The organism is Kitasatospora sp. NPDC101801 (genome assembly GCF_044766665.1).
Taxonomy (GTDB): Bacteria; Actinomycetota; Actinomycetes; order Streptomycetales; family Streptomycetaceae; genus Kitasatospora.
Genome location: NZ_JBIWML010000001.1, coordinates 566,890 through 680,555, shown reverse-complemented (window position 1 = coordinate 680,555; position 113,666 = coordinate 566,890). Strand labels below are relative to the sequence as shown.

Here is a 113,666-nt window from a genome sequence, read left to right as displayed (position 1 = left end):
AATTCGAGGGTGCCGTCGGGGAGCCAGCGGACGAGGTCGCCGGTGCGGTACATGCGTTCGCCGGGGGTGGCGTGGGGGTTGGCGACGAAGCGTTCGGCGGTGAGGGCGGGTTGGGCGGTGTAGCCGTGGGCGAGGCCGAGGCCGGACATGTAGAGCTCGCCGGTGACGCCGGGAGGCAGCAGGGCCAACCGCTGATCCAGGACCCAGAGTTGTTTGCCGTTGAGGGCGCGGCCGACCGGGATGCTGGTGCGGTCGGCGTCCTGGGGGGTGACGTGGTGGGCGACGGTGAAGATCATGGATTCGGCGGGGGAGTAGCCGTTGACCAGGCGGAGCTTGGGGAAGTCGGTGATCAGGCGCATGACGTGCGGGATGGAGGCGGCTTCGCCGCCGGTCATCACCTGTTCGAGCCCGGTGAAGGTCTGGGGGTATTCGTCGAGCAGGAAGTTGAGCAGGCTGGCGGAGACGTGCAGCGAGGTGACCTGGTGACGGGTCACCAGCTCGGCGACGGCGGCCGGTTCGGGGCGCTGGCCGGGCTGCAGGACGCAGGTGCCGCCGGAGAGCAGTGGGCTGAAGAGTTCGAGGGCGAAGGCGTCCCAGGAGACCGGGGAGCACTGGAGCCAGGTCTGCTGAGGGTCGAGGGTGGCGAAGTCCTGGCCGAGCAGGGTGCCGACGATGGCCCGGTGCGGGGAGAGGACTCCTTTCGGCGTGCCGGTGGAGCCGGAGGTGAACATCAGGCAGGCGGCGTCCAGCGGCCCGGCGATCGGGGGCAGCGGCGTGATCGGGTGCAGGGCGGCGGGTTCGATCAGGATCTCGTCGGCCGCCAGGCGGCCGGCCAGGGCGGCGCGGGTGACCACGAGTCGGGTGGTCGGCAGGAGGGAGTTGATGCGTTCGACGGGGAATTCGGGGTCGAGCATGGTGTAGGTGCCACCGGCTTTGAGGACGGCGAGGACGGCGGTGACGAGGTGGACGGAGCGTTCGAGGTGAATTCCGGCGACGTCGCCGCGTTGGAGTCCTTCGGCGATCAGGTGGTGGGCGAGCTGGGTGGAGCGCTCGTCCAACTCCCGGTAGCTCACCCGCTCGTCGCCGAAGACCAGCGCAGTGGCGTCCGGCGCCAGGGCGGCCTGCTCGGCGAACAGCTCGTGCACCGTCCGCTCCACCGGGACCCGGGCGGGAGCGCCCGCCCAGTCCAGCGCCAGCGTCCGCCGCTCCGCCGCCGACAACAGGTCCAACTGACCCACCGGCAGGTCCGGTTCGGTGAGCGCCGCCTCGATCAGCCGGAGCAGCCGGTCGGTCAGCGTGACCACCGAATCCCGGTCGAGCAGATCGGTCGCGTACTTCATCAGCAGGCTGATGCCCTCGCCCGCCGGGCCCTCCGCCAGCTCCACGATCAGGTCGAACTTCGCCACGTCCAGGTCGACGACCTCGGTCTCGACCGTCAGGCCGGGGAAGTCGGCCGCCGACCCGGGGCTGTTCTGGAGCACCAGCATCACCTGGAACAGCGGGTGCCTTGCCAGGCTGCGGGTCGGGTTGAGCTCCTCCACCAGCCGCTCGAACGGCAGGTCCTGGTGGGCGTACGCCTCCAGGTCGGACTCCCGGACCCGGGCCACCAGCTCGCGGAAGCTGGGTGCCCCCGACAGGTCGGTGCGCAGCACCAGGGTGTTGACGAAGAACCCGACCAGGTCCTCCAGTTCACGATCCGTCCGCCCGGCCACCGGCGTGCCGAGCGGCACGTCGGTGCTCCCGGTCAGCCGGGACAGCAGGGCGGCCAGTGCGGCCTGCACCACCATGAACAGGGTGGCCTCGCCGCTCCGGGCGAACTCGTTGATCCGGGCCTGTAGTTCGGGCCCGATCCGGGTGGCCAGCACCTCGCCGTGGTACGACGGCGAGCCGGGCCTGGCGCGGTCGGCCGGTACGGTCAGCTCCTCCGGCAGCTCGGCCAGCGCCGAGCGCCAGAAAGCGAGTTGCTGGGAGAGCAGGCTCTCCGGGTCGTCGGCCGAGCCGAGCAGCTCCTGCTGCCAGAGCGTGTAGTCGGAGTACTGCACCGGCAGCGGCTCCCACTCCGGGGCCGCCCCGCCGTGGCAGCGGGCCCGGTAGGCGGTCGCCAGGTCCCGCAGCAGCGGGTCCAGCGACCAGCCGTCGGCCGCGATGTGGTGCAGCACCAGCAGCAGCGTGTGGTCGGTCGGGCCGGCCTCGAACAGGTGGGCCCGCAACGGAAGTTCGGTGGCCAGATCGAAGCCGTGCGCGGCGGCGGTGCGGACCGCCGCCGCGCTGTGCCCGGCGACCGACCAGACCACCGAGGGCTGCTCCAGCACCTGCTGCCAGGGGCTGCCGTCCCGCTCCACGTACACGGTGCGCAGCGCCTCGTGCCGGTCGGTCAGGTCGGTGACGGCGGCCCGCAGCGCCTCCCGGTCGAGCGGGCCGCGCAGTCGGACGGTGAGCGGGACGTTGTAGGTCGGGCTCGGCCCCTCCACCTGGTTGAGGAACCAGAGGCGGGCCTGGGCAAAGGACAGCGGAATCATCGGGCCTCCCGGAGCCAGGGCATTCGACCTCACGCGGTCCCGCCCTCTAGCGGATGAATGACGGTCAGGAACTCTTGGCGAGCGCGCTGTCGGCGATCAGGCTGGCGGGCCGCAGGTCGGTCCAGTGCTCCTCGATGTACGTCAGGCAGGCGGACCTGGAGGTGGCGTCCTGCACGGTGTTCCAGCCGGCCGGGACCTCGATGGTCGCGGGCCACAGGGAGTGCTGGTTCTCGTGGTTGACCAGGACCAGGAACTGCCCGTCCTCGTTCTCGAAGGGGTTGCTCATCTCGTCCTCCTGGGACTTGTCGAATGCGCTTACGGGGGAAAAGCTAGGGGCGTTCTCGCGGCGTTCGAGGAAGTGCCGCAGGGCAGTTGACCGGCAGTTCTGCCCCCGCCGGGCGGTGCGCTCTCAGCGCAGCGCGGGGGTCCGCCGGACGGCGCACGCCTCGGCCAGCCGGAGTGCCACCGGCAGCAGCCGGTCCAGCGTCGGCGGGCCGAACACGGAGAGTCCGACCGGGAGTTCGCGGAAGTGGCCGACCGGCAGCGAGATGTTCGGGTAGCCGGCCAGTGCGGCGGGGGTGGAGCTGCCGGGGGTGCCGGGGTCGCCGAGCTCGTAGTCGATGACGGGCGCGGGTTCGTTGCTGGCCGCCAGCACGGCCTGGACGCCGTACCGGCGCATGGTGCGGTCGAGCAGCCTGCGGGCCTGTTCGCGCGAGCTGTGCCGGGCCAGCCCGGCCTTCTCGCGCTCCGGCTCACCGATCAACTGGGCCTGCTCGAAAAGGTCCTGGTCGAAGAGCGAGAGCTCCACCGGGTCGGCCCGGTTGCCCTCGATCAGCTCGGCCAGGGTCTGCGGCCCGCCGGGACGGCTGCGCAGATACGCCTCCAGCCCCGGGCGGAACTCCGCGTACATCGCCAGCAGCCCGTCCTCGACGGTCTGCCGGTCCAGGGCCAGGTCGATCGGCACCACCGCGACCCCGGCCGAACGCAGCGCCTGCACCGCGGAGTCGAGCACCGCGTCGACCGCGCCGGGCATCCGGGGCACCCGCCAGAGGCCGACCCGGAGCATCGCCGGGTCGGGCTCGGCGGGCGGCCGGCCGGTGAGCGCCGCGATCGCCAGCGCGGCGTCGCCGAGCCGGGCGGCCAGCACCCCGACGGTGTCCTGGACCGGCGAGATCGGCACGATGCCGTCCAGCGGCAGCAGCCCGGTCTCGGGCTTCACCCCGACCACCCCGCACAGCCCGGCCGGGCCGACGATCGACCCGTCGGTCTCGGTGCCCAGCGCCAGCGGCGCCATCCCGGTGGCCACCGCCACCGCCGAGCCGGCCGAGGAGCCACCCGGGCTGCGGTCCAGCCGGTACGGGTTGCGGGTCTGCCCGCCGGTACCGGACCAGCCCTCGGTGGCCTGGGTGGAGCGGAAGTTGGACCACTCGGAGAGGTTGGTCTTGCCGAGCACCACCGCGCCCGCCGCCCGGAGCCGGCTGACGATCCCGGCGTCCCGGCGGGGCGGGTTCCCGGCCAGCAGCCGGGAACCCGCCGTGCCCGCCAGCCCGGCGGTGTCGATGTTGTCCTTGACCAGCACCGGGATGCCGTCCAGCGGGCCGCGTTCGGCCCCGGCGGCGTACCTGCGGTCGGCCTGGGCGGCCTGCTCCAGGGCACTGTCGTCCACCGCGAGCACCGCGTGCACCAGTGGGTCGACCAGCTCGATCCGGTCCAGGCAGCGCCGGGTGAGTGACACACTGGTCAGCTGGCCCTCGCGCAACTGCCGGTGCAGATCCGGGAGTTCCGGGAAGGCGGCGGTGCTCCGGTCCAGGTGTCCGGTGTCAGTCAAGGCGAACACCCCGCAGGCTCGGGGTGCCGACCACGATCAGCGCGGCGGCGACCGCGAAGGCGGCGAAGACGGTCATCGCGGTGCTGAAGCCGAGCAGGGTCACCATGGTGCCGACCGCCACGTTGGCCAGCGGGGCGCAGGCGAAGATGGCCAGCGAGAGCACCGACATCACCCGGCCGCGCATCGCGGGCTCGGTCCAGCGCTGCGCCATCGAGACCAGCACCAGGCCGAACTGACCGGTCACCAGGCCGAGGACGCCGTACAGCAGCATGCCGATCAGCAGCGAGTCGATGAAGGCCATCGCGGTCAGGCAGACCGCCGAGGCGGCGACCCCCAGGGTCAGCACCAGCCCGCCGCGCCGGCCGGGCGGCCAGGTCATGGTGACCACCGAGCTGGCCACCGCGCCGACGGTGTAGCCGGTGAGCAGCAGACCGGCGCCGGTGGCGCCCGCGTCGAGCCGGTTGGAGAGCAGTACCAGGCCGATGTTGACCGGCGGGGCGCAGGCCAGCTCGGTCAGCGCGATCACCAGGATCACCAGCCGGATCCGGCGCTCCCTGCGGAGGTAGCGCAGCCCGTCCAGCAGCATCTCCTTGAACGGCGGCTTGGCGGGCGCGGGCGCCGCCGGGTCCGCCGGGGCGGGCGGGGCGACCGGCTCCCGGGTGTAGCGCACCCGGGCGGAGGCGAAGGCGGAGAGCAGGAAGCTGACCGCGTTGGCGACGGCGACCAGCGGGACCCCGCCGAGGGCGATCAGCCAGGCGCCGATCGGGCCGCCGGCCGCCTGCCCGCCCCGGATGCCGAAGACGAACAGCGCGTTGCCCCGGACCAGGTCCTTGTCGGCCAGGATCAGCGGCTTCACCGACCCCGAGGCGGGGATGAAGAAGGCGCTGATGAAGGCGAGCAGCAGTGCGGCCCCGAGCAGGACCGGCACCGACGGGGTGCTCAGGCTCACCACCAGCGCGGCGGCCAGCATCACGGCGCCGCGCAGCACGTCGGTGATCACCATCACCCGGCGCGGCCCGCTGCGGTCGGCGATCACCCCGCCGCCGAGCAGACCGATCAGCCGGGGCAGGCTGGCCAGCATCAGCACGGTGCCGGTCATCGCCGGGCTGACGTCCCGGATCAGCGTCCAGGTCAGCGCCACGTACCAGGCGGAGTCGCCGAGTTGGGACAGGCTCATGGCCCCGGTGAAGGACAGGTAGTTCAGGCCGAGCGGCCCGTCGGCGCGCTTGGGCACCGGTTCGTTCTCGGTACGGGGCAGGGTGTCAGCCATGGTGGAGCACCTCCGGGATTCGGTGGGCCGGGGCCCCGGCCGAGGGCACGGGGGTGGGCCAGACGTCCTCGGGACCGAGGGCGGCGGGGGCGTACTTGCCGAGTGAACTGATCAGCAGCCGCAGCTCGAGGGCCAGGCACTCCACCAGCCTGGTCAGACCCGCCTCCGGGTCCTCGTCGGTGGCCAGCAGGGCGGCCCGGCCGAGACCGGCGGCGGTGGCGCCCAGGGCCAGGCTCTTCACCACCCGGCTGCCCTCCCAGAACCGGCCCGAGGCGAGCAGGCAGTCGCTCCGGGGGCCGATCCGGGCCAGGCACTCGCCGAGCGGCAGCCCGGAGTGCGCGAGGGTGGCGACCGGCGCCCAGCCGGTGCCGCCCTCGGCGCCGTCCACGGTGACCGAGTCGGCGCCGGCGGTCCAGGCGATGTCGGCGGCCAGCGCCACGTCCCGGCCGGGGTGCAGCTTCACCCAGACCTTGACCCGGGGGTAGTTGTTGCGCATCAGCCGGATCTGCTGACGCAGGATCTCCTCGGTGAAGGTGCCCGGGCTGCTGCACCGCAGCACCCGGTCGGCGTCCGGGCCGAACACCTCGTCCAGCGCGAACTGTTCGTCCACCCGGGCGGCGGCGGCCCGGTCCAGCACGGTCATCCCGCCCAGCCCCGGCTTGGCGCCCTGACCGACCTTCAGCTCGAAGGCCAGCCGGCCGCTCTCCAGCAGCGGCTGGGCGGCCGGGTCGCTGTAGACCAGGTTCCACACCTCGGCGTCGGCGTCCTCGGTGCTCTGCTGCACCGCCACCCCGCCCAGCCCGTCCGGGAGTTCGTCCAGGTAGGCGGCGATCCGGCCGAGCGCGGTGCGCCGGGTCTGCTCGCCGCCCCGGCCGTAGCCGCTCATCGGCACGATGTTCTCGCCGATCACCATCGGGATGCCGAGCCGCCCGGCCTGCCGACTGGCGGCCAGCACCTGGTCGGTGCCGGCCGCCCGGGTGGAGCCGAACGCGGAGAGGTAGAGCGGCAGGGCGGAGCGCAGGCCGCCGATCACGGTGTCCAGCGCGACGTCGGTGTGCAGCGGCTCGCGGCCCAGCTCGATCAGCTTCTCCAGCCGCTGCGGCATGAACACCGGCGGGGTGATCCGCAGTCGGTCGATCGGGTCGGCGGAGGTGCCGCCCTCCGCGCCGAACAGGGTGTGGCCGTAGTGGGTGTCGGCCGGGAATGCGGCGGCCGCCCCGAGCCTGGCCCGCACCCGGACCGCCTGCTCCGGGAAGCCCCGGGTGCGCAGGCCGGTCACGGCGACACCACGCCGGGCAGCTTGGGGAAGGCGTTGGCCTGCCAGGCGCCGTCCAGCCCGGCCAGGTAGCGGGTGAACCGCTCGACCCCGATGCCGAAGCCGGCGCTGGCCGGGATGCCCTCGCGGACCAGCTTGAGGTACCAGCCGTACTTGGCCGGGTTCTCGCCGGTCTCGCGCATCCGGGTGACGATCCGGGCGTAGTCGTACTCCCGCTCGCTCCCGCTGCACAGCTCGCCGTAGCCCTCGGGGGCGAGCAGGTCGAAGTTCCGCAGCACGCCCGGGTCCTGGGCGCTCTCCCGGTCGTAGAAGCCGCGTGAGCCCTTCGGGTAGTCGGTGACGAAGAACGGTTGGGCGGAGCGGGCGGAGAGCAGCGCCTCGCCCTCCCAGTCGATCTCGGCGTCCGGGTTCTGCGGGTGGCCCAGACCGATCAGCTCGGCCACCGCCTCGGCGTGCGTGCGGCGGCCGAACGCCTGGCCCAGCAGCGCGCCGAAGACCGAGGTGTCCCGGCCGAGCGCGGCGAACTCGGCGGGCAGGTCGGTGACCACCCGGGCGACGATGTGCCGGACCAACTCCTCCAGCACGGCGGTGATCTGGTCCCGGGAGGCGCCGGCCATCTCCACGTCGATCTGGTGGAACTCGGCCAGGTGGCGGCTGGTGTTGGCGGTCTCCAGCGGCTCCAGCCGGACGTTCGGCGCGATGCAGAAGATCTTCGGGAAGGCCAGCAGTGACGCCTGCTTGTAGAGGATCGCACTGGTCATCAGCTTGTACTTGTGGCCGTAGAAGTCGACGTCCACCTGCTTGGAGCCGCGCCCGCCCGGGTCGGTGACCGGGCCGATGATCGGCGGCAGCATCTCGGCGAACCCGGCGCCGGTGAGGTACTCCCGGGCCGCCGCCAGCATGTGCTGCTGGAGCCGGAGCACCGTACGGGTGGTCGGCGAGGTCAGGTGCTGCCGGGGGTCGGTCGGCGGGAGCAGCAGCTCCCCGGTGGTCGGGGCGTCGGCGGTGGTGGTCATCGGGCGTACTCCTTCTGCGGGGCGGGGGTGGTGAGTTGGCGGTGGCCTGCGGTCTCGACCGCGAGCCGGTCGAACCGCTGCTGGACGTAGGAGAGTGAGCCGAGCAGCCCGGACGAGGTCATCCGGCCGACGCCGCGCCCGGTGCCGCGCACCGGCATCGCGCCGGTGTCGGACCAGTGCAGCCGCCCGGCCGTGTCGAGGTAGCTGCGGGCCCGGCCGGCGTTGTCGGGGTGCAGGCAGTACGGGACGTCGAGCACGCCGAGCGCGAACGCCTTGGTGAGCGCCCGGCCGAGGTCCGGGTCCAGGTCGAGCACCGCCTGCACCAGGCCCAGCGCCTCCTGGTGGATGCCGGTGTCCTGGACGCTCGCGGTCGGCCGGACCTGCTCGGAGGCGCGGGCGGCGGCCTCCAGGGCGGTGACGTTCTCGGCGATGGTGGGGATCCGGTGCGCCTCGGCGGAGGTCTTCACGATCAGCCGGGCCGCCCCGGTCCGCACCGCCAGCCGGGCCGCCTCCTCCAGCAGCAGCCGGGCGCCGCCGGGGGTGCGCGGGTAGACGCCCATGTAGGCGTAGATGACGATGTGCCAGTCCAGGTTGCCGAGCAGGGCACCGGCGATCCGGCCGAGCGCGGTGACCGCCTCCTCGTCCTGGCCCGGGTGGGTCTGCTGGGCGTAGCTCAGCGAGACGCTGCGCAGGCCGTGCTGGCGGAAGAACAGCGCCTCCAGCACGCTGATCGCCACCAGGATTCCGGGCGGGGCGAGTTGGCCCATCATGCAGCCGCCGAAGGTCTCCAGGTGCGGTTCGGCGCCGTGCTCGCGCAGCCGGGCCAGGATGGCGCAGCTGGCCTCCCAGTTGGCCACCGACTGCGCGATCGGGGTCCGGCTGTAGGGCAGGCAGTAGGAGATCGGCCCGCCCTCACTGGCGGTCAGACCGGCCGCCACCACCGCCTCCAGGATGTCCTGCGGCGCGGCCGAGCCGTGCCGGACCTGGACCGGGAAGCCGGTCCCGGCGATGCCCTCGGTGACCGCCCTGGTGGTGGCGGTGCTGTACGCCACGATCGGGTAGCCGTTCAGCGGCACGCCCTCGGCCAGGGCGCGGCGGGCGGCCTCGTGGTCGCCGACCCGGGTGTAGCTGTCCAGCGTGATGGTGCCGACGGTGCTGGCGTCGGCCCGCCGGGTGGCCAGCAGGCCCTCGCGCATCAGGTACGGGTCGCTCATCCCCATCCGGGGCTGCACCACCAGGTGGCCGGAGCGGCGGGCGGCCTGCACGAAGCCGCCGAACGAGCCGGCCGGCAGCACGGGCGGGGTCATCGGGCACCCCCGGTGGGGAGGGCCCGCCGCCCGGCCGGCAGCGTCCGGACGAAGTCGTGGAAGCCGACGATGCCCGCGCTGTCCTCGAACACCGCGTCGAACCCGGCGTCCACCAACTCCTGGACGTGTGAGCCCTGTTCTGCGCCGGAGATGCCGAGCTTCCCGCCGATCACGATCGGCGTGCTGCGCAGCTCGGCGCAGTCCCTGAGCCGGCCGATCACCCGCCGGCCGTCGTTCAGGCCGTGCCCGTTGACGGTGGAGAGCACGATCAGGTCCGGGCGGCGGGTCCGGCACTCGTCGACCATCAGCTGGTCCGGTACGCAGGACCCGAGGTTGGTCACCCGGTGGCCGAGCTCCTCCAGCAACAGCTGGAGATAGATCAGGTTCCAGGTGTGCGCGTCCGAGGCCACGCTGGTGACCACGACCTCCAGGCCGGGGGCGCCCGACCCGGGGGCGGGTGGGCAGGGGTGATTGTCCAGCTCCATGATCGACTCTCACAGGGGTGGTGGTGGACTCGCCGGGACGCGGGGTGCGGTGCGCGGGGTACGGGGGCATCGACCCGGTCGGCGGAGGCGCTCCGGTGGTGGCGCCAGCAGCAGACGTTAGGCAGCACAGCGGTCCGGGCCAGGCAGTTGGGACCGGCAGCAGAGCGGCGGTTCGGACTCTGCCGCTCGCAGCTGCCAGGATGGTGCGGCCCGGTGGCTCGCAGCGCGGCCGGCGGCCGGCGCGCGCGGGATCAGACCGCGGCGAGCAACCGGACGCCCGGCAGCGGGAGTTCGGCGAGCGCGCGGCGGACCAGGCGCGGCACGGCGAAGCACTCGCCGCCGCCCCCGGGGGTACTGCGGACCAGACCGCGGAGCAGCAGTGCGTGCACGCCCCTGGCCACCTCGGCGGCGGGCCTGCCGACGTAGCCGACGATCTCCTCGAAGGTGCGCGGCCGGCCGCTGCCCGCCAGCAGCCGGAGCAACTGGCCCGGGCCGGGGCCGAGTTCCTCGGTGGCGGTGCGGACCGCGGCGCGCAGGTCGGGGCCGGTGCCGTCGGCGACCGGCGAGCAGGCCACCGCGAGCGGGTCCTCCCGGGCCCACGCGAGCAGCCGGTGCGGCGGGTGGATCAGGCACCAGTCGGCGGCGTGCTCGATCGCGGCGGGCAGTCCGTCCAGCCGCGCGCACAGCTCGGCCACCACGGCCACCTCGCCGGCGGCGAGTTGGTACCCGGGCCGGACCCGGCGGACGTGCGAGAGGAAGAGCTGCACGGCGTCTTGCCGGAGCAGCGCGGCCGGGTCGGCGCCGGGGGCGGGCCGGGGAGCGGCCAGCGGGGCCAGCGGCATCACCCGTTCGCCCGGCAGCCGGAGCGGTTCGGTGGCGGTCGCCAGCACCCGCAGACCCGGGTGCCTGCGCAGGAGTTCGGCGATGCCGGGGTCGCTCGGCGGTGCGCCGTCGAGCACCAGCAGGGCGTCGCCGGGGGCGGGGCGGCCGGTCGCGGTCCAGCAGATCTGCCAGCCGCCGGCCCGCAGTCGCTCGGCGACCTCGGTGGCCAGCCGGCTCTTGCCGACACCGGGGAGCCCGGTGAGCGAGATCAGCCGCTGTCCGCCGGAGCGCAGCAGTTCCAGCAGTGCGCGGACCTCGTCGGCCCGGCCGAGCAGGGTGAACGGGGTGCGCTGGGGAGGGGGTTCGGCGGGCTCGGCCGCCGCGGCGTCCTCGAAGGCCGCTCGTCGGGCGCCCTCCAGGCGCAGGGTGCTGACCAGCAGCCGGACGGTCTCCCGGCGTGGCCGGTGCACCCGGCCGGACTCCAGGTCGCGGACCGCCCGCACGCTCAGCGCGGAGAGGTCGGCCAGTTCCTGCTGGGTCAGTCCGGAGTTCCTGCGGAATTCCCGGAGCAGCCCGGAGAATCGGACGGAAATCATCATCTCGTCCACGGTTTCCGTTCACCACGTCTCTCTGTCCGGAATGATGTGTCCTGCGGGTCCGGCGGTAATGGCGAGGCGCTGGTGGTGGCCCGCTGCCGCCGCTCGGGCGGGGTGTCCCGAGCCGTGCTCCGCCGCCGGGGCCGCCCGGGTGGGGTGGCCGTCCGACGTGGTCCGACTCCGGTGCGGGTCAGCCCCAGCCCAGGTCAGCGGAGGTCGGGCTGGGCGAGGGCAGCGCGGTGACGGCGGGGGTCTGGGTGCCGCCGTCGGCGGTCGTGCCGGCGGCGGCCGAGCCCGCCGTCAGGGTCGCGGCAAGGGCGGTGACGGTGGCGGCGACGAATACGGCGGCGGTGGTGAGAATCTTGCGGTCCATGGTTTTCCCCTCCAGAATCCGGGTGCTCTCCGGGTTTTCCCGACACCTTGAGTCTGCCGCGACCGGGAATGGCGGGTAAGGCCCCCCAAGGGGTCGTGAGTACGCCATGACGCAGACACGAGGGGTCCATACCTGACATAGTCGGACAGAGAGTGTCGGATGTGGTTGCGATGTGAAGGAACCGAGGGTGCGGTCAGGTGCTGGCGTGCCCGCCGGGCGATACGATTGCGGACGCTTTCCTCGCATGTACATTCGATCGGGATGGGACTGTGGTCTTGGGCTCCGTAGCGCCTGGCATCTCCTCGTTACTGGACCAACTCGGCCAGGAGGAACTGGAGTTGTTCCAGTACGTGGTCGAGCGGCAGCAGGTGGACGGCGACGAGCTACGGGCCGGCCCGGCCGGCCCGGGCCGGGTCGACCGGCTGCTGGACCTCGGGCTGCTGAAGCGCTCGGCCACCCGTCCGGGGATGGTGGTGGCGGGCCTGCCGAAGGCGGTGGCGAGCGAGCTGCTGGCGCCGGCCCTGCTGGAGATCGAGGAGCGCCACCGGGCGGTCGAGGCGACCAGGGAGCGGCTGACGGTCTTTCAGAACATCTACGAGCAGGCCAGGTTCACCCCGGGTGACGCGGGCGGTGTGCAGCGGCTGACCGACCTGGACGTGGTCCGGGCGACCATCACCGAGCTGGCCGACCGGGCCGAGCACGAGATCCTCACCTCGCAGCCGGGCGGTGCCCGCCGGGACGACGTGCTCAAGGAGTCGCTGGAGAAGACCGAACGGGTGCTGAGACGCGGCGTGCGGATGCGCACGCTCTACCAGCACACCGCCCAGTTCAGCACCGTGACGGTGGAGTACGTCGACCACGTGTCCCGGATCGGTGCCGAGATCCGCACCCTGGGCGACGGCTTCATGCGGATGCTGGCGTTCGACCAGTCGGCCGCCGTGATCGCGATGCGGGACAGCGACGCCGGCTGCCTGCTGCTCAGCGACCCGAGCCTGGTGGACTTCGCCATCGGCGCGTTCGAGCGGGCCTGGACCAGTGCCACGCCCTTCCCGGAGAACTACAGCCAGGAGCGGGTGCTGGCGATCTCCGAGGACATGAAGCTGTCCATCGTCCGGTTGCTGGTCCAGGGCCTGGAGGACCGGGCGATCGCCCGCCGGATGGGCATGTCGCTGCGCACCTGCCAGCGGCACGTCTCCGACATCATGGACAAGCTCGGCGCCCGCAGCAGACTGCACGCGGGCTTCCTGATCAGCGAGTTGGGCGTCGACCTGAACCCCACCGGCACGCTCGGTGCCCCGGTCCGCTCCGCCGAGTGACCCGGCGCCGGGGCCCGGCACGACACAGCCCCGCGGGCCGGTGACCGGCCCGCGGGGCTGCTGGACTGCTCTGCCGGTACTGCCCGTCAGTAGCGGGTGGTGACCGTGGTGCCGGTGAAGCCCTGCTGGGCGTACAGGCTGAAGTAGACCCAGCCGGACGGCGGGTTGCTGATGGTCAGCGTCTCGCCGTTGCCGCCGTTGGTGGACTTCTGCAGGTACGAACCGGTGGTGGCCCAGCTGCCGCCGTTGTAGTAGAGGTCGGCGTTGCCGGTGCCGCCGGCGGTGGTGATGGTCAGGCTCTGCACGCCGGCGGGCAGGTACAGGAAGCTGTAGCTGTAGTTGCCGGTGGCGGCGTTGGCGTTGTCGCGGCGGCAGTTCTTGTCGAACTGCCGGATGTCGGCGCCGGTGCACAGCGGGGCCTGGACCGGCGGCAGGGTGCCGCAGTTGCCGGTGCCGCAGGCGGTCAGCCAGGTGGCGAAGTCGGCGTCGTAGCGGGTGCCGATGGTGGAGGTGAGCAGAGTGCGGGCGGCCGCCCAGTTGCCGGCCCGGTAGTGGCCGAGCAGGGCGGTGACGTCCTGCGGGTGCGACTGGAGCAGGTAACGGACCGCCAGGTAGCCCCAGTTGTAGATCCGGGTGGAGTCCGCGTTGTCGTAGGTGGTGTCGAACAGCTCGCTCAGCTTGTAGGTGTGCAGGGCGGCCTGGGCGATCGCGTCGTCGTAGCGGACGTTGCGGTAGCTGTAGGACACGTACTCGGCGACCCCCTCGACCCACATGATGGTGGGGGTGGCGACGCCCGCGTCGAAGTCGCCGAGCATGTTGTAGCGGCCGTCGAGGTAGTGGGTGTACTCGTGGTTCAGGTTCCAGATCGAGAACGTCGGGCGCAGCCAGCTGGCCTCGTGGGCGATGAACCGGGCCTGGTTGCCGGCCTTGGCCGGGTCGCCCTCCAGGTACATGCCGCCGTTGTCGACCTCGATGTCGTAGATCGACCAGGCGTAGAGGCTGTAGTCGTAGTAGGCGTCGAAGACCACCACCTCCAGGGCGGTGTTGAGGTCACCCGCGACCGGGCCGTTGTCCTTGACCAGACCGTGGAAGAAGGCGTCCTGGTTGGCCAGGCTGGTGCAGGTGTCGGCCAGCTCGGTGGCGGTCATCTGCTGGGCGCGGATCCGCAGGCTCGGGCTACAGGTGTGGTTGACCGTCAGGACCAGCGGGATCAGCCGGGTGGGCAGGTCGCAGAGGCCGTAGTAGGAGCAGTTGCCGGTGTCGCGCTTCTCGGCGAACCAGGCCAGGTTCATGGTGAGCGGGCCGGTCGCGCCGACCAGCGGGTAGCGGTTGACCAGGTCCTTGACCAACGGCCGGGCCTGCGCCTTGAGTTCGGGGACGGCGAGCAGGCCGCCGAGCTGGATGCCGATGTCGGTGGCCAGGTCGCCACCGTTGATCATCGAGCTGTTCCGGGTGACGAAGCCCGACATCGCGCCGGCGAAGCTGCTGTCGGCCGCCAGCGCGGCGACGAAGGCGGGCAGCTCGGTGCCGCGCTCGATCACCGTCTTGGTGTTGGCCACCGCGTCGCGCATCGCGCCGGTCCAGCTGCTGGTGTAGGTGTTCAGCAGGCCCTTGACCACGCCGGTGTAGCGGGCGTTCTCCCGGGCGCTGTCGATCAGGGTGACGGCCTCGGCCAGCGTCTCGCCGTTGGCCTGGGTGACGTCCTTGGAGCGCGGGGCGGCGAAGAACGCGTCCAGACCGCCGCGGATCGCGCTCTGCAGCGGGGAGTTGTAGGTCCCGACGACGTCCGGGTACTTCCACTGCACGTAGTAACCCGCGCGCAGGAAGAGCACCAGCTGGCCGGCCGAGCCGGAGTTGGTGCCGTTGTAGGAGGCGGCGCTGTCCCGGAGGGCGTTGGCGACGGTCACCATCTGGGCCTCGCGGAAGGTGCCCTGGGCGGGGGTGCCGGTGAGGTCGAACAGCGAGTTCGCGCAGTCCAGGCTCGCGGCCTTGACCTGCTGGACCAGGACGCTGCCGGTGCTGGTGGTGAAGTTGCAGGCGGCGGCGACCGGGTCGGCGGCGGCCGGGGCGGAGCGCAGCTGCTTGGACTGCTTCGCCGCCGCGGCGGGCAGGGTGGCGGCGGCCTTCGGCGCGTCGGCGGCCTCGGTCGCGGCGCCCGGGGTCGGGCGGCCGTCCTTCGGCACCTCGGCGGACTTGGGTACGGGGACGGCCCGGGTCGAGGGCTGGCCGGTGGGCGCGGCCGGGCCGTTGCCGGTGGCGGGGGCGCCGCTCGCGGCCCGGCTCTGCGGGGCGAAGAAGCCGAGGGTGAGCAGGAACGCGAACGCGAGGGTGAGCAGACGGCCCAACTGGGCCAGGGGTATCCGGGAGGGTCGCACGGTGGGGGCCTCCGGGCCGTTTCGGTGGCCGCGTGCTTGGGGGCGCGACCGCTTGATGTGTGACATGTAAAATGGCACACATCACACTGCCTACGAAAGGGTCCGGCGGATATCAACTGCGCATCGGCCGGGCCAAGGTCCGGTGACGGCCCGTCAGGGGCTGGTGCTACGGTGCCAGCACCGTCGGCAGGCAGGGGGAGCGCGGGTGGAGTGGGGGACGTTGGTCGCGACGCTGGGCGGCGCCGTGATCGCGATATCCGGCACGGTGCTGGCCGACCGGCTGCGGAACCGGCACGAGGTGGACCGGGGGCTCGACGCCCGGCGGCGGGAGGTGTACACCGCCTTCATCGCCGCCGCGGGCACCGCGCACACCCAGCTGGTGAAGCTCGCCCAGGCGACCGCCGCCGATCCCGGTCCGGCCGAGTCGGCCAGCCGGGCCGCGCTGGTCGACTCCGGGGTCTACGACGCCCGCGAGCGGCTGTACATCGACGCGAGCGAGACCGTGGCCGGTGCCGGGCAGCGGATGTTCCAGCAACTGCGGGCGCTGCGCCGGGTGGTGGGCGGCGGCGCGCCCCAGTCCTCGACCGCCTTCCACGAGGCGTACCACCCCTACATCGAGGCGGTCTGGGCCTACCGGGTCGCGGTCCGGGCGGAGCTGGAGGGCGACGCGCTCACCCCGGCGGTCTTCGGCTGGTCGGCCTGGGACGGCCGGGAGCGCTGCCCGGTCTGCCGCACCGCGCCCGTCCCGGCCGCCTGAGCCCGGCCGATTACCGGATCGCACCGGCGGTCCGGGAGGATGGGAGCATGACCGAGATTCGCACGCCCCGCCTGCTGCTCCGCCGCTGGACCGAGTACGACCTCGCGCCGATGGCCGAGATCAACGCGGACCCCGAGGTCATGCAGTGGATCGGCGACGGCTCCGTGCTCGACCTGGAGCAGACGGCGGAGGCGATCGAGCGCTGGGAGGACGGCTGGGACGAGGAGGGCTTCGGCCTGTTCGCCGTCGAGCTGCTCAGCTCGGGCGAGCTGGCGGGCTTCGCCGGGCTCTCGGTGCCGTACTTCCTGCCCGAGGTGCTCCCCGCCGTGGAGATCGGCTGGCGCCTCGGCCGTCAGTTCTGGGGCCAGGGGTACGCCTCCGAGGCCGCCCACGCCGCGCTCGAGTTCGCCCTGGAGGACCGCGGCCTGGACCGCGTCATCAGCATCGCCAGGACGGGTAACGACGCCTCGGAGAACGTGATGCGCAAGCTCGGCATGGAGCTCGACCACGAGACCACCGACCCGGCCACCGGCAACCGGCTGAGCGTCCACTCGATCGACCTGACCCAGTACGTCTGACCCCCGGTCGCCGGGGCCGGGGGTCAGACGTACCCGGTCAGCTGGTCCGGGCGCGGGCGGCCAGGGCGGTGGGGAGCTCGGCGAGGCGGTCCAGGACGTGGTGGGCCTCGCCGAGGGCGGGGGCCCGGTGGGTGGTGGTGAGCGCGACGACGAACATGCCGGCCCGGCGGCCGGCCGTGACACCGGCCGGGGCGTCCTCGATCACCACGCAGTCGGCGGGTTCGGCCCCGAGGGCGCGGGCGGCGGCGAGGTAGCCCTCCGGGTCGGGCTTTCCCTCGGCGACGTGGTCGGCCGCGACCAGGACGGCTGGCACCGGGAGACCGGCGCTGCGCAGTCGGCCGGTCATCAGCCGGCTGGGGCCGGAGGTGACGGCGGCCCAGCGGTCCGCCGGGAGCGCGGCGAGCAGTTCGGTGGCGCCGGGGACCGGGCTGAGCAGGTCGCCGCCGGCCGCCTCCAGCACCTGGATCCGGGCCATGACGGCGGGGACGTCCGCTGCGGCGAAGAACATCGGCACGACCTCGGCGTCCCGGCGGCCGTGGCAGACCGCGAGGATGGCGTCCGCGTCGGCACCGAACTCGGCCGCCACCTGCCGCCAGACGTCGGTGATCAGCCGGCTCGAGTCGACCAGCGTGCCGTCGATGTCGAACAGCAGGTACGGGCCCGGCGGGTACGGGCCGGTCCCGACGGGCGCCGGCCGGGCCGTCATCGGGTGCCCGCCGCGGCCGTGGCCAGCGAGCGGAGCGCGGCCGCCACACCGGCCGGATCCCGGAACAGGGCCGAGGCGACCACCAGCCGGTCGGCGCCCGCGGCCCGCAGCTCGGCGGCGCGCTCGGCCGTCACCCCGCCGTCGGCGGCGATCCGGATGTGGTCGAGGCCGCGGGCGTCCAGCTCGGTGCGCAGCCGCCGGATCTTGTCCACGGTGTAGGGCAGGAAGTCGCTGGTGCCGGGATTGACCGCCATCACGACGACCTGTTCGACGAGGTGGGCCACCTCCTCGACGGCCGAGAGCGGGGTGCCGGGGTTGAGCGCCAGGCCCGCCGCGACGCCGGAGCGCTCCAGCTCGCGCAGCACCCGGCCGATGTGCGGGGTGCCTTCGACGTGCACGGTCACCAGGTCGACGCCGGCTCCGGCCAGGCCCTCGACGTACGCCTCGGGGCGGGCCACCTGGAGGTGCGCGTCGAGCCGGCCGGCGAAGGACTTGCGGATCGAGGCGACCGCCTTGAGGCCGAAGCTGATGTCCGGGACGAAGACGCCGTCCATCACGTCGAGATGGAGCAGCTCGGCGCCGGCCGCGGCGACGTCGGCGACGGCCCGGCCGTACTCCAGCGGGTCGGCGCCGAACAGGCCGGGGACGATGGTGGTCGGAGCGCTCATGGGAGGGCCTCTCGGTGCGGGGGAAGGGGTGGGGCGGTGGTCAGGACCGGCCGACGACGGACAGCAGGGTGTCGGCCACCAGGTCGACGTCGGCGGGCGTCATCTCCGGACGCAGCGGCAGGCAGAGCGCGTTCTCCGCGAGGAAGTCGGCGTTCGGGTAGTCGGCGGGGTCGAAGTCGTGGGCGGCGAACGCGGGCTGACGGGCGATCGGGACCGGGTAGCGCACGACCGCGTCGACTCCCGCCGCCCGCAGCGCGGCCAGGGTGGCGTCCCGGTCGGGGACGACGACCTGGTACATGTGGAAGACGTGCCCGGGGCCGGCGTCGGGCACCCGGACGGCACTGCCGGCCAGGGCCCGGGTGTAGCGCCCGGCGAGCTCGCGGCGGGCCAGGTTCCACGCGTCGAGGCGGGGCAGCTTGTGCTCCAGCACCAGCGCCTGGACGGAGTCCATCCGGCTGCTGTAGCCGGCCTCCAGGTGGTGGTTCTGTTCGAGCTGGCCGAGCCCGCGCAGCGAGCGCAGCCGGTCGGCCAGCTCCGGCCGGCCGGTCACCGCGGCACCCGCGTCGCCGGCCGCGCCCAGGGTCTTGGACGGGTGGAAGCTGAAGCAGCCGACGTCACCGAAGGTGCCGACCTGACGGCCCTGCCACCGGGCGCCGACCGCCTGGGCGCAGTCCTCGACCAGGGCCAGGCCGTGCCGCTCGGTCAGTGTGGTGATCCGGTCCATGTCCAGCACCTGGCCGAACATGTGCACCGCGATCACTCCCCGGGTGCGGGGCGTGATCGCCGCCTCCAGCCGGTCCAGGTCCATCATGTAGTCGGTGTCCGTGCAGTCGACCAGCACCGGGACGGCGCCGACCCGGACGATCGCCAGCACGGTGGAGTGGAAGGTGTTGGCGACGGTGACGACCTCGTCGCCCGGTCCGATGCCCAGCGCGTGCAGGGCGAGGACCAGGGCGTCGGTGCCGGAGTTGAGGCCGATCGCGGTGTCGGCCCCGACCTGGGCGGCGAAGGAGCGCTCGAACCGCTCGACCGGCTTGCCGAGGATGTAGTCGCCGGAGAGCAGCAGTTCGGAGATCCGACCGGTCAGTGCGGCGAGGTCGTCGAACTGGGCCGGGTAGCCGTAGCGCGGGACCAGCATGGTGTCCTCCGTGAGGTGTTCGGGGGGGTCGGGTCTCAGCACCCGGGGGGCAGCTCGGCCACGGTGGTGACCAGGTCGGGTTCGCGGCCTGGGCCGGCCGGCAGGGTGGGGTCGACGAGCACCTTGAGGTGTTCGCCGCGGACCTCCGTGCCGTCCGGGCCGGTGCCGAGCAGGCGCCGTCCGGGCCGGTCGGCGGCCATCGAGCGCAGCACCGGCCCGGCCGACTCCAGCGGGACCACGTGGCTGAGCACCCGGCCGAACCGCCGGGGGTGTTCGACCAGCAGGTCCTGGGCCCGCCGCAGGTGGTCGGCCGAGGTGCCGCGGTGCCCGGTCAGCCGGACCAGGCCGCCCGACGGCAGCCGGACCGGCAGGGCGGTGGCCGGTGACGAGCCGCAGATGTTGGCCCGCCGCACCGAGTTGAGGTCGAGGCCGCCGGTCAGCTCGTGCGTGCCGCCGGTGCCGAATCCGCCGAACAGGTCGACCGCACCCTCGTCCCCGAGTGCGGTCAGCGCCTGCCTGAGCGCAGCTCCGGCCGCCTCCCGCGGCAGGCAGACGAAGGCCGCGCCGAGGCCGGCGGCGGGGGGTCCGGTGCTGAGCCGGGTGTCGGCCAGCACCTCGCGTCGGCGCAGCCAGGCCAACCGCTCAGGTCGGCCGTGGACCAACGTCATCGCGGTGCCGCGCAGTTCGCCGACCAGGGCGGCCAGCACCGCGGTGGTCCCGCTGCCCCACACCGCGGCGCGGCCGGCCGGCCCGCAGGTGTCCAGCAGGTCCCAGCCGTAGAGGACGGCGCCCAGCGGCTCGACCAGGGCGGCCAGGTCGGCGGCGAGGTCCGGCCGGGCGGGCACCAGCCCGCGCAGCACCGGGTCGGCGGCGGTGGCGAGTTCCCCGCTGCCGGGTGCCGGGTACCGGCGGCGCAGGACGCCGTCGTGCGAGTGGCCGAGGATGTGGTCCTGGTCGTCCGGGTCGACCGGGTTGAACAGCACCCGGTGGACGCCGGCGGGCGTCCGGTACTCCGCCAGCCCCTCGTGGCCGAGCACGGCGGCGCCGTCCGGCCGGACGCCGCGTTGGATCTGCAGGTCGGTGCCGCAGATGCCGACCCGCAGGATCCGCAGTGCCCGGTCGGCCGGGCGGTGCGGGACGGGGTCGGCGCCGAGCCGCAGGCCGCCGTCGGCGGTGCGCAGCCAGGCCAGGTGGTCGGTGTCGGTGTTCACCGGGTGATTCCCTCCGCTTCGACCAGCCGGTCCAGGGTCCGCACCGCGCGCCGCAGGTCGGCCGCGGTCAACGCGTCGGCGAAGACGCACTTGCCGATCCCGGCCGGCAGCGGGACGTGCTGCCGGCCGTCGCGGTGCCGGGTGGACTCGGTGAGCGCCTCCCAGAGGAAGTCGGGCTCGCCCAGCGCGTGCCGGACCGGCAGCCCGGTGCGGTGCAGCAGCCGCAGCACCCGGCGGGCGTCGACCTCGGCCAACAGGCCCTGGTCCACCGCGATGGCGCAGCAGAGCGCCATGTCGAGGGCGACCGCCTCGCCGTGCAGCATGCCGGGCTGGGCCGCCATCTCGACCGCCGGGCCGAAGGTGTGGCCGAAGTCGACCGCCCGGCGCAGGTCCTGCTCCCAGAGGTTGGGTTCGAGGTGCGCCAGCATCGCGGTGATCGCCCGCCGCATCACCTCCCGCCCGGCCGGTCCGGCCAGCCGGCCGGTCACCAGCTCCTCGGCGTCCGCGTCGAGCAGGTCGAAGAGCACGGCGTCGTCGATCACCGCCATCTTGACGATCTCGGCCATGCCGTTGCGGATGTGACGCAGGCTCAGGGTGCTCAGGAAGGAGCGGTCGAGCAGCGTGTCGGCGGCCGGGTGGTAGCTGCCGAGGCGGTTCTTCTGGCCCTGGGCGTTCACCGCGGTCTTGGCGCCGACCGCCGCGTCGACCATCCCCACCAGGGTGGTGGGGACCCGGACGAAGGGTGTGCCGCGCCGGTACAGGCTGGCGGCCAGCCCGACCAGGTCGGTGAGCACGCCGCCGCCGACCGCCACGATCGGGTCCCGGCGGGCCAGGCCGACCTGGTCGGCCTCGCGCACCACCTGCTCCAACGTGGCGACGGTCTTGGTCCGTTCGCCGCCGGGCAGGGCCAGCAGGTGCGGGACGGCCTGCCGGGCGGCGAAGTACGCGCGCAACCGGGCGCCGTGGAGTTCGAGCACCCGCTGGTCGACCACCACCAGGCGGCGGGCCCCCGGCTCCAGCCGGGCCGCCCTGGCCAGGGCCCGGTCGCCGGGCGCCAGCAGCCCCGGCGCCTCGGCGACCCGGTAGGAGACGTCCAGCCGGGCGTGGACCGTCCATTCCCCAACGCTCATGGTGAGTGTACTCTTTCGTTCGGAATTCCCCGGGCGTGGACTCCCGCGCCGCGCAGGGCGGTCAGCCCGTCCGGGCGACCGCGGACGATCCGGCCGGTGAAGTAGTCCCGGTCCCGGTCCGCGATGCCGTACGGCCCGGGTTGGGCGAGGTTGCGCAGCAGGCTGTCCAGGTAGACGTCCCCGAGGCCGTCGACCACGCCGCCGGTGAGCACGGTGAGTCCGACCTCGGGGTCGAGGGTGGCCTGCGCCAGCAGCACCCGGGCGAGCGGCAGCGTCACCGCGTCGAGCACCCGGAGGGCGCCGGGATGGCCGGCGGCGGCCCGGTCGGTGAAGGCGGCCACCGGATCCGTGCCGGGTCCGGTCCGGCCGCCCCAGGTTTCGGCGGGCAGGCTGCGCAGGAAGCGGCCGATTCCGGCGCCGGAGGCGAGGGCCGCCACGTGGTCGGGCGCACCGCAGTCGCAGTGGGCCGCCACCGGCCGTCCCTCCCAGGTGAGTTGGGCGGGCAGGTGGCCGATCTCACCCTGCAGTCCGTGGTGCGGGTCGAGCGGGACGTGGCCGGTGGCCAGGTCGATGGTGCGGTAGGCGATCCCGGTGCTGACCGTCAGTGCGGCGGCCTTGCCGTGCCGGGGCAGGGCGGTGTCCACGAGCAGCGCGTAGGCGAGCGCGGACACGTCGTTGACCACCGACCAGCGCAGGCCGGGCCGGCGCGTCGCGAGTTCGGCGGCCGGCCACCAGGAGGTGCTGGCGCTGCCGAACAGCGGCGCGCTGCCCAGGACTTCGCCGGTCAGGCCGTTCATCGCGGCCCCCAGCGAGACGGCGCAGAGCGGGGCGCCGCCGATGGCGGCCAGGCCGGGCGCGAGGGCGTCCGCGGTCCGGACCAGCCAGTCGGTGATCCGGTGCTGGAGCCCGGTGACCGACCCGGGGTGGGTCGTGACGGTGAGGGCCGGGTCGCGGCGCTGCGCGACGACGGTGCCGTCGGCCGTCAGCACACCGGCCCGGAACCAGGTGCCGCCGAGGTCGAGGACCAGCACCGGCCGCCGGCTGCGCCGTGCGGCCTCGGCGGAGAAGCCCTGCGATGCGGTCGGTGCCGTCACCGGCCCGGGCCGGCGGCTTCGGCGTCCAGGAGCAGGAGACCGTCGGTCCCGAGGAAGGTCCGGGCGGCGAGGGTGTCGGCGGTGGCGTCGACGAGCTTCGCCACCGCCTCGGTCTTGCCCGCGCCGGTGGCCATCACGATCCGGACGCCCGCGCCGCTGAGCGCGGGCAGGGTCTGGGTCATCCGCAGCGCCCCGTCCACCGTGCTGGTCAGCGCGACGCCGGACGGGTCCGCCGGGTCGTGGCGGTCGGCGAACAGCGAGGCCAGATGGCCGTCCGGGCCGAGCTGGAGCAGCACCACGTCCGCGCTGCCGGTGGGGGTGAGCGAGGCGAGCAGCTTCGCGTACCCGGCCGCGGCGGCGGCCGGGTCGTCGGTGCGGACCGGCATCGGGTGACGGCGCTCCTGCGGCACGCCCGCCGGGTCGAGCAGCGTCTCGCAGATCATCCGCCAGTTGGAGCCGGTCTCGGCCTCGGGAAGCACCCGGTCGTCGGTCTGGACGACGTGGACCGACCGCCACGGCAGGTCGTGGGTCGCCAGCAGTCGGTAGGCCTCGGTCGGGGTGTTCCCCCCGGTGAGCGCCAGGACGCATTCGCCGCGCTCGGCCACCCGCCGGCGGACGGCGTCGGAGACCGTGTCCGCGGTCCGGACGGCCACCGCCGCGGCGGTTGGAAGCTGCTGCGAAAGAAGGGAACTCAAGGCAATACTCCCGGTGTTGGCCGTGCCATTCATCAAACGGCAACGACCCTACTGACCGCATCGTTGTCCGGCCATGGAGACCGGGGCGGGCCATTGAACAGCGGGACGGTGAGCCCGGCGGACGGCACGGCGTTCTCGCACGTCAGGCTCTGTCGAACAGCTCTGACGGATTGTTAGGGTGCCGGTCATGTCGACCACGAGCATCACCGGATATCTCCAACGACTGGGCCTCGGCCAGGAATTGGAGCCAACTCTCGATAATCTGCGGCGGCTGCACCGCGCCCATGTGGAGCGAATTCCCTACGAGACGCTGGATTTCCAGCTGGGACGCCCGGTGGGGCTCGACCCGGCGGAATCGGTCGACCGTATCGCGCGGCGGGGCCGGGGCGGCTACTGCTTCCAACTGAACGGCGCGTTCCGCCTGCTGCTGGCGGAGTTGGGCTACCGGGTGACGATGCACCGGGTCGGCGTGCAGGGGACGGGCGATCAGGAGCCGGTGGGCGTCAACGGGAACCATCTGGCGCTGACCGTGGCCGGGCTGCCGACGCCGGAGGTGCCGGCCGGCCACTGGCTGGTGGACGTCGGGCTGGGCTTCGCCTTCCACGAGCCGCTGCCGCTGCAGGCAGGGACGACCGTGCAGGGCCCGTTCGGGTACCGGCTGGCGTCCTCCTCGGCCGAGCCGGGCGCCTGGCGGCTGGAGCACCACCCGGTGCGGGGGTTCGTCGGGGCCGACATCTCCACCCGGGCGGCCGGGATCGAGGAGTTCGCGGCCGAGCACGTGCGGCTCTCCACCGCACCGGAGTCCGAGTTCGTCCGGCTGGCCCGGGTGCAGCGCCGGGACGCCCTCGGCACCGATCTGCTGCTCGGCCGGGTGCTCACCCGGATCACGGCCGAGGGTGAGCGGCGACGTGAACTGGCCGACGCCGACGAGTGGTTCGGCGCCCTGCGGGAGGTCTTCGGGCTGCCGCTCGACGAGCTGGACGCGGCCGAGCGCCGACGGCTGTGGGAGACCGTCGACGCGGCGCACCTGGCCTGGTCGGCGGCCTCCGGGTCGGTCTGACGATTCGCGTCGGACCAGGCCAGGGCGCCCGGAGCGGGCGTGCCGGGCGGGCCGGACCCGGCGGGAGTCGTCAGACCGACCCTAGGCCAGGCCGGGCAGGTCGCGCGGAGCACCGGCCCAGCGGCGGCCGAGCAGCAGCTCGGCCGCCGCCACCGCGTTCACCAGGCCGGCGCCGTAGGTCTTGAGCACGGTGGTCCCGGCCGGGACCGGCAGGTCGCGGTAGCCCATGTCGACCAGGACGGCGTCCGGCCGGTCGGCCAGCAGCGCGGCGACCACCGCCTCCTGCCAGGGGTCGGCGTACTCGGTGCGGGCCACCACGGCCAGCGGGACGCCGTCCGGCACGGCGAGCGAGCCGGCGGCGGTGCCGGGCTCCACCAGCACCGAACCGGCCGGCGCGCCCAGCCGCTCCAGGGCGTCGACCAAGCCCCAGGGGACGGTGCCGCAGGAGATGCCGGGCTCCGGGCGCAGCTCGACGACGAACCGTTCCCCCGGCCGGGGCGCGGCCCCGCGGACCGCGAGGGCCCGGCGGGCGGCGGTCAGCCCGACCTCGGCGAGGTCGTCGTCGGGCGGGACGGGGGAGCCGGTGAGCTCGCGCAGCCGGGCCACCCGGTCGGCCGCCTCCTCCAGCCGGGCGAGCGAGAGGACTCCGTCGGCCACGGCCCGCCGGGCGGACTCCCGGATCTCGGCGCAGATCTGCTCGCCGTCCTGCGGCCCGATGATCATCAGGTCGACGCCGGCGGCCCAGGCACGGACGGCGGCGCCGCCGAAGCCCAGGGTGCCCCGGGCCGACCGCATGTCCAGCGAGTCGCTGATCACCACGCCGTCGAACGCCAGCTCCCCGCGCAGGATGTCGGTGACGAACCGTCGGCTGAAGGTCGCCGGGGCTTCGTCGATCGCCGGGACGGCCACGTGTCCGGTCATCACCGCCTGGACGCCGGCCGCGACGGCGGCGGCGAACGGGACCAGGTCACGGGCCCGGAACCGGTCCTCCGGGGTGGGCACGACGGGCAGTTCGAAGTGCGAGTCGACCCGGGTCGAGCCCAGGCCGGGGAAGTGCTTGGCGGTCGCGGCGACGCCGTGGCGCTGCACGCCTTCGACGAAGGCGCGGGCGTGCGCGGCGACCCGGGCCGGGTCCGCGCCGAAGGAGCGGGTGCCGAAGACCGGCAGGTCGGTACCGGGGCAGATCTCCAGGCAGGGGGCGAGGTTGACCGAGATGCCGGCCTCGATCAGGTCGGCGGCCACGGCGGCGCCCACCCGCCCGGTCAGCTCCACGTCGTCCACCACGCCGAGGGCGAGCGCGCCGGGGTAGTTGCTGCCCCGGTGGTACTCGGCGCGGGTGATGTCGCCGCCCTCCTCGTCCAGGGCGATGACCAGGTCGGAGCGGTGCGCCCGCAGCGGCCCGGTGACCAGCTCGCGCAGCCGGCCGTCGAGCAGGCCCAGGTTGGCGCCGTAGAGCACGATGCCGGCCAGCCCGTCGTCGATCTCGCGCTTGAGCCAGTCGGCGGGGGTGGCCCCGCCGTAGGCGGGCAGCAGGCAGGAGTTGACCAGGGTCGACAGGTGGTCAGGCACGTTTCCTCAGCTGGGTGTTCGGGCACCGGTGACCGTCCGGCACCGGTGCGGAGTGCGGGCTGCGCAGGGCTCAGGCCGACGCGCGATGACGTTGTTCGAGCTCCTTGGCGAACTCCCGCCAGGCTTCGCTGCACCGCTGGGCGAGATCGGCGACGGTGCCGACGGCGTGGTTGGGCACGTGCTCGACCAGGGTGGTCCACTCCTCCGGCTCGATGGCGTGGCCGCCCAGCCAGCGGAGCACCTGCCGGCCGCTCTCGGTGAAGCGCAGCGAGGGGTCGGCCATCAGGATCCGCAGGATGGCCGCGACGTCGCGCTGTACGGGCGGCGCCGCCGGGGCACCGTAGCGGCTGCCGTGCCGGACGACGTTGGCCGTGTCCTCGGGGCCGCGCTGCTCGGGCACGCTGCGCGGGCGCTGCGGCGGCACCGGGTCCTCGCCGCGCAGCACCCGGGCGCGCACATCCGAGGCGGTGCCCAGGGAGATGCCGGCCTCGCGGGCGATCTGACGCAGCGGAGCCTGCGGGTTGGCCCTGACCAGCTCACCCGCGGAGCGGCGTCCCTCGGCGGTGCTGAGCGGGCGGCGGCGGCCGTCGCGGCCGATCCGGCTGTGCACCCCGGGCACCTCGCCGGTGGTCTCGGCCCGCAGCGCGGCGACCGCCTTCGCGGCCAGCCCGGTGGTCCCGGCGATGGCCCGGTCGGACCACTGGGGGTGCGAGCGCAGGATCCGCGCGGTGGCGGCGCGACGGTCGGCGAGCGAGAGCGGCAGGCCGTGGGCGGTGTTGAGCTGTACGGCCAGCAGGAAGAGTTCGCTCTCGTCACCGTCGACGTACCGGATGTCGATCCGGTCGGCGCCGCGCTGGACGGCCGCGTGCACCCGGTGCATGCCGTCGACGACCCGCATGGTCGCGCGGTCGACGACGATGGGCGGCAGGTCGGCCTCGGACTGGGCCAGGGTCCGGATGTGGTCCGGGTCCTCGCGCTGGAGGCGGGGCGAGTCCGCGGAGCGCAGCACGGCGATGGGGACGGACTCGACCAGGGAGCCGCGGAGGCCGTCCGGGTCCGGCCGGGACAGGGCCGGTTCGGGCCATCCTTCCATGACTGTCTCCCCCTGTGGTTCGGCGGTGCGGGCACGACCGGGGGGTGGTACGGCTCGGCGTCGCCTGGACACACCCCGTGATCAAGCCCGTCGAAAGTAACAGCGGCGTGACTTCCATGTCTAGACCAATACTTTCGGGTGTCGGCACGTCAGGCATGGTGCTGGAAGCCTGCCCTGGGCGATAGTTGACGGAGTGTCTGGTGGCGATGGGGCCAAAGTGTGTGCGGACGGTGACGGTCCGGCCCGCCGATCCGGACCCGTGCCGACCCATCCGACGAGAGCAGGAGCCGCCTGTGACACCCGACTTCGAGGTCTACGCCACGGCCCGGACGGCCCGCCCCGGTGAGCCGCACGGACTCGCCGCCCTGCGCGAGATCTCCCGCGCCGCCGAGGCACACGGCGTCACCGGTCTGCTGGCCTTCTACAACCACCGCAACCCGGACCCGTGGCTGGTCGCCTCGGCCGTGCTCGGCTGCACCGACCGGCTGGTGCCGCTGGTGGCCGCCCAGCCTTACGCCGCACCGCCGTTCACCGTCGCGCAGCTGATCCACACGCTCACCACGCTGTACGGTCGTCGGGTCGACCTCAACCTCATCACCGGCGCCACCGGGGCCGAGCTCCGGCAGGTCGGCGAGACCGCCGACGGCGAGGAGCGCTACCGGCGCGCGGCGGAGTACGTCACCGTGGTCCGGCGGTTGCTGACCGAGGAGGGCCCGGTCGCCTTCGCCGGCGACCACTACCGCTACGAGGGCCTGCGGATGAACACCCCGCTCGCCCCCGAACTGCTGCCCCGGGTCTTCCTGGCCGGCTCCTCGCCCGCCGCCCTGGCCACCGCCCGCACGGTCGCCGACGTGGCGATCACCCACCCCGAGCCGGTGGACCGGTTCGCCGAGGACTACGCGCGGGCGCTGGCCGGCGGCCCGAGGATCGGCATCCGGGTGGGCCTGCTGGCCCGGCCGACCGCCGCCGAGGCGTGGGCCGTCGCCCGGGAGACCTACCGCGAGACCCGGGCCTCCCGGCTGACCACCGCCGCGCGCCGGACCCAGGGCTCGGACTGGAGCCGCCGGTTGGCCGTCCTGGCCACCGAGGGTGACGTGTACGACGACGTGTACTGGACCGGCGCGTACCGCAGCGACAAGGGCACCCTCCCGCTGCTGGTGGGCAGTTACCGGGAGGTCGCCGACTACGTCGCCCGCTACCACCGGGCCGGCGCCCGGGTCTTGGTGCTCGGCAACGCCGGTACCGCCGAGGACTTCCGGCACGCCGGGGCGGTCTTCGCCGAGCTCGGCGGCGGCTCCGCCGCGGCGATGTTCGACCGCTCCCGGGCCGCAGTCGAACGCCGCTGAGCCTGTGTATCTTCGTCCGGGCCGCGCGGACCGCGTGGGCCGGACACACCGGGCCTCCCCCCCCGCCGGGCCGACCGGACGTGGTCGGCCGAGACCGTGAGGAATCCAGAAGCCCATGAAGGCGACCACCCTGGTCGAGCAGTACGGCAGTCCGCTCTACGTCTACGACCTCGACCGGGCCGACCGGGCCGTCGCCGCGCTGCGCGACCAACTGCCGGTCGGCGCAACGCTGTTCTACTCGCTCAAGGCCAACCCGCACCCCGAGGTGGTGCGCGCCCTGCGAGCGGTCGGCTGCCGCGCCGAGGTCAGCTCGACCGGTGAACTGGAGGCCGCGCTGCTGGCCGGCCACTCCGGCGCCGACTGCCTCTACACCGGCCCCGGGAAGACCACGGCCGAACTCGACCACGCGCTGCGCCGCGAAGTCACCCTGTTCTCCGCCGAGTCGCTCGGCGACCTGCGCCGGATCGGCGCGGCGGCAGCCCGGCACGGTGTGACCGCCCGCTGTCTGCTGCGGGTCAACGGCACCACCGGGGCGGGTGCCGCGGGGCTGCGGATGACCGGCACCGCCTCGCAGTTCGGCTTCGACCTGGAGGCCGCCGCCGACTGGACCGGGCGGGTCACCGAGGTCGAGCACGTCGAGCCGGTCGGCCTGCACCTGTTCGCCCTGACCAACGCCGGCGACGAGGAGAGCCTAGTCGGCGAGCTGTCCGCCAGCGTGCGGACCGCGGCGCTGCTGCGCGACGAGTACGGCCTCCCGGTCCGGCTGCTCGACCTCGGCGGTGGCTTCGCGCACCCGTACGCGGTGCCCGGGGAGCGCCCCGACTACCCCCGGCTGCGGGCGGCCCTGGAGCAGGAGCTCGACCTGCACTTCCCCGAACGGCACACCGGCGGGGTCGAGGTCGCCTTCGAGTCCGGCCGCCATCTCGCGGGATCCTGCGGGCAGTTGCTCACCACCGTCACCGACGTGAAGGAGAGCAAGGGGCGCACCTTCGTGGTGCTGGACGCCGGGGTCAACACGCTCGGCGGGCTGGCCGGGCTGCGCCGGCTGCCGCCGGTCCGGGCCCGGGTCGTGACGCCCGACGGCGCCGCCGAACCGTCGGCGGAGGCCCGGAAACTGACCCTGGTCGGGCCGCTCTGCACCCCGAGCGACACCCTGGCGCACGACACCGAGATGCCGTGCCCCGAGCCCGGCGACCTGCTGGCCGTCCCCAACACCGGGGCGTACGGGCTGAGTGCGAGCCTGCTCGGGTTCCTCTCCAGGCCCGCGCCCGCCGAGATCGCCGTCCGGGGCGGCCGGGTGGTCTCCGCCACCGCCCTGGAGCTGCGCCGCGGCACCGTCCGGGCGGTGTCCGCCCGCACCCCGGCCGAGCGCGCCCGCGCCGTCCTGCCGGTGCTCGCCGAGCACGCCGCCGACGTGGACGCGCGGGCCCGCTTCCCGGTCGAGTCGCTGGCCGCGCTGCGCGGCAGCGGTCTGATGGGGCTGCTCGTCCCGGCCGACCGGGGCGGTCTCGGCGGCGGGCTCGCCGACCTGGTCGAGGTGGCCCAGATCCTGGCCTCGGGCTGTCTCTCCAGCGCGATGATCTGGGCGATGCACTGTCAGCAGGTCGACGCCCTGGTCGAGTTCGGCACCGGTGAGCTGCTCGACGACCTGCTGCCCCGGATCGCGGCCGGCGCGGTCTACCTCGGCTCCGTCACCTCCGAGCGGCAGACCGGCGGGCACCTGCTGACCAGCGCCGCGCCGCTGCGGCCGGGCGCCGACGGCCTGCTGCTGGAACGGGACGCCCCGATCGTCACCGGCGGCACGGTGGCGGACGGCTTCCTGGTCACCATGCGGGACTCCGAGGCGGCCTCGCCCCGCGAGGTCACCCTGGTGTACGTCGAGCGCGACCGGCTCGACGTCCAGGTCAGCGGCGACTGGAACCCGCTCGGCATGCGGGGCACCCACAGCGTCGCACTGCGGCTGTCCGGGCCGGTGGCCGAGCACCAGATCGTCGGCACCCGGGGCGAGTTCGCCGGGGTCGCCACCGGCAGCCTGATCCCGCTCGGCCACCTCGGCTGGGCGGCCTGCTGGCTCGGGGCGGCCCGGGCCGCCTTTGCCGGGCTGGTCTCGGTGCTCCGCTCCCCGAGGCGGCCGGCCTCCCTCGACCTCTCCTCCGACCTGGTCGCCGAGCGGATCGCCAGGATCCGGATGGACCTCGAACTGGTCGGCGCCTACCTGCGCCGGACCGAGCAGGAGGTCTCCGACCTGCGGGCCGGGGGAGACGACCTGACCAGGCCCCCGGTGCAGATCCACCTCAACACCCTCAAGGTGACCGCCGCCGACCTCTGTCACCAGGTGGCGGACCGGTGCGTGCAGCTGGCCGGCCTCGGGCTCGGCTACCGGGCGGACTCGCCGATCCCGCTGGAGCGCCATCTGCGCGACCTGCGCTCGGCCGCGCTCAACTACGCCAACGACCGCCTGCTGACCGCGACCGGAACGCTCTGCCTGGTCGACCGCGCGGTCGGCCTGCTCGGCGACGCGCCGCCGGCGGACCGGGCGACGCCGGCCGGCTGACCGGCGCCCGGCCACCCGCAGCACAGCCGCAACCGGCGCCGTACCGGGCGGCCGGGCCATCACGACCGAACTGGAGCACCACCGTGCAGACCGACTGGACACCGGAGTTCGAGCACGTCCTCCGCGAGTACCTCCCGTTGCTGGCACCCGGTCAGCAGCTGCTGCCCGAGGCGCAGTTGACGGCACTGGGCCTGGACTCGCTCTCCACCGTGCAACTGCTGATCGGACTGGAGGACGCCCTGGCGGTGACCATCCCGGACGCGATGCTGACCCCGGAGAACTTCGCCACACCCGCCGCGCTCTCCGCCGCGCTGGGCACCCTCACGGACGGCCGGTCGTGAGCGCGCCGGCCGCGCCGGTCCGGCTGCGCCCGATCCGGGTCGGCGGCGAGCGGACCGGCACCGCGCCGCTGACCTGGGCGCAGCGGGTGCAGTGGAACGACACCGAGTGGATGAAGCCGCTCGACCACCACTTCAACCACCTCAAGGTGCTCGACCTGCCGGACGGCTGCGAGGAGTCCTCGGTCGCTTTGGTGCTCGGGGCGGTGGTGAACCGGCACGAGAGCCTGCGCACCCGCTACCCGCTGGACCGGGACGGGGCCCCGGTCCAGCTGCTCGCCGCCACCGAGTCGCTCCCGCTGGAGATCCACCGGACCTCGGGGCCTGCGGCCGAGGTGGACCGCGAGGCTGCGGGGCTGGCCGCCGAGCTGCGCGGCCGCCGGTTCGATCTCGCCGCCGAACTCCCGGTACGGGCAGCCCTGTTGGAGCACCTGGGCCGGCCCATCCGACTGGTCCTGGTGGTCTCCCACGTGACCCTGGACTACGCGGGCCTGGTGCTGCTGTCCGAGGAGCTGGAGGCGTTGCTGTCGGGCCGCGCCACCCCGGACGGGCAACCGCCGGTCCGCCACCAGCACTTCGACCAGGCACGGGCCGAGACCGAGCCGCCGGGCCTGCAGCGGTCGGCGGCGGCGCTCGACCACTGGGAGGAGGTGCTGCGGGCGGCCCCGGCCACCATCTTCGACCCGCCCGCCGGGGGCCTGCTGCCGCTCGACCATCCGGACCGGTTCGGCCAGGTGACCATGGTCTCGCCGGCGCTGGCGCTGGCCACCGGCACGCTGGCCGCCCGGCTCGGGACGAGCAGCACCACCGTGCTGATGGCCGCGCTCAACACCGTGCTCGGCACCGTCACCGGGCGGGACGAGGTGCCGCTGCGGCTGATCGCCTCCAACCGGGGCTTCCCCGCACTGCGCGACCTGGTGGGCATCGCGCTCGGCAGCTGCGTCACGCTGGTGAGGACGTCCGGCCGCTCCTTTCCGGAGGTGGTCCGCGACACCGCGCACGCCGCGATGCGGGCCTACCGCCGGGCGCAGTGCGACCCGGTGGCGCTGGCCGCCAGGAAGGCCCAGGTGAGTGCCGAGCGCGGGGTACCGGAGATCGAGCTCTCCTGCGGCTTCAACGACCTGCGCCCGCCGCGGACCGGGACCGGCACCGCCGAGCAGGTCCTCGCCCTGCTGCCGAGGACCGAGATCGCCTGGGACGGTCCGAAGCCGCGCCAGGAGGCCCGGCTCTGGTACTGGGCCCAGGACCAGGACGGTGCGGACGTGCACCACGCCCTGGTCGACCTCGGCCACCTCCCCAGGGAGCGGACCGAGGAGCTGCTGCGGGCGGTCGAACGGGTGGTGGTGGACGCCGTGTTGGAGAGCCCGGCGGCCGACCGGTAGGACTGCGGCACAGAACAGTGGGGCCCTGGACCGGATCGGTCCAGGGCCCCACGTGTCGGTGCCGGCTCAGTCGACCGGCAGCCGGTTGCGCACCGCGGCGACCAGGTTGAAGGACCCGGTGACGCAGATCAGGTCGGACTCCCCGGCCAGCGAGAGGGCCAGCAGGTAGGCGTCCCAGGGCTCCGCGACCTGATGGACCGGCAGGCCGGGGCGGAGCCGGCCGAGCACCTCGGCGATCTCCTCGGTGGGGCGGCCGGCGATCGCGCCGAACTCGGTGTGCGCCTGGTAGCCGGTGGCCACCACCACGTCGAAGCTGTCGGCCACCAGCCCGAGGGAGTTCTCGCCGTCCCGGCCGGGTGCCAGCGCGAGCACACCGATCCGCCGCCGGCCCGGGTACAGCTCGCCGAGCGCTTGGGCCAGCGCCTCCAGCTTGGGCGGGCAGTGCGCCCCGTCGAGCACCACCTCGGGCCCCTGACGGACGGTCTCCAGACGTCCGGGGACGGTCACTTCGGCCAGCGCGGCCCGCCAGACCGACTCGGCCACCGGCAGACCGCGCGCGGCCAGCGCCTCCACCGCGGTCACCGCGAGCGCGGCGTTGCGCACCTGGTGCCGGCCCCGGGCGCGCAGCCGCAGACCCGCACGCTCCCCGGCGGGGCCGGAGAGGCGCCAGGAGGTGCCCTCGGCGGTGACCGCGTCCACCTCCGCCACGAAGTCGCGGTCCAGTTCCAGCAGCGGGGCGCCGGTCGCGGCGGCCCGGGCCCGGATCACCTCGGCCAGATCGGGCCGGGTCACCCCGCTGACCGCGGGCACGCCGGGCTTGATGATGCCCGCCTTGTGGCCGGCCACCGTGCGGAGGCTGCCACCGAGCATGGACACGTGGTCGTCGCCGACGTTGGTCACCACGCTGACCAGCGGCTCGACCACGTTGGTCGCATCGGTGGTGCCGCCCATGCCGACCTCGACCACCGCGACGTCCACGGCGGAGTCGGCGAAGTACCGCAGGGCGAGGGCCGAGACCGACTCGAACCAGGTCGCCCCGATGCCGTCCACCAGACCGCCCAACTGCCTTGCCCGCGCCAGCAGTTCGTCCGGGCCGATGGCCCGGCCGTCGACCAGGAAGCGCTCGGTCAGGCTGCGCAGGTGCGGCTTGGTGGAGAGCCCCACCCGGTAGCCGCCGGCCCGCAGCATCTCGGCGATCATGCGCGCGGTGGAGCCCTTGCCGGCCGTGCCGCCGACGTGGACCACGGGCAGGCCGCGGTGCGGGTCGCCCAGCACGGCCATCAGCCGGCGGACCCGGGCGAGGTCGAACTCCTCGTCCCAGTGCCGGGGCCGCGAGGAGGCCAGCACGGCGTCGTAGAGGTCCTGCGGGCTCACGTCGAGGGTGGTCATGACGGGTCGTCTCCTCCCGCCGGCGGCACGGCGCCGCCGGTGCGTGCGGTCACCAGCCCGGCGAACTCGGCCAGGGTGGGGTGGGTGTACAGGGCGTCGGCGGGCAGTTCGACCGCGAGGACCGCCTCCAGCCTGGCCAGCATCAGCATCGCCCCCGCCGAGGTGCCGCCGAGGTCGAAGAAGCTCGCCGAGGGGTCGGCGTCCGGACCGTCGGCGGTGTGCTCGGCCCAGAGCGCGGCCAGCAGGGCCGGTCCGTCCACGGCGGGCGGCCCGGCCGGCCGGGGTGCCCGCTCGGGTGCCGGCCCCGGTCCGGCCAGCAGGTGCCGGCGCACCTTGCCGGTGGCCCCGCGCGGCAGCTCCGTGACGAAGCCGATCGCCGAGGGGACCTTGTGCCGGGCCAGCCGCTCGGCGGCGTACCGGCGCAGTTCGGCGGGGTCCACCGGGTGGCGGGCCACCACCGCCGCGGTGACCCGGTCGCCCGCCGGGCCGGCCGGCTCCCCGTACACGGCGACGTCGGCCACCGCCGGGTGCCCGGCGAGCACCGCCTCGACCTCGCCGGGCGAGACCCGCAGCCCGGCGACGTTGAGCACGTCGTCCGCCCGGCCCTCGATGCTCAGCAGCCCGTCGGCGTCGACCGAGCCGAGGTCGCCCGCCCAGAGCCAGCCCTCGCGGTCGATCGGCCGGACGTCGTCCGGCGAGACCCAGAGCCGACGCGGCTCCGCCCCGGCGTACCGGAGCCAGACCCGGCCGGTGCGGCCGGGCGGCAGTTCGGCGAAGTCCTCGTCGCGCACCGAGATCAGGGTCCGGCCGAGCGGTGCCCCGGTGGCCTCGGGCCGCTCCGGGTCGAAGACGATCGCCGCCCCGGCCGGCAGGATCTCGGTGGCTCCGTACATCCGGACGATCCGGGCCGCCGGGAAGATCCGCTGAAGGGCCGTCAGCAGGCCGGGCGTGGCGGCCGCGGTGGAGACGGTCACCACCCGCACGCTGCTCAGGTCGTACCCGGCCGCGCCCGACTCGACCAGGGCGGCCGCCGAGGCGGGCACCAGGCCGATCCGGTCGGGGCGGTGCCGGGCGACGGCCGCCAGCAGCCGGCGCGGGGACGGATCGGTCAGCCCGAGGTAGCTGCTGCCGCCACCGGTGTAGGCGCCGGTGAGGATGCGCTGCCCGCCGGCGGTGCCGATCACCGTGGAGTGCAGCGACCGCTCGGGCTCGGCGGGCACCACCAGACCGGACTCCGCGTCGACCGCCAGCGGTGCCAGCAGGTTGGCCTCCGAGCAGGCGATGATCTTGGAGTGTCCGGTGGTACCCGAGGTGCAGACCAGCTCGGCCGTCTCCGGGGGCGCCACCTCGGCCGGGGCCGGTCCGACGGCGGCCGGCCGCTCGGCGGCGTCCAGCCAGCGGGCGCCGCCGGGCAGCACGGCGGGCCGCTCGGCGGCGACCACGTGCGAGGGCCGGACCGCCTCGACCAGCTGCGCCACCTCGGCGGCCGTGAACCGGGTCGACACCGGCAGCACGGTGGCGCCGGCCTTGAGCACCGCCGCGTGCCAGCAGGCGAACGCGACCCACTGCTCCTCGCCGAAGACCAGCACCACCCGGCCGCCCGGCCGCACCCCGCGCTCGGCGAGCAGGCGGGCCAGCGCGTCCGAGCGGGAGTCCCAGGCGCCGTAGCTCAGCCGGGGCCCGTCCACCGTCTCCAGCACCACGTGGTCGGGCACCGTCGCGCCGTGCCGGCGCAGCAGTGCGACCCGGGTCGGCAGCGCGGCCGCGGTCATGCCGTCACCCGCGGGCCGCGCACCGTCAGTCGCGGATCCGCGGCCGGTCGCAGCGCGGTGGTGTCGCGGGCCACCAGGAACTCCGGCCGGGTCGGTGCGGCCGGGGCGTTGGCGACCGCGTTGTAGGTGATCAGCAGCAGGGCCCGGCGGTCCGGCGAGAGGTTGTCGGTGGAGGAGTGCACGATGCTCGGGTGGAAGGCGTGCACCACGCCGGCCGGGCCGATCACCAGCTCGGTGCCGTGCTCGGCGGCCAGCCGGGCGGCCCGCTCGGAGGTGACGGTGTAGGCGAGGTCGGCGGAGACGTGGTCACGCCAGTCGCCGGAGCGCCGGGCCCGGTCGGGCAGGTCGAGCAGGCCGAGCCGGTGCGATCCGGGGACGACGGTCAGCGGGCCGTTGTCCCGGTGGGCCTCGTCCAGCGCGACGGCGATGTTGACCGCGTCGGGCCGGGGCATGCCGTCCTCCTCGCGCCAGAACGCGTAGTCCTGGTGCCAGGGCCAGGCGGCGCCCTCGTACGGCTGCTTGAAGTTGACCTTGAACTGGTAGACGTAGACCGGTCCGCCGAGCAGCGTCTCGGCCAGGCCGACCAGCTCCGGCAGGCGGACCAGCGCGGCGCACAGCTCGTCCCAGTTGTGGCAGCCGTGGACGGCGCGGGTGGTGCCGCTGCCCTTCTCGTGGACGACCTCGGGCCGGTCCTGCCGGCCGAGTTCGGTGATCCGGCCGCGCAGTGTCGCCACGGACTCCTGGTCGAAGGTGAACGGCGCCGTGCACCAGCCGTCGGTGCGGTAGCGGTCGGCGGCATCCTGAACCGTGCTGCTCGCCTGGGTGGGGAGTGTCAACGTCGCCTCCTGGGCGGGATGGAAGGTGAACGGGCGGCTGCTCAGGGGAAGTTGCGTCAGAGGAAGTTGCTCTGCGGGACCAGCCCGAGGGCGACCTGCCCCTGCAGCTCCAGCGCGGTGTCCGGGTTGAGCGCCGCGTGCAGGCAGAGCGCCTGGATGTCGCGCCGCATCCGCTGGACCGGAACGTCGGCGCGGACGGAGGAGGCGCCGCAGGCCGAGCTGACCAGGTCGACGGCCTCGCGGCAGAGCTTGGCGACGTAGGCGGCGGAGGCCCGGGCGGTGGCGCGCTCGGCGAGCGAGTGCGACAGGTGCGCGACGCCCAGGCGTTCGGTGCGGGCCGCCAGGTCGTCGGCCAGCAGCCCGGCCAGCCGCAGGGTCAGGTCGACCTCGCCGACCTGACGGTGGGTGAGCGGGGCCAGGCTCTGGTCCGGGTACGGGCTGAAGGTGATCGGCCGCCCCGGTGCCCGTGCCACCAGGAACTCGGCGGCCGCGCGGGCGATGCCCAGCGGTGTCCCGACGTTGAGGGTCGAGAACAGCGGGAACACCTCGTACCTGGGCAGCTCGGGCGCCGCCCGCGGGTCGCCGCCGGGCAGTGCGGTGCCGGTCGGGAACGGCAGCACCCGCTCGGCCGGCACGGTCAGCTCCGCGCACTCCACGGTGTTGCTGCCGGTGCCCTGCAGACCCGAGGCGTACCAGTCGTCGTGGACGGTCAGCGCGGCGGTCGGCACCAGGACCAGGACGTGTTCGCGGCCGCCGTCGACGGTCGGCCGGAACGCCCCCAGGATGTCCCAGTGGGCGTCCGGCACCCCGGTGTTGTACCCCCAGCGGCCGGTCAGCCGGAGGCCGCCGGGCCCGTCCGAGAGCACACCGGTCGGGCTGAGGCTGACGCCGACCCGGGCCGTCGGGTCGGCGAACACCTCGGCGGCCGTGCGCTCGGGGAAGAGCCCGGTCAGCCAGGAGCCGGTGAGGTAGATGGACATCGTCCAGGAGGTGGCGGCGCAGCCCCGGGCCAGTTCGGCCAGGGTGCGCACCTGGGCCGGCAGACCGGCCTGCCGGCCGCCGTGGCGGGCGGGGACGGCCAGGCCGAACAGGCCCTCGGCCGCCAGCGCCTCCACCACCTCGGGCGCCAGGCGCCGGCGCCGCTCGGTCGTGGCGGCGTGCTCGCGCAGCAGCGGCACCAGCACGGTGGCCGGATCGGTCTCGGGTTCGGCGCTCTGCGCGCCCTGGGCGTCGTCCATGGGTTCTCCTCGCGTTCTCCTCGTCCCCGGACCCGGGTCCGGGGACGCCCGGGTGACGGCCGGTCAGCTGTCGGGCGGTCAGGTGGCGGGCGGCTCGAACCGGCCGTCGGCGACGGTCCAGCCGCCGTCGACGGCGAGCACCGCGCCGGTGACGAAGCTGGCGGCGTCCGAGGCGAGGTAGACCACCGCGCCGGCCAGCTCCTCCGGGCGGGCCCAGCGGTTGAGCACGCTCTTCTCCGCGTACGCCCGGTACCAGTCCGGCTCGGCCATGATCTGGGCGGTGAGCGGGGTCTCCACGATGCCGGGGGCGATCGCGTTGACCCGTACGCCGCTCGGCCCGAACTCGGTGGCCGCCGCGCGCAGCAGCTGGGTCACCCCGGCCTTGCTGGCCGAGTAGACGCCCTGGCCGGGTTCGAGGGTCACCGCGCGCATCGAGGAGAAGCCGATGATGCTGCCCCGGCCGCGGGCCGCCATCGGGCCGCCGAAGGCCCGGATGACGTCGAAGGCGCCGCGCAGGTTCAGCCCCACGACCCGGTCGAACTCCTCGCCGGAGTAGTCGAGCAGCCGCTTGCGCACGTGGGTGCCGGCGGTGAGCACCAGCACGTCCACGGCACCGAGTTGCTCGGCCGCCTCGGCCAGCGCCCGGCGGTCCAGCACGTCCAGCTCCAGGGCGGTGGCGGCCGGGTCGCACTTCTCGGCGGTCCGGGCCGCCGAGGTGAGGTCCAGGTCGGCGCAGATCACCTCCGCGCCCTGGGCCGCCAGTGCCTGGGCGGCCTCCCGGCCGATGCCGCTGCCGGCACCCAGGACGACCGCCCGGCGGCCGTCCAACCGGAACATGCTCGTGTAGTCCAGTGCGGTGGTCATGCTGGTGGACCCCTCGTGGTGGGCCGGGCGGCGGTCGCGCGCCGTCGGGCCGGGTGGATGGGTGGCCGTGGCCGGGTCGGCCGGACGACCGGTCAGGACTGGGTCAGGACTGGGTCAGGGCCAGGAACTCCTGGCGGGAGCGCGGGTCGTTGCGCAGGGTGCCGAGCAGGGTGGAGGTCACCGTGTCGGAGCCGCCGGCCCGGACCCCGCGCAGCGTCATGCAGGTGTGTTCGGCCTCGATGACGACGCCGACGCCCTTGGGGGCGAGACGGGTCTCCAGCCAGTCGGCGATCTGCTTGGTCAGCCGCTCCTGGACCTGCGGGCGGGAGGCGAAGTGCTCGACCACCCGGGCCAGTTTGGAGAGGCCGAGGATCCGGTCCTGGGGCAGGTAGCCGACGTGGGCCACCCCGACGAAGGGCAGCAGGTGGTGCTCGCACACCGAGCGGAGCGGGATGCGGCGGGCCAGCACCAGCTCGTCGTAGCCCTCGTCGTTAGGGAAGGTGGTGAGGTCGAACGGGCGCGGCGAGAACAGCTCGGCGTACGCCTTGGCCATCCGGCGCGGGGTGTCGCGCAGGCTCTCCGAGTCGGTCGGCACACCGAGGGCGACCAGGAACCGCTGGGCGGCCTCCTCGGCCATCGCCAGGTCGGGGGCGGAGCCCGTGCGGGCGACGTGGATGTGGTGCCCGGGGGCGGCCGGAAAGGCCGTCGGGCCGGCGGTGGCAGCGACAGGCATGGGTCCTTCTCGGGGTGGCGGGCCTGCTGGCCCGGGAGGGGACTGGTGGGTGGCGGGGGAGCGGGCGGCGTCAGGCGCCGGCCGGCCGGGGCCGCAGCAGCCGGTCGCACATCAGCGACGCCTGCTTGTTGAGCGCCACGTTGTGGATGCGCAGCATGTCGATCCCGGCGGCGATGCCGAGCCCGGTGAGGGCCACCGTGGCGCCGTCGCGCTCGGCCGGCGTGCCGCCGACCACCTCGCCGATGAAGTTCTTCCGGGAGTGCGACAGCAGGGCCGGCGCGCCGAGTTCGCGCATCGTGGCGAGGTTCTCGAAGAGCACCAGGTTCTGCGCGGGCGTCTTGCCCATGCCGAGGCCGAAGTCGGCGATCAGCCGGTCGGCGGCGATGCCCTGCTCCTGGGCGTACTCCAGCTGGGCCCGCAGGTCGGCCAGCACCTCGGCCAGCACGTCCTGGTAGCCGGGGTCGAGCCAGTAGCCGCCGTTGGCGCCGGTGACCGAGACCGACCTGCGGTTGTGGGTGAGCACCAGCGGGACCTCGCGCTCGGCCACCACCTTGGCGAGGTCGGCGTTCCAGCCGCCGTCCGTGGTGCGCAGGCCCCAGCAGCTGTTGATCATGTGGGCGCCGGCGTCCAGGGCGGCCTCGGCGACCCTGGCCTGGCAGGTGTCGACCGAGATCGCGACCGGCACCTCGCCGCTGACGGCCCGGACGATCGGGGTGACCCGCTCGCGCTCCTCCTCCCACGGCACCGGCGCGGCGCCGGGGAAGGTGGGTACGCCGCCGATGTCGACCACGTCGGCGCCGTCGGCCAGCGCCGAGGCGGCCAGCCGGACCGCTGCGGCGTCGGCGGACGGGGTGGCGTAGACGCCGTCACCGCTGAAGGAGTCGGGCGTGGCGTTGATGACGGCCAGGATGTAGGTGCGGCTGCCCCAGTGGATCTCCAGGGGGCCGACGGTGGTGGTTCCTGCGGACATGGTGCGAACTCCCTGTCGACGGGCGGGTGTCGGGTGTCGGAGGCCGGCCGGACGGTCAGCCGGCGGGGACGAGCGCGGTCTCGATGGACGCCGCCAGCGCCGCGTCCGCCTCGGTGACCGAGCCCAGCGTGTGGGTGTTGCACCGGAAGGTCAGCGAGAGCACCGCGGGCAGCTTCACGGCCGGGTCGTCCTGCGGGGTGCGGACCGGGGGACGCCAGCGGATCTCGATGTCGGGGTGGTGGTTGGCGGCCTCCGCGATCTGCTCCACCCGGCCGACCGTGGCGAGGAGTTCGGGGAAGGTCCGCGGCTCGAAGCCCCGTACCAGGGCGTTGTCCCGCAGCTCCCAGCCGGCCGGGACGGCCGGGGAGGTCGGTTCGGTGGCGGGCGTGCTGGTCATGGCTTCCTCCGGGAGGTTTCGGCTACGGACGCGGGCAGGCGCGGCCGGCCGCCGGTACGGGACGGGCGGCGGTGCGCGGACGGTACGAGCCACGGGGTGGCGGACTCTGGGGGCGACCCCGGCGCGGTGCGTCGGCGGACCTGCGGGGTGCCGGGGAGCGGCCGGTCTCGTTCGGACCACGGCCACAGCCCGTCGATCAAGGTAGTGAGCCCGGCGCGTTCACGTCCAGCGCCTGATGTTCGTTCAACTGCCTTTGTGCGTACTGAACTTGAACAGCGCCCGAGGGCCGGTCCGGACAGCCGAACGGCCGGAGCGCCGCGCACGAGTGGTGCGCGGCGCTCCGGCCGTCAGGGCGTACTGGTGGGGGTCAGTGGTGGAACAGGCGCAGTCCCGTCCAGGCGAGCGCGATGCCGAGCTCCCGGCAGGCGGCCTCGACCTCGTCGGAGCGGATCGACCCGCCCGGCTCGGCGATGCTGGTGACGCCGTGCCGGTGGGCGTGGTCGACGTTGTCGCGGAACGGCAGGCAGCCGTCCGAGACGAAGGAGACCCCGGTGAGCCGGTCGAGCCAGTCGGCCCGTTCGGCCGGGGACAGGGTGCCGGGATCGGCCTCGACCGCCTGGCGGAACCGGGCCCGCTCGTCCTCGGTCAGGTCGCCCTCGACCAGCCGGATCTGCCAGTTCACCCGGTCCTGCCGACGGATCTCGGGCCGGAACCTGAGGCCCTGGACCAGCGGGTGGCGGCGCAGCCACCAGGTGTCCACCTTGGCGCCGGCCAGCCGGGTGCAGTCCACCCGCGACTGCTGGCCCGCCCCGATGCCCAGGGTCTGGCCGTCGCGGACGTAGCAGACCGAGTTGGACTGGGTGAACCGCAGCACCGCGAGGCCGAGCAGCAGGTCGGTCCTGGCCTGCTCGGGCAGCGCGCCCACCTGGACGTCGGCCAGCAGGTCGGGGGTGAGCGCGAGCCGGTCCCGCTGCTGGGTCAGCCGCAGGCCGAAGACATCGCGGGACTCCTGCTCCGGCGGCTCGAACTCCGGGTCCGCCGCCATCACCAGGAAGCGGCCGTTCTTCTTCTTCGCCAGGACCTCCAGCACACCGGGCGCGTAGCTCGGGGCGACGATCCCGTCCGAGACCACCCTGACCAGCAGCTCGGCCAGTTCCAGGTCCACCTCGTGCGAGACGGCCACGAAGTCGCCGTACGAGGACTTCGGGTCGGCGTCCCGGGCGCGCAGGTAGGCGCTGGTCAACTCGCCCACGGCGGCGGCGTCCACGTCGTACAGCCGGGCGGTCGCCTCGTCCACCGGGCCGGCCAGCGCGGCGCCGGCCGGGGAGACGTGCTTGAAGGAGGCGGCGGCCGGCCGGCCCAGGGTCCGCTCGGCCTCCCGCACCAACTGCCAGGAGTTCAGGGCGTCCAGCAGGTTGATGTAGGAGGGCTGCCCCTGCAACAGGCGCAGCGGCACCCGGTCCGGGTCCACCGGGACGGCCCGCGCCGTCGCCTGCTGGGGGTTGATTCCGTAGCGCATGTCCACGCCGGTCTCCTCGGGATGATGGGGACAACGGGGGAAGACGCCCAGGCGGACGGCGTCGGCTCCGGAGGGAAGGCCGCTCCCTTGTGGTGCTCCACTCTCGCCAGTCACGACCGGCAGTGATCTTAGCTTCGGCTCGGAACAGCGGCAATCCGGGTTTGAACACCCGGAGTTCGTCGATCTAGCAGGAGTCGGCCAGCCGCAGGCGGTCCACCTTGCCGTGCGCGGTGAGCGGCAGCTCGGGCAGGATGCGGACCACCGGCGGCACCTTGTACTGCTCCAGCCGCCCCGCCAGCTCGGCGAGGAACTCGGGCAGCGTCCGGTCGGTCACCAGGAAGAGCGCGGCGGGCCGGTCTGCCGAGGGCGGGAGCACGGCCGCCTGGGCGACACCGTGGACGGCGAGCGCGGCCCGTTCGACCTCGGTCCCACCGACCCGGAAGCCGTTCTGCTTGTAGATGTCGTCCCGGCGGCCGGTCACGTGGAGGTAGCCGTCCGGGTCCAGCCACCCGTAGTCGCCGGTGCGCAGCTCCGTCGTGCCGTCCGGTCGGACCGGGAACCGGTCGGCGGTCAGCTCGGGGGCACCCCAGTAACCCGCCATCAGATGTGGTCCCCGGACCACGATCTGACCCTCCGTGCCGGGCTCCACCTCCCGTCCGTCCGCGTCCAGTACGACGCAGTCGGTGCCGGCCAGCGGGCGGCCCACCGAGCCCGGCCGGGCGGCCAGCTCCGTGGGCAGCAGGATGGAGACCCGCTTGCACTCGGTCAGGCCGTACATCAGGGCGAGACCGGCCTCCGGCAGCGCCCGGCGGACCGCCTCGACGAGCGGCTCGGTGAAGGCGGCTCCGGTGCTGGTCACCAGGCGGACCCGGGCCGGCGCGGTGCCGGCCCGGGTGACCAGCTGGACCAGGGCGGCGGCCATCGTGGGCATCAGCGGCAGGACGGTGGCGCCGCTGTCGGTGACCGCCCGGAGCAGGCGCGGCCCGGTCGCGGCGGGCGGCAGGACCAGCCGCGCACCCGCCAGGGTCGACAGGAACAGCTGGTAGAGCCCGTAGTCGAAGGAGAACGGCAGCGCGCAGAACACCGTGTCGTCGGCCCGGTAGCCGAGCCGGTCGGCGATGGCGCGGACGGCGAACAGCAGGGCGGCGTGCGGCGAGACCACTGCCTTGGGGGCGCCGGTGCTGCCGGAGGTGTAGATCAGCGCGGCCGGACGGCCGGGGTCGTCCGGCGGCTCCGGCGGGACGGGCAGGTCAGACCGGTCCGGCGGGACGGCCAGCGGGAGGGTCGGCAGGCCGGAGTCCCGGTGGAGCTCGGCCAGCGCCGGGTCGACCAGGGCGAGCACCGGGGCGCAGTCCTGGACGATGTGCGCCAGTTGGGGCGGACGCAGGCCGGGGTGCAGCGGCACCAGCACCGCGCCGGCCCGGGAGCAGCCGTAGACCGCCGCGGCGAGCGCGAAGGAGTTGGGCCCGTGCAGCAGGACCCGGTCGCCCGGCGTCACTCCGTGCCGGGCCAGGAGCGCGGCCACCGCCTCGGCCGCCGAGCGGAGCCGGTGGTAGTCGTAGTGGCCGTCGGCGTCGGCCAGGGCGGGCGCCTGCGGGGTGGCCGCCGCCCGCCGGGCGAGCAGGTGGTGCAGCTGGCTCATGCCGCCTCCGCCTCCCGGGTGCGCAGCGAGGAGCCGCAGTCGGTGCCGAGATGGGTGACCGGCCGCAGCGGCGCCCCGCCGAGCCGGTGGAACAGCCCGACCGGAGCCAGCGTCGTCGGCCACTGCTCCGCGCCGGGCACGCCCCAGGCCGCGAGCGCCTTGGGCAGCAGCGGGTCGACCGGGAGCCACTCGCCGTCGACCCGGCACTCCGCCCAGGTGTGGGTGGAGGAGAACGGGACGGCCACGATCAGACCGCCGGCCAGCCGGGCCTCGATGCCGCGCGTCCTGGCCTCGGCCACGATCGCGTGCGCCATCAGGATGCAGTCACCGATGCCGGTGCGTTGCATCAGCCCCGGTTCGGCGGCGGAGCCACCGGGCAGCAGGTAGTAGTCGACGTCGGCGAAGGAGTCCGCCAACTCACGCAGCACAGGCGGGAGTTCGCGGGGGCGACCGACCGCCCGGGTGGTCAGTGCGGTCAGCACCGCAGGTGCGCCCGGTGCGGCCTCGAAGGTGTCGCCCGGCCGCTCCCCGCCGAGGTCGACGGTGTACCGGCAGGGCCCCGGATGGCCGGGGTCGGGGCAGCCGACGGTGACCTCCACCCGATGGGCGGGCGGGGCGTCGGCCGAGGCGAACCGGCGCAGCGCGCGGAGCCAGAAGGTCATCACCCCGCGCCGCGCGGAGGGGAGCCGCAGGTAGAGCGAGACCGAGGCGACGTCGTCCTCGTCGAAGAGCGGGCCGTCGGCCGTCGGCCGGTACCGGAGCCCGGCGGCGATCAGCTCGTCGACGATCGGCGGCGTCATCCCGTAGCCCTTCTCCAGGGCGGCGAGCGGCAGCCGGAAGACCCGGTGGGAGTCGGGGATCCGGAGCAGCGGAGCGATGATCCGCGCCGGGGACGGGCCCTCGGCCGGGGTGGTCACGCGGGACCTCCTGAGATGGTCGGTCGGGGGTTGGGTGGGCGGCGGCGAAAACCTAGAACACTGCGGGAGATCCTTCAACCGGCGTTCGAACAGCAGGAGATGACGCCGCACCGGCCCACCGGACGGGTTCGACCCGGCGCGCCGGATCGGTATGGACATCGACTTCGGGCCGCTGCTAGCGTTCCGGGCTCGGTGCCCCTCGGGTACCCATCGGCGACCCTCGGGCGGGCCCTGCCTCCCGGGTCGAGCGCCCGTTCCCCGGGTCGATCGCTCGCCTCCGAGCGGATCGCTCCGTCCCCACGAAAGGCTCGTCGTGCCCGACTCGACCGTCCCGCCCTGGCGTGCCTTCCTCGCGCGCCGGGCCGGCCAGTGGCTGCCGATCCTGCGGCTGATGCCGGTGGCCGGCCGGGGGACCGTCGCCGTGGCGGTGCTGTTCAATCTGGTCCTCGGGCTGCTGCCGTTGGGCTTCGCAGTCGGGATGGCCGAGATGATCTCCCGGGTGCCGGCCGTGCTCGGCGAGCCGGGTGGGGACCTGACCGCCCTGCTCGGCCCGTTCGGGCTCGGCGTCGCGGCGTTGGTGCTCCAGCAGGTGTCGGCACCCTTCCAGCAGTGGCTGGGGGTGCTGATCGCCCGGCGGGTGGACGTCCACTGCGCGGGTCGGATGATGTCCGCCGCGCTGGGCGGGGTCGAGCTGGCGGCGCTGGAGGAGACGGCGGCACTCGCGTTGCTCGGGGACGCCCGGGAGGCCTTCCAGCGGTCCACGCTGACCCCGGGCGACGCCGTCGCCGGGACGCTGGCGCTGGTCTCCCGGTACGGCCAACTGGTCGGATCGGTGGTCCTGTTGGGGGTGCTCCTCGGTCCGCTGCCGGCCCTGGTCGCCGGGGTCACCGCACTGGTGATCCGGTTCGGACAGCGCGGCTCGCTCGGCCGGTTCGCCGACCTCTGGCGCGAACTCGGCAACCGCCGAAGGGAGTTGGCCTACCTGCGCACCCTCGGGTCGGGCCCGTCGGCCGCCAAGGAGCTGCGCGTCCTCTCGGCCTTCGACTGGCTGGCCGAGCGGCACGACACCGAGAGCGACCGGTATCTGCGCCTGCTCTGGCAGGGGCGCCGACGGCTGCTGTTCGCCCCGTTCCTCTGGTTCACCGCGGTCGGTCTGGCGGGGGCGACGGTGCTCTTGCTGACCCTGGTCCGGCAGACGCTGGACGGCGGACTCGGGCTGTTCGGAGCGGTGTTGGCGATGCAGACGGTCCTGGTGCCGATGCGCTTCGGGGTGTACTTCCCGGACAGTGACGCCCAGACCCAGTTCGGCCTCCAGGCGTTCCACGCCCTGCGCGACTTCGAACGGCACACCGGAGCCACCACGGCAGCCGACGCCGGGCCGGTCGCTCCGGCCGCCGAGCCGGCCGAGGTGATCCGCTTCGAGCAGGTCGGCTTCCGCTACCCGCACGGCGAGCGCCCGGTGCTCGACGGCCTCCAACTCGACCTCCCGGTCGGCCGGTCCACCGCCGTGGTCGGCGTCAACGGGGCCGGCAAGACCACCCTGATCAAGCTGCTCACCGGGCTGTACGAACCGACCGAGGGACGGCTCACCGTCGACGGCCGTGACCTGCGCACCCTGGACGTCCAGGGCTGGCAGAGCCGGCTGGCGGTGACCTTCCAGGACTACATCCGCTACGAGTCGACGGTCCGGCAGAACATCCTGATGGGCGCACCCGGCCGGGCCGACCGGCTGCCCGACTCCGCCCTGGCGGCGGCGATCGACCGGGCGGACGCCAGAGGCCTGATCGACAGCCTCCCGGACGGCCTGGACACCGTGCTCTCCCAGCGCTACCAGGGCGGACAGGACCTCTCCGGTGGTCAGTGGCAACGCATCGCGCTGGCCCGGGCGTTCTACGCGGTCGAGGCGGGCGCGCGGGTGCTGGTGCTGGACGAGCCCACCGCGCAGCTCGACGTCCGGGCCGAGAGCGAGTTCTTCGACCGCTTCCTCACCCTCACCGAGGGCCTGACCACCGTCGTCATCTCGCACCGCTTCTCCACCGTGCGCCGGGCGGACCACATCGTGGTGCTGGACGGCGGCCGGGTGTCCGAACGCGGTACCCACGAGGAGTTGCTCGCCCTGGACGGCACCTACGCCCGGCTCTTCCACCTCCAGGCGGCCCGCTTCGGCCCCACCGGAGGCGGCGGCGCCGCGCCCGATGGCGCCGCGTCCGACGACACCGAGCCGGACGGCGCCGCGTCCGACGACACCGAGCCGGACGGCGCCGCGTCCGACGACACCGAGCCGGACGGTGCCGCGTCCGACGACACCGAGCCGGACGGTGCCGCGTCCGACGACACCGAGCCCGATGGCGCCGCGTCCGACGACACCGAGCCCGACGGCGCCGCGCAGCCGACCCTGGAGTCCGCCCGATGAGCCTGGTCCTGCTCGCCGCCCGCCGTCTGGGCGGGTTGGCCCTCCGGCGCGGCGGACGCCGCCTGGCGGTCGCGGCCGGCCTGCTGCTGCTCGGCCACCTCGCCACCCCCGGCATCGCGCTGGCCCTGCGCCGACTGACCGACGAGGCGCTGGCCGGTCACGACGGCGCCGCGACCGTTGCCGCCGCAGTCGCTGCCGCGCTGCTGCTGGCCGAGCTGATGCTCGGTCACTTCGCCCACCTCTCCTACTTCGAGGTCGGCGAGGAGGTGGAGAGCCGGCTCCACCGCGAGCTGGCCGAGGTCTCCAACGGCGTGCCCGGCCTGGCCCACGCCGACCGGCCGCTGTTCGCCGACACGGTGACCATGGTCCGCAACGAGCTGGGCCGGGTCCGGGCCGCGCTGGAGGCGTTGCTCCAGTTCCTCGGCCTGGCCGTGCAGGCCGTGCTCACCACCGTGCTGCTCGGCTCGGTCAGCCCCTGGCTGGCGCTGCTGCCGCTGGCCGCCGTCGCGCCGGTGTGGCTGGGCCGCCGCGCCCAGGAACTGTCCGAGGCCGCCCGCGAGGCGACGGCCGAGCGCACCCGGTTCGGTCACCACTTGCTGGGCCTGGCCACCACCGCCCGGTCGGTGACGGAGTTGCGTCTGCTCGGTGGCGGCCCCGAGCTGATCCGGCAGTACACCGCCACCTGGCAGGCGGCCTCCGGAGTGCTGACCCGGGCCGAGGCCAAGGCGGCCGGCCTGCGCGCGCTCGGCCAGCTCTGCTTCGCCGCGGCCTACGGTGGCGCCGTCCTGCTGGTGGTCGCCCGGGCCGCCGCCGGTGCCTCCGGGGTCGGGGACGTGGTGCTGGTGATCGCCCTCGCCGTGCAGGTGGCCGTACAGGTCTCCAGTGCGGTCAGCCAGTTCGGCGTGGTGCAGGGCGCGGGGCGGACGGCCGAACGGCTGGACCAGCTGCGCCGGTGGTCCCGCGCCGAACACGGTGAGCCCGCCGCCGCAGCGGCTCCGGTGCCCGGCCGCCCGGTCGGCGCGGCGCCCGCCCGGCTCCAGCAGGGCATCCGGCTGGAGAACGTCGGCTTCCGCTACCCCGGCAGCGACCGGCCGGCCCTGAGCTGCGTCGACCTGCTGATCCCGGCGGGTGCCACCGTCGCCCTGGTGGGGGAGAACGGCGCGGGGAAGAGCACCCTGGTCAAGCTGCTCTGCGGCCTCTACCGGCCGACCGAGGGCCGCATCCTGGTGGACGGCACCGATCTGCGCGACCTCACCCCGGCCGCGTGGAGCGCCAAGGTCGCCCCGCTGTTCCAGGACTTCGCCCGGCTGGAGCTGCTGCTCCGGGAGAGCGTCGGGGTCGGCGCCGTCGACACCATCGACGAGGACGCGCCGGTGCGGGTCGCCCTCGCGGCGGCCGGTGCCGAGCCGGTGCTCGCCTCCGTCCCGGACGGCCTGGCCGGGCTGCTCGGCCGGGGCTACGGCGACGGGGCCGAACTCTCCGGCGGGCAGTGGCAGTTGCTCGGCCTGGCGCGCTGCCTGATCCGTCGCGACCCGCTGCTGCTGGTGCTGGACGAACCCGCCGCCGCCCTCGACGCGGCGGCCGAGCACGCGCTCTTCAACCGCTTCGACCGTACGGCGGGGGCGGCCGCCCGGGAGCACGGCGCCGTGGTGCTCTTCACCTCGCACCGCTTCTCGACGGTCCGGCAGGCCGAACTGATCGTGGTGCTGGAGCACGGCTCCGTCCGCGAGTGCGGCGGCCACGCCGAGTTGATGGCCCAGGACGGCCCGTACCGCGAACTGTACGAACTCCAGGCCCGCGCCTACCGCTGACCGCACCCGCCGTCCGGGCGGCTTCGCGGACCGACCCAGTACCGGAGACCCCATGCACAGCCGACTCGTCCTGCACACCGTCGAGTCCCACACCGAGGGCATGCCCACCCGGGTGGTGACGGGTGGCGTCCCCCCGATCCCCGGCGCCACCATGGCCGAACGCCGCCGCCACTTCCTGGCGCACCTCGACCACCTGCGCACCCTGCTGATGTACGAGCCGCGTGGGCACTCCGCGATGAGCGGGGCGATCCTGCAACCGCCGACGCGGCCGGACGCGGACTGGGGCGTGCTCTTCATCGAGGTCTCCGGCTGTCTGCCGATGTGCGGTCACGGCACCATCGGAGTGGCGACGGTGCTGGTCGAGACCGGCATGGTCACGGTCACCGAGCCCCGGACGCTGATTCGCCTGGACACCCCGGCCGGCCTGGTGGAGGCGGACGTCGAGGTCGCGGACGGCCGGGCGCGCAGCGTGACCCTGCGCAACGTGCCGTCCTTCGTGGACCGGTTGGACGCGGTGGTCGAGGTGCCCGGCCACGGCCCGCTCCGACTGGACCTGGCCTACGGTGGCAACTTCTACGCGATCCTCCCGATCGACCGGGTGGGCCTGCCCTTCGAGCGGAGCGAGGGAGCCCGGATCCTGAGCACGGGCGCGGCGATCATGGACGCGGTCAACGAGCAACTCCGCCCGGTGCACCCGGAGTTCCCCGAGATCGCGGGCTGCCAGCACGTCCAGTTCCTGGCCCCCGGCTCCACCGCCCGGCACTCCCGGCACGCGATGGCGATCCACCCCGGCTGGTTCGACCGCTCGCCCTGCGGCACCGGCACCAGCGCCCGACTCGCCCAACTGCACGCCCGGGGCGAGCTGACGGTCGGCGACACCCTGGTGAACGAGTCCTTCATCGGCAGCCGCTTCACCGCCACCGTCCTGGAGCGGACCACGGTGGCCGGCCGTCCCGCGATCGTCCCCGCCGTCACCGGCCGGGCTTGGCTGACCGGCACCGCCCAGTTCTTCCTGGACCCCGAAGACCCGTTCCCGGCCGGCTTCCTGCTCCAGTAGCCCACCGTCGCCCAGCCCCGGCGCCGCCGCCGCCTGGTCTCGGAAGTGACCCGAGGTCAGATGACGGAGAATCGATCGAGCGCGAACCGCAAGGCATCGGGCTCCACGTGGATCCCCCCGCCGAAGGGGTGGTTCATCGCTGACAACAGGGTCAGCACGCCCACCAACAGCAGTGCCAGCCCGCCGATGCCGACGATCCCCGGCCAGGTCAGCTCCTGGATCTGGAGCGCGGCGGTGGCCACCAGCAGTACCGCGGACAGGATCAGCCCGATCCAGAGGTAGTTCGGAACCTCCTGGGAGACGGCCAGCATGCGCGCGCGCCGGGCGTCGCCCACTTCCCTGAGCGCCAGCAGCGAGTCCCGCGCGAAGGTCTGCTCCTGCTTGGACTCACCCGCCGTGTCCTGCAGCTTCCGCCGCAGCTCGTCGTACAACTGCTGGGCCCGAGGGCTGGATCGGCCCTTCGCCATCACGGGCCACTCGTCGTCGATCACCGTGACGGTGTACTCCCGCGCCAGTTCACGGACCTCCGTGCGTGGCGTCTCCGGCAGCGGGCGCGTCGCCCAGTAGAGGTTCACCAGGCTTGAACCCTCGTTGCTGACCTCGTCGCCGGCCTTGCTCAGGCTCGCACCGGCGGAGACGATCGAGAGGGCCAGAATGAAGCTGAACAACGTCCTGTTGAGGGCCGAGAAGTGTTCGACGCCGTCCTTCAGCGCGGACCCTTCGCGCCAGCGCTCCGGGACGTACCGCACCATGAGGACCAGGGCGAGAATTGACACGACGACGGACGAGATCGCCAAGGCGATTGCGGATAAGCTCACAAGCGGAGTCAACTCCACCGGGGCGCCCCAGGTATGGTCCACCATTGAACTTCCACTCCATGGGGTTCACGGGAGCGGTCGGCGTTTACCGGTGCGCCGTACGCGATGCATACGACGGGTGCGCGTCCGGATTGACGCCTCGACCTCGCCGGTGCCGGTGCCGCCCCGTCAGCGGTGCGGCGGCGCGGCCGGGCGGGGTCGAAGGTGCCGTCGGCGATCCGGCGTGCCAGCAGGCCGAATTGGTGCCGCACGGAGGTACACACATGTGCGACGCCATCACGCCCGTGTCGGCGGGTACGGACCCGCGAAACCTCATCCTCCCGGAGGTTCGCGCGCTGATCATCACGACCATCCGGGCCCAGCACCGGAGGTGGACGAGAAGCGCGCGGAACTGGGGGTCGGTCAGATGGCGGCGTTCCTGACCGCCTGCGCCACCAGTGGCCGGCCGCTGAGCCCGTCGCCGGAGGTGGACGACTACTGGCACGCGTTCGTGCTCAACACCGAGGCGTACCTGGATTGGTGCACGGCCAGCTTCGGCAAGATGGTGCATCACAAGCCGGGTTACCTCGACCCGGAGGAGCACGGCGGCGGGAAGGTGCTGCGGGCCCGAGCCATCGACGCCATCGCGGAGTTGGGGTTCCTGCTCGAACCGGACTTCTGGCCGGAGATCGAGTTGGCGAACTGCTCGCAGTGCCACGCCAACTGTTCCGACAGCCCGTTCACGGGTCACAAGGGCTGACCTAGCAAGATGGCCGGAGCGCCCGCCGGGGGCTCCGGCTCACCCCGTTCAGACAAAGGAACAGGCAGTGTCGTATCAGCGCACCGAATGGGCTCAACTTCCCACCGAGGCACGGGAAGCGGTGGAGCGTCACACGGGGCAGGTGCTCAGCGCCCGGAGCGCGGAGACCGGCGTCATGTCCGCCTTCGCCGGCATGCTGGACACCCGGCACGGTTCGGTGTTCGTGAAGGCCGTCCCGACCGACAGCCCTACCGCATGGGTTCACCGGCATGAGGCCCGGGTGACGGCTGTAGCTCCGTTGGCTCCGGCGTTACTCTGGCAGGCCGAGGGTGGCGGTTGGTCTCTCTACGGGTACGGCGCGCTCGCGGGCAGGCCCCCCAGCTTTGCCACCGGCTCTCAGGATCTTCGCCCGCTGGTCTACGCCCTGACTGTCGCGTCCGGGCACCCGTGGCCGATCGAGATCAGTAAGAAGCCGCTCAGTGACCGGCTGGCCCGGTTCGTGCCGCCAGGTGGTGAGGGTGCCCTTGATGGCCGGACGCCGGCCCACACCGATGCTGGGGAGTTCAATCTTCTGGTGACCGGTCCGGTGTCCGGATTCTCGACTGGGCGCTGTCCTGTCCGGGGCCGGAGTGGACGGACGCTGCCCTGTTGGTGCCCCGGTTGATCGCCGCCGGGCATTCGCCGGAGCAGGCCGACTATGTGGCTCGGCACGTCCCGGCTTACCGCGAGGCCGACCCGGAGCGGCTGGCGATCTTCGTCCGGACCATTCACGCGTTCTGGTCGAGTCGCACGGCAGCGGACCCGTTGCCCCAACGGGCCAAGCTCACGGAAGCGGCTCAGCGGTGGGTGTTCTCCCTCGTGGCATTGAACCGTTCCGGGGTCGGTAGGGACTCGATCATTTGAGAGGATCGAGTCACGGCACGTCCTTCTCAGAAGTCGGCCGCTGGCAGTGCGCGGCGTATGGGGCTGTCTTCCCTGGTCTGACAAGGGAATCGCTCGCCTGTGGGTCACGTGGTTGGTCACGCCACAGCTGGAAAAGCAAAAAACCCCACGTGAAGTGGGGTCTGAGCTGGTGTCCGAGGGGGGACTTGAACCCCCACGCCCGATAAAGGGCACTAGCACCTCAAGCTAGCGCGTCTGCCATTCCGCCACCCGGACCGGGTGTCGTCTTCGCGGCCTGTTGCCCGCGTCGACATGTGTAACTGTAGCAAGGAACGGCACCAGGACCCAAAACCGTCCCTGGCAGTGGCCCTGCGGCTTGGATCCGGGGGAATGGCCTTGGGGCGGGGCGGGTCCTGGGGGAGGATGGCGGGACGGTGCCCGCAGGGCTCCGGCGTTGGGTGCCGGAGTGGCGTGGAGGTGCGCCGGGTGGGCGAGACGACGAGGAGTGACCGTGAGCGAGTCGAAGGTGACGGCTGAGTCGGAGGTCGCCGAGATCTGTCGGGACCTGATCCGGATCGACACCAGTAACTACGGTGACGGTTCGGGTCCGGGGGAGCGGAAGGCGGCGGAGTACGTCGCCGAGCAGCTGGCCGAGTTCGGGCTCGAGCCGAAGATCTACGAGTCGGCCAAGGGCCGGGCCTCGACCGTGGTGCGGATCGAGGGCGAGGACCGTTCGCGGCCAGGGCTGCTGATCCACGGCCACACCGACGTGGTGCCGGCCAACGCGGCGGACTGGACGTACGACCCGTTCGCCGGCGAGATCGCGGACGGTTGCGTCTGGGGCCGTGGCGCGGTGGACATGAAGGACATGGACGCGATGACGCTGGCGGTCGTCCGCGACCGGCTGCGGACCGGGCGGAAGCCCCCGCGCGACCTGGTGCTCGCCTTCGTGGCGGACGAGGAGGCGGGCGGCACCTACGGTGCCCGCTACCTGGTGGACCAGCATCCGGAGCTGTTCGAGGGCGTCACCGAGGGGATCGGCGAGGTCGGCGGCTTCTCCTTCACCGTCAACGACCAGGTGCGGCTGTACCTGGTGGAGACGGCGCAGAAGGGCATGCACTGGATGCGGCTCACCGTCGAGGGCCGGGCCGGCCACGGCTCGATGGAGAACGACGACAACGCGATCACCGAGCTGTGCGAGGCGGTGGCCCGGCTGGGGAGGCACAGCTTCCCGCTGCGGGTGACCAAGACCGTGCAGGCGTTCCTGAACGAGCTCTCGGACGCGATCGGCGTGAAGCTCGACCCGAACGACATGGACGAGACGCTCCGGGTGCTCGGCGGCATCGCCAAGATGATCGGCACCACGCTGCGCAACACCGCCCAGCCGACCATGCTCGGCGCCGGGTACAAGGTGAACGTGATCCCCGGCCAGGCCACCGCGCACGTGGACGGTCGCTTCCTGCCCGGCTACGAGGAAGAGTTCCTGACCGAGCTGGACAGCGTGCTCGGGCCCCGGGTGAAGCGGGAGAGCCTGCACTACGACAAGGCACTGGAGACCGACTTCGACGGTGCGCTGGTGGAGGCGATGCAGTCGGCGCTGCAGGCCGAGGACCCGATCGCCCGGGCGGTGCCGTACTGCCTGTCCGGCGGCACGGACGCGAAGTCCTTCCAGGACCTGGGCATCCGCTGCTTCGGCTTCGCGCCGCTGCAGCTTCCGCCGGAGCTGGACTTCGCCGGGATGTTCCACGGCGTGGACGAGCGGGTGCCGGTGGACGGCCTGAAGTTCGGCGTGCGGGTGCTGGACCGGTTCATCGACGCCTGCTGAACCCCGACCAGGGTGGACGGCCCGCCCCGGGGATGCCCCGGAGGCGGGCCGTCCGCTTGTCGGAGCTAATGACGAGCGGCACGGCGAAACGCCGTGTGCAGAAAGGATTCCTCCAGTAGTCAACTGGGCGACTGTGTGTGCGAGTTGTCACCGCTACGGGTGATTGGATGATCCACTCCGTACCCCGTTCGGCCCAGCGTCGTTCATCCATGTGCAGGCCGGAACGACGGCCTGTGGGACACAGGAATCGACCAGGAGGAATACCCATGAAGGTCAAGAAGATCGTCGCAATCGCCGCCGCCACCGGTGGTCTGGTGCTCGCGGGTGCGGGTGCCGCCGCCGCTCACGGTGGCGCGGCCGCGAACGGTTTCGCGACCAACTCGCCGGGTGTGCTGTCCGGTAACAACGTCCAGGTTCCGGTGCACGTGCCGGTCAACCTCTGCGGCAACACCGTCAGCGTGATCGGCCTGCTGAACCCGGCGTTCGGCAACAACTGCGCCAACTTCTAGCCGTCACCGGCCGTCCCGGCCGGATCGACCGCTGAGCGAGTGAGACCGACGGACCCCCGGCAGCAGCCGGGGGTCCGTCGTCCGTGCGGGGGCGGCGCGCGGCCGCTCCCGCCTCGTCACTCGATGGGGTGAAAGCCCTCGTTCGGCTCAACCGGTGAACCCGTCAGCTCGTTGTTCGGTGTACCGGGGAAGACCGTGTCAGGAATTCCGACAATCACAACTCATCAGGGGAGTACATGCGTCAGGTCGCAAAGAGGGGCATCCTCACCGCAGTCGCCACCGGCAGCGTGCTGGCCTCGGCGTCGGGCTACGCCTACGCGAGCTCGGACGCGCAGGGTGTGGCCGCCAACTCGCCCGGGGTCGGGTCCGGCAACAACATCCAGGCGCCGGTGGACATCCCCGTCAACGCCTGCGGCAACACGGTGAGTGTGGTCGGCCTGCTCAACCCCGCGATGGGCAACGACTGCGCCAACGGCCCGGGCCCGGGGAAGGGCTCCGAGCACCGGGGGGCCGACGCGCACGGCAGTGCCACCAACTCGCCGGGCGTCCTCTCCGGCAACAACATCCAGGCCCCGGTCTCGGTGCCGATCAACGCCTGCGGCAACTCGGCCAACGTGGTCGGCATCGGCAACCCCGCCTTCGGCAACGACTGCGGCAACGTCGCCACCCCGCCGCCGCCCGCCCAGGACGAGGACTGCCACCCCGGCACGCACAGCCCGCCGCCCGCGAGCACCCAGCCGCCCGGCACCACCCCGCCGGTGACCGAGGGCACCGGCTCCGGCCACGGCGCGGGCCGGGGTGGCCTGCCCGGTGCGGACGAGATCGGCACCCCGGCGACCGGGGCCCGCCCCGTCTCGTACACCGAGACCCCGCCGCCGGCCCCGGCCCAGGCGGCACCCGCCGCGGCGAGCCGCGCGCAGCTGGCGCAGACCGGCTCGGAGGGCCTTCAGCTGATCACCGTGGCCGGCGCGGCCCTGCTGCTCGGCGGCGGCGTGCTCTACCGCCGCTCCCGGGTCGGCGTCTGAGCAGCCGAAGCACCCTGAGCAGCCGGAGCACCCGACCGTGAGGAGGGGGTGGGCCCGCCGGGCCCGCCCCCTCCGCTCACCAGCTGCGGACCTGCCGGATGATCCGGCGGCGCAGGCGGACCGTCCGACGGCCGTCCGGGAAGAGTTTCAGCCTGTCCAACTCCCAGTGCCCGTACTCGGCGTGCTCGGTGAGCAGCTGACGGGCCGCGTTGCGGCTGGTGCCGCGCGGGATGCTCAGCGACTGGTACTCGTACTCCGGCTGCCGAACCAGCTTCGGTGGGGTCAAGACTCTCCTCCTGCGGGACGCTTGCAGGCAAGGGTACGACCTGCCTGCGACAACCAGGGCTTGCCGGGACCGTCGGGCCCGCTTGCCGCGTCTGCCGAGCCTGAGGTGGGCGCGGCTGACAGTCAATCAGTTTTGGTACCACTGACGAGATACCCCGGCTCGGTGGCCGCGACGCGCCCGGTCGGGGGCGCGGATGCACCGGTCCGGGCGCGGTACAGATCCGTCCGGACCGGACATCCAGGCGGAAGTTGCGGTGAATTCCCGGAAGTAGACGACAACCCCTGTGCATGTTGTGCCCGGGGGGAGATAGCGTCAGCACCATGTCTGATGCCGCGCAGCACTCCATCATCGACGTACGGGCCGCCGCCGAGGCGGTCAAGTCCGCCATCGACCGCCACCTGGCAGCGGTCTCCGGTCCGACCACCGCGGATGATCCCGCCGTGGTCGGCGCCTACGAGGAGCTCGCTGCGGCGGCCATCGCCTACGACCAGATCCTGTACGAGGTCTACGACGAGGTCACCCCGTTCGAGGTGCCCGGCGACGAGGGCGCGGGCGGGTACGCGGGTCCGGACCAGCCGGAGGCGATCAGCGTGCTGATCCGCCGCGACTACCTGGTGACCGATCCGAAGCGGCTGCGCGAGCAGGCCGAGCGGGTGGACGACACGCTGACCCCGGGCGGCGACCCGGCGGGCGGCGCGGTGAACGCCGCGATCGGCGTGCTGTTCGGGGAGTACGAGCCGGACGAGATCGCGGCCCGCTGCGAGGAGTTCGGCCTGGAGGAGGGCGACTCGACGCTCTGGGTGGCGGCCACCGAGCCGGCCGACCCGGGCGAGTGGCTGGCGGAGCCGTTCGACGGGGCCGACCCGCAGCTGTTGATCTGCCGGTTCGACGTCAGCGAGGTCTACGACGACGACCTGGACGGGCTCGACGAGGAGTAGCCGACCGGCGCGACGCGAGCGGGGGCGGGGCCACAGTGGCCCCGCCCCCGCTCGCTTGCGCGCGGTCTGCTCGTACGCCGGCTCAGTACGCCTGCTCGGCCTGCTCCGCGAGAATGGCCCGGAGCCGGGTGGTGCGCGGCTGCGCGGTGCGCTCGGCGACCGCCTGCGGCAGGGCCTGGCCCGCCGCGTGCACCACGGACAGGTGGCGCTCGGCCCGGCCGAAGGCGGTGTAGACCCACTGCCTGGTCAGCCCGGCGGCCGCGTCCTCCGGCAACACGGCGACCACACCGGGCCAGCGCCGGCCGACCGCCTGGTGGCCGGTCAGCGCCCAGCCGTGCCGCAGGCCGGCGGCCTGGGCGGGGGAGAGGGTGAGCCGGGAGCCGTCGGTCAGCTCCAGGTGCAGCCCGGCGGCGTCGCCGTCCAGCACCCGGCCGAGCCGGGTCACCCCGGGGGCGGGGGAGTGCACCACCCGGTCGCCCGGGTCGAAGCCGCCGAACCGGCCGGGGCCGGGGTTCAGTCTGGCCTTGGCCGCCGCGTTCAGCGCCCGGGTGCCCGCGCCGCCGCCGTGACCGGGGGTCAGCAGCACCACCTGCTCGGACGGGATGCCGAGCGCGCGCGGGATGGAGTCAGTGAGCAGCTGCACCGCGCGGTGCACCGCCTCGGCGCCGTCCTTGGCGGTGAGGATCACCACCTCCTTGTCCGGCGACTCGACCGGCTGCAGCTCGCCGACGCCGATGCCGGAGACCAGCTCGCCGATCGGGCCGAAGTCGGGCGTCCGGGAGGCGACGGCGGGGCAGACCTTGGCGGCCAGCAGGTCGGCGAAGAACCGGCCGGCGCCGGCCGACCAGAGCTGCCCCGGGTCGCCGCTGAGCACCAGGCGGGTGCCGTCGGCCAGCGACTCCAGCAGGGTGGCGGCGAGCTCGACGTCGAGCAGCGGGGCGTCCAGCACGATCAGCAGGTCGAGTGCCAGGGTGCCGTCGGGGGCCCGGCCCGGGCCCGCCGGAGCGGCGGCACCGGCCAGCAGGTCGGCCAGGACGGCCACTTCGGACGCGTCGGCGGCGGCCCGGAGGCCGTCCCGGCCCTCGGCCGTCCAGGTCGCGGCCCAGGCGCGCAGCCCGAGGGCGCGGGCGGCGGCGAGCAGTGCGGCGGGCTCCGCCCGGGCGGCCTCGCCGCCGGTGTGCAGCACCACGGCGCTCTCGGCCACCGCCCGGATCAGCGCGGTGGCGGACGAGGACGGCGCGGCGACGGCGGCCGCCTCCCAGGCGGCCGGACCTGGCTGGACCGGCGGGTGGTCGACCGGGTCGGTGCCGCCCTCGCTCCCGTCCTCGGCGGCGTCGTCTTGCTCGGAGCTCTCCTCGGCGTCGTCCCGCTCGGAGCTCTCCTCGTCCGTGCCCGGCACGAAGGTGGACATCACCCGGACCAGGCCGTCCGCGAGGCTCTCCTCCGCCAGCGCCAGGCGTTCGAGCGCGAGCAGCGTCCGCATCGGGGGCTCGTCCTCCTCGTCCTCCGAGGGGCGGTGACCGGGGAGCTCCTCCTGAAAGGCCATCACCCGGCCGTCCACCACGACCTCCTGGAGCGCGGCGGCCGCGTCCGGCAGCCCGAGCTTCTCCAGCCCGGTCGCGACCTCGCCGATCTCCTGGGCGGAGTGCCCGCGCAGCGCGGCCTGCTCCAGCAGCCACGGCACCAGCGCCTGCGCCCGCCGCGGGTCGCCGGGGCCGGCCTCGGCGCCGAGCAGGCCGCGGGCGAAGCCGTCCGCCTGGTCGGGCCGGACGCCGGGCAGGGCGAGCACGGCCCACGGGTCCTCGCGGAGCGCGCCGGCCGCGCCGTCACCGAGCAGGGCCACCGCGGCGGTGGCGAACTCGGCGGGCGCACCACCGGCGGTGAGCACCCCGGCGGTGTCGCGCAGCGCCTGCTCGCGCTGCGCGTCCAGGGCCTCCGCGCTGGGCGCGGCGGTGCCGACGGTACGGATCGCCTCGGCCAACGCGGCCACCGCGTCCGGCGGTTGGACCGGCTGATCGGCCGGCCCGGTCGCGTCCTGAGCCGGAGTCACGACCTCCGGAGCGCCCTCGGCCACGTTCTGTACTTCCTCCACGTCGCCCATCACTTCGCTCCTACAGCTCCGTCCAGCCTTGGTCCGGGTAGCGGTGCACCGGGGCCGAGACGTCGTCCAGCGCACCGCGGATCTCATCCGGAAGCGTAAGCGCCTCCACCGACAGCGCCGACCGCAGCTGACCCGCCGTCCGGGCCCCGATCAGCGCGCTCGCCACCCCGGGCCGGTCCCGGACCCAGGACAGCGCGACCGCGAGCGGGCTGCTGGCCAGTCCGTCGGCCGCGGTGGCGAGCGCGTCCACGATCCGCCGGGACCGGTCGCCGAGGTAGGGCTGCACGAAGCCGGAGAGGTACGGCGAGGCGCCGCGCGACTCGGGCGGTACGGCGTGCCGGTACTTGCCGGTGAGCACCCCCCGGCCGAGCGGCGAGGAGGCGATCAGGCCGACCCCGGCGTCCAGCGCGGCCGGCACCACCTCGCGCTCGATGCCGCGCTGGAGCAGCGAGTACTCCATCTGGGTGCCGGCCAGCGGCACCCGGCCGGGGTGCGCGCGCTGCCAGGCGGCGGCCTTGGCGAGCTGCCAGCCCGAGTAGTTGGAGACGCCGACGTACCGGGCCTTGCCACTGGCCACCGCCAGGTCGAGCGCGTACAGGGTCTCCTCGTCCGGGGTGGCCGGGTCGAAGGCGTGCACCTGCCAGAGGTCCACGTAGTCGGTGCCGAGCCGGCGCAGCGAACCGTCCAGGGCGGAGAGCAGGCTGCCGCGCGAGGTGTCGAACCGGCGGTCCGAGTCCGGGACGCTACCCGCCTTGGTGGCGATGACCAGTTCGGAGCGCGGGATCAGACTGTCCGTCAGGCGGGAGATCAGGTACTCCGCGCCGCCGTCGGCGTAGACGTCGGCGGTGTCCAGCAGGGTGCCGCCCGCGTCGACGAAGGTCTTGAGCTGTTCGGCGGCGTCGTGCTCGTCGGTGTCCCGCCCCCAGGTCATGGTGCCGAGCCCGAGTCTGGAGACCCGGAGCCCGGTCCGTCCCAGGTGACGCTTCTCCATCGGGCAGAACCTCCGTCGGCCGGCAGACACGCAGGTGAGGGAGGTCCCTCCCCCTGTCGGCAGAGCGTAGCGGCCCGGACCCGGAGCGCCACGCCGACCCGCAGAGCGGTCCGCCGAGGTGCCCCGGTGGTGTGACGCGGCCCACACCTACCGGCCGGTAGCATGGCCGCGCGGCCACCGATACGCTCCCGGACGAGCGGTGACCACGCGTGCGACGACCTCCGTGCGGGGATCACCCCCACGGTGACCACGACCCGGAAGGCTTCCACATGCGACTCGGCATCAACCTCGGCTACTGGGGACTCGGCATGGACGCCGACAACGTCGCCGTCGCGCAGGAGGCGGACCGGCTCGGCTACTCGGTCTGCTGGGCCGCCGAGGCGTACGGTTCCGACGCCGCCACCGTGCTCGCGTACGTCGCCGCCAAGACCGAGCGGATCGACGTCGGTTCGGCCATCTTCCAGATCCCGGCCCGCACCCCGGCGATGACCGCGATGACCGCCGCCACCCTGGACACCCTCTCCGGCGGCCGGTTCCGGCTCGGCCTGGGCGTCTCCGGGCCGCAGGTCTCCGAGGGCTGGTACGGCGTCAAGTTCGACAAGCCGCTGGCCCGCACCCGCGAGTACGTGGAGATCATCCGCAAGGCGATGTCCCGCGAGCGGCTGGTGCACGAGGGCGAGCACTGGACCCTGCCGCTGCCCGGCGGCCCGGGCAAGCCGATCAAGCTGACGGTGCATCCGGTCCGCGAGCACATCCCGCTCTACATCGCCGCGATCGGCCCGAAGAACCTGGAGCAGACCGGCGAGATCGCCGACGGCTGGCTCGGCATCTTCTTCGCGCCCGAGCACGCCGCGCTCTCGATCGACCCGCTCCGGGCCGGCCGGGCCAAGGCCGGGCAGACCCTGGACGGCTTCGACCTCTGCCCGACCGTCACCATCTCGGTCGGCGACGACGTCAAGGCCGCCGCGGACACCCAGCGGTCGTACGCCGCGCTCTACATCGGCGGGATGGGCAGCAAGGAGAAGAACTTCTACAACCAGCTGGCCCGCCGGATGGGCTACGAGCAGGCCGCCGACGAGATCCAGGAGAAGTACCTCGCCAGGGACTACGCGGGCGCCGCCGCCGCCGTCCCGCACGACCTGATCGACTCCACCGCGCTGCTCGGCACCACCGAGCGGATCGCCGACCGGATGCAGGCGTACGCCGACGCTGGCGTCACCACCCTGACCCTCGCCCCGGCCGGGTTCACCCTGGACGAGCGGATCACCGCGCTGCGCACCGGCGTCGCGGCCCTGGAGCGGGCGGGGCTGGCGTAGGTCCTCAGGCGCAGCGGTGGGTCAGAGCCAGCCGCTGCGCTTGAAGACCCGGTGCAGGACCAGACAGAGCGTCGCCATCAGGCCGACCGCCGCCGGGTAGCCCCAGGGCTGGCGGAGCTCCCACATGTGCTCGAAGTTCATCCCGTACACGCCCGCGATCATCGTCGGCACGGCGGCCAGCGCCGCCCAGGCCGAGATCTTCCGCATGTCGTTGTTCTGCTGCACGCTCACCTGGGCGAGGTTGGCGTTCAGGATGTCCGAGAGCAGCCGGTCCAGCGCGTCCACCTGCTCGTTCACCCGGGCCAGGTGGTCGGCCACGTCCCGCAGGTAGGGGACGAGCTTCTCCGGCAGGGTCGGGACGGTGCCGGAGGCCAGCCGGAACAGCGGCTCCTGGAGCGGTCCGGTGCACTTGCGGACCGTGGTCACCTGACGCTTGAAGGCGTAGATCCGCTCGGCCAGCCCGCGGGCCGGGCCGCCGGGGGCGAACACCTCCGCCTCCAGGTCGTCCAGGTCGGTCTGCAGCGCGGCGGCCACCTCCAGGTACTGGTCCACCACCAGGTCGGCTACCGCGTAGAGCACCGCGGCGGGGCCCTGGGCGAGCAGCTCCGGCTGCTCCTCCATCGCGGCCCGCACCCCGGCCAGCGGGCTCTGGCTGCCGTGCCGGATCGTCATCGCGTAGCTGTCGCCGAGGAAGAGCATCAGCTCGCCGGTGCTGACCGAGTGCCCCTCGGAGCGGTAGGCGAGGGTCTTGAGCACGACGAACAGCGAGTCGGGGTAGCGATCGACCTTGGGGCGCTGATGCGCCGTCACGGCGTCCTCGATCGCCAGCGGGTGCAGCCCGAACTCCTCGCTGACCAGGTCGAGCTCGTCGGCGGTCGGTTCGAGCACGCCGACCCAGACGAAGGCGTCGCCCTCCCGGCGGGCCACCGCGAGCGCGTCCGAGTAGTCCTCGGGGCCCTCGCTGCGATGGCCGCCACGGTAGATGGCGCTGTCGACGATCATGGGATCCATTCTGCTGCCCGGTGACCTGAAAGGGCACCATACCCAGCGGCCGCGCCGGGCGGAGGTCGTAGGCTGACCTCATGCCGACCTTGCTGCTCGTCCGCCACGGCCGTTCCACCGCCAACACGGCCGGGGTGCTCGCCGGTTGGACACCGGACGTCCACCTCGACGACACCGGCCGGGCCCAGGCGGCCGGGCTGGCCGAACGGCTGGCGGGCATTCCGCTGGTGCAGGCGGTGAGCAGCCCGCTGGAGCGCTGCGCCGAGACGCTGGCGCCGCTGCTGGCGGGCCGCCCCGAGCTCGGCCCGGCCGCGCGCGACGAGCGGCTCGGCGAGTGCCACTACGGGGAGTGGACCGGCCGGCCGCTGGCCGAGCTGGCGACGGAGCCGCTCTGGCGGACCGTGCAGGACCACGCGGCGGCCGCCGCCTTCCCCGGCGGCGAGTCGCTGCGGGAGCTGAGCCACCGGACGGTCACCGCCGTCCGGGAGTGGAACGAGAAGATCGCGGTCGAGCACGGCCCCGACGCGGTCTGGGTGGCCTGCTCGCACGGCGACGTGATCAAGGCGGTGGTGGCCGACGCGCTCGGCCTGCACCTGGACCACTTCCAGCGGATCTCGGTCGAGCCCTGCTCGGTCACCGCGATCCGCTACACCCCGCACCGGCCGTTCGTGCTGCGGGTCGGCGACACCGGCAGCCTGGCCTCGCTGGCGCCCCGCCCGTCCCCGGCGGCGGCCGAGGGCGACGCGGTGGTCGGCGGCGACACCGGCACCCGGTGAGCCGGGACGGCCGGTCCGGGGCGGGGTCCCCGCAGCCGGCTCCGGCCGTCCGACCAGCAGGACCGACGCCCCAACTGGGCCGCACAGGCCGTAGGGTGACCGGTGAGACCACGATCGACCAGAACCCGGAGCGAGAGAGTGCCCCGTCAGGTCCACTTCTATGACCAGCCCGAGCGGTTCGTCGCCGGCACCGTCGGCCAGCCCGGTGCCCGGGCGTTCTACCTGCAGGCCAGCGCACGCGGCCGGATCACCTCGGTGCTGCTGGAGAAGGCCCAGGTGGCGGCCCTCGCCGAGCGGGTCGAACAGGTGCTGGACGAGGCGCTGCGGCGCAGCGACGGCGAGGCGGACATCCCCGCCGTCGCCCCGGCCGAGCTGATCGACACCGCGCCGCTGGACCTCCCGCTGGAGGAGGAGTTCCGGGTCGGCACGATGGCGCTGGCCTGGGACGGCACCGACGAGCGGCTGGTGGTCGAGGCGCAGGCGGTGACCGAGGCCGAGGAGGAGGGCGAGGATTCCACCGCCGCCTTCGAGGACGAGGAGAACGGGCCCGACCTGCTCCGGGTCCGGCTGAGCGGCGCGATGGCCCGGGTCTTCGCCAAGCGGGCCCTCGACCTGGTCGCGGCCGGCCGCAAGCCCTGCCCGTTCTGCAACCTGCCGCTCGACCCCGAGGGCCACCTCTGCCCCCGCGCGAACGGGTACCGACGCTGAACGCGGAGACCGTCCCGGTCGCGGACCCGGTGGCGAGCGCCGCGCTGGCCGCCGATCCGGCGACCGCGCTGGCCCTGCTGCGCACCGGCGAGCTCGCCGTGCACGGCCGGATCACCACGGCCTCGAACGGGGTGCTCTACTGCACCGTCACGCTGGACGGCCGGACGGCGCCGTGCGTCTACAAGCCGGTGGCCGGGGAGCGCCCGCTCTGGGACTACCCCGACGGCACGCTGGCCGGGCGCGAGGTCGCGGCGTACCTGGTCTCGGCCGCCACCGGCTGGGCGCTGATCCCGCCCACCGTGCTGCGGGACGGCCCGCACGGCCCCGGCATGGTGCAGCTCTGGGTGGAGCCGGACGAGGCCGCCGAGGACCTGATCGACCTGCAGGACCCGGCCGGCCCCGAGCCGGGCTGGCTGCCGATCGTCCTGGCCGACGTCGGCGGCGGCCGCAGCGCGCTGCTGGTGCACCGGGACGACCCGCGGCTGCGCCGACTGGCGGTACTCGACGCGGTGCTGAACAACTCGGACCGCAAGGGCGGCCACTGGATCGCCGCCGCCGACGGCCGGCTGTACGGCATCGACCACGGCGTGACCTTCGCGGAGCCCGCCAAACTCCGTACGCTGCTCTGGGGTTGGGCCGGTGAACCGCTCCCGCCCGAGGCCCCGGAGGTGCTCGCCGCGCTGGCCGAGGACCTCGGGGGCGCGCTGGGGGAGAGCCTGCGCCCCCATCTCACCTCCACCGAGCTGGCCGCCGTCCGGGCCCGGGTCACCGATCTCCGGGACACCGGCAGGCACCCGCTGCCCGCCCCTGACTGGCCGTCGATTCCCTGGCCGCCGGTCTGAGCCCCGCCGTCGGGCCGAGGCGATCAGGAGTGGTCGGAAACTCATTCCAGCCGATCTCGGCTACTGGTTAGCCTTTCAAATGATCGCAAGGTTAGAGTCGGAGCCATGCATTCCTGGCCCGCCTCCGAGGTACCCGCCCTGCCTGGTCAGGGGCTTCCCCTCCGAATCCACGACACCGCCACGGGCAGCGTCCGGGAGGTCGTCCCGCAGGGCCCCACCGCCCGCCTGTACGTCTGCGGGATCACCCCCTACGACGCCACCCACCTGGGTCACGCCGCCACCTACAACACCTTCGACCTGGTGCAGCGGGTCTGGAAGGACGCCGGTCACGACGTCCTCTACGTCCAGAACGTGACCGACGTGGACGACCCGCTGCTCGAGCGCGCGGTCGCCACCGGCCAGGACTGGACGGTGCTGGCCGAGCGCGAGACCGCGCTGTTCCGGGAGGACATGACCGCGCTGCGGATGCTCCCCCCGGCGCACTACATCGGCGCCGTCGAGTCGATCCCGTGGATCGTCCCGCTGGTGAAGAAGCTGCTGGCCACCGGCGCCGCCTACGAGCTGGACGGCGACATCTACTTCTCGGTCGAGTCCGACCCGCACTTCGGCGAGGTCTCCGGGCTGACCCGGGAGGAGATGCTGCCGGTCTTCGGCGAGCGCGGCGGCGACCCGGACCGGCCCGGCAAGAAGCACCCGCTGGACGCCCTGCTCTGGCTGGCCGCCCGGCCGAACGAGCCCGCCTGGGACACCGAGCTCGGCCACGGCCGGCCCGGCTGGCACATCGAGTGCGTGGCGATCGCGCTGGAGTACCTGGGGATGTCGTTCGACATCCAGGGCGGCGGCAGCGACCTGTCCTTCCCGCACCACGAGATGGGCGCCGCGCACGCCCAGGTGGCCGTCGGCGGCCACCCCTACGCCCGGGCCTACGTGCACGCCGGGATGGTCGCGCTGGACGGGCAGAAGATGTCCAAGTCGCGCGGCAACCTGGTCTTCGTCTCGGCGCTGCGCCGGGACGGCGTGGACCCGGCCGCGATCCGGCTCGCCCTGCTCGCGCACCACTACCGCAGCGACTGGGAGTGGACCAAGGACGACCTGGCGCTCGCGCTGGAGCGGCTGGACCGCTGGCGCGCGGCCGTCTCGCGGCCCGACGGCCCGTCGGCGGACGCCCTGCTGACCGAGGTCCGGGCGGCGCTGGCGAACGACCTGGACGCCCCCGCCGCGCTCGCCGCGGTGGACCGCTGGGCCGAGCGGCAGACCGCCGAGGGCGGCACCGAGCTCGGTGCGCCCGGCCTGGTCTCGCGCACGGTCGACGCCCTGCTGGGTGTCGCGCTGTAGGCACCGGCCGAACGGGTGAGGGGGCGTCAGCGACCGCTGACGCCCCCTCACCCGTTCAGGGGCTCAGCTCTCCGGCTCGTCCGGCGGGTTGTCCGTCCGCGGTTCCGGGTCGGCCGGCCGTTCGGCGGTGGCGTGGCCGGAGACCGGCTTCTCACCGGTCGGCCCCAGGTTGTCCCGGCGGCGCAGGTAGCGCTCGAACTCGCGGGCGATCGCGTCGCCGGAGGCCTCCGGCAGCTCGGCGGTGTCCTGCGCCTCCTCCAGCTGCTGGACGTACTCGGCGACCTCGCTGTCCTCGGCGGCCAGCTGGTCGACCCCGATCTGCCAGGCCCGGGCGTCCTCGGTCAGCTCGCCCGGCGGGATGCGCAGGTCGAGCAGGTCCTCCAGCTTGTTGATCAGCGCCAGCGAGGCCTTCGGGTTCGGCGGCTGGGCCACGTAGTGCGGCACGGCCGCCCAGAGCGTCACGGCCGGCACCCCGGCGTGCGCGCACGCCTCCTGGAGCACCCCGACGATCCCGGTGGGGCCCTCGTACCGGCTCTCCTCCAGGTCGAGCGTCCTGGCCAGGTCGGCGTCCGAGGTGACCCCGCTGACCGGCACCGGCCTGCTGTGCGGCGCGTCACCCAGCAGGGCGCCCAGGATGACCACCAGCTCGACGCCCAACTCGTGCGCGAAACCGAGCAGTTCGTTGCAGTACGAGCGCCAGCGCATGCTCGGCTCGATGCCCCGGACCAGCACCAGGTCGCGCGGCTTCGGCTCGGTCACCCGGACCACCGACAGCCGGGTGGTCGGCCAGGTGATCCGGCGTACCCCGCCGTCCAGCCAGACCGTGGGCCGGTTGACCTGGAAGTCGTAGTAGTCCTCGGCGTCGAGGGCGGCGAAGACCTTGCCGCCCCAGGTCTCGTCCAGATGTCCCACGGCCGCCGAGGCGGCGTCTCCCGCGTCGTTCCAGCCCTCGAACGCGCAGACCATCACCGGGTCGATCAACTCGGGAACATCTTCCAGCTCGATCACCCAGCGTCTCCCTCCGGACCTGACTCCGCATGGAACGGTCCGTTCCATGGTCCCTACCTGCCCAGCCTACGAGCTTTGATGCCTCGGCCCGGGGAGGGTCGGGAAGCGTCGAGCCTATCCCGGCGGGGCGACCGAAACACAGTCGATTGTCGCGGTCTACTGGACAGGTGTCCATTAATGATGGACAGTTGTCCAGGAAGAGCCGAGGGCCCGTGCGGGCCGGTGCGAAGGAGTGAGACCCATGCAGATCGTCGCGAACGTCCTGGTCGGCCTGGTGGCCGCGTTGCACGCCTGGATCCTGGTGCTGGAGATGTTCCTCTGGGAGGGCGCGCCGGGGCGCAAGCTCTCCGGCTTCGACGCCGCGACGGCCAGGCTGACCGCGCCGCTGGCGGCCAACCAGGGCCTCTACAACGGGTTCCTGGCGGCCGGCCTGGTCTGGGGCCTGATCGCGGGTGACCCGACCGGCTACCGGGTGCAGGTGTTCTTCCTGAGCTGCGTGGTGGTCGCCGGGCTGTACGGGGCCGCCACCGCCAACCGGCGGATCCTGTTCGCCCAGGCGCTGCCCGGGGCGCTCGCGCTGGCCGCGGTGCTGGTGGCCGGGTGACCGGCGCGGACGGCGCGGGTGGGGCCGGTGGGACGGGCGTGGGCGGGGCCGGCGCCGACCCGCGCGCCGAGCGGACCAGGGCGCGGCTGCGCGCCGCCCTGCTGGCCGAGTGCGCCGAGCGGCCGCTGGCCGAGCTCGGGGTCGCGGCGCTGACCCGGCGGGCCGAGGTCGGCCGGGCCACCTTCTACGTGCACTACCCCGACCTGCAGGCGCTCGCGGTGGACGCCTGCGCGGAGGTGGTCCGGGACGGGGTGGCGGCGCTGCACGCCTGGCGCGGGGTGCCCGACCCGGCCGTGCCGCCGCCCGCGCTGGCCGGGTTCCTCACCGTGCTCTGCGGGCACGCGGCGCTCTACCGGGCGCTGCTGACCCCCGAGGGCGGGGGGCCGCTGGGCGAGCTGATGCACCGTGAACTGCGCGAGTACAGCCGACGGGAGCGCGAACTGGCCGGTGCGCCGCACGCCGCCCTGGTCGCCACGGCGGTGGCCGCCACCTTCACCGGGCTGCTCGCGGACTGGCTGCACGGCGGGATCACCGGGACGCCCGAGGAGCTGGCCGCCCGGAGCTGGCGGCTGCTGATCGCGCTGCACCGGACCCCGCTCGACCCGGCCTGACCAGGGCGGGGAGACCCTGACAGATGTCAGGTACCGAGGGGTTCCGCCCGGTGGTTCGCTGAGTCTCGGCGCGGGAGAGTCCGCGCCGGGACCAGTTAGGAGAGCCCTCATGTTCGGTGTACGCAGGCTGGCCATGGCCGGTGCCGCGATCGCGCTCGGTGTCGCCTCCCTCGGGGCCACCGCCGTCAGCGCGGATGCGGCGAGCGGTTGCTACGGGATCGGCGGCGGCAAGTACAACTGCCACGTCTGGAAGACCGCCCCGACCTTCTGGGAGCACAACGTCCGGGCCGGCACGCTGAATGCCGGCACCAACTACTTCTACTGCCAGGCGGTCGGCACCACCATGTCCGACGGTCCGTACTACAACAAGTGGTACGCCAAGACCGACGACGACAGTGGCAACAAGGGCGTCTGGGTCAACGTCATCTACCTCTCCGGCGGCGGGAACGACCAGCCCGTGCCGGGGCTGCCCACCTGCTGACGCCCCGTCATCCGCCGTACTGCGCCAGGTAGCGCAGTACCAGGTCGACATGGGGCCGGACGCGCTCGGGGACACCCCCGGCGTCGGCCACCGTCTTGTCGCTGGTCCGGTAGCCGGCGGCGACCAGTGCCCGCAGGTCGCCGCCGGTGCCCCGGCGCTTGAGCTGCTGGTCCAGCCAGCAGACGTAGTTGCCCATGGTGACGATGGCGTCCGGGGCCGACATGTAGTCCTTCCGGCCGTCACCGTCGCCGTCCTGCGCCCAGGCCTTGAAGACCGAGGGCGTCCACATCGCGATGCCGTACTCCTCGGTCGCCGGGCGGGCGGCGGTGGGGTCGAAGCCGCTCTCCGCCTTGAGCATGGCGGCGATCAGGGCCGGGCTGATCTCCGGTTCGGGGCAGGCCCGGGCGGCCCGGAGGATCGGCTCGCGCAGGGCGGCGGGCACGTCGGCGTCGGCCGGCAGGGCACCGGCCACCGGGGGAGGCGGTGGCAGCGGCGTCCGCCCGGGCAGGCCCGCCCAGCCCGCCGGGGCCGCGGCCAGCAGTGCCAGCAGGATCAGCCGGGCGATCCGGCGCCTTCGTCGAGGGGGTGGCGTGTGCAGAGCTCGCAGTCTGGCCATCAGTCGGCCCGCGTCAGGCCGTGCCGCCTGGTCCACCGCCAGGCAGTCGGCGATCAACGCCCGCCACCCGGGTGGCAGGCGTTCGTCCAGCCGCAAGGGCGTCACCCCGCGCGCGTACGCCTGCGCGGCCAGTCCCCGGGCCCGTGCGGTCGCGCCGAGGAAGGGGTGCAGGCCACCGCTGAGCACCTGATGGGCCAGCACCCCGAAGGCCCAGACATCGGCTCCCGGCCGGAGTTGCACGCCCCGGGGCCCCGAGCGCTGGGACCACCACTCCGGCGGCACGTGGTCCAGCGAGCCGAGCGGCGGGACGTAGGCGTGGGTGCCCTCCAGTTCGGTGGTCAGCCCGAAGTCCGCCAGCCGGACGCTGCCGTCGGCCATCAGCAGCACGTTGCCCGGCTTCAGGTCACCGTGCACCCAGCCCTTGGCGTGCATGTGGGCCAGTCCGGTGCACAGTTCGGTCAGCAGCGGCCCGGCCCGGGGGAGCGGGCGGCCGGGCTCGGCGTCCTGGAGCAGCTGGTGCAGGCTCTGCTCGGCGCGTTCCATCACCAGTGCGACGGCGCCGTCCAGCGCCTGCCGCTCCGGATCCCGGACGGTGACCACCGCCAGGGTCCGGATCAGCTGCGGGTGGTCGGCCCGGCGGCTGAACCGGATCTCACGCCGGGTCAGCTCCGCCAGGGTCCGGCGCTGCCCGGGGGCGAGCCGTCCGGGCGGCAGGAACTTCACCGCCACCGGGCTCCCGTCGGCCTCGCTGCGCGCCGCGTACACCCGGCCCCAGGCGCCTGCCCCGATCGGGCCGGTGATCCGGTAGCCGGCCACCAGATAGCCGGTCGGCACGTCGGTCGGCTCCATCGGCACCGGGGCTCAGCACCCGCGCGGAGCCGGGGCGGGCGACGGCCTCGGCGCGACGACCGGCGCGGGCAGCAGCACGAGGTGCTCCTCGCGGACCAGGTCGAAGCGCAGGGCCAGCGAGACCAGCTCCTCCCGCTTGCGGCCGGTCCGCCCGCCGTCCTCGCACTCCCGCAGCCGGAGCTTGGTGTCGGCCAGGTAGTCGATGTGGTAGTTGACGGCGGATCGGGTCAGCGCCCGGCAGCCCGGGAGCCGGCCCAGCCGCTCCAGCACGTCGTTCACCCCCGGCACCGCGGCGGCCGAGGGGTCGCGCAGCCGGGGCTCGCAGAGCGCCAGCAGGACCAGGAAGTACTTGGCCGTCGGATCCAGCGCGAACGGGCTCACCGTGAGGTCACCGCCCTTGTGGTCCGGCAGCCCGTCCAGGTAGGCGTGCTGCGGCGCGAAGACCTTGAAGTCGCTCGACCCGTCGACCGACGGCAGCACCACCCGGGCGAACTCGAACGGCACCGGTGCGCCCAGCCGCCCGGGGGCCACCTTGACGTGCTCACCGGCCCCCTCCAGGTTCTCCACCACGTAGGTCGCGCCGGAGCTGAAGTTGGACAGCCGCCAGTAGTCCTCGGCCGCCGTCACCTCGCCCGCCCGGCGGGAGACCCCCTGGTCGGCCAGCTCGATGGCGACCGGACAGTCCGGCGCGCCCCGGCCGAAGTCCGCCTGCTCACCGGGCCCCATCCGGAGCAGCCGGGGCCGCTCACCGGGTGCCTCGCCCCGGCGCGGCGGCAGTTGGACGATGACGGTGTCCATCGGGGCTCCTCCGGCCGGCGGCGGTCGTGCGCGAACCATGCTAGACGCTCCGTGGTCGGCTGGTCACCATCCGTACGGGTGGCCGCCGTTCGGCCGAGTCGGGTCGGATCACCGCCGCTCGACGTCACCCCGCTGCTGCCGCCGCCGCAGGTCCGGCCGGCCCCGGCGTCAGCTCCAACCGGCCCGGTAGGCCGCCCAGTCGGCCGGGGTGGCGGTGAAGTCGACGTACAGCGCCAGGCCGAAGTTCGGCCGCCCCGGCGCCGTCCGGTCGAGCCCGAGCCGGGCACCCCGGACGGCGGCGGCCACCGTCTCGGCCGAGCCCCGGTGCCCGAAGGTGTCGTCCTGGTAGGCGGGCAGTCCCATCAGCAGGTCCACCTGAGGAGGCGTCACCTCCAGCGCCAGCGTGGTCTGCTGCGCCACGTACCCGCCGTACAGCGGCTGCACGGGCATCCCCGTGTCGTACGACATCACCGCCAGCTGCTCGACCCGCCGGGCCACCTCGGCGAAGTACGCCTGCGACCACCACTTGCCGTGGTCGAAGACGGTGGCGGAGAGCGCGTGCAAGCCCGGCAGCGGGTCGATCTGCGGGGTCGCCACCGAGAGCGGCACGCCCCGCGCGGCGGTCAGCGCGTGCGCCTGGTCGAGCAGGGCCAGGAAGCCGGCCGAGCCGGAGCGGATCGGCTCCAGGTCGTAGTGCACCCCGTCGAAGCCGAGGTCCAGCACCTGCCCGCTCGCCGCGGTGATCCGGTCGCGGACGGTGCGGTCGGCCAGCTCCAGGCCGTCCTTCTCCGGCCGCACCACGTCGCCCAGCCAGGCCTGCACCCGCAGCCCGGGCAGTTCCCGGCGCACCTCGGCGAGGAACTGACGGGCCCTCGGGTAGCGGTCCGTGGGCAGCGAGCCGTCGTGCTCCAGCGGCCCGGTGTGCACGTACAGGTCGCGCACGCCCGTCCCGGCCAGCAGCCGCGTCAACGCGGCGACATCCGCCTCCCCCTTCCGTCCGTCCACCCAGGCGTGCCCCAGCCAGAGCGCGTCCCGGCCCCTGGTCCTGGCCTGGTCGGAGGGGTCGCCGGAGTACTCCCGGCTCAGCGCGAGGGCGGCCCCGGCCACCGGGAGCAGCGCCAGCAGCAGGGCCAGCAGGCCGCTCACCCCGGCCCGCTGCCACCACGACCAGCCCCGCCAGATCCGGCCGATCCGCTTGATCATCCGTCCTCCCTGTGGGCGGAAGACGCTCAGGATGCGAAACGGGTTCCCGACCTGGGCGTTCGGCCCGTTACCCTGACCGCGTGCGTCCCGTACACGGACGGGACGCATAGCCGACAGCCGTCGCACCCAGGGAGCAGCCCCATGGCCACAGCCGTCCCCGCATCCACACTCACCATCGCCGCCGCGCAGCAGCGCGCGAACGCGCTGCGCGAAGCCCTCGCCACCCGGGTGGTGGTGGCCGACGGCGCGATGGGCACCATGCTCCAGGCGCAGGACCCGTCGATGGAGGACTTCGAGCAGCTCGAGGGCTGCAACGAGGTGCTGAACCTGACCCGCCCGGACATCGTGCGCGCCGTGCACGACGCCTACTTCGCGGTCGGCGTGGACTGCGTGGAGACCAACACCTTCGGCGCCAACCACGCGGCACTGGCCGAGTACGACATCCCGGAGCGGGTGCACGAGCTCTCCGAGGCCGGTGCCCGGGTGGCCCGCGAGGCCGCCGACACCTTCACCGCGCAGGACGGCCGGATCCGCTGGGTGCTCGGTTCGATCGGCCCCGGCACCAAGCTGCCGACGCTCGGCCACGCCCCGTACGAGCTGCTCCGGGGCGGCTTCCAGAAGAACGCCGCCGGTCTGATCGCGGGCGGCGCCGACGCGCTGCTGGTGGAGACCAGCCAGGACCTGCTGCAGACCAAGGCCGCCATCCTCGGCTCCAAGCGCGCGCTGGCCGAGGCCGGTCTCGACCTGCCGGTGCTGGTCCAGGTGACGGTGGAGACCACCGGCACCATGCTGCTCGGTTCGGAGATCGGCGCCGCGCTGACCGCGCTGGAGCCGCTCGGCGTCGACTACATCGGCCTGAACTGCGCGACCGGCCCGGCCGAGATGAGCGAGCACCTGCGCTACCTGGCCAAGAACGCGAAGATCGGCCTGTCCTGCATGCCGAACGCGGGCCTCCCGGTGCTCGGCAAGGACGGCGCGCACTACCCGCTCAGCCCGGTCGAGCTGGCCGACGCGCACGACACCTTCACCCGCGAGTACGGCCTGGCGCTGGTCGGTGGCTGCTGCGGTACCACCCCCGAGCACCTGCGGGCGGTGGTCGAGCGGGTGCAGGGCCGTCCGGTGACCGCCCGCGACCCGCGTCCCGAGCCGGCCGCCGCCTCGCTCTACCAGCCGGTGACGTTCCGTCAGGACACGTCCTACCTGGCGATCGGCGAGCGCACCAACGCCAACGGCTCGAAGAAGTTCCGCGACTCGATGCTGGCCGGCGACTGGCAGGCCTGCGTGGAGATCGCCCGGGAGCAGATCCGGGACGGCTCCCACCTGCTCGACCTGTGCGTGGACTACGTCGGCCGCGACGGCGTCGCGGACATGAAGGAGATCGCGGGCCGGCTGGCCACCGCCTCCACCCTGCCGATCGTGCTGGACTCCACCGAGCCGGAGGTGCTGCGGGCCGGCCTGGAGGCCCTCGGTGGCCGCGCGGTGCTCAACTCGGTCAACTACGAGGACGGCGACGGCCCGGACACCCGGTTCGGCCGGATCGCGAGCCTGGCCCGGGAGCACGGCGCCGGCCTGATCGCGCTGACCATCGACGAGGAGGGCCAGGCCCGCACCGCCGACGCCAAGGTCGCCATCGCCGAGCGCCTGATCACCCAGCTCACCACCGAGTACGGGGTGGACGAGGGCTCGATCCTGGTGGACTGCCTGGCCTTCACCCTGGGCACCGGCCAGGAGGAGTCCCGCCGGGACGGCATCGAGACCATCGAGGCGATCCGGGAGCTGAAGCGCCGTCACCCCGACGTGCAGACCACCCTGGGCCTGTCCAACATCTCCTTCGGCCTCAGCCCGGCCGCCCGACAGGTCATCAACTCGGTGTTCCTGAACGAGTGCGTCGAGGCCGGTCTCGACTCGGCGATCGTGCACGCCTCCAAGATCCTCCCGATGGCCCGGATCCCGGACGAGCAGCGCGCGGTCGCGCTCGACCTGGTCTACGACCGCCGCCGCCCGGCCACCGACACCGAGGAGAGCTACGACCCGCTGCAGAGGCTGCTCCAGCTCTTCGAGGGCGTCAGCATGGCCAGCTCCGCCGCCTCCAAGGCCGAGGAGCTGGCGGCGCTGCCGCTGGAGGAGCGACTGCAGCGGCGGATCATCGACGGCGAGCGCAAGGGCCTGGAAGCCGACCTGGACGAGGCACTGGCGGAGCGTCCGGCCCTGGAGATCGTCAACTCCACGCTGCTGGCGGGCATGAAGGTGGTCGGCGAGCTGTTCGGCTCCGGCCAGATGCAGCTGCCGTTCGTGCTGCAGTCCGCCGAGGTGATGAAGACCGCGGTGGCGCACCTGGAGCCGCACATGGAGAAGTCCGACGACGAGGGCAAGGGCACCATCGTGCTGGCCACCGTCAAGGGCGACGTCCACGACATCGGCAAGAACCTGGTGGACATCATCCTGTCCAACAACGGCTACACGGTCGTCAACCTCGGCATCAAGCAGCCGGTCTCCGCGATCCTGGACGCCGCCCAGGAGCACCGGGCCGACGTGATCGGGATGTCCGGCCTGCTGGTGAAGTCCACCGTCATCATGAAGGAGAACCTCCAGGAGCTGAACCAGCGTCAGCTCGCCGCCGACTACCCGGTCATCCTCGGCGGTGCCGCCCTCACCCGGGCCTACGTCGAGCAGGACCTGCACGAGATCTACGAGGGCGAGGTCCGCTACGCCCGGGACGCGTTCGAGGGCCTGCGCCTGATGGACGCGCTGATCGCGGTCAAGCGCGGCGTCCCCGGGGCGGTGCTGCCGGAGCTCAAGCAGCGCCGGCACGCCCGGGTCGAGGTGGAGGAGGTCGAGGAGGTCAACCTCGGGCAGATCCGCTCCGACGTCTCGGTGGACAACCGGGTGCCCGCGCCGCCGTTCTGGGGCGACCGGATCGTCAAGGGCATCCCGTTCGCCGACTACTCCTCCTGGCTGGACGAGGACGCGCTGTTCAAGGGCCAGTGGGGCCTGAAGGCGGCGCGCACCGGCGGTCCGTCCTACGAGGAGCTGGTGGAGACCGAGGGCCGCCCCCGGCTGCGGATGTGGCTGGACCGCCTGCAGACCGAGGGCTGGCTGGAGGCCGCCGTGGTCTACGGCTACTACCCGGCCGCCTCCAAGGGCGACGACCTGCTGGTCTACAACCAGGACGGCTCCGAGCGGACCAGGTTCACCTTCCCCCGCCAGCGTCGCGGCCGCCGCCTCTGCCTGGCCGACTTCTTCCGTCCGGAGGAGAGCGGCCAGAAGGACGTGCTCGGCCTGCAGGTGGTCACCATGGGCAACCGGATCTCCGAGGCGGCCAACGAGCTGTTCGCCGCCGACGCCTACCGGGACTACCTGGAGCTGCACGGCCTGTCGGTCCAACTCGCCGAGGCGCTGGCCGAGTTCTGGCACGCCCGGGTCCGGTTCGAGCTGGGCTTCGGCGACGAGGACCCGCAGGACGTCAAGGACATGTTCGCGCTGAAGTACCGCGGCGCCCGCTTCTCGCTCGGCTACGGCGCCTGCCCGGAGCTGGAGGACCGGGCCAAGATCGCCGAGCTGCTGCAGCCGGAGCGGATCGGCGTGGTGCTCTCCGAGGAGTTCCAGCTGCACCCGGAGCAGTCCACCGACGCGATCGTGATCCACCACCCCGAGGCGAAGTACTTCAACGCGCGCTGACGGCGCGGGGTGGGCGCCGGGCGGGTGCCGGGTGGGCCGTCGGGGTGACCGGCCCACCCGGCGTCCGCCCCGGCCCGCCCGCGCCCCTTCAACAGTGGGTAACCGAAAGGCCGCGCTCCGTTCGCTCCGAACCAGGTCGCGGGGCGTATCCTGGATCACCCTGAACGGGCCGGTCCGCTCACCAGCGGGTCGGCCTGTGTCATCCCCGGGGACGGCCGGACGGAAGGACGCCCACCATGACCACCATCTCCACCGCCACCACCCAGAGGCTCGACCACGTGGACGGCGACGGCCTCCAGGCCGTGCTGCTGGACATGGACGGCACCCTGGTCGACACCGAGGACTTCTGGTGGCAGTCGGAGGTCTCGCTCTTCGCCGAGCTGGGCTACCAGCTGAACGAGGCGGACCGCGCGCACGTGGTCGGCGGCCCGATGAGCCGGGTGCTGGACTACCTGATCGCGACCACGGGCGTCGGGCTCAGCCAGGCCGAGCTGACGGTGCTGATCAACCAGCGCTTCGTCGACCTGCTGGCCGGTGGCGTCCCGCTGATGCCCGGGGCCGAGCGCCTGCTCAACACCCTTGCCGCGCACGGCATCCCGGCCGCGCTGGTGTCCGCCTCGCACCGGCACATCATCGACATCGTGCTGGACAGCCTGGGCCGGCACCACTTCGCCTTCTCGGTCGCGGGCGACGAGGTGGCCCGCACCAAGCCGCACCCCGACCCGTACCTGGCCGCGGTGGCCCGGTTCGGCGCCGAGCCCGGCCGCTGCGTGGTGGTCGAGGACGCCCCGACCGGGGTGCAGGCGGGCCTGGCGGCCGGCTGCCCGGTGATCGCGGTGCCGTCGGTGGCCCCGATCGAGCCCGGCCCCGGCCGCACCGTGCTGCGCTCGCTGGAGCAGCTCGACCTGGAGTTGCTGCGCGCGGTGGTGGCCGCCCGGGTCTGAGCCCGTGCCACCCCGGGTCCGCCCCGGTCCGTCCGCGCCGGAAGGTCACGATTCGGGTGTGACCTTGCTCTCGCGACCGCTGCCCGCCGTCACTGACCGGAGACGGCGGGCAGCGGTCGGTTCGGGAGAAAACGGGCATTGCCTGACAACTCGTCACCTTCACGGCTGCTGACGCTCCGTCACCACGGGGCGGGGCGTTTCGACCGGTGATATCCGCGTGTGTTCGATATGGCACGCTACATCCGATCAGATCCGACCACAGACGCCCGCCACACCCGCGCGGGCGCCCGACGGCAGCCACCGGTTCCACAGCCGGTCAGCCCGCAGAAGGAACGTGTTTGCGCATGACTTCAGCCAACCGACTGGCCGTGCTGGCATGCGCCACCCTGGTCGCCACCACCGCCGCGGGCTGCGCCTCCGCCAAGAAGGTGGTCACCGGCGGTGACGACAAGGGCGCCATCACGATGGGGACGTCCAACGTCACCAAGGTGCTGGATCCGGCCGGTGCGTACGACGCCGGTTCCTGGCTGGTCCTCAACAACACCTTCCAGTCGCTGCTGAAGTTCCCCGCCGGGGCCACCAGCCCGCTGCCCGACGCCGCCGAGTCCTGTGCCTTCACCGGGGCCGACGCCACGGTCTACAAGTGCGTCATCCGCGGTGGCCTGAAGTTCTCCAACGGTCACCCGCTGACCGCCGAGGACGTGGTCTTCTCGATCCAGCGGATGCAGAAGATCAACGACGAGAACGGCCCCTCCAACCTGCTGTCGACCGTCAAGTCGGTCGAGGCCAAGGGCAGCGAGGTGACCATCCAGCTGAACACCCCGGACGCGGTGCTGCCGGCCAAGCTCGCCTCGGCGGCCGGCTCGATCGTCGACCACCAGGTCTTCCCGGCCGACGCGCTGCTCGCCAACGACAAGCTGGTCGGCTCAGGGCCGTACAAGATCGACTCGATCGAGGCCAAGGGCGACGGCGCTCCGCGCAAGATCTCGCTCACCGCCAACGGCGAGTACCACGGCGACGCGAAGCTGCAGAACAACAAGTTCGTGCTGCGCTACTTCGACGAGCCCGCCCAGCTCAAGAGCGCGCTGGAGCAGGGCGACATCGACCTGGCCGACAACGGTCTGGACCCGGACACCGCCGCCAAGCTGAAGGACGACCAGCTGGCCGGCACCGGCAAGATCAAGGTGGCCGAGGGGGAGAGCGCCGAGGCCCGCTACCTGGTGTTCAACACCAAGGACGCGCTGACCGGCAACCCGGCCGTCCGCCAGGCGGTGGCGCAGCTGGTGGACCGCAAGGTGCTGGCCCGCGACGTCTACGCGCGCACCGTGCAGCCGCTCTACTCGATCGTCCCGGCCGGGATCAACGGGCACAACACCGCCTACTTCGACCACTACGGCGAGCCGGACGTGGCCAAGGCGAAGAAGCTGCTCACCGCCGGCAAGGTGGCCACCCCGGTCAAGCTCAGCCTGACCTGGTCCCGGGCCCGCGCCGGTGAGGCGGAGGCGAAGGAGCTGAAGAAGCAGCTGGACGCCAGCGGCCTGTTCCAGGTGACGGTCCAGCAGGAGCCGGACTGGACCGCCTACCAGCAGGGCTGGACCGACGGCAAGTACCAGGCGTACGTGGTCGGCTGGACCCCGGACTACGCGGACGCGGACAACTTCGTCACCCCGCTGGTGGTGGACGGCGGTGCCTTCCACAGTGGTTGGGACGACCCGCGGATCAGCCAGAAGCTGGTGCCGGAGAGCATCAAGCAGACCGACCGCACCGCCGGTGGCGCGTACGCGCAGATGCAGAACATGGTGGCCGAGGCCGCCCCGCTGGTGCCGCTGTTCCAGAACAAGGCGTTCTACGCCTCGGGCACCGACATCACCGGGGTGGACGGCACGGTGGACACCACCGGCGTGTTCCGGTTCTGGGAGATCGGCCGCGCTGCCAAGAAGTGACGTTCCGTCGCCACGCGCAAAGGGCCCGTCCCCTCGGGGACGGGCCCTTTGCGCGTGGCGCGGCTACTGCGCGCCCGGTCGGACCAGCCCGCTCTCGTACGCGTAGACCGCGGCCTGCACCCGGTCCCGCAGCTGGAGCTTGGTCAGCACGTGCCCGACGTGGGTCTTCACGGTGGTCTCGCTGACGTACAGCTCGCTCGCGACCTCCGCGTTGGAGAGCCCGCGGGCGACCAGCTTGAGCACCTCCAGCTCACGCTCCGTCAGCGCGGTGAGCGCCTGCGGCGGCGTCTCGTCGCCGGAGGGCAGCTTGGTGGCGTACATGTCCAGCAGCCGGCGGGTGATGGACGGGGCCAGCATCGCCGCGCCGTCCGCGACCACCCGGATCGCCTGCACCAGCTCCTCGGCCGGCACGTCCTTGAGCAGGAAGCCGCTGGCCCCGGCCCGGAGCGCCTCGACCACGTACTCGTCCAGGTCGAAGGTGGTCAGCACCAGCACCTTGGCCGGGCCGTCCCGGCCGGGCCCGGCGATCCGCCGGGTGGCCTCCACCCCGTCCATCCGGGGCATCCGGATGTCCATCAGCACCACGTCCGGCTGGAGCGCCCGGACCTGCTCAAGCGCCTGCTGCCCGTCCCCGGCCTCGCCGACCACCACCAGGTCGGTCTCGGCCTCCAGGATCATCCGGAAACCGGTACGCAGCAGCGGCTGGTCGTCGACCAGCAGCACTCGGATCGTCACTCGGACTCCTTGCCCGTCTGTCCCGTCACGGGACCGTCGTCAGCGCGTTCGTCGCCGCGCCCGTCTTCGTTCCGCTCGGCCGCCCGTTGCACCGGCAGCGGGTACGGCGGGGGAGTGCCCCCGAACTCGGGGCAGCTGCTCTGATGGTCGCACCAGTCGCAGAGCCGGTTCCGGGTGGCCGGGAAGTCGCCGGTGGCGACCGCCTGGCCGATGGTCTCCCAGAGCGCCGTGAGCTTCCGCTCCACCGCCAGCAGGTCGGCCTCGTCCGGGTCGTAGCTGACCACGTCCCCGCCGCCGCCCAGGTAGACCAGCTGGAGGCGCTTGGGCAGCACGCCCTTCCACCGCCAGACCACCAGGGCGTAGAACTTCATCTGGAACATCGCCTTGCCCTCGAAGTCGCGCGAGGGCGCCCGGCCGGTCTTGTAGTCGACCAGCCTGACCTCACCGCTCGGCGCGACGTCGACCCGGTCGATGTAGCCGCGCAGCAGCAGGCCCGAACCGAGCACCGTCTCCACGTAGAGCTCGCGCTCCACCGGGTGCAGCCTGGTCGGGTCCTCCAGCCGGAACCAACGGTCGATCAGCTTCTCCGCGTCGCCCAGCCAGCGGGTCAGCGCCGCGCCGTCCGGGTCCTCGGGGAACAGGCCGGCGAGCTCGGGCCGCTCACCGAGCAGCCGCTCCCACTGCGGACGGAGCAGGCCGAGGGCCCGCTCCGGGGTGCGCTCGGCGGCCGGGCTGTCGAAGAGCCGTTCGAGCACCGCGTGCACCACGGTGCCACGGGTCGCGGCCGCGCTCGGCGGCTCCGGCAGCCGGTCGATCACCCGCAGCCGGTAGAGCAGCGGGCAGGTCATGAAGTCGCCCGCCCGGCTCGGTGACAGCCCGGTCGGCGGCCGGGGGGTCCGGGGAGCAGGGACTCCCGCAGGGGCCTGCCCCCCGGCCTCGGCGTCGGTCGGGACAGCCTCGGCGGGGGCGCTGTCGGTCTGGTGCATACCCCCGACCCTATTGCCCCGCGCGGTCATCCCGCCGTCAGCCCGCTGTCACGCCCGACACAGCCCGGGTCTCGCCTCGGCAACGACGGCACTCGCCCGAGCGTTGGACGGGTAAGGAACCACGGACGGGGCGGTCGGCCGATCCACGGGGAGATCACGTAGCGTGGCGGCCAGGGTCGCGGGACCGACCGCGACAGCGGTCGGACACGGCAGCAACGGACAAAGGGGCCACGGTGAGTGAGACCAGCGGGCGGCGGGAACGGCCCGGCGGGATCCTGATGGGGCGTCCGTTCGGCGTGCCCGTCTACGTCACACCCTCCTGGTTCGTCATCGCGGCGCTGATCACCTGGATCTTCGGCGGCCAGCTCACCGAGGTGCTGCCCGAGCTCGGCGGCACCCGGTACCTGGTCTCGCTCTCCTTCGCGGTGGCGTTCTACGCCTCGGTGCTGGTGCACGAGCTGGCGCACACCGTGGTGGCGCTCCGGCTCAAGCTCAACCCGCGCCGGATCCAGCTGCACTTCTTCGGCGGCGTCTCCGAGATCGAGAAGGAGGCGGACACCCCGGCCCGGGAGTTCTGGCTGGCCTTCGTCGGCCCGCTGCTCTCGCTGGTCCTCGGCGGCGCCTTCTACCTGGCCTTCCAGGGCGTCGAGTCGTCCAGCGTGCCCGGCGTGCTGCTGGCCGGACTCTTCGTCAGCAACCTGGTGGTGGCCGCCTTCAACCTGCTGCCCGGCCTGCCGCTGGACGGCGGCCGGATCCTGCGCGCGCTGGTCTGGGCGGTCACCGGCCGCCCGATGACGGGCACCGTGGCCGCCGCCTGGATCGGCCGGGGGCTGGCCCTGGTGGTGCTGGTCGGACTGCCGATGTGGACCGCCTCCCGGGCCGGCCTGGACCGCTCCACCACGGACAGCCTGATCGACAGCGTGCTGGCCGCCGTGCTGGCGGTGATCATCTGGAACGGGGCCGGCGGCGCCCTGCGCAACGCCCGGCTCAAGGAGGCGCTGCCCGCCCTCCGGCTGACCGAACTGGCCCGGCGCAGCGTCTCGGTGACCGCCGACACCCCGCTCGGCGAGGCGCTCCGGCAGGCCAGGGAGGCGCAGGCCGGGGCCGTCGTGGTGGTGGACGGCAACGGCGAGCCGATCGGCCTGGTGAAGGAGGCGGCGGTGAACGCCGTCCCCGAGCAGCGCCGCCCCTGGGTCGCGGTCGGCGGCCTGGCCCGGGACCTCGAGCCCGGGCTCCGGCTCGGCCTGGAGCTGACCGGGGAGCAGCTGCTGACCGCGATGCGCGGCACCCCGGCCACCGAGTACCTGGTGCTCCGGCCGGACGGCACGGTGTACGGCGTGCTGACCCTGACCGACCTGGAGCGGCGGCTGAACGCGGCGGTGCGCGGGCGCTGAGCGGCCCCCGGGTGCCGGTCGGAAGATCACTTGGTCGGCGGAGCGTTCCGTTTCCCTTAGGATTGTCCGCATGTCCGAACCGACCGGTGCCACCCGCCGACGCGGGCCCTTCCAGGTCGGGGACCAGGTCCAGCTGACCGACCCCAAGGGCCGCCACTACACGTTCACGCTCCAGGCCGGGAACCAGTTCCACACCCACAAGGGTGCGTTCCCGCACGACGAGCTGATCGGCGCCCCCGAGGGCACTGTCGTGCGCACCACGGGGAACGTCCCGTATCTCGCGCTGCGCCCCCTGCTCCCCGACTACGTCCTCTCGATGCCCCGCGGGGCCGCCGTGATCTACCCCAAGGACGCGGGGCAGATCCTGGCGATGGCCGACATCTTCGCGGGCGCCCGCGTGGTCGAGGCGGGCGTCGGCTCCGGCGCGCTCTCCACGTACCTGCTGCGCGCCGTCGGTGACACCGGCCTGCTCGCCTCGTACGAGCGCCGGCAGGACTTCGCCGACATCGCCAAGGCCAACGTCGAGCGCTACTTCGGCAGCCCGCACCCGGCCTGGAAGCTGACGGTCGGTGACCTCCAGGACAACCTGGTGGAGACCGACGTCGACCGGATGATCCTCGACATGCTGGCCCCCTGGGAGTGCCTGGACGTCGCGTCCAAGGCGCTGGTCCCCGGCGGTCTGCTCTGCTGCTACGTGGCCACCACCACGCAGCTCTCGCGCACCGTCGAGGCGCTCCGCGAGCACGGCACCTTCACCGAGCCGCAGTCCTGGGAGACCATGGTCCGCACCTGGCACGTCGAGGGTCTCGCCGTCCGCCCGGACCACCGCATGATCGGCCACACCGGCTTCCTGCTGACCAGCCGCCGGCTGGCCGACGGGGTCGAGCCGCCGTTGCGTCGTCGCCGCCCCGCCAAGGGCTCCTACGGCGAGGACTACGAGAGCGGCCCCGGTGCGGCGGAGAAGTCGCTCGCCGAGCGGGCGGCCGAGCGGGCCGCCGCGGCCGCGCACACGGCGGCCAAGGAAGCCGAGTAGTACCCACGACGGTCAGCAGGGGCGCGGAGCCGGAAGGCTCCGCGCCCCTGCTTGGTCTCCCGGGCGCGGGGCGTGAAATGATGCACGCTCATGCCACCCCCACCCTGGGAGGGGACTGCCTGGTGGAACTCGCGGCCGAGACGGTGCAGATGACAGAGCAGCAGACCGGGGCCCCGGTCACCGGGGCGAGGACGAGAGTGCGGCACTGGGTGCTGGTGGCGGTGGCGACCGCCGCGGTGATCGCCGGAGCGCTGGCGGTCGACCCGGCCCAGGGCGTGGCGCGGCCGACCAGGCCGGCCGCACCGAGCGCGCTGCCGGCCGCCGCGGCCCCCGATCCCGCCCGGGCCCTGCTGCCGCTCGACTGCGGCCCGTTCCCCACCACGGTGGCGCTGAGCTTCGGGGCGGTGCTGGACGGCCGCCCGAGCACCGTGGTCGCGGCGCACTGCGCGGCCGAGAACGGCACCCCGCCGGACGGCGTCTACCTGCTGACCCCGGGTCAGGACGGCCGCCCGCAGATCTCCGCGACGCTGGTGCGGCCGACCGAGGGCCTGACCGTCACCGAGCTCAAGCTGCGCAGCGACGGCACCGTCACCGCCCGGGCCAAGGGCTACTCCAGCGACGACGTCCCGCGCTACGCCCCGGACCTGACGGTGCTGCTGTCCTGGCACCGGCAGGCCGGCGAGTGGCTCCGCAGCAGGGCCACCGAGCCGGCCGGCACGGCGTGACGCCGGGTCAGTCCGCGTCCGGGCCGTAGACCTCGACCCGGTCGGCCACCCGGCGGACGTGGATGCAGTCGCCGGGGCACTCCTTGGCCGAGTCCACCACGTCCTGAAGCAGCGTCAGCGGTACCGGGGCGGTGTCGCCGGGCTGCTGGCGCAGCTCGTCGTCGTCGCCCTTGACGTAGGCCAGGCCGTCGATGTCCAACTCGAAGACCTCGGGCGCGTACTGCACGCAGATGCCGTCCCCCGTGCACAGGTCCTGGTCGATCCAGACCTCCAGTGCGTCGCCCGCCGTGGCCTCACCGGTCACCGACATGTCCCCTGCCGTTTCCTGCCCGGTCCGGTCTATCCCGTCCTGGGGCATTCCTGCCATTCGTACACTGATCCGACCGGCTCCCCCGGTCACGATCGGATATTGACCTGCCCGACGATACATCTGGTCTGCTTTGACCGGTGCGCGGTGGGTATCTCCCTTGCAGAGGGGAAGCATCCGAGGGCGAAGATCGGACACGCCCGTTCCAACTTTCTGATCTAGGGGTTTACACCCCCCTGGTCCCAGGTAGGTTTGGGTCGTCCAGCTCCCCCAGGAGGAGGTGAGGACCGTGGCATCCCACGATGACGACTACAACCGCAGCGCCGGCCGGCCCGTACGGGGTTCCGACGAGGCTGCTCAGGTCTCGTACCTTGAGCAGGAGGTCGCCGCCCTGCGCCGCAAGCTCGCCGACTCACCGCGTAGTTCTCGGATTCTCGAGGACCGCATCGTCGAGCTCCAGACCAACCTGGCCGGTGTCACCGCCCAGAACGAACGGCTCGCCTCCACGCTCCGAGAGGCCCGCGACCAGATCGTGGCCCTCAAGGAGGAAGTCGACCGGCTCGCCCAGCCCCCGGCCGGATTCGGCACCTTCCTCAGCCAGAACGAGGACGGCACCGCCGACATCTTCACCGGTGGCCGCAAGCTGCGGGTGAACGTCAGCCCGAGCATCGACCTCGACGAACTCCGCCGTGGCCAGGAGGTGATGCTCAACGAGGCGCTCAACGTCGTGGAAGCGATGGCCTACGAGAGCATCGGTGACATCGTCACCCTCAAGGAGGTGCTGGAGGACGGCGAACGCGCGCTGGTCACCGGTCACACCGACGAGGAGCGGGTGGTCCGGCTCGCCGAACCGCTGCACGGCGTCACGCTCCGCTCCGGGGACGCCCTGCTGCTGGAGCCCCGTTCGGGCTACGTCTACGAGGTGGTCCCCAAGTCGGAGGTCGAGGACCTGGTCCTCGAGGAGGTGCCGGACATCGACTACCGGCAGATCGGCGGTCTGGGCAACCAGATCGAGCAGATCCGCGACGCGGTCGAACTCCCGTACCTGCACGCCGACCTGTTCAAGGAGTACGAGCTGCGCCCGCCCAAGGGCGTGCTGCTCTACGGCCCGCCCGGCTGCGGCAAGACGCTGATCGCCAAGGCGGTGGCCAACTCGCTCGCGAAGAAGGTCGCCGAGGTCACCGGCCGGCCGCAGGGGAAGAGCTACTTCCTGAACATCAAGGGCCCGGAGCTGCTCAACAAGTACGTCGGCGAGACCGAGCGGCAGATCCGCCTGGTCTTCCAGCGTGCCCGGGAGAAGGCCAGCGAGGGCACTCCGGTCATCGTCTTCTTCGACGAGATGGAGTCGCTGTTCCGCACCCGTGGGTCGGGCGTCAGCTCGGACGTGGAGAACACCATCGTCCCCCAGCTGCTCGCCGAGATCGACGGTGTGGAGGGCCTGGAGAACGTCATCGTGATCGGCGCCTCGAACCGCGAGGACATGATCGACCCGGCGATCCTGCGGCCCGGCCGCCTGGACGTCAAGATCAAGATCGAGCGCCCCGACGCCGAGGCCGCGAAGGACATCTTCTCCAAGTACCTCAAGGACTCGCTGCCGTTCCACCCGGACGACCTCAAGGAGCACGACGGCTCGGTCGCCGCGACCGTGCTCGGCATGATCCAGGCCGTGGTCGAGCGGATGTACACCGAGACCGAGGAGAACCGCTTCCTGGAGGTCACCTACGCCAACGGTGACAAGGAGGTCCTGTACTTCAAGGACTTCAACTCCGGCGCGATGATCCAGAACATCGTCGACCGGGCGAAGAAGATGGCCATCAAGGCCTTCCTCGACACCGGCCAGCACGGTCTGCGGGTGGCCCACCTGCTGGCCGCCTGCGTGGACGAGTTCAAGGAGAACGAGGACCTGCCGAACACCACCAACCCGGACGACTGGGCCCGGATCTCGGGCAAGAAGGGCGAGCGGATCGTCTTCATCCGGACCTTGGTCACCGGCAAGCAGGGCGCCGAGTCCGGCCGGTCGATCGACACGGTGGCCAACACGGGGCAGTACCTGTAGCACCGCTCCACCTGAAGGACCGCTCAACTCACCGTCCGGCTGCGGCGCCCACCCGCCCCGCAGCCGGACGGCGCGTCTCGGGATATTCCAGAGGAGGGCCGCATGACCGTACGGCGCGTGATGGGGATCGAGACCGAGTACGGGATCTCCGTGCCGGGCCACCCGAACGCCAACGCCATGCTCACCTCGTCCCAGATCGTCAACGCCTACGCGGCCGCGATGCACCGGGCGCGGCGGGCTCGCTGGGACTTCGAGGAGGAGAACCCGCTGCGGGACGCACGCGGCTTCGACCTGGCGCGCGACGTGGCCGACTCCAGCCAGCTGACCGACGAGGACATCGGTCTGGCCAACATCATCCTCACCAACGGCGCCCGGTTCTACGTCGACCACGCGCACCCCGAGTACAGCTCACCGGAGATCACCAACCCGCGGGACGCGGTGCTCTGGGACAAGGCCGGCGAGCGGATCATGGCCGAGGCGGCCGCCCGCGCGCTGGAGCTGCCGAACGGTCAGCGGATCAACCTGTACAAGAACAACACGGACAACAAGGGCGCCTCCTACGGCACCCACGAGAACTACCTGATGCAGCGGGCCACCCCGTTCGCGGACATCGTCCGCCACCTCACCCCGTTCTTCGTCTCCCGGCAGGTGATCACCGGCGCGGGCCGGGTCGGTCTCGGCCAGGAGGGCAACTCCGACGGCTTCCAGATCAGCCAGCGGGCGGACTACTTCGAGGTCGAGGTCGGTCTGGAGACCACCCTCAAACGGCCCATCATCAACACCCGGGACGAACCGCACGCGGACGCCGAGAAGTACCGCCGGCTGCACGTGATCATCGGGGACGCCAACCTCTCGGAGATCTCCACCTACCTCAAGCTGGGCACCACCGCGCTGGTCCTGACGATGATCGAGGACGGCTTCATCACCGCCGACCTCGCCGTCGACCAGCCGGTCCGGACCTTGCACCGGGTCTCCCACGACCCCTCGCTGAAGTACCTGGTCCAGCTCCGCGGCGGCCGTAAGCTGACCGCCGTCCAGCTCCAGCTGGAGTACTACGAGCTGGCCCGCAAGTACGTCGAGGACCGCTACGGCCAGGACGCCGACGAGCAGACCCTGGACGTGCTGGCCCGCTGGGAGGACGTGCTCGGCCGGCTGGAGAACGATCCGATGAGCCTGTCCAGGCAGCTGGACTGGATCGCCAAGAAGGAGATCCTGGAGGGCTACCGGCAGCGCGACGGCCTGGACTGGGACAGCCCCAGGCTCCAGCTGGTCGACCTCCAGTACAGCGACGTCCGCCCCGACAAGGGCCTCTACAACCGTCTGGTGGCCCGCGGCCGGTTCGAGCGGCTGCTCACCGAGGAGGACATCCTGCGGGCGGTCGGCAAGCCCCCGGAGGACACCAGGGCGTACTTCCGCGGCCGCTGTCTGGAGCAGTACGCCGACCACGTGGCGGCGGCCTCCTGGGACTCGGTGATCTTCGACCTGCCGGGCCGGGACTCGCTCCAGCGGGTGCCGACCCTGGAGCCGCTGCGCGGCACCAAGGAGCACGTCGAGGCGCTGCTGGACCGCTGTCGGACGGCCGAGGACCTGGTCCGGGTGCTGTCCGGCGGGTAACTTTTCGATCACCAAGGGTGAACATCCCGCGACGGGGAATCATCCTGACGAACGACGGACGTTGTACAGGAACCGGCGCAGATGTCGCAGCCGGTCGATAGGGTCGGACCAACCGAGCGAGCGGGGTGAGGGAAATGGCCAGCAAGGACACCGGCGGTGGTCAGCAGCGGGCGAACCGTTCCTCCGAGGAGGTCGAGGAGCAGGCCGTAGAGGCACAGGCTTCGGACGACCTCAAGGAGCGCCAGGAAAAGCTCAACGACGACGTGGACGCGGTCCTGGACGAAATCGACGACGTGCTCGAGTCGAATGCGGAGGATTTCGTCCGGCAGTTCGTCCAGAAGGGCGGCCAGTAGCCGCTCGCCAGTTCTTCCGTCGCGCGCGGCAATCCCGTCAGAAATGCACGGGGTTGCCGCGCGCAAACTTCGGACGACCTGTCAGGTGGATCACGGCCCGCAAGCGGGTAGGGTCCGGGGCAAGCGTCTAGTTGATCTACCTGGAAGGAATCGTGTGGAAGCCAACACTGGTGGCACCGGGCGTCTACCGGCTGCCTTCCTGACTCCGGGGTCCTCGTCGTTCTACGACTTCCTCGGCCAGCACTCGCCGGAGCTGCTGCCCGGCGGCCGCAAGCTGCCCGAGGGCCTGACGATCGAGGCGCCGCACGGCACCACCATCGTCGCCGCGGTCTTCGACGGCGGTGTGGTGATCGCCGGCGACCGCCGCGCCACGATGGGGAACGTGATCGCCCAGCGGGACATCGAGAAGGTGTTCCCGGCGGACGAGTACAGCGCCGTCGGCATCGCCGGTACGGCTGGCCTGGCGGTCGAGATGGTCCGGCTGTTCCAGCTGGAGCTGGAGCACTACGAGAAGATCGAGGGCACCGTGCTCTCGCTGGAGGGCAAGGCCAACCGGCTGACCACGATGATCCGGGGCAACCTCGGGATGGCCATGCAGGGCCTCGCCGTGGTGCCGCTGTTCGCCGGGTACGACCTCCGGCTGGGCCGGGGCCGGATCTTCACCTACGACGTCACCGGCGGCCGGTCCGAGGAGCGCGGCTTCGCGGCCACCGGCTCCGGCTCGGTGTTCGCCCGGGGCTCGCTGAAGAAGCTCTACCGCGCGGACCTGACGGCCGATCAGGCCGCCACCGTGGTGGTGCAGGCGCTGTACGACGCCGCCGACGACGACTCCGCCACCGGTGGCCCCGACATGGCCAGGAAGATCTTCCCGATCGTCTCGCTGATCACCGGGGACGGCTTCCGCCGGCTCACCGACGACGAGGTCTCCACGATCGCGCACTCGATCACCGACGGCCGCCTCGAGCACCCCAACGGCCCGCAGGCCCCACTCCTCTAGCCCGCCGGCTCCCAACCAGGAAGGGGACGATCGCCGGTGTCCACACCGTTCTACGTCTCGCCCCAGCAGGCCATGGCGGACCGCGCGGAGTACGCCCGCAAGGGCATCGCGCGCGGCCGCAGCGTGGTCGTGCTCACCTACGACGACGGCATCCTCTTCGTCGCCGAGAACACCTCCCGGGCGCTGCACAAGGTGTCCGAGATCTACGACCAGATCGCCTTCGCCGCGGTCGGCCGCTACAACGAGTTCGAGAACCTGCGGATCGGCGGCGTGCGCTACGCCGACCTGCGCGGGTACTCCTACGACCGGGCCGACGTGACGGCCCGTGGGCTGGCCAACGTGTACGCCCAGACGCTCGGCACGATCTTCTCCTCGGTCGGCGAGAAGCCGTACGAGGTCGAGCTGATCGTGGCCGAGGTCGGCGCCACCACCGAGGACGACCAGATCTACCGGCTCACCCCCGACGGCTCGGTGGTGGACGAGAAGAACGCGGTCGTGGTCGGCGGCAACGCCGACTCGATCGGCAACTACCTGGGCGAGAAGCACCGCGCCGGCCTGACCCTGGCCGGAGCACTGAAGCTCGCCGTGGACGGCCTCGCCAGGGACCCGAACGGCGGCTCCCCGCGGACCATGACGCCGGATCAGCTGGAGGTCGCGGTGCTCGACCGCACCCGCTTCCAGCAGCGGAAGTTCAAGCGCATCCTGGGCGGCCAGCTCGGCCGCCTGCTGAGCGGCGACGACTCCGCCGCCGCGGAGGAGCCGGACGCCTCCGAGTAGCCGGTAGCAGCGGGAGCCCGGGCCGGGCTCCCGCTCCGCCGCGGTGAGCTGATGCACCACCGGGCTCACCAAGGGTTTCGCAAGGCCTCGCGCAGAGAAGAGGAGCCCTATGGACCGCCGAATTTTCGGGATCGAGAACGAGTACGGCGTCACCTGTACGTTTCGCGGGCAGCGTCGGCTGTCCCCGGACGAGGTGGCCAGGTACCTCTTCCGCCGCGTGGTCTCCTGGGGCCGCAGCAGCAACGTCTTCCTGCGCAACGGGGCCCGGCTGTACCTGGACGTGGGCTCGCACCCCGAGTACGCCACCCCCGAGTGCGACGACGTCACCGAGCTGGTGACGCACGACAAGGCGGGCGAGCGGATCCTCGAGGGCCTGCTGGTGGACGCCGAGCGGCGGCTGCACGAGGAGGGCATCGCGGGCGACGTCTACCTGTTCAAGAACAACACCGACTCGGCCGGCAACTCCTACGGCTGCCACGAGAACTACCTGGTGGCCCGGCACGGCGAGTTCTCCCGGCTGGCCGACGTGCTGATCCCGTTCCTGGTGACCCGTCAGCTGATCTGCGGCGCGGGCAAGGTGCTGCAGACCCCGCGCGGCGCGGTCTACTGCGTCAGCCAGCGGGCCGAGCACATCTGGGAGGGCGTCAGCTCGGCGACCACCCGGTCCCGGCCGATCATCAACACCAGGGACGAGCCGCACGCGGATGCCGAGCGCTACCGCCGGCTGCACGTGATCGTCGGCGACTCCAACATGTCCGAGACCACCACCCTGCTCAAGGTCGGCGCCACCGACCTGGTGCTCCGGCTGATCGAGGCCGGCGTGGTGCTGCGCGACCTGACGCTGGAGAACCCGATCCGGGCGATCCGCGAGGTCAGCCACGACCTGACCGGCACCCACCAGGTGCGGCTCGCCAACGGGCGGGAGGCCAGCGCGCTGGACATCCAGGAGGAGTACTACTCCAAGGCGCTGGAGTTCGCCGACCGCAAGGGCATCAACACCGGCACCATCGCCCGGGTGCTCGACCTCTGGGGCCGCACCCTGGAGGCGGTCCGCACCGAGAACTTCGGCTCGGTCGCCACCGAGATCGACTGGATCATGAAGCACCAGCTGATCGAGCGGTACCGCGAGAAGCACCAGATGAGCATGTCCAACCCCCGGGTGGCCCAGATCGACCTGGCCTACCACGACATCCACCGTCGGCGCGGGCTGTTCTACCTGCTGCAGAACAAGGGCCAGGCGGCGCGGGTGACCACCGACCTGAAGACCTTCGAGGCCAAGTCGGTGCCCCCGCAGACCACCCGGGCCCGGCTGCGTGGCGACTTCATCCGCAAGGCGCAGGAGCAGCGCCGGGACTTCACCGTCGACTGGGTGCACCTCAAGCTCAACGACCAGGCGCAGCGCACGGTGCTCTGCAAGGACCCGTTCCGCTCGGTGGACGAGCGGGTGGAGAAGCTGATCGCCGGTATGTAGCACCGGGTCGTGGTGCCTCCGGGGCGGGGAGTGGATCGGGCCATACGCTGTCGGGCGAGGCCAGAGGGTCTGGGGCACCTCGTACTTGACCGACAGTTAGGAACACCGTGCGTCGTATCGCCGGTCTGCTCGCCGTCCTGCCGCTCGTCCTGCTCCCCGCGTGCAGCAGCGACGGGTCGCCCTCCTCGGGGGCTTCCGCGACCTCCTCGGCCTCCGCCGCGGCGGTGCCGACACCGGTGGCGTCGGCCTCGCCGATGCCCACCGTGGCGGGGAGCTTCGGCAGCAAGGCCACCATCACCATCCCGGCCGAGCAGCCCAGCGGCCAGTTCGTGGTGAACACGGTGAGCGAGGGGGACGGTGCCACGGTCGCCAAGAACGACTGGGTCACCGTCAACTACACCGCCAAGGACTGGACCACCGGCAAGGACGTCACCAGCTCCTACGACTCCGGCAGCAAGCCGCAGCTGTACCAGGCCGGCAGCGGCCAGCTGGTGCCCGCCTTCGACCAGAGCGTGCTGGGCAGGAAGGTGGGCAGCCGGCTGCTCGTGGTGGCCCCGCCGGCCGCCGCCTTCGGCACCGAGGGCAAGGCGGACCTCGGGGTGGGGGCGGGGGACACCGTGGTCTTCGTGCTGGACGTGATGGAGAGCCTGTCGCCGGAGGCCACCATCGGCGGTGCGCTCACCCAGCCGCCGGCCGACATGCCGCAGGTCAAGGACAACGGCAAGGCGGCGCCGACCATCACGATCCCGGCCGGGCCGCCCGCGCCGCCGACCGAGCTGAAGACCTTCGTGCTGGTGAAGGGCGACGGCAAGCCGGTGCAGTCGGGGCAGACCCTGGTGGTCCAGTACACCGGGGTGCTGTGGGCCAACGGCCAGCAGTTCGACTCCTCCTGGAGCCACGGCGGGGCGCAGGCGCTGCAGGTCGGCACCGGCAGTCTGATCAAGGGCTGGGACCAGGGCCTGGTCGGCCAGACCGTGGGCAGCCGGGTCGAGCTGGTGGTCCCGCCGACCCTCGGCTACGGGGACAAGGCGCAGTCCGCCGTTCCGGCGAACTCGACCCTGGTCTTCGTGATCGACATCCTCGAGGCCGTCTGAGCCATTCGGGCGTCCCGCCTCTTACCGCGCCCTCATCTACACCTGACATACTGTCGCGCACTGTGGCAGGTGTCCGTCAGGACCCGGTGAGGGCGCGGCGCGGCGAGATGGATGGGGAGTCATGACTGACAAGAGTGCCGGTGGCGCGAACGACGGAGCGGTGACGGACCCGGCGGCCGCCAGGCCCGGCGGGCCGCTGCCCGGCGACGGCGAGTCGATCGTCGTCCCGCCCGCCATTCTGAAGCAGTCGGCCGGCTGGGGCCAGGCCGAGGCCAGGCGGGTGGAGAGCGGCGAGTCCAAGGACGAGACCCCGCAGGTCTTCGCCTCCAACGTGCGCAAGAAGGACCTCTCGGAGGCCGGGTACGACGAGAACCCCGGCTCGGTGGGCCGGCTCGGCGTGATCCTCGGCACGGTGCTCGCGGTCCTGCTGGTCGGCAGTGGCGTGACGCTGTACGTGGTGAACAAGCCGGACAGCAAGAAGCCGGCCGCGGACGCCGCCCCGAGCAGCCCGGCCGCCCCGTCGCAGGCCGCGGTGCCGCCGATCAAGACCGACTCCAAGGTGCTGCCGACGGTCACCGGCGAGCTGGGCAAGAAGGCCACCATCGAGCTGCCCAAGGAGGCGGCCGACGGCAACTTCGTGGTCAAGACGCTGATCGAGGGCACCGGTCCGAAGGTCGACAAGGGCCACTGGGTCACCGCCGACTTCACCAGCAAGGACTGGACCACCGGCAAGGACCTGGCCAGTTCCTTCGACCAGAACAAGCCGCAGCTCTTCCAGGCCGGCGGCGGCAAGCTGATCCCGGCCCTGGACGACGCGGTGACCGGGCACAAGGCCGGCAGCCGGGTGCTGGTGATCGCCCCGCCGGCCGCCGCCTTCGGCCCGGAGGGCAACCAGCAGATGGGTGTCGGGGCCGCCGACAACCTGGTCTTCGTGATCGACATCAAGCAGACCACCGCGCCGGACGCCACCGTCAGCGGTGACGTGGCCGAGCCCGCCGAGGGCATGCCCAAGGTGAAGGACAACGGCAAGAAGCCGGCCACCATCACCCCGGTGGCCGGGGCCGCGGCGCCGACCGAGCTGAAGACCTCGGTGCTGGTCGCGGGCAAGGGCCGCAAGATCGAGTCCGGCGAGAAGGTCGTCGTCCAGTACACCGGCGCGCTGTACGCCGACGGAAAGCAGTTCGACTCCTCGCTGGAGCGCGGCCAGGCGTTCAGCTTCGTCACCGGTGGCGGCGGCGTCATCGAGGGCTGGGACAAGGCGGTCACCGGCCAGACCATCGGCAGCCGGATCGAGGTCGTCATCCCGCCGGCCCTCGGCTACGGCGACAAGGCCTCGGAGAAGATCCCGGCCAACTCGACCCTGGTCTTCGTGATCGACATTCTGGACGCGGGTGTGGGTGCGGCCGACTAGTCCCGGTCCGGTCGCGTAGCGTGTCCCTGTTACATCACCGAACGAGAAGAGCTTGTTGTGAGCCTTACGAAGCCGGAGATCGACTTCCCGGGCGGCGAGCCGCCGGCCGAGCTGCAGATCCGCGACATCGTGGTGGGTGACGGTGCCGAGGCCAAGGCCGGCGCCAACGTCCAGGTCCACTACGTGGGCGTGACGTTCTCCACCGGCGAGGAGTTCGACGCCTCCTGGAACCGCGGTCAGACGTTCAGCTTCCCGCTGGGCGGCGGCCGGGTCATCAAGGGGTGGGACGAGGGTGTCCAGGGCATGAAGGTCGGCGGTCGTCGCGAGCTGATCATCCCGCCGAACAAGGCGTACGGCGCCCAGTCGCCGAGCCCGCTGATCCCGCCGAACTCGACCCTGATCTTCGTGGTCGACCTGCTCGGCGTCTGACAGCTCGTCACCCTGGGCCGTACCCCGCGACTGCGGGGTGCGGCCCTCGGCTTTCCCCGGCCGGGTCGCTACCGGTACGGTCGTCGGCGGATCAAGATGCACCCCAGTTACCGGAAAGGTCCGCGATGGCGATCGCCAAGGCAGAGCGGCTGATGAACCTCGCCCTGTGCCTGATGAACACCAGACGTCCGCTCTCCAAGAAGGAGCTCCGGGAGTCCGTCGAGGCGTACCGCGAGGCCTGGCAGCAGGGCAGCGAAGAGGCCTTCAACCGGATGTTCGAGCGGGACAAGGACGACCTGCGCGAGCTCGGCCTGGTCATCGACGTCGACGAGAACGCGCTGGACGGCGAGGTCGGCTACCTGGCCCGCCGGGACCGCAACCGGTTGCCGGAGATCGCCCTGGACGCCGAGGAGGCGGCCGCCCTGACGCTGGCCGCCCGGGTCTGGCAGCAGGCCAAGATGTCCGGCGCGGCCAGCGGGGCGCTGCAGAAGCTGCGGGCCGGCGGGATGCCGATCGCCGAGGACGGCGCGAACAGCGCGCTGGAGCCCCGGATCCCGGCCCGCGAGGCGGCCTTCGAGCCGCTGCTGACCGCCGCCCGGGACCGCCGTCCGGTCACCTTCGAGTACCGCAAGGCCGGTGCCTCCGCCGCCGAGCAGCGCGCGGTGGAGCCGTGGGCGCTGGAGTGCTGGCGCGGCCACTGGTACCTGGCCGGCTGGGACCGCGACCGGGAGGCCGCCCGGGTGTTCCGGCTCAGCCGGATCACCGGCAAGGTGCGCTCCCGGGCCGGGCAGTTCACCGGCGCCGTGCCCGGGCACGTGGACGTCCGCGCGGTGGTGGCCCGGTTCGCCGGCGAGGGCGCGACCGCCAGCGCTACCGTCCGGCTGCGCCAGGGGGCGGGCTTCCCGCTCCGCACCAAGGCGCTGAAGGTCCGTGAACTGGCGGGCGGCTGGGACGAGCTGGAGATCCCGTACGGCAACGGCCTGGCCGCCGACCTGGCCGAGTTCGGCCCGGACCTGGTGGTGCTGGGGCCCGAGGAACTGCGGGCAGACGTCATCGACCGGCTGCGCGCGGTGGCCGGCCTCGCACCGGAGGGGCAGCAGTGAGCAACGCGATCGACCAGACCCGGCGGATGCTCTCGCTGGTCACCTACCTGCGGGAGCGCCCCGGCGCCGAGGTGGCCGAGGTGGCCCGGGCGTTCGGGATCACCGAGCGGGAGCTGATCAACGACCTGAACGTGCTGCCGATGTGCGGCACCAGCTTCCGCGGCGGCGACCTGCTGGACATCGACACCGACGGTGAGCGGATCTGGTGGCACAACGTCGACGACGTGGCCCAGCCGCTGCGGCTGGCCGCCGACGAGGCGACCGCGCTGCTGGTGGCCGCCCGCGCGGTGGCCGGGCTGCCCGGACTGCGGGAGCGGGACCGGCAGGCGCTCACCCGGGCGGTCGCCAAGATCGAGGACGCGGCCGGTGACAGCGCCGAGTCCAGCGCCCGGGTCGGGGTGACCTTCGAGGCCGAGGGCCAGGTCTTCGCCGACATCGACCGCGCGCTCAGCGAGGGCCGGCTGATCTGGCTGCGCTACTGGTCGCACGGGCGCGGCGGTATGACGGAGCGTCTGGTGGACCCGATCCGGCTGGTCACCGAGGGCCACACCTACCTGGAGGGCTGGTGCCGGACCTCCGAGGACCGGCGGGTCTTCCGGCTGGACCGGGTGGCCGAGATCAAGGTGCTGGACGAGCCCGCCGCCCCGCCCCGGCTGGAGCCGCGCGACCTGTCCGCCGGGCTGGTCTCGCCGGCCGCCGACGATCCCGAGGTGGTGGTCGAGGTCGGCGCCGGCGGTCGCTGGGTGGCCGAGTACTACACCCACGACGCGGCCGAGGAGCTCCCGGACGGCGGTCTGCGGATCACCCTGCGCAGCGCCGACCCGGCCGGGCTGCGCCCGCTGGCGCTGCGGCTGGGCCGGGACGGCCGGATCGTCTCGCCGGCCGAGCTGGCCGAGTCGGCCCGGGCCACCGCCCTGGCCGCGCTCGAGGGGTACCGGGACTGATCCGTGGCCGAGGGCACCAGATTCAAGGTCTACTGCTCGGACTGCCGGGCGAAGGTGGAGCTGGCGGCGGACGCCTTCCGGCTGGCGCTCGGCGCCACCCGGGAGCGGACCTTCTACAGCTTCAGCTGCCCGGCGTGCGGCGCCTCGGTGCGCAAGCCCGCGGGTGAGAACATCGTGGCGGCGCTGACCAGGGCCGGGGTCAGCACCATGCGCCTGCTGCCGGTCGAGGGATAAGGGACAGGGGAGCCGACACCGTGCCGTGGACCATGACCGCCGCCGTCCTGCTGGCCACCACCGGGCTGCTGGTGCTCGGCGCGCTGGCCTGCCGCCTCTGGCTGGACGTCAGATCGCTGGCCCGCGAGGTGGACGGTGCCGCCCGCGCGCTGGCCGAGGCGGCCGGGGAGTTGAAGCCTTCCTAGGACCTCGTTCCCGCTCGGTCACCCGCAGGGGCTACCATCGCCCGGAGTAGGGGAGTGCTGCCCCTGGGAGAAAGGCGGTCGCACATGCGGATCGGCACGATTCTGATCATCATCGTCCTCGCCCTGCTGTTGTTCGGTGCGAAGCGACTGCCCGATCTGGCCCGTTCGCTCGGGAAGTCGGCGCGCATCCTCAAGGCCGAGACCAAGGCCCTGAAGGACGAGACGGTGGCCGCCGCCAAGGAGGGGGCCGCCGATCCGATCGAGGCCCCGCGGGTCATCAAGTCCGCCCCCGGCCAGACCGCACGAGTTGAGGACCGAGGTTGAGCAAGTCCGAGAAGGCGGTGAAGCCGGCCAAGGACCCCGAAGGCCGGATGGCGCTCGCCGACCACCTGCGGGAGCTCCGCAACCGGCTGGTGAAGTCGCTGGTGGGGATCATCGTCATCACCATCGTCGCGGTGATCTACCACCGGCAGATCACCGACTTCCTGATCGCGCCGCTGCCGACCTGCGGTCCTGACGGCAAGCCGATGCCGGGCGACGCCAACTGCGCGCTGGTCTCCAACATCGGTCTGATGAGCGCCTTCACGGTGGTGCTCAAGGTCGGCCTGACGACCGGTGTGGTGGTGTCGACCCCGGTCTGGCTCTACCAGCTGTGGAAGTTCGTCGCGCCCGGGCTGCACCGGAACGAGCGCCGCTACACGCTCTCCTTCCTCGGCCTCGGCACCCCGCTGTTCCTGGCGGGCGCCGCGCTGGCGTACCTGATCATGCCGATGACGGCGCAGATGCTGATCTCGCTGAGCGCCAGCGGGGTCACCTCGATCCTGCCGGTGGAGAACTACCTCGACATCATCACCAGGATGGTGCTGGTCTTCGGTCTCGGCTTCGAGTTCCCGCTGCTGCTGGTGATGCTAAACCTGGTCGGGGTGGTCTCCGGCAAGCGGCTGCTCGGCTGGTGGCGCGGGATGATCATGGCGATCACCGTCTTCGCCGCGTTCGCCACCCCGAGCGCGGACCCGCTCTCGATGCTGGGGCTGGCCGCGCCGATCATCGCGCTGTACTTCGTGGCGGTCGGGGTGTCCCTGCTGAACGACCGCCGCCGGGCCCGGCGCAACCCGGACGCCGGGCTGGACGAGGACGAGGCGTCGCACCTGGACCTCTCGGTGGACCGGGTCGACTCGGTCGAGGGGATCGAGGCGTCGGCCGCCCCGGAGCTGCCGTCGGTCGTGCCGGCGGCGCGCCGCGAGCAGCTGGACGACATCACCTGACCTTGTCGTCGTCGGCTTCCAGGGCCCCGGCCTGCTGGTCTTTCCAGTGGGCCGGGGCTCCTCTGTCGTGTTCACGGCCTTGGCAGCGCCACAACCATGTGACATATTACTGACGTGTCCAAGAGATCCCCCCACGATGTCCTGGTGATCGGCGCCGGTGTGGTCGGTGCCGCCTGCGCCTACTACGCCGCCCGGTCCGGCCTGACCGTCACGGTGGTCGACCGCGGCCCGGTGGCCGGCGGCACCACCGGTGCGGGCGAGGGGAACCTGCTGGTCTCCGACAAGGAGCCGGGCCCCGAGCTCGACCTCGCGCTGCTCTCCACCGGCCTCTGGCGGACCATCGCCGAGGAGCTGGGTGAGCGGCTCGAGTACGAGGCCAAGGGCGGCCTGGTGGTCGCCTCGGCCGAGGCCGGGATGACCGCGCTGCGGGCCTTCGCGGCCGAGCAGGCCAAGGCCGGGGTGGTCTCCGCCGAGATCCCCGGCGACCGGCTGGCCGAGCTGGAGCCGCATCTGGCCCCCGGCCTGGCCGGTGGCTTCCACTACGTCCAGGACGCCCAGGTCCAGCCCGCACTGGCAGCCGCTCACCTGCTGCGGGCTTCCGGGGCGTCGATCCGGCTCGGTGAGACCGTCACCGCGATCCGCACCGGTCCGTCCGGTGAGGTGCTCGGTGTCACCACCGACCGGGGCCGGATCGACGCCCCCGCCGTGATCAACGCGGCCGGCACCTGGGGCGGTGAACTCGCCGGGCTGGCCGGGGTGGCCCTGCCGGTGCTGCCCCGCCGGGGCTTCGTGCTGGTCACCGAACCGCTGCCGAGGATCGTCCGGCACAAGGTCTACGCCGCCGACTACGTGGCCGACGTGGCCAGTGGCTCGGCCGCCCTGCAGACCTCCGCCGTGGTGGAGGGCACCCCCGCCGGGCCGGTGCTGATCGGCGCCAGCCGGGAGCGGGTCGGCTTCGACCGGACCCTCTCGGTGGAGGTGCTCCACCGGCTGGCGGCCAACGCCGCCGCGCTCTTCCCGGTGCTGCGCACCGTCGCGGTGCAGCGCGCCTACCGGGGCTTCCGCCCCTACCTGCCGGACCACCTGCCCGCGATCGGCGCCGACCCCCGGGTGCCCGGGCTCTACCACGCCTGCGGCCACGAGGGCGCGGGCATCGGCCTGGCCCCCGCGACCGGCCTGCTGATCGCCCGTCAGCTCACCGGCGAGCGGACCGAGCTCGACCTCACCCCGTTCCGCGCCGATCGTTTCGACGGTACCGCCGCGTGAACGGCAGGGGCCGGTCCGACGGTTCCCGTCGGGTCCGGCCCGCCCGGTGCGTGCGATCGCCGCACGGCCGCACGCCGATCGCACGCACCGAACGACCCGGCCTGATCCGACGCGAATCGTCGGACCGGCCCCGACCCAGCAGAGGAAGCACCATGCGCCGAACCCCCGCCGAACTGGTCGGCGCACGGCCCGAACCCGGCCACACCATCGAGTTCGACGGCCGCCCGATCCCGGCGCTGCCCGGCCAGAGCATCGCCGCGGCGCTGTGGGCGGAGGGCATCCTGGCCTGGCGCACCACCCGGGTGAACGGCCGCCCGCGCGGCGCCTTCTGCGGGATCGGCGCCTGCTACGACTGCCTGGCCACCGTCGACGGCCGGGCCAACCAGCGCACCTGCCTGCTGCCCGCCGAGCCCGGCACCACCGTCACCACCCAGGAGGGCCACGGCCGTGCCGACCTCGCCGTCTGACTCCCCCACCCCGTACGACCTCGCGGTGGTCGGGGCCGGCCCGGCCGGGCTGGCCGCCGCCGTCACCGCCGCCGAACTCGGCCTGCGCTGCGTCCTGCTGGACGCGGGACCGCGCCCGGGCGGCCAGTACTACCGCCACCCCGCCCCCGGTCTGGGCGCCGCCCATCCGGAGCGGCTGCACCACGGCTGGTCCGCCTTCACCGGGCTGGCCGCCCGGCTGGCCGCCAGTTCGGTCACCCATCTGACGGAGCACCACGTCTGGACCGCCGAACGGGGCGAGACCTGGCGGCTGCACGCCACCGTCGGCGCCGGGGCGACCGGCAGCGCGGTGGTCGAGGCGACGGCCGTGCTGCTGGCCACCGGTGCGTACGAGCGCCAACTGCCCTTCCCCGGCTGGACGCTGCCCGGGGTGGTGACCGCCGGCGGTGCGCAGGCGATGCTGAAGGCGGGCCTGGTGCTGCCCGGCCGCCGGATCGTGGTCGCGGGCAGCGGTCCGCTGCTGCTGGCCGCCGCCTCCTCGCTGGTCGCCGCCGGGGCGAGCGTCCCGGCGGTGGTCGAGGCGGGCAGCTACCTCGGTTACGCCCGGGGCCTCGGTACGCTCGCGGCCAACCCCGGCAAGTTGGTCGAGGGGGCCGGGCACGGCGCGAACCTGCTGCGCGGCAAGGTCCGGCTGCGGCGCTCCAGCGCGGTGGTCGAGGCGCACGGCACCGACCGGGTGACCGGGGTGACGGTGGCCCGGCTGGACGCCGACTGGCGCCCGGTGCCCGGCACCGAGCGCCGGATCGACTGCGACGCGGTGGCGGTCGGCCACGGCCTGCTGCCGCAGATCGAACTGGCCACCGAGCTGGGCGCGGAGACCGTCCTGACGGCCGACCGGACGGTCGCGCTCAAGGTCGACGAGGGGCTGCGCACCACGCTGCCCGGGCTCTGGGCGGCGGGCGAGACCTGCGGCGTCGGCGGGGCCGACCTGGCCATCGCCGAGGGCGAGTTGGCGGCCCGGGTGATCGCCGGGGCACCGGTGCCGACCGCGCTGCGCCGCCGCCGGGACCGCCGTCGGGCGTTCGCCGGACTGATGGCCGCCGCGCACCGCCCCGGTCCGGGCTGGACGGACTGGCTCCGTCCGGACACCGACGTCTGCCGCTGCGAGGAAGTCCCGGTCTCCGCCGTCCGGGAGGCGGTCGAGGAGCTCGGCGCCGCCGACCCACGGACCGTCAAACTCCTCACCCGGGCCGGGATGGGCTGGTGCCAGGGCCGGATGTGCGGACCCGCGGTCGCCTGCCTGTCCGGCAGCACCGAGCTGCGCCCGGACTCCCGGCCGCTCTCCTGCCCCGTCCCGCTGGCCCAGCTGGCCGACGGCTCCTAGTGCCCCCTGCCGGGGGAAGTCCTGACACCGGGGGCGCGGCCCGTCCGCTGCGCCCCCTTGTGTCCGCTCTTCCCATCTAATAAAATGTCACACCTCACATCCCAAGGAGTAGTCCACGTGTCCGCAACGCACGAGCCCACCCGTCCCTGGCGCGGCATCATGGTCGCCACCACGCTCCCGCTGCGCGCCGACCTCTCCGTCGACTACGACGCGTACGGCGAGCACGTCCAGTGGCTGATCGCCAACGGCTGCGACGGCGTCGTCCCCAACGGCTCGCTCGGCGAGTACCAGACCCTCACCGCCGAGGAGCGGGCCCGGGTCGTCACCACCGCGGTCGAGGCCGCCGGTGACGGCTCCCGGGTGATGCCCGGCGTCGCGGCCTACGGCAGCGCCGAGTCCCGCCGCTGGACCGAGCAGGCCGCCGAGGCCGGCGCCGGCTCCGTCCTGCTGCTGCCGCCGAACGCCTACCGCGCCGACCACGCCGCCGTCCGCGCGCACTACGCCGACGTGGCCCAGGTCGGCCTGCCGATCGTCGCCTACAACAACCCGATCGACACCAAGGTCGACCTGGTCCCCGAGCTGCTCGCCCAGCTGCACGCCGACGGCTCGATCGTGGCCGTCAAGGAGTTCAGCGGCGACGTCCGCCGGGCGTACGAGATCGCCGAGCTGGCCCCCGGCCTCGACCTGCTGATCGGCGCCGACGACGTGCTGCTGGAGCTGGCCCTGGCCGGCGCGGTGGGCTGGATCGCCGGGTACCCGAACGCGCTCCCCGAGTCCAGCGCCAAGCTCTTCCACGCCGCCGTCTCCGGCGACCTGGAGACCGCGGTCCCGCTGTACCGGTCGCTGCACTCGCTGCTGCGCTGGGACTCCAAGACCGAGTTCGTCCAGGCCATCAAGCTCTCGATGGACATCGCCGGCCGCCCGGGCGGCCCGGTCCGCCCGCCGCGGTTCCCGCTCTCCCCGGAGATCGAGTCGGCTGTCCGGTCCGCGACCGAGAAGGCCATCGCCGACGGTCTGATCTGACCGCGCGTCACACCTGACACGCCAGTGGCCGGCTGCGGGGGCAGCCGGCCCTCCCACCGAGGGGACCGAATCCATGCGCAGCCGTCACGTCTTCCACGCCGTCGACTCGCACACCGAGGGCATGCCGACCCGGGTGATCACCGGCGGGTTCGGCGTCATTCCGGGCGCCACCATGGCCGAGCGCCGGGTGCACTTCCAGGAGCACCTGGACCACTTCCGCACCCTGCTGATGTACGAGCCGCGAGGCCACGCGGCGATGAGCGGCGCGATCCTCCAGCCGCCGACCCGGCCGGACGCCGACTTCGGCGTGCTCTACATCGAGGTCTCGGGGCTGCTGCCGATGTGCGGCCACGGCACCATCGGGGTCGCCACCGTCCTGGTGGAGACCGGCATGGTCGACGTGGTGGAGCCGGTCACCACGGTCCGGCTGGACACCCCCGCCGGCCTGGTGATCGCCGACGTGCACGTCCAGGACGGCGCGGCCAAGGCCGTGACGATCCGCAACGTGCCCTCCTACTCGGTGGCGCTGGACCAGAAGATCGAGGTCCCCGGCTACGGCGCGGTGAGCTACGACCTGGCGTACGGCGGCAACTTCTACGCGATCCTGCCGCTGGCCGAGTTCGGGATCCCGTTCGAGCGGGAGCGCAAGCAGGAGATCCTGGACGCCGGGCTGGCCCTGATGGAGGCCGTCAACACGGCCGGCCGGCCGGTCCACCCGGAGGACCCGTCCATCCACAGCTGCCACCACGTGCAGCTGCTCGCCCCCGGCTCGACCGCCGCCCGCTCCCGGCACGCGATGGCCATCCACCCCGGCTGGTTCGACCGCTCGCCGTGCGGCACCGGCACCTCGGCCCGGATGGCCCAGCTGCACGCCCGGGGCGAACTCCCGCTCCATCAGGACTTCCTGAACGAGTCCTTCATCGGCACCTCGTTCACCGGCCGCCTGGTCGAGGAGACCACCGTGGCCGGCCGTCCCGCCGTCGTCCCCACCGTCACCGGCCGCGCCTGGGTCACCGGCACCGCCCAGTACTTCCTCGACCCGTCCGACCCGTTCCCCGCAGGCTTCCTGCTCTGAGTGGCTTGCACTGTCCAGGGGCCCGGGGAACGGCGACGGTTCGTGGCCGGCGGGCATCACTGCGAAAGTGCCTGACCATTTACGCACGTCGAACGCCCCTGAGGTCGGCGCCGCCGTTCCCCGGGCCCCTGGTGGTGCACCTGCATGAAAGGCTTCCAAGTGAGCGTCAGCTCGTACAACCCCGCCGACCCCGGCGACCTGGTCATCGAGGTCGAAGCCGCCGGAGGGGCCGGGACCACGGCCGCCGTCGAGCGGGCCCGCGCCGCCCAGGCCGGCTGGCTGGCCCTCGGGGCCGGCGGCCGCTCCGCCGCGCTGGGCCGCGCCGCCGACGCAGTCGAGTCGCATGCCGACGAACTCGCCACCCTGATCGTCCGCGAGGTCGGCAAGCCGCACGCCGAGGCCCGCGGCGAGGTGGCCCGTACGGTGGCGATCTGGCGCTACTACGCGCAGGCGCCCTACGCCGCGTCAGGTGCCGTGCACGAGCCCGCCGCCGGGCCGGGCCTGCTGCTGACCCGCCGTCGTCCGTACGGGGTGGCCGGGCTGATCACGCCGTGGAACTTCCCGCTCGCCATCCCGACCTGGAAGGCTGCCCCGGCGCTCGCGGTCGGCAACACCGTGGTGCTCAAGCCGGCCCCCGAGGGCACCGCCTGCGCGCTCCGGCTGGCCGAGCTCGCGGGCCTGCCCGAGGGCGTGCTGACCGTGCTGCCGGGCGGCGGCGAGGAGGGGGCGGCGCTGGTCGCGGCCGCCGACGTGGTCTCGTTCACCGGCTCCACCGCCGTCGGCCGGGCCGTGGTCGCCGCGACCACCGAGCGCGGCATCCCGGTGCAGGCCGAGATGGGCGGCCTGAACGCCGCCATCGTGCTGCCGGACGCCGACATCGCCCAGGCCGCCGCCCACCTGGCCGCCGCGATCGCCGGCTACGCGGGGCAGAAGTGCACCGCCACCAGCCGGGTGATCGCCGTCGGCGACGCGTACGAGCCGCTGGCCGCCGCGCTCGCCAAGGCGCTGGCCGCGATCGCCGAGCCGACCGCACTGACCGAGGTCTGCGGCCCGGTGATCAACGAGCCCGCGCTGGACCGCCTGACCGAGGCCGTGGACACCGCCGTCGCCGCCGGTGCCACCGCGCTCGCGGGCGGCAACCGGATCGAGCGGGACGGCTGGTTCCTCGAGCCGACCCTGCTGGAGGAGGTCCCGGCCGGACACCCGCTGCGCACCGAGGAGTTCTTCGGCCCGGTGGCCGTGCTGCTGCGCGCCGCCGACCTGGACGAGGCGATCGCGGTCGCCAACGACACCCGGCACAGCCTCTCCACCTCGGTGCACACCCGGGACCTGGACACCGCGCTGGCGGCGGCCGACCGGCTCGACGCGGGCATGGTCCGGGTGAACGCGCCGTCCAGCGGCGTGGACTTCCACGTCCCGTTCAGCGGTGCCAAGGGCGCCGGCCACGGGCCGCGCGAGCAGGGGCAGGCCGTGCTCGACTTCTACACCGCCGAGCGGACCGTCACCCTGCTGCCGGCCGGATCGCCGCGATGACCGCGCTGACGCCGGTCCACACGGTCGACTACCACACGGCCGGCGAGCCGTTCCGGATCGTCACCGCCGGGCTGCCGCCGATCCCCGGCGACACCGTCGCCGAGCGCCGCGCCATCGCGCTCGGCGCGGGTGGCAGCGCGACCGCCCCGCGCCCGAGCGCGCTGGACGACATCCGCCGCCTGCTCACCCGCGAGCCGCGCGGGCACGCCGGGATGTACGGCGGCTTCGTGGTCCCGGCCGACGACAGCGAGGCGCACCTCGGGGTGCTGTTCTGGCACAAGGACGGCTACTCCACCGCCTGCGGTCACGGCACCATCGCGCTCGGCGCCTGGGCGGTCGACTCCGGCCTGGTGGCCGCCCCGGCGGACGGCACCGTACGGGTCCGGATCGACGTACCGTCAGGCCGGGTGAGCGCCGCCGTGCACCGCACCGGCGGCCGGACCACCGCGGTCACCTTCCGGAACGTGCCCACCGCCGTCACCGCCCGCAAGCTCGCGGTGGCCACCTCGCGCGGGACGGTCGCGGTCGACCTGGCGCACTCCGGCGCCTGCTACGCCTCGGTCCGGGCGGCTGACCTCGGGCTGACCGTCGACACCGCCTCGCTGCCCGAACTCACCTCCGTGGGGCGGGAGATCAGGGCCGCGCTGGCCGACGAGCCGGCCACCCGGCACTTGTCCGACCCGCTGCTCTCCGGCGTCTACGGGGTGATCCTGTACGAGGAGCTGCCGGACACCCCGGCGGGCCCGAACCAGCGCAACGTCACCGTCTTCGCGGACGGTCAGATCGACCGCTCGCCGTGCGGCTCCGGCAGCTCCGCCCGGCTGGCCCTGCTGGCCGACGAGGGCCGTCTGACGCCGGGTGAGGAACTGCGCCACGAGTCGGTCATCGGTAGCGTGTTCACCGGGCGGCTCGCCGCGGAGCACCGCGACGGATGGATCACCGAGGTGACCGGCACCGCCCACCGCACCGGCGAGCACCGCTTCCTGCTCGACCCGGCCGACTCTCTCGGGACGGGGTTCCTGCTCTGATGACCATCGCCCAGCTGCCGCTCACCCTCACTCCCGGCCAGGCCGTCGACGCGCTGGCCGCCGTGCTGCTCAAGGGTCTCGACCCGGAGGAGTGCCCGGCCCGCAGCAACATCCCCGTCCCGGCGGGCGAGCTGCTGCTGATGCCGGCCGCCGACACCGCGTACGCGGGGGTGAAGATCGCGGGTGTGGTCCCGGCCAACGCGGCCCGGGGCCTGCCCCGGATCACCGGCAGCTACCTGCTGCTGGACGGGCCGACCCTGCAGCCGCTCGCGCTGCTGGACGGCATCGCGCTCACCTCGCTGCGCACCCCGGCGGTCACCGCACTGGCCCTGCGCCTGCTGGCGGTGCCGGACGCCGCGCACTTGGTGCTGTTCGGCTCGGGACCGCAGGCTTACGCGCACCTGGACGCGCTGCTGGCGATCCGTCCGCTGACCCGGGTCACCGTGGTCGGCCGGTCGCCCGAGCCGGTCGCCGCGCTGGTGGCGTACGCCCGGGGGCTCGGGCTCGACGCGGCGGCGGGTGGTGCCGGCGCGGTGGCCGAGGCCGACCTGGTGGTCTGCTGCACCACGGCGCGGGAGCCGCTGTTCGACGGCGCGCTGGTGCCGGACCACGCGGCGGTGGCGGCGGTCGGCTCGCACGAGCCGACCGCCCGTGAGGTGGACACGGCGCTGGTGGACCGGGCGGCGCTGTACGTGGAGGCGCGTTCGGTCGCACTCCGGGAGGCGGGCGACCTGCTGATCCCTGGTGTGGCTGGATCCAGGCTTGCTAACCTGTCAGAACTGGTCAACGGCAAGGCAGTTGTTCCCACGGATCGCCCGCGCTTCTTCAAGAGCGTCGGGATGGCCTGGCAGGACCTCGCGGTGGCGGCGGCACAGTACGAGTCGGGCAATGCTGCCTGAATTGTTTTACAAATCAACGTAACGTGACATTGTACAATGGTGTCCTGCTAAGCCACCCGGAGGAACACCATGGCGGACCTCAAGCCCCGCGCCCTCATCTCCGTCCAGGAGCGCCTGCGCGACCAGGTCGCCCACGCCCTGCGGGCCGCCCTGATCTCCGGCGAGCTCCGTCCCGGGGTCGTCTACTCGGCGCCCGCGCTGGCCGCCGACTTCGGCGTCTCCGCCACCCCCGTCCGGGAGGCGATGCTCGACCTGGCCCGTGAGGGCCTGGTCGAGGCGGTCCGCAACAAGGGCTTCCGGGTCACCGAGCTGACCGAGCGCGACCTCGACGACTACACCGAGATCCGCGCCCTGATCGAGGTCCCCACCATCGGCCGGGTCACCCGCACCGCCGACCGGGAGCAGCTCGAGGCGCTCCGCCCCGAGGCGCACGCCATCGTCGCGGCCGCCCGGAAGCACGACCTGATCGCCTACCTGGAGGCGGACCGTCAGTTCCACCTCTCGCTGCTCGGCCTGGCCGGCAACGCCCGCCTGGTCGACGTGGTCGGCGACCTGCGCAAGCGCTCCCGGCTCTACGGCCTCAACCGGCTGGACCAGCGCGGCGAGCTGGTCTCCTCGGCCGAGGAGCACCTCACCCTGCTCGACCTGATGATCGCCGGCAACGCCGAGGCCGCCGAGACCTGCATGGCCGAACACCTCGGCCACGTCCGCTCGCTCTGGGCGGCCGGTGTGGAGGCCGCTGCTGCGGCCGAGCCGCCGGCGCTCCGCCTCGGCGCGCGCTGACCGTTCCACCCTGACGGGCCGTCGGACCGCACTGCGGACCGGCGGCCCGTCGGCGTGCAACCGGCGTGGCCGCCACGGACAACTCGTTCGGCAGCATCGGACCGGCCGGGTCGCAGGGCCCCGGCCTGGCCTTCCCCGGCTGGAGTTCCGGTTTCGCCCTGTCGCGGCACCGTCCACGTCCCGCTCGTCCCCCGGTGACCTGACGCCTTACCCGTACGGGTGAACCGCACGGAGCGAGGTCGCGTTCGGCGGCTGCGTTCTACGATGAGGCTCTCGACACCGGCCAGCCGGAGGAAACCATGTCCGCCGCAGCAGGGGAGCAGCAACCGACGTTGCTCGAGGTCGCCGACAGGATGTCCGACGAGCTGATCGGTTACCGGGTCGAGATCATCGGGGGTCAGATCACCGTGACACCACCTGCTGACGGCCCGCACGGCGTCTCCCTGACGGAACTCGTGCTCGCCCTCGGAGCCGCAGGGTTGCACGGGGAGGCGAGCAAGGTCATTCAGGCTGTCGGACTGTGGCTGCCGGACGGGCCCTCGGACTACGCCATTCCCGATCTGGCCGTTGTGGATGCCGACTACCGCGACCACGGAGTGGCGTTCAACTGCTACGACCCCGCGATCTTCCGGATGGTGCTCGAGGTGACCTCCAGCAACCTCAGCGACGACCTGAAGAAGATGCCCGCCGCCTACGCCGGGGCGGGCATCCCGGTCTACGTCATCGTGGACCGCAAGAACGAGAAGGTCATGGTGCTCACCGACCCGTCCGACGGGGAGTACCGCGTGCACGCCGTCCACCACCGGGGCCAGAGCTTCACACTCCCCGAGTCGATCGGGGCGACGGTGACGCTCGCGGTGGACGGCGTGCTCGGGGAGAAGGGCTAGACCAGCCGCCCGTCGTGCATCTCCAGCACCCGGTCGACCCGGGTCAGCAGGTCGCGGTCGTGGGTGACCATGACGGTGGCGGTGCCGTGCTCGCGGGTGACGGCGGCGAGCAGGTCGACGATCTGGGCGCCGCGTTCGTGGTCGAGGGCCGAGGTGGGCTCGTCCACCAGCAGGACCGAGGGCGCGCCGAAGAGGGCGCGGGCGATGTTGACCCGCTGGCGCTCGCCGCCGGAGAGCTGGTGCGGGCGGCGGCGCTGCTTCGAGGCGTCCAGGCCGACCGAGGCGAGCAGGGCCTCGGCCCGTTCGCGGGCGGCGCGGGGTTTGCCGCCGCGGACGGACTCCAGGACCAGCAGCTGTTCCACCGCGGTCAGCGAGGCGAGCAGGTTGGACTGCTGGAAGACGATGCCCAGCCGCTCCCGGCGCAGCGCCGAGCGGGCCTTCTCGCCCAGCGCGCCGACCTCCTGACCGTCGATCAGCACCTGCCCGCTGTCCGGCCGGAGCAGGGTGGCGGCCACCGCCAGCAGCGAGGACTTGCCGGAGCCCGAGGGCCCGGCGACGGCGGTGAACTCGCCGGGTGCGACCGCGAGCGAGACCCGGTCGAGGGCGGTCAGGCGGGCTTCGCCGTCGGGGTAGCTGAGGGTCACGTCGTGCAGGGCGAGGCCGGTACGGGTGGACTGGACGGTGGTGGTCATCGGTTGGCTCCCAGCGCTGCCAGCGGGTCGACGGAGGTGATGCGGCGGACGGCGAGCCCGGCGCCGAGCAGACCGAGCAGGACCATCACCGCGACCGGGACGCCCACACTCGCCACGCTGACGTCGAACGGGACGGCGGCGGCGGCCAGCAGCCCGCCCACCCCGCCGATCGCCCCGCCTAGCAGCGCCCCGCCCAGCAGCACGGCGGCGGCCTGCGCCAGCGCGTCCCGGACCAGGTAGCCGCTGCTCGCACCGACCGCCTTGAGCACCGCGATGTCCGGCTTGCGCTGGACCGTCCAGACCGTGAAGAAGGCCCCGACCACCAGGGCGCTGACCGCGAACAGGAAGCCCTGGATCAGCTGCAGGCTGCCCTGCTCGGCGGAGTACCCGTTGATCCCGGCCAGCGAGTCGTCGAGGGAGACGGTCTCGGTGCCCTGCGCCGCGTCCAGCGCACCGAGGTCCGCGTCCGAGCCGGTCAGCGCGAGCGCGGTCGGCCGGTTCTGGCCGCTGACCTGCTCCCAGGTGGCGAGCGTGGTCCACACCGTCGGGGCGTGCCCGTACGAGCGCTCGGCGGTCAGGCCGGAGACGGTGACGGTGCGCGGGCCGACCTTGACCTGCTCACCCACCGTCAGGTGGTACTCGGCGGCGGTGTCGGCCCCGACCGCGATCTGACCGTCCGTCGGGGCGGTGCCGGACTCCAGCGGGGGCAGCAGCCCGGCCGGGGCCCCGACCACGCTGACCGAGGCGGCCGAGTCGCTGGCGGTCAGCCGGGTCATCGAGATGCCGAGCGGCTGCACCGACTCCACCCCGGGGGCGGCGGCGAACGCGTCGGCCTGGGCGGGCGAGACGGTGCTGCTGCTGAACGAGACCGTCGGTGCGGCCCCGGCCGGGGCGCCGAACACGATCCGGTCGGCGGGCAGCTCGGCGATGGTGGAGGAGGCGGCGGAGGCGAGCCCGCCGGTCAGCCCGTAGAGGAAGACCACCAGGGTGGTTATCAAGGTGACCACTGCCCCCATCAGGGCGAACCGCCCCTTGGCGAAGCGGATGTCACGGAGCGCGACGAACACGGTGGCCTTCCCGGTACGAGAGTTCTGACGACTCCTCCACCCTGTCGGCGCGGACGGCCCGTGCCATCAGGGAGAGGAGGGGGACTCCACTCGTGCGGGCGATGCAGTCCGGAATCCATCGAACGGTTGATGCCGTGCCGGGCGGAGCCGGGCCCCGCACCCCGTACTCTCGGAAGGCGTGACCAGTACCGAACCACCCGGCCATGCCGGAAACACGCCCGCGCTGCGGCTGATGAACCTCGCCCTGCACGGCCTGTTCCTGGCGCTGCTGGTGGTGCTGGTGGCCCGGGGCGTGGCCGACGGCGGGCTGGGGCCCGGTGCGCTGCTGACCGCGATACTGCTCGCGGCGGTCTACCTGAGCGGCGGCGCGTTCGCGCCGGTGCGCACCACCCGGCTGTGGGCCGGGCTCTGGCTGGGCGCGGTGCTGCTGCTCTGGATCGGTCTGACGCTCGCGCACCCCGAGTTCTGCTACCTCGCCTTCCCGCTGTACTTCGTCTGCCTGCACCTGATGCCGGTGCGCTGGGCCGTCCTCGCGGTGGGTGCGCTGACCGTGGTGGTGGTGGCCGGGCAGGCCGGCACCGAGGGCGGCCTGACCCTGGCGAAGGTGCTCGGCCCGGTGGCGGGCGCGGTGGTCGCGCTGCTCACCGCGTACGGGTACGCCGCGCTGTACCGGGAGAGCCGGGAGCGGCAGCGGCTGATCGACGACCTGGTCCGGGCCAGGGACGAGCTGGCCGCCACCCAGCGCGAGGCCGGCCGGCTGGCGGAGCGTCAGCGGCTGGCCCGGGAGATCCACGACACCCTGGCCCAGGGCCTGTCCAGCATCGTGCTGCTGGCCCGCTCGGCCGAGTCCGCGCTGCCTGCCGACCCGGGCGCGGCCCGGGAGCGGATCGCCGAGGTCGGGCGGACGGCGTCGGCGAATCTCGCGGAGGCCCGCCGGTTCGTCCAGGCGCTCACCCCGCCCGCGCTGGACGGGGTGACGCTGACCGAGGCGCTGCGGCGGCTGGCCGACGGGCAGGGCGCGGTGTTCCACCTGGACGGTGAGCCGTACCCGCTGCCGGTGGAGGCGGAGGTCGCGCTGCTCCGGCTGACCCAGGAGGCGCTGGCCAACGCGGCCCGGCACGCCCGGGCCGAGGCGGTGGCGGTGACGCTGACCTACCTGGACGACGAGGTGACGCTGGACGTCTTCGACGACGGCGTGGGCTTCGATCCGCAGGCGCTGCCCTCGGGCGAGGGGCGGCGGTTCGGCCTGCACGGGATGCGGGAGCGGATCGCGGCGCTGGGCGGCCGGCTGACGGTGGAGTCGGCGCCGGGCGAGGGCACGGTGGTGGCGGTCTCGCTGCCGCTGCGGACGATCGAGACGGCCGAGGCCGTGCTGACGGAGGCGGGTGCGCAGTGATCCGGGTGCTGTTGGTGGACGACCACCCGGTGGTGCGGCGCGGGCTGCGCGCGATGGTGGACGACCTGCCGGAGCTGACGGCGGTCGGCGAGGCGGCGGACGGCGCGGAGGCGCTGCGGGTGCTGGAGGGGCTTGAGCAGCGCCCGGACGTGGTGCTGATGGACCTTCAGATGGGTGCCGGGATGCACGGGGTGGAGGCCACCCGCCGGATCACCGCGCTGCCCGACCCGCCGGCGGTGCTGATCCTGACCACCTACAGCACCGACGCCGACATCCTGGCGGCGGTAGAGGCGGGCGCGACGGGCTACCTGCTCAAGGACGCCCCGCCGGAGGAGGTGGCGGCGGCGGTACGGGCCGCCGCCCGGGGCGAGACGGTGCTCGCGCCGCCGGTGGCGGCCCGGCTGCTCGGGCGGGTGCGGGCCGGGCGGCCGACGCTGTCGCCGCGCGAGGCGGAGATCCTCCAGCTGCTGGCGCTCGGGCTGGCCAACAAGCAGATCTCCAAGCGGCTGTTCATCAGCGAGGCGACGGTCAAGACCCACCTGGTGCACATCTACGACAAGCTCGGCGTGGACAGCCGGACGGCGGCGATCGCCTCGGGCCTGACGAGCGGTCTGATCCGCCCGGCCTGATCCGCCCGCTCCGGTGGCCCCGGCCCGTCGCCCGGGAGGGCCGTTCGTCCAGGGACGGACGGGGCGCCGGAGCGCTGTGCGATGATCATCGGGTGTCAGGTACCGCGTTCCCGAGGCCCCGGGTGGGGCGGCCGCGCGCCGCCGGGCCGTCGAACAGCGAACTGTCCGGCCGGGAACAGGTGTTGGCGGCAGCCGCCGCGCTGTTCACCCGGAACGGGTACGCCGCGACCACCACCCGTGCGGTGGCCGAGCTGGCGGGGCTGCGGCAGGCGTCGATGTACCACTACTTCGCCCACAAGGAGGACCTGCTCGCCACCCTGCTGGAGGGCACCGTCGAACCTTCGCTGGCGTTCGCCCGGACCCTGCTCGCCGCCGGGCCCGACCCGGCGGCCGCGCTCTGGGCGCTGGTCAGGTACGACTCCGAGCTGCTGTTCGGCGGCCTGTACAACCTGGTCGCGCTCTACCGGCTGCCCGAGGTGCGGGGTGACCGGTTCCTGGACTTCCGCCGGGCCAGGACGGAGTTGCGGGCGGTCTACGGCGAGCTGCTGACCCGGCTGGAGCGGCCGTCGGCCCGGGCGGCGGACCTGGAGCTGCGCACCGACCTGCTGCTCGGCCTGGTCGAGGGCGGGGTGGCGGCCGCCCGGGAGCACCCGGACCGCACCGCCGCCGAGGTGGCCCCCGCGGTCGCCGACGCGGCCCTCCGGCTGGCGGGCTGCACCGCCGGACGGATCGCCCTGGCCCGTACCGCCGACCTGACCGGAGCACCACGATGAACCGGAGCACCCCGATGCAGCTGCCGCTGGTCACCGCCGCGCCGATGGCCGGCGGCGGTACCACCCCCGCCCTGGTGGCGGCCGTGAACGAGGGCGGCGGGCTCGGCCTGCTGCCTGCGGGCTACCTGAGCGCCGCCGGGCTGGCCGCCGCGATCGGCGCGACCGGGCGGCTGACGGACCGTCCGTTCGGGGTGAACCTGTTCGTCCCGGACGCGCCCGCCGATCCGGCGGCGGTGGCCGCCTACCGGGACCGGCTGCGGCCGGAGGCCGCCTCGCACGGGGTCGAACTGCCCGAGTCGATCGGCCCGGACCGGGACGACTGGGAGGCCAAGCTGGAGCTGCTGCTGGCCGACCCGGTGCCGGTGGTCTCGTACACCTTCGGCCTGCCCTCGGCCGCCGAGGCCGCCGCGCTCCGGGTGGCGGGCAGCTACCAGATCGGCACCGTGACCACCCCGGCGGAGGCCAGGACCGCCACCCTGCTGGGGATGGACGCGCTCTGCGTGCAGGGCCCGGAGGCGGGCGGCCACCGGGGCACCCACCGCCAGGCGGCGGTGCCGGACGCCCGGCCGCTGGCCGAACTGCTCGCCGCAGTAAGGGCGGTGACCCCGCTGCCGCTGATCGCGGCCGGCGGGCTGATGGACGGTGCCGGGATCGCCGCCGCCCTGCGCGCGGGCGCGAGCGCCGCCCAGCTCGGCACGGCGTACCTGCGCACCGACGAGTCCGGGGCCGACCCGAACCACCGGGCGGCGCTGGTCGGCCACGTCGGTGGCACCACGGTGACCAG

At 73.3% G+C, this 113,666-nt stretch carries 105 protein-coding genes, 1 tRNA gene and 1 riboswitch (2 of these 107 only partly in view); of the genes, 60 read left to right on the top strand and 46 right to left on the bottom strand.

All coding sequences use genetic code 11. The annotated features are described in order from the left end of the window. The 10 genes from ACIRPK_RS03040 to ACIRPK_RS02995 form a co-directional block, all read right to left on the bottom strand. Positions 1-2,519 carry the 5' portion of an amino acid adenylation domain-containing protein gene (locus ACIRPK_RS03040; protein WP_403032059.1) on the bottom strand. 6,940 nt of this gene lie to the left of the window's left edge, so only the first 2,519 of its 9,459 coding nucleotides appear in the window; its start codon is at positions 2,517-2,519; its stop codon lies off the left edge, out of view. Between the two features lie 64 nt (positions 2,520-2,583). After that, a complete protein-coding gene (locus ACIRPK_RS03035; RefSeq protein ID WP_403032057.1) occupies positions 2,584-2,805 on the bottom strand; it encodes an MbtH family protein in 222 nt (73 codons plus the stop codon). A 123-nt stretch (positions 2,806-2,928) separates the two neighbouring features. After that, positions 2,929-4,347 (bottom strand): amidase family protein, encoded by a 1,419-nt coding sequence (locus tag ACIRPK_RS03030; RefSeq protein ID WP_403032054.1) that lies wholly within the window; start codon positions 4,345-4,347, stop codon positions 2,929-2,931. After that, entirely contained in the window at positions 4,340-5,617 is a 1,278-nt protein-coding gene (locus ACIRPK_RS03025; RefSeq protein WP_403032052.1) for an MFS transporter, read from the bottom strand. The genes ACIRPK_RS03030 and ACIRPK_RS03025 overlap by 8 nt, the downstream gene beginning before the upstream one ends. After that, positions 5,610-6,896, bottom strand: a complete 1,287-nt coding sequence (locus ACIRPK_RS03020) for a glutamate synthase-related protein (RefSeq protein WP_403032049.1) — start codon at positions 6,894-6,896, stop codon at positions 5,610-5,612. Before ACIRPK_RS03020 ends, ACIRPK_RS03025 begins: the two co-directional genes overlap by 8 nt. Beyond that, the gene (locus ACIRPK_RS03015) at positions 6,893-7,909 is read right to left on the bottom strand and encodes an asparagine synthetase A (RefSeq protein ID WP_403032046.1); all 1,017 of its coding nucleotides are present in this window, start codon (positions 7,907-7,909) and stop codon (positions 6,893-6,895) included. Before ACIRPK_RS03015 ends, ACIRPK_RS03020 begins: the two co-directional genes overlap by 4 nt. Further along, positions 7,906-9,216 carry a methylaspartate mutase gene (locus ACIRPK_RS03010; RefSeq protein WP_403032043.1) on the bottom strand — a complete coding sequence of 437 codons (1,311 nt, stop codon included), beginning with the start codon at positions 9,214-9,216 and terminating at the stop codon, positions 7,906-7,908. Before ACIRPK_RS03010 ends, ACIRPK_RS03015 begins: the two co-directional genes overlap by 4 nt. Next, positions 9,213-9,701: a cobalamin B12-binding domain-containing protein gene (locus ACIRPK_RS03005; protein ID WP_403032040.1), complete on the bottom strand. Its 489-nt coding sequence runs from the start codon at positions 9,699-9,701 to the stop codon at positions 9,213-9,215. The genes ACIRPK_RS03010 and ACIRPK_RS03005 overlap by 4 nt, the downstream gene beginning before the upstream one ends. Before the next feature lie 251 nt (positions 9,702-9,952). Next, positions 9,953-11,122 carry an AAA family ATPase gene (locus ACIRPK_RS03000; protein ID WP_403032038.1) on the bottom strand — a complete coding sequence of 390 codons (1,170 nt, stop codon included), beginning with the start codon at positions 11,120-11,122 and terminating at the stop codon, positions 9,953-9,955. A 187-nt stretch (positions 11,123-11,309) separates the two neighbouring features. Next, the gene (locus tag ACIRPK_RS02995) at positions 11,310-11,492 is read right to left on the bottom strand and encodes a hypothetical protein (RefSeq protein WP_403032036.1); all 183 of its coding nucleotides are present in this window, start codon (positions 11,490-11,492) and stop codon (positions 11,310-11,312) included. 275 nt (positions 11,493-11,767) lie between these two features. On the opposite strand from ACIRPK_RS02995, the gene ACIRPK_RS02990 reads away from it, so the two are divergent. Then, a complete protein-coding gene (locus ACIRPK_RS02990) occupies positions 11,768-12,808 on the top strand; it encodes a LuxR C-terminal-related transcriptional regulator (protein WP_403032034.1) in 1,041 nt (346 codons plus the stop codon). An 86-nt stretch (positions 12,809-12,894) separates the two neighbouring features. On the opposite strand, the gene ACIRPK_RS02985 is transcribed toward ACIRPK_RS02990, so the two are convergent. Continuing rightward, the gene (locus ACIRPK_RS02985) at positions 12,895-15,183 is read right to left on the bottom strand and encodes a M9 family metallopeptidase (RefSeq protein ID WP_403032031.1); all 2,289 of its coding nucleotides are present in this window, start codon (positions 15,181-15,183) and stop codon (positions 12,895-12,897) included. A gap of 220 nt (positions 15,184-15,403) precedes the next feature. On the opposite strand from ACIRPK_RS02985, the gene ACIRPK_RS02980 reads away from it, so the two are divergent. Next, entirely contained in the window at positions 15,404-15,940 is a 537-nt protein-coding gene (locus tag ACIRPK_RS02980) for a CchlQ (protein WP_403032029.1), read from the top strand. Positions 15,941-15,987: 47 nt separating this feature from the next. After that, the gene (locus ACIRPK_RS02975; protein WP_403032027.1) at positions 15,988-16,518 is read left to right on the top strand and encodes a GNAT family N-acetyltransferase; all 531 of its coding nucleotides are present in this window, start codon (positions 15,988-15,990) and stop codon (positions 16,516-16,518) included. A gap of 37 nt (positions 16,519-16,555) precedes the next feature. On the opposite strand, the gene ACIRPK_RS02970 is transcribed toward ACIRPK_RS02975, so the two are convergent. The 7 genes from ACIRPK_RS02970 to pgl are packed head-to-tail and all read right to left on the bottom strand — an operon-like array spanning position 16,556 to position 23,160. Then, positions 16,556-17,224 carry an HAD-IA family hydrolase gene (locus tag ACIRPK_RS02970; RefSeq protein ID WP_403032024.1) on the bottom strand — a complete coding sequence of 223 codons (669 nt, stop codon included), beginning with the start codon at positions 17,222-17,224 and terminating at the stop codon, positions 16,556-16,558. After that, positions 17,221-17,892 (bottom strand): ribulose-phosphate 3-epimerase, encoded by a 672-nt coding sequence (locus tag ACIRPK_RS02965; protein ID WP_403032021.1) that lies wholly within the window; start codon positions 17,890-17,892, stop codon positions 17,221-17,223. The genes ACIRPK_RS02970 and ACIRPK_RS02965 overlap by 4 nt, the downstream gene beginning before the upstream one ends. 40 nt (positions 17,893-17,932) lie before the next feature. Next, the gene (locus tag ACIRPK_RS02960; RefSeq protein WP_403032018.1) at positions 17,933-19,030 is read right to left on the bottom strand and encodes a DegT/DnrJ/EryC1/StrS family aminotransferase; all 1,098 of its coding nucleotides are present in this window, start codon (positions 19,028-19,030) and stop codon (positions 17,933-17,935) included. 35 nt (positions 19,031-19,065) lie between these two features. Continuing rightward, positions 19,066-20,241: a dehydrogenase gene (locus tag ACIRPK_RS02955; protein WP_403032015.1), complete on the bottom strand. Its 1,176-nt coding sequence runs from the start codon at positions 20,239-20,241 to the stop codon at positions 19,066-19,068. Next, the gene (locus ACIRPK_RS02950) at positions 20,238-21,371 is read right to left on the bottom strand and encodes a sedoheptulose 7-phosphate cyclase (RefSeq protein WP_403032012.1); all 1,134 of its coding nucleotides are present in this window, start codon (positions 21,369-21,371) and stop codon (positions 20,238-20,240) included. Before ACIRPK_RS02950 ends, ACIRPK_RS02955 begins: the two co-directional genes overlap by 4 nt. Further along, positions 21,368-22,465, bottom strand: a complete 1,098-nt coding sequence (locus tag ACIRPK_RS02945; RefSeq protein WP_403032010.1) for an ROK family protein — start codon at positions 22,463-22,465, stop codon at positions 21,368-21,370. The genes ACIRPK_RS02950 and ACIRPK_RS02945 overlap by 4 nt, the downstream gene beginning before the upstream one ends. Next, positions 22,462-23,160, bottom strand: a complete 699-nt coding sequence (gene pgl, locus ACIRPK_RS02940) for a 6-phosphogluconolactonase (RefSeq protein ID WP_403032008.1) — start codon at positions 23,158-23,160, stop codon at positions 22,462-22,464. Before pgl ends, ACIRPK_RS02945 begins: the two co-directional genes overlap by 4 nt. A 187-nt stretch (positions 23,161-23,347) precedes the next feature. Here pgl and ACIRPK_RS02935 point away from each other — a divergent pair, with 187 nt between their 5' ends. Further along, a complete protein-coding gene (locus tag ACIRPK_RS02935) occupies positions 23,348-24,220 on the top strand; it encodes an arylamine N-acetyltransferase (protein WP_403032005.1) in 873 nt (290 codons plus the stop codon). 81 nt (positions 24,221-24,301) lie between these two features. Here the strand turns inward: ACIRPK_RS02935 and ACIRPK_RS02930 are convergent, their stop codons facing one another. After that, the gene (locus tag ACIRPK_RS02930; RefSeq protein ID WP_403032002.1) at positions 24,302-25,789 is read right to left on the bottom strand and encodes a glycoside hydrolase family 3 N-terminal domain-containing protein; all 1,488 of its coding nucleotides are present in this window, start codon (positions 25,787-25,789) and stop codon (positions 24,302-24,304) included. Positions 25,790-25,859: 70 nt separating this feature from the next. Beyond that, positions 25,860-26,882: a ParB/RepB/Spo0J family partition protein gene (locus tag ACIRPK_RS02925; RefSeq protein WP_403031999.1), complete on the bottom strand. Its 1,023-nt coding sequence runs from the start codon at positions 26,880-26,882 to the stop codon at positions 25,860-25,862. Between the two features lie 293 nt (positions 26,883-27,175). Here ACIRPK_RS02925 and ACIRPK_RS02920 point away from each other — a divergent pair, with 293 nt between their 5' ends. The 4 genes from ACIRPK_RS02920 (at position 27,176) to ACIRPK_RS02905 (ending at position 32,502) form a co-directional block, all read left to right on the top strand. Next, a complete protein-coding gene (locus ACIRPK_RS02920; protein ID WP_403031996.1) occupies positions 27,176-28,228 on the top strand; it encodes an LLM class flavin-dependent oxidoreductase in 1,053 nt (350 codons plus the stop codon). A 115-nt stretch (positions 28,229-28,343) separates the two neighbouring features. Next, positions 28,344-30,782 carry an acyl-CoA dehydrogenase family protein gene (locus tag ACIRPK_RS02915; protein ID WP_403031994.1) on the top strand — a complete coding sequence of 813 codons (2,439 nt, stop codon included), beginning with the start codon at positions 28,344-28,346 and terminating at the stop codon, positions 30,780-30,782. 83 nt (positions 30,783-30,865) lie between these two features. Continuing rightward, positions 30,866-31,123: a phosphopantetheine-binding protein gene (locus ACIRPK_RS02910; protein WP_403031992.1), complete on the top strand. Its 258-nt coding sequence runs from the start codon at positions 30,866-30,868 to the stop codon at positions 31,121-31,123. Next, positions 31,120-32,502, top strand: coding sequence for a condensation domain-containing protein (locus ACIRPK_RS02905; RefSeq protein ID WP_403031989.1), 1,383 nt, complete (start codon positions 31,120-31,122; stop codon positions 32,500-32,502). The genes ACIRPK_RS02910 and ACIRPK_RS02905 overlap by 4 nt, the downstream gene beginning before the upstream one ends. Positions 32,503-32,568: 66 nt before the next feature. Here ACIRPK_RS02905 and ACIRPK_RS02900 read toward each other — a convergent pair whose 3' ends face one another. The 11 genes from ACIRPK_RS02900 to ACIRPK_RS02850 form a co-directional block, all read right to left on the bottom strand. After that, on the bottom strand, positions 32,569-33,891 hold the full coding sequence (locus tag ACIRPK_RS02900) for a bifunctional folylpolyglutamate synthase/dihydrofolate synthase (protein WP_403031986.1): 1,323 nt from the start codon (positions 33,889-33,891) through the stop codon (positions 32,569-32,571). After that, positions 33,888-35,663, bottom strand: coding sequence for an AMP-binding protein (locus tag ACIRPK_RS02895; protein ID WP_403031983.1), 1,776 nt, complete (start codon positions 35,661-35,663; stop codon positions 33,888-33,890). The genes ACIRPK_RS02900 and ACIRPK_RS02895 overlap by 4 nt, the downstream gene beginning before the upstream one ends. Next, positions 35,660-36,499, bottom strand: coding sequence for a phytanoyl-CoA dioxygenase family protein (locus tag ACIRPK_RS02890; protein ID WP_403031980.1), 840 nt, complete (start codon positions 36,497-36,499; stop codon positions 35,660-35,662). Before ACIRPK_RS02890 ends, ACIRPK_RS02895 begins: the two co-directional genes overlap by 4 nt. 56 nt (positions 36,500-36,555) lie before the next feature. Then, positions 36,556-37,737, bottom strand: a complete 1,182-nt coding sequence (locus ACIRPK_RS02885) for an acyl-CoA dehydrogenase family protein (protein WP_403031977.1) — start codon at positions 37,735-37,737, stop codon at positions 36,556-36,558. Positions 37,738-37,815: 78 nt separating this feature from the next. Beyond that, positions 37,816-38,601, bottom strand: coding sequence for an SDR family NAD(P)-dependent oxidoreductase (locus ACIRPK_RS02880; RefSeq protein ID WP_403031974.1), 786 nt, complete (start codon positions 38,599-38,601; stop codon positions 37,816-37,818). 103 nt (positions 38,602-38,704) lie between these two features. Next, entirely contained in the window at positions 38,705-39,238 is a 534-nt protein-coding gene (gene folE / locus ACIRPK_RS02875; RefSeq protein ID WP_403032733.1) for a GTP cyclohydrolase I FolE, read from the bottom strand. A gap of 166 nt (positions 39,239-39,404) precedes the next feature. After that, the gene (gene folP / locus ACIRPK_RS02870; RefSeq protein WP_403031972.1) at positions 39,405-40,304 is read right to left on the bottom strand and encodes a dihydropteroate synthase; all 900 of its coding nucleotides are present in this window, start codon (positions 40,302-40,304) and stop codon (positions 39,405-39,407) included. A gap of 55 nt (positions 40,305-40,359) precedes the next feature. Continuing rightward, on the bottom strand, positions 40,360-40,701 hold the full coding sequence (locus ACIRPK_RS02865) for a 4a-hydroxytetrahydrobiopterin dehydratase (RefSeq protein ID WP_403031969.1): 342 nt from the start codon (positions 40,699-40,701) through the stop codon (positions 40,360-40,362). A gap of 367 nt (positions 40,702-41,068) precedes the next feature. Further along, positions 41,069-42,220, bottom strand: coding sequence for a phosphoribosylaminoimidazolecarboxamide formyltransferase (locus ACIRPK_RS02860; protein WP_403032730.1), 1,152 nt, complete (start codon positions 42,218-42,220; stop codon positions 41,069-41,071). Positions 42,221-42,258: 38 nt separating this feature from the next. Further along, positions 42,259-42,344, bottom strand: a riboswitch (ZMP/ZTP riboswitch). Positions 42,345-42,404: 60 nt separating this feature from the next. Then, on the bottom strand, positions 42,405-43,862 hold the full coding sequence (locus ACIRPK_RS02855) for a class I adenylate-forming enzyme family protein (protein ID WP_403031966.1): 1,458 nt from the start codon (positions 43,860-43,862) through the stop codon (positions 42,405-42,407). Continuing rightward, complete coding sequence (locus tag ACIRPK_RS02850; protein ID WP_403031963.1) at positions 43,859-44,779, bottom strand: transglutaminase domain-containing protein; 921 nt, start codon at positions 44,777-44,779, stop codon at positions 43,859-43,861. The genes ACIRPK_RS02855 and ACIRPK_RS02850 overlap by 4 nt, the downstream gene beginning before the upstream one ends. A 313-nt stretch (positions 44,780-45,092) precedes the next feature. Between ACIRPK_RS02850 and ACIRPK_RS02845 the strand changes: the two genes are divergently transcribed. Genes ACIRPK_RS02845 through ACIRPK_RS02835 form a run of 3 tightly spaced genes read left to right on the top strand, consistent with a single transcriptional unit; the run spans position 45,093 to position 50,060 of the window. Continuing rightward, positions 45,093-47,192 (top strand): ATP-binding cassette domain-containing protein, encoded by a 2,100-nt coding sequence (locus ACIRPK_RS02845; protein ID WP_403031961.1) that lies wholly within the window; start codon positions 45,093-45,095, stop codon positions 47,190-47,192. Beyond that, positions 47,189-49,003 carry an ATP-binding cassette domain-containing protein gene (locus ACIRPK_RS02840; protein WP_403031958.1) on the top strand — a complete coding sequence of 605 codons (1,815 nt, stop codon included), beginning with the start codon at positions 47,189-47,191 and terminating at the stop codon, positions 49,001-49,003. Before ACIRPK_RS02845 ends, ACIRPK_RS02840 begins: the two co-directional genes overlap by 4 nt. Positions 49,004-49,055: 52 nt before the next feature. Further along, positions 49,056-50,060 carry a proline racemase family protein gene (locus ACIRPK_RS02835; RefSeq protein ID WP_403031956.1) on the top strand — a complete coding sequence of 335 codons (1,005 nt, stop codon included), beginning with the start codon at positions 49,056-49,058 and terminating at the stop codon, positions 50,058-50,060. 56 nt (positions 50,061-50,116) lie between these two features. Here the strand turns inward: ACIRPK_RS02835 and ACIRPK_RS02830 are convergent, their stop codons facing one another. After that, entirely contained in the window at positions 50,117-50,923 is an 807-nt protein-coding gene (locus tag ACIRPK_RS02830) for a hypothetical protein (RefSeq protein WP_403031953.1), read from the bottom strand. Between the two features lie 325 nt (positions 50,924-51,248). Here ACIRPK_RS02830 and ACIRPK_RS02825 point away from each other — a divergent pair, with 325 nt between their 5' ends. Both ACIRPK_RS02825 and ACIRPK_RS02820 read left to right on the top strand, forming a co-directional pair. Continuing rightward, positions 51,249-51,617, top strand: coding sequence for a hypothetical protein (locus ACIRPK_RS02825; protein WP_403031951.1), 369 nt, complete (start codon positions 51,249-51,251; stop codon positions 51,615-51,617). 67 nt (positions 51,618-51,684) lie between these two features. Further along, entirely contained in the window at positions 51,685-52,281 is a 597-nt protein-coding gene (locus ACIRPK_RS02820; protein ID WP_403031948.1) for a hypothetical protein, read from the top strand. A gap of 406 nt (positions 52,282-52,687) precedes the next feature. On the opposite strand, the gene ACIRPK_RS02815 is transcribed toward ACIRPK_RS02820, so the two are convergent. Continuing rightward, positions 52,688-52,775 (bottom strand) — tRNA-Leu (locus ACIRPK_RS02815). A 235-nt stretch (positions 52,776-53,010) separates the two neighbouring features. Between ACIRPK_RS02815 and ACIRPK_RS02810 the strand changes: the two genes are divergently transcribed. From ACIRPK_RS02810 to ACIRPK_RS02800, 3 genes are all read left to right on the top strand, one after another. Beyond that, a complete protein-coding gene (locus tag ACIRPK_RS02810) occupies positions 53,011-54,324 on the top strand; it encodes a M20/M25/M40 family metallo-hydrolase (RefSeq protein ID WP_403031945.1) in 1,314 nt (437 codons plus the stop codon). 266 nt (positions 54,325-54,590) lie between these two features. Continuing rightward, a complete protein-coding gene (locus ACIRPK_RS02805) occupies positions 54,591-54,833 on the top strand; it encodes a chaplin (protein ID WP_403031942.1) in 243 nt (80 codons plus the stop codon). Positions 54,834-55,069: 236 nt separating this feature from the next. Next, complete coding sequence (locus tag ACIRPK_RS02800; protein WP_403031940.1) at positions 55,070-55,858, top strand: chaplin; 789 nt, start codon at positions 55,070-55,072, stop codon at positions 55,856-55,858. Between the two features lie 76 nt (positions 55,859-55,934). On the opposite strand, the gene ACIRPK_RS02795 is transcribed toward ACIRPK_RS02800, so the two are convergent. Next, complete coding sequence (locus ACIRPK_RS02795; RefSeq protein WP_403031937.1) at positions 55,935-56,144, bottom strand: DUF5703 family protein; 210 nt, start codon at positions 56,142-56,144, stop codon at positions 55,935-55,937. Positions 56,145-56,464: 320 nt separating this feature from the next. Between ACIRPK_RS02795 and ACIRPK_RS02790 the strand changes: the two genes are divergently transcribed. Beyond that, positions 56,465-57,082, top strand: coding sequence for a hypothetical protein (locus tag ACIRPK_RS02790; protein ID WP_403031934.1), 618 nt, complete (start codon positions 56,465-56,467; stop codon positions 57,080-57,082). Positions 57,083-57,164: 82 nt separating this feature from the next. On the opposite strand, the gene ACIRPK_RS02785 is transcribed toward ACIRPK_RS02790, so the two are convergent. Then, positions 57,165-59,183 carry an ATP-binding domain-containing protein gene (locus ACIRPK_RS02785; protein ID WP_403031931.1) on the bottom strand — a complete coding sequence of 673 codons (2,019 nt, stop codon included), beginning with the start codon at positions 59,181-59,183 and terminating at the stop codon, positions 57,165-57,167. A 10-nt stretch (positions 59,184-59,193) separates the two neighbouring features. Then, entirely contained in the window at positions 59,194-60,174 is a 981-nt protein-coding gene (locus ACIRPK_RS02780; protein ID WP_403031928.1) for an aldo/keto reductase, read from the bottom strand. Between the two features lie 269 nt (positions 60,175-60,443). On the opposite strand from ACIRPK_RS02780, the gene ACIRPK_RS02775 reads away from it, so the two are divergent. Continuing rightward, positions 60,444-61,490: an LLM class F420-dependent oxidoreductase gene (locus ACIRPK_RS02775; RefSeq protein WP_403031926.1), complete on the top strand. Its 1,047-nt coding sequence runs from the start codon at positions 60,444-60,446 to the stop codon at positions 61,488-61,490. Between the two features lie 21 nt (positions 61,491-61,511). Here the strand turns inward: ACIRPK_RS02775 and ACIRPK_RS02770 are convergent, their stop codons facing one another. After that, the gene (locus ACIRPK_RS02770; RefSeq protein WP_403031924.1) at positions 61,512-62,492 is read right to left on the bottom strand and encodes a magnesium and cobalt transport protein CorA; all 981 of its coding nucleotides are present in this window, start codon (positions 62,490-62,492) and stop codon (positions 61,512-61,514) included. Positions 62,493-62,572: 80 nt separating this feature from the next. On the opposite strand from ACIRPK_RS02770, the gene ACIRPK_RS02765 reads away from it, so the two are divergent. The 4 genes from ACIRPK_RS02765 to mshC all read left to right on the top strand — a co-directional run bounded on the left by ACIRPK_RS02765 (position 62,573) and on the right by mshC (position 66,153). Beyond that, positions 62,573-63,268 carry a histidine phosphatase family protein gene (locus tag ACIRPK_RS02765; protein WP_403031922.1) on the top strand — a complete coding sequence of 232 codons (696 nt, stop codon included), beginning with the start codon at positions 62,573-62,575 and terminating at the stop codon, positions 63,266-63,268. 138 nt (positions 63,269-63,406) lie between these two features. Next, entirely contained in the window at positions 63,407-63,976 is a 570-nt protein-coding gene (locus ACIRPK_RS02760; protein ID WP_403031919.1) for a DUF3090 domain-containing protein, read from the top strand. Between the two features lie 29 nt (positions 63,977-64,005). Next, positions 64,006-64,818, top strand: coding sequence for an SCO1664 family protein (locus ACIRPK_RS02755; protein WP_403031916.1), 813 nt, complete (start codon positions 64,006-64,008; stop codon positions 64,816-64,818). A gap of 105 nt (positions 64,819-64,923) precedes the next feature. Continuing rightward, positions 64,924-66,153 carry a cysteine--1-D-myo-inosityl 2-amino-2-deoxy-alpha-D-glucopyranoside ligase gene (gene mshC / locus ACIRPK_RS02750; RefSeq protein WP_403031914.1) on the top strand — a complete coding sequence of 410 codons (1,230 nt, stop codon included), beginning with the start codon at positions 64,924-64,926 and terminating at the stop codon, positions 66,151-66,153. Positions 66,154-66,216: 63 nt separating this feature from the next. On the opposite strand, the gene ACIRPK_RS02745 is transcribed toward mshC, so the two are convergent. Further along, the gene (locus tag ACIRPK_RS02745) at positions 66,217-67,161 is read right to left on the bottom strand and encodes a PAC2 family protein (protein ID WP_403031911.1); all 945 of its coding nucleotides are present in this window, start codon (positions 67,159-67,161) and stop codon (positions 66,217-66,219) included. Positions 67,162-67,402: 241 nt separating this feature from the next. Here ACIRPK_RS02745 and ACIRPK_RS02740 point away from each other — a divergent pair, with 241 nt between their 5' ends. The 3 genes from ACIRPK_RS02740 (at position 67,403) to ACIRPK_RS02730 (ending at position 68,857) form a co-directional block, all read left to right on the top strand. Further along, positions 67,403-67,765 carry a DUF1304 domain-containing protein gene (locus tag ACIRPK_RS02740; RefSeq protein WP_403031909.1) on the top strand — a complete coding sequence of 121 codons (363 nt, stop codon included), beginning with the start codon at positions 67,403-67,405 and terminating at the stop codon, positions 67,763-67,765. Then, positions 67,762-68,376, top strand: coding sequence for a TetR/AcrR family transcriptional regulator (locus tag ACIRPK_RS02735; RefSeq protein WP_403031906.1), 615 nt, complete (start codon positions 67,762-67,764; stop codon positions 68,374-68,376). Before ACIRPK_RS02740 ends, ACIRPK_RS02735 begins: the two co-directional genes overlap by 4 nt. A gap of 109 nt (positions 68,377-68,485) precedes the next feature. Beyond that, a complete protein-coding gene (locus tag ACIRPK_RS02730) occupies positions 68,486-68,857 on the top strand; it encodes a hypothetical protein (RefSeq protein WP_403031903.1) in 372 nt (123 codons plus the stop codon). 7 nt (positions 68,858-68,864) lie between these two features. Here ACIRPK_RS02730 and ACIRPK_RS02725 read toward each other — a convergent pair whose 3' ends face one another. The 3 genes from ACIRPK_RS02725 to ACIRPK_RS02715 form a co-directional block, all read right to left on the bottom strand. Continuing rightward, positions 68,865-70,322, bottom strand: a complete 1,458-nt coding sequence (locus ACIRPK_RS02725; protein WP_403031898.1) for a serine/threonine-protein kinase — start codon at positions 70,320-70,322, stop codon at positions 68,865-68,867. 12 nt (positions 70,323-70,334) lie between these two features. Further along, positions 70,335-71,120, bottom strand: coding sequence for a serine/threonine protein kinase (locus ACIRPK_RS02720; protein WP_403031895.1), 786 nt, complete (start codon positions 71,118-71,120; stop codon positions 70,335-70,337). A gap of 168 nt (positions 71,121-71,288) precedes the next feature. After that, complete coding sequence (locus ACIRPK_RS02715) at positions 71,289-72,323, bottom strand: hypothetical protein (RefSeq protein ID WP_403031893.1); 1,035 nt, start codon at positions 72,321-72,323, stop codon at positions 71,289-71,291. 141 nt (positions 72,324-72,464) lie between these two features. Here ACIRPK_RS02715 and metH point away from each other — a divergent pair, with 141 nt between their 5' ends. The 3 genes from metH to ACIRPK_RS02700 all read left to right on the top strand — a co-directional run bounded on the left by metH (position 72,465) and on the right by ACIRPK_RS02700 (position 78,888). Beyond that, the gene (gene metH / locus ACIRPK_RS02710; RefSeq protein ID WP_403031891.1) at positions 72,465-76,001 is read left to right on the top strand and encodes a methionine synthase; all 3,537 of its coding nucleotides are present in this window, start codon (positions 72,465-72,467) and stop codon (positions 75,999-76,001) included. Between the two features lie 236 nt (positions 76,002-76,237). After that, a complete protein-coding gene (locus tag ACIRPK_RS02705; protein ID WP_403031888.1) occupies positions 76,238-76,945 on the top strand; it encodes an HAD family hydrolase in 708 nt (235 codons plus the stop codon). A 344-nt stretch (positions 76,946-77,289) separates the two neighbouring features. Continuing rightward, positions 77,290-78,888, top strand: a complete 1,599-nt coding sequence (locus tag ACIRPK_RS02700; RefSeq protein WP_403031885.1) for an ABC transporter substrate-binding protein — start codon at positions 77,290-77,292, stop codon at positions 78,886-78,888. A gap of 63 nt (positions 78,889-78,951) precedes the next feature. On the opposite strand, the gene ACIRPK_RS02695 is transcribed toward ACIRPK_RS02700, so the two are convergent. After that, complete coding sequence (locus ACIRPK_RS02695) at positions 78,952-79,623, bottom strand: response regulator (RefSeq protein WP_403031882.1); 672 nt, start codon at positions 79,621-79,623, stop codon at positions 78,952-78,954. After that, positions 79,620-80,609, bottom strand: a complete 990-nt coding sequence (locus ACIRPK_RS02690) for a RecB family exonuclease (protein WP_403031879.1) — start codon at positions 80,607-80,609, stop codon at positions 79,620-79,622. Before ACIRPK_RS02690 ends, ACIRPK_RS02695 begins: the two co-directional genes overlap by 4 nt. A gap of 233 nt (positions 80,610-80,842) precedes the next feature. Here ACIRPK_RS02690 and ACIRPK_RS02685 point away from each other — a divergent pair, with 233 nt between their 5' ends. The 3 genes from ACIRPK_RS02685 (at position 80,843) to ACIRPK_RS02675 (ending at position 83,761) form a co-directional block, all read left to right on the top strand. Further along, entirely contained in the window at positions 80,843-82,003 is a 1,161-nt protein-coding gene (locus tag ACIRPK_RS02685) for a site-2 protease family protein (RefSeq protein WP_403031876.1), read from the top strand. Positions 82,004-82,073: 70 nt separating this feature from the next. Continuing rightward, positions 82,074-83,036, top strand: coding sequence for a tRNA (adenine-N1)-methyltransferase (locus ACIRPK_RS02680; protein ID WP_403031873.1), 963 nt, complete (start codon positions 82,074-82,076; stop codon positions 83,034-83,036). Positions 83,037-83,113: 77 nt separating this feature from the next. Further along, positions 83,114-83,761, top strand: coding sequence for a hypothetical protein (locus ACIRPK_RS02675; protein ID WP_403031870.1), 648 nt, complete (start codon positions 83,114-83,116; stop codon positions 83,759-83,761). Between the two features lie 7 nt (positions 83,762-83,768). On the opposite strand, the gene ACIRPK_RS02670 is transcribed toward ACIRPK_RS02675, so the two are convergent. Further along, on the bottom strand, positions 83,769-84,071 hold the full coding sequence (locus ACIRPK_RS02670; RefSeq protein ID WP_403031867.1) for a ferredoxin: 303 nt from the start codon (positions 84,069-84,071) through the stop codon (positions 83,769-83,771). 286 nt (positions 84,072-84,357) lie between these two features. On the opposite strand from ACIRPK_RS02670, the gene arc reads away from it, so the two are divergent. The 25 genes from arc (at position 84,358) to ACIRPK_RS02545 (ending at position 108,325) form a co-directional block, all read left to right on the top strand. Further along, positions 84,358-86,124, top strand: a complete 1,767-nt coding sequence (gene arc / locus ACIRPK_RS02665) for a proteasome ATPase (protein WP_403031865.1) — start codon at positions 84,358-84,360, stop codon at positions 86,122-86,124. 102 nt (positions 86,125-86,226) lie between these two features. Further along, positions 86,227-87,738, top strand: a complete 1,512-nt coding sequence (gene dop, locus ACIRPK_RS02660) for a depupylase/deamidase Dop (protein ID WP_403031862.1) — start codon at positions 86,227-86,229, stop codon at positions 87,736-87,738. A 134-nt stretch (positions 87,739-87,872) separates the two neighbouring features. Then, entirely contained in the window at positions 87,873-88,091 is a 219-nt protein-coding gene (locus tag ACIRPK_RS02655) for a ubiquitin-like protein Pup (protein WP_403031860.1), read from the top strand. 154 nt (positions 88,092-88,245) lie between these two features. After that, entirely contained in the window at positions 88,246-89,088 is an 843-nt protein-coding gene (gene prcB / locus ACIRPK_RS02650) for a proteasome subunit beta (protein WP_403031857.1), read from the top strand. A gap of 36 nt (positions 89,089-89,124) precedes the next feature. Further along, entirely contained in the window at positions 89,125-89,865 is a 741-nt protein-coding gene (prcA, locus tag ACIRPK_RS02645; RefSeq protein WP_403031854.1) for a proteasome subunit alpha, read from the top strand. A gap of 109 nt (positions 89,866-89,974) precedes the next feature. Beyond that, positions 89,975-91,336: a Pup--protein ligase gene (pafA, locus tag ACIRPK_RS02640; RefSeq protein ID WP_403031852.1), complete on the top strand. Its 1,362-nt coding sequence runs from the start codon at positions 89,975-89,977 to the stop codon at positions 91,334-91,336. A 107-nt stretch (positions 91,337-91,443) separates the two neighbouring features. Beyond that, positions 91,444-92,430, top strand: a complete 987-nt coding sequence (locus ACIRPK_RS02635; RefSeq protein ID WP_403031849.1) for an FKBP-type peptidyl-prolyl cis-trans isomerase — start codon at positions 91,444-91,446, stop codon at positions 92,428-92,430. Between the two features lie 121 nt (positions 92,431-92,551). After that, a complete protein-coding gene (locus ACIRPK_RS02630; RefSeq protein ID WP_403031846.1) occupies positions 92,552-93,841 on the top strand; it encodes an FKBP-type peptidyl-prolyl cis-trans isomerase in 1,290 nt (429 codons plus the stop codon). A 57-nt stretch (positions 93,842-93,898) separates the two neighbouring features. Next, a complete protein-coding gene (locus ACIRPK_RS02625) occupies positions 93,899-94,270 on the top strand; it encodes an FKBP-type peptidyl-prolyl cis-trans isomerase (protein ID WP_403031843.1) in 372 nt (123 codons plus the stop codon). A 125-nt stretch (positions 94,271-94,395) separates the two neighbouring features. After that, a complete protein-coding gene (locus tag ACIRPK_RS02620) occupies positions 94,396-95,373 on the top strand; it encodes a helix-turn-helix transcriptional regulator (protein ID WP_403031840.1) in 978 nt (325 codons plus the stop codon). A 26-nt stretch (positions 95,374-95,399) separates the two neighbouring features. Further along, positions 95,400-96,317, top strand: coding sequence for a helix-turn-helix transcriptional regulator (locus tag ACIRPK_RS02615; protein WP_403032727.1), 918 nt, complete (start codon positions 95,400-95,402; stop codon positions 96,315-96,317). Between the two features lie 3 nt (positions 96,318-96,320). Continuing rightward, positions 96,321-96,551, top strand: coding sequence for a hypothetical protein (locus ACIRPK_RS02610; RefSeq protein ID WP_403031837.1), 231 nt, complete (start codon positions 96,321-96,323; stop codon positions 96,549-96,551). Positions 96,552-96,571: 20 nt separating this feature from the next. Then, positions 96,572-96,736, top strand: coding sequence for a hypothetical protein (locus ACIRPK_RS02605; protein WP_403031834.1), 165 nt, complete (start codon positions 96,572-96,574; stop codon positions 96,734-96,736). A gap of 84 nt (positions 96,737-96,820) precedes the next feature. Further along, the gene (gene tatA / locus ACIRPK_RS02600) at positions 96,821-97,060 is read left to right on the top strand and encodes a Sec-independent protein translocase subunit TatA (RefSeq protein WP_403031831.1); all 240 of its coding nucleotides are present in this window, start codon (positions 96,821-96,823) and stop codon (positions 97,058-97,060) included. Positions 97,061-97,107: 47 nt separating this feature from the next. Next, a complete protein-coding gene (gene tatC / locus ACIRPK_RS02595; RefSeq protein WP_403032724.1) occupies positions 97,108-98,001 on the top strand; it encodes a twin-arginine translocase subunit TatC in 894 nt (297 codons plus the stop codon). A gap of 114 nt (positions 98,002-98,115) precedes the next feature. After that, positions 98,116-99,267, top strand: a complete 1,152-nt coding sequence (locus ACIRPK_RS02590; protein ID WP_403031829.1) for an NAD(P)/FAD-dependent oxidoreductase — start codon at positions 98,116-98,118, stop codon at positions 99,265-99,267. Between the two features lie 152 nt (positions 99,268-99,419). Continuing rightward, positions 99,420-99,734 (top strand): (2Fe-2S)-binding protein, encoded by a 315-nt coding sequence (locus ACIRPK_RS02585; protein WP_403031826.1) that lies wholly within the window; start codon positions 99,420-99,422, stop codon positions 99,732-99,734. Next, positions 99,715-101,097: an FAD-dependent oxidoreductase gene (locus ACIRPK_RS02580; protein ID WP_403031823.1), complete on the top strand. Its 1,383-nt coding sequence runs from the start codon at positions 99,715-99,717 to the stop codon at positions 101,095-101,097. The genes ACIRPK_RS02585 and ACIRPK_RS02580 overlap by 20 nt, the downstream gene beginning before the upstream one ends. 159 nt (positions 101,098-101,256) lie before the next feature. Further along, positions 101,257-102,120, top strand: coding sequence for a dihydrodipicolinate synthase family protein (locus ACIRPK_RS02575; RefSeq protein WP_403032721.1), 864 nt, complete (start codon positions 101,257-101,259; stop codon positions 102,118-102,120). A gap of 73 nt (positions 102,121-102,193) precedes the next feature. After that, a complete protein-coding gene (locus tag ACIRPK_RS02570; protein ID WP_403031821.1) occupies positions 102,194-103,195 on the top strand; it encodes a proline racemase family protein in 1,002 nt (333 codons plus the stop codon). Between the two features lie 144 nt (positions 103,196-103,339). Next, positions 103,340-104,728 (top strand): aldehyde dehydrogenase family protein, encoded by a 1,389-nt coding sequence (locus ACIRPK_RS02565; protein ID WP_403031819.1) that lies wholly within the window; start codon positions 103,340-103,342, stop codon positions 104,726-104,728. Beyond that, entirely contained in the window at positions 104,725-105,756 is a 1,032-nt protein-coding gene (locus tag ACIRPK_RS02560; protein ID WP_403031817.1) for a proline racemase family protein, read from the top strand. The genes ACIRPK_RS02565 and ACIRPK_RS02560 overlap by 4 nt, the downstream gene beginning before the upstream one ends. Further along, positions 105,756-106,655 (top strand): ornithine cyclodeaminase family protein, encoded by a 900-nt coding sequence (locus ACIRPK_RS02555; protein WP_403031816.1) that lies wholly within the window; start codon positions 105,756-105,758, stop codon positions 106,653-106,655. The genes ACIRPK_RS02560 and ACIRPK_RS02555 overlap by 1 nt, the downstream gene beginning before the upstream one ends. 69 nt (positions 106,656-106,724) lie before the next feature. Then, positions 106,725-107,438: a GntR family transcriptional regulator gene (locus ACIRPK_RS02550; protein ID WP_403031814.1), complete on the top strand. Its 714-nt coding sequence runs from the start codon at positions 106,725-106,727 to the stop codon at positions 107,436-107,438. 299 nt (positions 107,439-107,737) lie between these two features. After that, entirely contained in the window at positions 107,738-108,325 is a 588-nt protein-coding gene (locus ACIRPK_RS02545) for a Uma2 family endonuclease (protein WP_403031813.1), read from the top strand. Here ACIRPK_RS02545 and ACIRPK_RS02540 read toward each other — a convergent pair. Further along, positions 108,322-109,017 (bottom strand): ABC transporter ATP-binding protein, encoded by a 696-nt coding sequence (locus tag ACIRPK_RS02540; protein ID WP_403031811.1) that lies wholly within the window; start codon positions 109,015-109,017, stop codon positions 108,322-108,324. The genes ACIRPK_RS02545 and ACIRPK_RS02540 overlap by 4 nt on opposite strands. Then, entirely contained in the window at positions 109,014-110,084 is a 1,071-nt protein-coding gene (locus ACIRPK_RS02535) for an FtsX-like permease family protein (RefSeq protein ID WP_403031809.1), read from the bottom strand. The genes ACIRPK_RS02540 and ACIRPK_RS02535 overlap by 4 nt, the downstream gene beginning before the upstream one ends. Positions 110,085-110,262: 178 nt before the next feature. On the opposite strand from ACIRPK_RS02535, the gene ACIRPK_RS02530 reads away from it, so the two are divergent. The 4 genes from ACIRPK_RS02530 to ACIRPK_RS02515 all read left to right on the top strand — a co-directional run. Beyond that, on the top strand, positions 110,263-111,480 hold the full coding sequence (locus ACIRPK_RS02530) for a sensor histidine kinase (protein ID WP_403031807.1): 1,218 nt from the start codon (positions 110,263-110,265) through the stop codon (positions 111,478-111,480). Next, positions 111,477-112,109 (top strand): response regulator, encoded by a 633-nt coding sequence (locus tag ACIRPK_RS02525; RefSeq protein ID WP_403031805.1) that lies wholly within the window; start codon positions 111,477-111,479, stop codon positions 112,107-112,109. Before ACIRPK_RS02530 ends, ACIRPK_RS02525 begins: the two co-directional genes overlap by 4 nt. 92 nt (positions 112,110-112,201) lie before the next feature. Beyond that, a complete protein-coding gene (locus ACIRPK_RS02520) occupies positions 112,202-112,882 on the top strand; it encodes a TetR/AcrR family transcriptional regulator (RefSeq protein WP_403031802.1) in 681 nt (226 codons plus the stop codon). Next, positions 112,879-113,666, top strand: the 5' portion of a protein-coding gene (locus ACIRPK_RS02515; RefSeq protein ID WP_403031799.1) for a nitronate monooxygenase. Its footprint extends 244 nt past the window's final position; only the first 788 of its 1,032 coding nucleotides appear in the window; it begins with the start codon at positions 112,879-112,881; the stop codon falls past the right edge of the window. The genes ACIRPK_RS02520 and ACIRPK_RS02515 overlap by 4 nt, the downstream gene beginning before the upstream one ends.

Coding starts and splice junctions, on each gene's coding strand:
- ACIRPK_RS03035 (WP_403032057.1), bottom strand. CDS start 2,805: ATGAGCAACCCCTTCGAGAACGAGGACGGGCAGTTCCTGGTCCTGGTC.
- ACIRPK_RS02570 (WP_403031821.1), top strand. CDS start 102,194: ATGCGCAGCCGTCACGTCTTCCACGCCGTCGACTCGCACACCGAGGGC.
- ACIRPK_RS02790 (WP_403031934.1), top strand. CDS start 56,465: ATGTCTGATGCCGCGCAGCACTCCATCATCGACGTACGGGCCGCCGCC.
- ACIRPK_RS02800 (WP_403031940.1), top strand. CDS start 55,070: ATGCGTCAGGTCGCAAAGAGGGGCATCCTCACCGCAGTCGCCACCGGC.
- ACIRPK_RS02925 (WP_403031999.1), bottom strand. CDS start 26,882: ATGGAAGGATGGCCCGAACCGGCCCTGTCCCGGCCGGACCCGGACGGC.
- ACIRPK_RS02780 (WP_403031928.1), bottom strand. CDS start 60,174: ATGGAGAAGCGTCACCTGGGACGGACCGGGCTCCGGGTCTCCAGACTC.
- ACIRPK_RS02545 (WP_403031813.1), top strand. CDS start 107,738: ATGTCCGCCGCAGCAGGGGAGCAGCAACCGACGTTGCTCGAGGTCGCC.
- ACIRPK_RS02615 (WP_403032727.1), top strand. CDS start 95,400: ATGCTCTCGCTGGTCACCTACCTGCGGGAGCGCCCCGGCGCCGAGGTG.
- ACIRPK_RS03005 (WP_403032040.1), bottom strand. CDS start 9,701: ATGGAGCTGGACAATCACCCCTGCCCACCCGCCCCCGGGTCGGGCGCC.
- ACIRPK_RS02700 (WP_403031885.1), top strand. CDS start 77,290: ATGACTTCAGCCAACCGACTGGCCGTGCTGGCATGCGCCACCCTGGTC.
- ACIRPK_RS02705 (WP_403031888.1), top strand. CDS start 76,238: ATGACCACCATCTCCACCGCCACCACCCAGAGGCTCGACCACGTGGAC.
- ACIRPK_RS02950 (WP_403032012.1), bottom strand. CDS start 21,371: ATGAGCGTTGGGGAATGGACGGTCCACGCCCGGCTGGACGTCTCCTAC.
- ACIRPK_RS02620 (WP_403031840.1), top strand. CDS start 94,396: ATGGCGATCGCCAAGGCAGAGCGGCTGATGAACCTCGCCCTGTGCCTG.
- ACIRPK_RS02550 (WP_403031814.1), top strand. CDS start 106,725: ATGGCGGACCTCAAGCCCCGCGCCCTCATCTCCGTCCAGGAGCGCCTG.
- ACIRPK_RS02770 (WP_403031924.1), bottom strand. CDS start 62,492: ATGATCGTCGACAGCGCCATCTACCGTGGCGGCCATCGCAGCGAGGGC.
- ACIRPK_RS02575 (WP_403032721.1), top strand. CDS start 101,257: ATGGTCGCCACCACGCTCCCGCTGCGCGCCGACCTCTCCGTCGACTAC.
- ACIRPK_RS02830 (WP_403031953.1), bottom strand. CDS start 50,923: ATGGTGGACCATACCTGGGGCGCCCCGGTGGAGTTGACTCCGCTTGTG.
- ACIRPK_RS02725 (WP_403031898.1), bottom strand. CDS start 70,322: ATGGAGCCGACCGACGTGCCGACCGGCTATCTGGTGGCCGGCTACCGG.
- ACIRPK_RS02840 (WP_403031958.1), top strand. CDS start 47,189: ATGAGCCTGGTCCTGCTCGCCGCCCGCCGTCTGGGCGGGTTGGCCCTC.
- ACIRPK_RS02690 (WP_403031879.1), bottom strand. CDS start 80,609: ATGCACCAGACCGACAGCGCCCCCGCCGAGGCTGTCCCGACCGACGCC.
- ACIRPK_RS02995 (WP_403032036.1), bottom strand. CDS start 11,492: ATGGACCGCAAGATTCTCACCACCGCCGCCGTATTCGTCGCCGCCACC.
- ACIRPK_RS02975 (WP_403032027.1), top strand. CDS start 15,988: ATGACCGAGATTCGCACGCCCCGCCTGCTGCTCCGCCGCTGGACCGAG.
- ACIRPK_RS02740 (WP_403031909.1), top strand. CDS start 67,403: ATGCAGATCGTCGCGAACGTCCTGGTCGGCCTGGTGGCCGCGTTGCAC.
- ACIRPK_RS02900 (WP_403031986.1), bottom strand. CDS start 33,891: ATGACCACCCTCGACGTGAGCCCGCAGGACCTCTACGACGCCGTGCTG.
- ACIRPK_RS02730 (WP_403031903.1), top strand. CDS start 68,486: ATGTTCGGTGTACGCAGGCTGGCCATGGCCGGTGCCGCGATCGCGCTC.
- ACIRPK_RS02970 (WP_403032024.1), bottom strand. CDS start 17,224: ATGACGGCCCGGCCGGCGCCCGTCGGGACCGGCCCGTACCCGCCGGGC.
- ACIRPK_RS02865 (WP_403031969.1), bottom strand. CDS start 40,701: ATGACCAGCACGCCCGCCACCGAACCGACCTCCCCGGCCGTCCCGGCC.
- folP (WP_403031972.1), bottom strand. CDS start 40,304: ATGTCCGCAGGAACCACCACCGTCGGCCCCCTGGAGATCCACTGGGGC.
- ACIRPK_RS02885 (WP_403031977.1), bottom strand. CDS start 37,737: ATGGACGACGCCCAGGGCGCGCAGAGCGCCGAACCCGAGACCGATCCG.
- ACIRPK_RS03010 (WP_403032043.1), bottom strand. CDS start 9,216: ATGACCCCGCCCGTGCTGCCGGCCGGCTCGTTCGGCGGCTTCGTGCAG.
- ACIRPK_RS02655 (WP_403031860.1), top strand. CDS start 87,873: ATGGCCAGCAAGGACACCGGCGGTGGTCAGCAGCGGGCGAACCGTTCC.
- ACIRPK_RS02935 (WP_403032005.1), top strand. CDS start 23,348: ATGTCGACCACGAGCATCACCGGATATCTCCAACGACTGGGCCTCGGC.
- dop (WP_403031862.1), top strand. CDS start 86,227: ATGACCGTACGGCGCGTGATGGGGATCGAGACCGAGTACGGGATCTCC.
- metH (WP_403031891.1), top strand. CDS start 72,465: ATGGCCACAGCCGTCCCCGCATCCACACTCACCATCGCCGCCGCGCAG.
- ACIRPK_RS02765 (WP_403031922.1), top strand. CDS start 62,573: ATGCCGACCTTGCTGCTCGTCCGCCACGGCCGTTCCACCGCCAACACG.
- ACIRPK_RS02880 (WP_403031974.1), bottom strand. CDS start 38,601: ATGACCACCGCACTGGACTACACGAGCATGTTCCGGTTGGACGGCCGC.
- tatA (WP_403031831.1), top strand. CDS start 96,821: ATGCGGATCGGCACGATTCTGATCATCATCGTCCTCGCCCTGCTGTTG.
- folE (WP_403032733.1), bottom strand. CDS start 39,238: ATGGCCGAGGAGGCCGCCCAGCGGTTCCTGGTCGCCCTCGGTGTGCCG.
- ACIRPK_RS02895 (WP_403031983.1), bottom strand. CDS start 35,663: ATGACCGCGGCCGCGCTGCCGACCCGGGTCGCACTGCTGCGCCGGCAC.
- ACIRPK_RS03015 (WP_403032046.1), bottom strand. CDS start 7,909: ATGACCACCACCGCCGACGCCCCGACCACCGGGGAGCTGCTGCTCCCG.
- tatC (WP_403032724.1), top strand. CDS start 97,108: ATGGCGCTCGCCGACCACCTGCGGGAGCTCCGCAACCGGCTGGTGAAG.
- ACIRPK_RS02720 (WP_403031895.1), bottom strand. CDS start 71,120: ATGGACACCGTCATCGTCCAACTGCCGCCGCGCCGGGGCGAGGCACCC.
- ACIRPK_RS02785 (WP_403031931.1), bottom strand. CDS start 59,183: ATGGGCGACGTGGAGGAAGTACAGAACGTGGCCGAGGGCGCTCCGGAG.
- ACIRPK_RS02555 (WP_403031816.1), top strand. CDS start 105,756: ATGACCATCGCCCAGCTGCCGCTCACCCTCACTCCCGGCCAGGCCGTC.
- pafA (WP_403031852.1), top strand. CDS start 89,975: ATGGACCGCCGAATTTTCGGGATCGAGAACGAGTACGGCGTCACCTGT.
- ACIRPK_RS02960 (WP_403032018.1), bottom strand. CDS start 19,030: ATGCTGGTCCCGCGCTACGGCTACCCGGCCCAGTTCGACGACCTCGCC.
- mshC (WP_403031914.1), top strand. CDS start 64,924: ATGCATTCCTGGCCCGCCTCCGAGGTACCCGCCCTGCCTGGTCAGGGG.
- ACIRPK_RS02965 (WP_403032021.1), bottom strand. CDS start 17,892: ATGAGCGCTCCGACCACCATCGTCCCCGGCCTGTTCGGCGCCGACCCG.
- ACIRPK_RS02915 (WP_403031994.1), top strand. CDS start 28,344: ATGAAGGCGACCACCCTGGTCGAGCAGTACGGCAGTCCGCTCTACGTC.
- ACIRPK_RS03025 (WP_403032052.1), bottom strand. CDS start 5,617: ATGGCTGACACCCTGCCCCGTACCGAGAACGAACCGGTGCCCAAGCGC.
- ACIRPK_RS02805 (WP_403031942.1), top strand. CDS start 54,591: ATGAAGGTCAAGAAGATCGTCGCAATCGCCGCCGCCACCGGTGGTCTG.
- ACIRPK_RS02835 (WP_403031956.1), top strand. CDS start 49,056: ATGCACAGCCGACTCGTCCTGCACACCGTCGAGTCCCACACCGAGGGC.
- ACIRPK_RS02540 (WP_403031811.1), bottom strand. CDS start 109,017: ATGACCACCACCGTCCAGTCCACCCGTACCGGCCTCGCCCTGCACGAC.
- ACIRPK_RS02670 (WP_403031867.1), bottom strand. CDS start 84,071: ATGTCGGTGACCGGTGAGGCCACGGCGGGCGACGCACTGGAGGTCTGG.
- ACIRPK_RS02565 (WP_403031819.1), top strand. CDS start 103,340: ATGAAAGGCTTCCAAGTGAGCGTCAGCTCGTACAACCCCGCCGACCCC.
- ACIRPK_RS02675 (WP_403031870.1), top strand. CDS start 83,114: ATGATGCACGCTCATGCCACCCCCACCCTGGGAGGGGACTGCCTGGTG.
- ACIRPK_RS02680 (WP_403031873.1), top strand. CDS start 82,074: ATGTCCGAACCGACCGGTGCCACCCGCCGACGCGGGCCCTTCCAGGTC.
- ACIRPK_RS02775 (WP_403031926.1), top strand. CDS start 60,444: ATGCGACTCGGCATCAACCTCGGCTACTGGGGACTCGGCATGGACGCC.
- ACIRPK_RS02855 (WP_403031966.1), bottom strand. CDS start 43,862: ATGAGCCAGCTGCACCACCTGCTCGCCCGGCGGGCGGCGGCCACCCCG.
- ACIRPK_RS03000 (WP_403032038.1), bottom strand. CDS start 11,122: ATGATGATTTCCGTCCGATTCTCCGGGCTGCTCCGGGAATTCCGCAGG.
- ACIRPK_RS02585 (WP_403031826.1), top strand. CDS start 99,420: ATGCGCCGAACCCCCGCCGAACTGGTCGGCGCACGGCCCGAACCCGGC.
- ACIRPK_RS02860 (WP_403032730.1), bottom strand. CDS start 42,220: ATGCGCTACGGAATCAACCCCCAGCAGGCGACGGCGCGGGCCGTCCCG.
- ACIRPK_RS02630 (WP_403031846.1), top strand. CDS start 92,552: ATGACTGACAAGAGTGCCGGTGGCGCGAACGACGGAGCGGTGACGGAC.
- ACIRPK_RS02560 (WP_403031817.1), top strand. CDS start 104,725: ATGACCGCGCTGACGCCGGTCCACACGGTCGACTACCACACGGCCGGC.
- ACIRPK_RS02715 (WP_403031893.1), bottom strand. CDS start 72,323: ATGATCAAGCGGATCGGCCGGATCTGGCGGGGCTGGTCGTGGTGGCAG.